This window comes from Candidatus Zixiibacteriota bacterium (genome assembly GCA_029860345.1).
Classification (GTDB): Bacteria; Zixibacteria; MSB-5A5; order GN15; family FEB-12; genus JAJRTA01.
Genome location: JAOUBJ010000009.1, coordinates 1 through 115343, shown reverse-complemented (window position 1 = coordinate 115343; position 115343 = coordinate 1). Strand labels below are relative to the sequence as shown.

Sequence of the window (115343 nt, the reverse complement as noted above, 5' to 3'; positions counted from 1 at the left end):
GTATATTCTTCAGCTTGAAGTCGTGACCGGCACCGGTGAAACAATGACTCTCGGCTCACGCGCCATCAAGAGATCAAGCGGCTACAACCTCGTCGACCTGATTGCAGGCTCCGAGGGGACCTTGGCCATTATTACCTCGATAACATTAAGACTGGCCGGCCTTCCCGAAGGTCGTCGTCAGATCGGCTTTGTCTTTGACGACGATGTTGCCGCTGCCGCCGCTGTGTCGGAGATGGCCCGATATGGCCTGGACCTGGCCGCGGTCGAGTTTTTGGACAGCGCCCTGGTGCGCGCTTTGAATCGACTGAAGGAGTACGGACTGGTGGAGGCCCCCTGTCTCTTTCTGGAATTCCACGGACCGGCCCAGGTCCTGGACTCAAGTGCCGAAATGGCCACAACTATTTGCCGGGAGCTTGGTGGAAAACCTCTGGTGCTGGCCGATAATCAGCGACCATGGGATATTCGGCATTACGCCACCGATGCCATAAAACACCTGAAACCGGGCTACGAAATTATCCGCAACGATGTCGCCTTCCCTATCTCGAAACTGCCGGAGATGGTTGAGTTTTGCCACACCGCCGGTCGCGAACTGGAATTGACCATCCACACCTTCGGACATGTCGGCATGGGGCTTTTGCACGCCCTGATTCTGGCCCGGCGCGACGTCAAAGACGAATGGCAACGCGGCCTTGATCTCAGCGACCGGATTATTCGACGGACAATTGAGCTGGGCGGGACAATCTCAGGCGAGCATGGAATCGGCTTGGGTCACAAGAACCTGTTTGAGTTGGAGCACGGAAAAGCCGTTGAGCTGATGCGGCAAATCAAGAGACAGTTTGACCCGGACAACATACTCAATCCGGGCAAGATATTCGATATGTAGCCAAGCCAATCCTCCGGGAGGCCGGGACGTTCAAGCAAGGGCAACCATCAGTTTTGTAGCGCGGGACCCTCTTAGTGGTCCCGCCAGCTAACCACGGGTGGCACCCTCAAACCAGGTTTGGGGGTGTCTTTTGTATTATCCGTCCCAAACAAGGTTTGAGACGGCCACCCGAAACTGTGTTGCGGCAGAACCAGAAGCGGTTCTTCCCTACAGCAATCGAGGTCGGGCTCACCCTTAGACTCAGGCCAGGGTGAGGTTACAAACTAAAAACCGATTTATCGCCGCGAAGCGCGAAAAACCAGCTTATGGGCCTCTCGACCACCCGTCTGAAGCCTTGACTAACTATCTGTGGCAGTGTATATTGACGGCTTGTTGGGAACAGTAACCCGATTCGCTGTTATAAGAATATGATGAAATGGCCTCTTTTGACATTGATGCTGTTGTTGGCTGCCCTGAGTGTTTCGGCCGACGCCAAACTGGAGATTCTTTCCAATAGGTTTGACTTTGGGATGATACCGAATCAGTCCACTGTTTCCCACCAATTCTGGTTTAGAGCCTCCGGCAGCGATACGGTCAAGATTCAGACCATAAAAACCGGCTGCCAATGCACCACCATGCCGCTGGAGCAAGATTGGCTGGCTCCGGGTGATTCAATGAAAGTTAAGGTGACCTGGGAACTGGGCCGCCGGATAGGCAACACTGGTCAGTATCCGCGAGTGTTCATTGTCGACAATCCGGAACCACACTACATTTCCCTGATCGGTAATGCCGCTCAGGCTCTGGATATCCTGAGGCCGGTGTCGATCAAACCATACAAAGCCACTTTCGCCAGAACCTCCTCTCATTCCATCGACAGCGTTGGCTTTACCCTGACCAACCATTCCGATGAGGATCTGGACCTGAATATCGTTTCCTATCCGTCCGAGTCCTACGAAGTGAGCTTCCCGGCGCAGGTGGCCGGTGGGTCGGCGGCTGAAGGCTATGTAAAGATTACCCCACAGACTTCCGATTCGGAGTTTAAGGGCTCGATTACAATCGAGTTCGAAGGCGCCAAAAAGAACCGTCTGACGATACCTGTTCAACGTAAGTTCTATTAGTGAGCAGAGGATTCACTATTGCCGGCATGAAACTGAGTTAGTAGCATATATTGAGAAAGGACCTGGCGAGAATCATGAGCAAAAGGACAATGGCCGTCGTTCTGACCCTATTGGTCATACTGGCAGTCGGAAGTGCCCAAGCTGCCCCTCGACTGCTGATCAAAGAAAGCTCCTTCGATTTCGGCTTCGCACCTCAGAACTCGAAGGTCTCGCACATTTTCTGGTTATACTCGACCGGAGATGACACCCTCAAGATTCTAAAGGTGAAACCCGGCTGAGGCTGCACCAAAGCGCCGTTGGAAAAAACGGCCATTGCTGTCGGTGACAGCACCAGATTGGAAATCATCTTTAGCACCAAAAAGTACCGGAACAAGGTCCCGAAGTCACCCAAGATTCAGACCAACGAGGGCGGCACGGACAAGATGGTACGAATCTCCACCACTGTGACCGAGCGGCCGGATTCCACCTACCCGGTGATCAACACGCCGTACAAACTGGATATGTCGCAGTTTACCGGAAAGCAAGTGATCGAGAAGAGACTGAAAATCGCCAACGTCTCCGATGAGGACCTCGATATCACGCTGGTGGCCTTCGCCCACGAGTACTTTGTGGTCAGTCTGCCGGAATCAGTCGGCGCCGGTGAGACGGTCGAAGGAGAAGTGGTACTGAGGGACGATGTTCTCGAAAAGTCCTTTGAAAAATCGTTCACCTTCGAGCTTTCCGATGAAAACCACAGCCGCTTTACCATACCGGTTAAGAGGACGGTGCGAAATGTCGGTGCAGGTACTCGGGCGGCCGGTGATAAGGGCAAATAACCGGAGTTCAGAAAGACCAGTATAGTCTTTGACCAAGCCGCTCGATATTCGGGCGGCTTTTTTTAGTCTTCTCCAAAGGGGCTGAAACCCACGTCGACCCATCCGGCGTCGATGATAGCCTGCCAGTTCTTGTCGTAGACCTCCCCTTCTACATTGGAATGAACCAGCTTGAAGTCGAAATCATGTCGGGTGTCGGCAAACAGAAAGAACTTGCCTTCCTCCAACTCCCAGTAATACCAAATCTGCATCGGAAGAGCGTTCACCCACTCGGCCGTCTTGTCCTCAATTTCCGAAGGACGACCATATTGCATGAGTACTCGTCCGAGATGGGTATTCCATCCGTCGGTCTTCTCCGGATTGACGGAGTACAGGCGATTGGCATCGTCGAATAGCTCGATCAGCTCAAGCCGGTTTTCGACTTCCGGCGTTTCGGGATAATCGTCGTGTTCCTTCCAATACTGTTCCAGATAATTGAGCTTGGCTTTGTCACCCAGGCTGGATAGTGTCTGCTTTTCGACAGGCGTCAGGCGATAGTATACCAATCGAACTCTGGACTGAAGCGAGAGCGTATCGTATGGATCGAACGCTTTGCGCGCGTTCTTATCTATGGCCAGTTGCTCGACCGAAACGATCTGAAATGCCGCATCGACGGTATCGGCCTGCGAACTACTCATATCATTCACAATCAGGCGACATATATATACACCGGGCGGCCAGTCCGAGATACCGAAGGCTTCCGTGATAACCGCCGACGTCCCTCTGTTATCCAAAGATTTCTTCTGGATATCCATATATAAACTGCTGTCGATGTTGAGAACAGAGAGCGCCACTTCCACCTGGGAAGTCTGATCGGGTAAGAAACTGAGGTTGTACGCTTCGGCGTAGAGATTCACCCTCCAGTCATCGGTGTTGAAGGTCGAGATCGGATTAGGAACTACCTTGAACCCATTGCGAACCATGCGCCGATCCGTGACCACACTGTCATCTATGGCCGTGATATCGTGCGCGAAGGTCACGCCGCTGAGCGACACGTAATCGGTAACCGGCGGAACAACCGTGAATGAGTTGTAGAACACTTCGGCCCGACGTTTGCTGGCAGCATCAATCACCGTCAGTCGTGCCGAATACACTCCTGGCGGTATGTACATGGACACTTTGTTGAACAGTCGAAAACCGGCCTGCGAAGCCTCCATGGGAGTCTTCACTCGTACCGAGAAGAAAGTGGCCGCCGAGTCGATTACCACTCCCCTGGTGTTGAAGAGATCGATCTGGGCAAACACGCGCGCATAGTACAGTGAATCGTCGATCAATGGCTGGTAGAATTCCAGTTCATGACGGTTGATTGAAAATGAATACTCAGCCAGCGACAATGAATCATACGACGGATTGCCGAACAGCGTCAATCCCCCATACAAAGTCAGCCGACCCGACTGAGACACACTCTGTTGGCTCACGACCAGGCACAGCAAGGCCGGCAGCACAACCCACAGGCAGACTTTTCTTATCACAAGAACCCTCATCAAAAATCCGGTCTTAGGTTAAGGCCGTCAAATGGATAGATTAGACGATAGTCACCGTCTTCGTTTTCGTCCAGAAAAGTGAACTTCCGGTAGCGTCCACCACGGAAGTAATGCCATTCCTGATAGGGATGGCTGTTGGGAGCGAATGGATAATCGTCTATCTCATCCGGCTCACCGTGCTTAATAAAAACTCTCCCCCGATCCGTGCGCCAACCGGGTTGCCGCATGAATAAAAACGAGCGATTGGCCAGCCGCACGCGCCTGAAGAACTCGCCCTTGATTTCATTTTCAGCACTACCCGGTGTTGGGTCACGCTGGAGCCAGAAGTTGTTGAGGCCGTCGAGTCGTTCCTGGTACGTCTTCAGCTTGCTCAAGTCACTCAACTCCTTCGGCTCGGCAATGAGACCGATAAGATCCAGGGTGCTGGCATAATCACTCCGCAGCAGAGCATCCTGGGTCCAGGCGATTGAAAAACTTGTCGTTTCTTGATCGAGCTTCTTGTTGCGACGGCCACGAAGAGTTAGCTCAAGCTCGTAGTCACCGGGAGCCAGCGTGTCCATGGACATTTCTCGCAACTGCCGCATAACCGACGATGTCAATTCGACCGTCATGCTGTCACGATACACCAGACTTCCCCATCGCCGCCGCACCGCAGTCTCCACAAAAACACTCTTCGCCGAATCGCTTCCACGATATATCTCCAAATAGTACAATAATCTGTTGTGGTCAGGTCGGAAACTGAAGTCCCGCGTTACAGACGGCACGACGATTAGATCCCCTTTGGCAAAAACCGAGGAATCACCGGTACCCTGCTCAGCAGCTCTGAGAAACTCAACATTGGACAGCCGCGGTTTCTTGGCCGCAAACGACTTCAACTTGAACTCCAACTCCCGAGAAAGCGCAACCGCCGTATTCCTGTCGCGAAGAATGAACTCCAGCTTGTACTTGCCCGGATCAAGAAGAAAACTGACCTGGTTGGTTCGAAAGTCCGAGCGGGATCGAGTGCGCGCTTCATCTGAGGCCACCACTTCCCGCATCCGCGTGAAAGAATCCACCTGACGCCCTTTGGTGTCCTTAACACGGATGACGATCTCATACTCGCCGACATAGACATCACCTTTCGGCAGCCATTGCAGTACGAAATTGAAGAACTGATAATACAATTCGAGTCGGACTCTGCCGGTTGGATCGTCACTGAAGAGTGCATGATCCAGAACCAGTCCCGATAACGCTTGGTTCTCCTCTGTAATCCTGTCGAATTGCGCACCCAGTTGACTCTTTGGCCAGAGTATCAAGGCAGCGATGGCTAGTATATAGAAGCGTCTCTTCATGTTCTCAGTTATTTAACGCGCAATCATCGGTTTACGTTCAAATAAACCGGCGAACAACTTCGATTGCAAGCAAAAAGGGAGTTGTGATAAAACGGTGAAGGCTATTCGTAGCGAAGAGCCTCAATCGGGTCCAGACGGGAAGCCTTGTAGGCCGGATATACACCCGAGACCAATCCAACCGACACCGACACGACAAAGCCAATAGCAATCCAAAACATCGACAGCGACAAAGGAAAGCCAAAAGCCGAGTTGGCCCCTAGCCCCAACATGATGCCGGCCAGGATTCCGACAGAGCCGCCGGCACCTGATAGCGTTGTAGCCTCGGTCAGAAACTGCATGATTATATTGGAACGTTTTGCCCCGATCGCCTTACGCACACCGATCTCGCGCGTCCGTTCGGTCACCGAGACCAACATGATGTTCATCACACCGATACCGCCAACCATGAGGCCGACCGAGGTGATCACGATCATACCAAGATAGATGTAATCGGTAATGTTGGCGAACTGCTCCTTGAAGGTGTCCTGCGTCATGAGAGCAAAATTGTTGTCCTGGTTGAACGGCACACGTCGGTAGATTCTCAATGCGTTGATGATCTCCTCCTTGGCCTGCTCCATCTCTTCCATTGAGCGGGCTCGTGCCACCAGGCTGAGAGCTTTATCCCACGGCTGGAGTTTCTCTTTGGTGGTCAAGGGAATGGTTACCAGATTGTTCTGATAGTCGTTGTCGAAGTTCGATTTTACGTCTTCGAACACGCCAACCACAACAAAACGTTCACCATTGAGTCGCACCTCCTTGCCAATGGCCGTCTCACCCAAAAACAGATTCTCGGCGACTTGAGCGCCCAGCACACAGACCATGGACCGAGCCTGCAAATCATACTCGGTGATAAAGCGACCTTCGGTGAGATTCTTATCCCTGACTTTCAGATAGTCCGGCCAGGTGCCGTGGTAGCGAATATTGGACACCTTTCTGTTGGAGTACTTGATAATATTGCCCCCCGGCGCCCAATAATGATTCTGCGGCGCCACACCCTCGACATGCGGACAATTGTCGCGGATTGCGTTCGCTTCGCCGGTAGTCATGTAGGGTCGATTGCGCTCGGCATCGGTCAACTCATCCCAGTCCGTATTGGGCGGAAAGCGATCAATGTCAATGATGTTATTTCCAAAGGTGTCGATCTCTTCGTTGACCGCGTTGTTGAGGCCGTCTATTATCGAAGCCAGGCCTATGACTGAAGTGACGGCGATCATCACACCCAGAATAGTCAGAGAAGATCTGAGTTTATTCGAACGCAGGGAACTGAGTCCCATGATGATGGCTTCTCTCATTTCTATCCAGGTAAGAAACATGTCATTTACTCGTAGCTAAGGGCTTTTATGGGATCCATCCGTGCGGCCTTCATGGCCGGATACAAACCAAAGATGATGCCTATACCGGTCGAGACGATAAGTCCCGAAAGAGTAGCAAACAGCGATACCGACATATCGACGTCCAACAATCCAACCAAAGCGCTGGCCGCAAAGTGTCCCAAAATAATACCGACCAGACCACCGCCCAAAGTCGTAACCAGAGCCTCGAATAGAAACTGCAACATGATGTGGTTTTGTTTGGCGCCGATCGCTTTACGGATACCTATCTCACGGGTGCGCTCGGTCACCGAGACCATCATGATATTCATCACTACGATGCCACCGACCACCAGTGATATCGATGAGATACCCACCAGCCCCATCCGGAAGATGCGGGTAAAACTGTTTAACATCTCAAGAATACTGTCGGCCGTCATCATGGTAAAGTCGTCCGGCTTGTTGTATGGCACATGCCGCTGTGCTCTGAGAATCATTCTCGCCTGATCCTGCGCGTTTTGAAGCTCATCCAGCGACTGCGCCTTTATGGCGAAACGCAGTCCCCGCCGGGGATAGCCAAACTGTTTGATATGGGCTGAGAACGGTATATAGATAAACTCATCCTGGCTTTCTCCGAACATACTGCCCCGCCGTTTGGCCACGCCGCATACAGTGTAACGGATGCCGCCGATTCGAATGGTCTTCTCCAGTGGGTCCGTCTGGCCGAAAAGTTCTTCTCGGACGTCATCACCGATGAAGGCCACCCGCCGTCTGTAGAGGTCATCCTCAACAGAATAGAACCGTCCCTGGGCAACCTCAAAATCGACAATGTCGATCATATTGGACGTACCGCCGCTGACCCACACACGTTTCATCGTGTTGTTGCCCCGCTTCACGTTGGCGGAACCGTCTGTCCGCGGACAGATCTTCTCACACAGTACACAGCCCTCTTCGAGAAGCTTCCACGATTGCATATCGAGCGGTTTGCGTTTCATCATCTCCATCCACTGTTCGTGAGAAGTGATGACGCCACCTGCCTTTGTAATTATAAATGTTGTCGGCCCAAGCACGGCCAGATCGTCCTCGATGGCGCCCATCATACCTTCCAGGGCTGAAATAATCGTCATAACCGAAGTGACACCGATTATCACACCCAGCAATGTCAACCCGGAGCGAAGACGGTTTGCCCAGAGTGCGGCGACAGCGATTTTTGCCAGAGAGGGAAGTACCATTTTTAGATTGCCGTTCGCCTATCTTCGGGGATGAGTTCGTCTGTCGCGATCTGTCCGTCAAGGATGGACAAAACACGGTGAGCATGATTGGCGATATCTCGTTCGTGGGTCACGATGATAATCGTATTGCCGGCCCGGTGCAGATCGTCTATAAGTCGCATAATCTCAAGCGATGTCTTACTGTCCAGATTACCGGTGGGTTCATCAGCCAGCAACAGCGACGGATCGTTAACCAGCGCCCGGGCAATGGCAACGCGCTGTCTTTGCCCGCCGGACAACTCTGTTGGTTTGTGGTGCATGCGGTCGGACAGCTCCACTTTATTCAGGGCAGCTTCGGCCAACTGCAGGCGATCGGTGGATGTCGAACTGTTATAAATCAACGGCAGCTCGACATTGTGCAGGGCCGAGGCGCGAGGGAGTAAGTTAAACGTCTGAAAAACGAAACCAATTTCCCGATTGCGGATGCTGGCCAGTTCGTCGTCGTTCATAGTGCTGACCTGTTTGGCATTGAGCAAGTACTCGCCCTCGCTGGGCGTATCCAGACAACCGATCAGGTTCATCAGGGTTGACTTCCCCGAACCCGAAGGACCCATGATGGCGACATACTCACCCTTTTGGATCGAGATGGTAACGCCGCGAAGGGCATGGACCTTTTCCGATCCCATCTCATACGTCTTCCAAAGGTTGTCGGTCTCAATCAGGGCCATGCTCACTCATCTCCTTGGTCATTGTCACTTTTACCCTGTTCCTCGACGGCATCGCCGTCCTTTATTGTACGCAGTACGCGGTACGGACCGGAGACAACCTGGTCACCCTCCTGCAAACCGGTAAGCACTTCAATCCTCTTTTGATCGGCGATACCGGTTGTGATTTCGATAAAACGAACCACCCCGTCCCTCACAGCGAAGACGCCCTTGAGCTCTTCGCGTTCGACTTCTTCATCGGATTCGGAGGTATCAGCATTGTCAATCTCATCCGGCTCTGCCGCATGGACCTCACTGACGCCGAGCGATTCGGAGTCTTCCAGCGTATCGTTGCGGGCGCGTTCCAGGGAATCCAGATCGAACGAACGCATCACTACCGCCGAATACGGAATGGTGAGTGTCCTCTCCCGGCTGGCCGAAGTGATATCCACCGTGGCCGACATGCCGGGCCGGAGTTTAACGCGCGGATCGGTGAAAGCTACTTTTACCCGGAAATTGGTCGACTGTTCCTGAGAGCCGGCTCCGGTGGTGATAGCGGTATTGCCGATCTCGACTACTTCACCGTCGAAACTGGTGTCGGGGAAGGCATCGACTTCGATGTCAACATGCTGCACCAACTCGACCTTGTTGATCTCGGTCTCGTCGACTTCCACTTCGACCTCGAACATGTCCAGATTGGCTATGGTCATCAGGGTTCTTCCCTGAGTGAAAGCCGTTTGTGCGGCTGCTATCTCACCCAACTCACAATTGAGAAAGGTCACGATACCGGACATGGGTGCCACGATTTTGGCTTTTTCCAGATAGTCCTTCTGCTTGTCAAAGCGTGTCTGCGCCTGACGCGACTGCGCCAGCGTGCCGTCATAGGTCGCTTGGGCCGCATTAAGGGCATATTTGGCGTCGGTGTACTGTTTTTCCATCGACGACTGAGTTTCAAAAAGTTTACTCTGTCTTTGGAACTCCTCGTCGGCCTGCGTCAACCGGGATTCGGCGCCGGCCAGGCGTGCCTTGACTTCGGCCATGGCAAAGCGCGCCTGATCGAGATCGGTACGCAACTGCACGGTGTCCAGCACAACCAGTAGTTCACCGGCCTCTACCTTTTCGCCCTCGCGGGCAAAGAGACCGACAATCTCACCGTTGATTTCGCTGGTGATGTCAACCTTGGTTTGGGGTTGGATTCGCCCGGAGGCTGAGACAAGTTCGGTGACATCCTTGAGGGTCACTTTGTCCACCTGCACTTGCTGCGCATCGCTTGTGTCCATGGACAGATTGACAGCCACCAGGACTCCCAAAGCTACCACAGCCAGAATGATCAATAGTGTTTTCTTCTTCATAACGAATACCTGCCTACTATCTAACTAAAAGCTCACGTCTCTTTCTACAGTTTTCGGCCCATCGCTCTATCCAGACGGGCTACGGCCAGGTTGAGATCAAACCCGGTCCGTATCAGGCTTACCTGCGCGTTTTTCAAGGCCACCTGAGACTCAAGCAAGTCCAGGATGGTGGCCGCGCCCAGGTTGTACTTTTCTTGTGTAATATTCAGGTCCTCAGTGGCCGCTTCGACGTTCTCTTGCGAAACCTGCGTCTGTGCCTGGGCGTTCTCTATGTCATAGAATGCCGTCTTGACCTGAAGAGCCAGCAGGTTGCGCATTTCTGCAGCCTGTGCCCTGGCGTTGTTTCGTTGAATCTTGGCCGAACTCAGCGAGCGTTCCCTATAGAAGCCATCGAATATGCTCCAACTGGCGCCGAGACCGATCGAGGACGAACGCGACGAGAAGTTGAAGATAGCGGTATCGCCGCGGGTACCATCGGACCAACCGAGACTGGCCGATGCACCCAGCGTTGGCAGATAGGCGGCCTTGGCCGCATTGACTGAATGATTCGAAGCGTCGACGCCTTTCTCAGCCGATAGATAGGCCGGCTGATGGCTCAACCCATACTGCAACGCATCGTCAATAGTGCCGTCGTATGTTTGGGGAGTCGACGTTTTGGAAAACTCGATGTCGCGTGTGGGGTCTATCCCTATTGTATAGGCCAGGTCCGCCTTGGCCGTAATGACCGAATTCTGCGCCTCCAGCAATTGAAGCCGGTCGTTGCCGACCTGAACTTTTTGTTTCAGCACATCGGACTTGGCCGCGGAACCCAGTTCGAACTTGGATTGGATTAGTTTCAACTGTTCATCTGAGCGCTTGACCGCCTCCTGTTGCACCGACACATTCTCGGCCACCGCCAGGTAGGCATAAAAGGAAAACTTTACGGAGTAGATTAAATCCTGCTCGGATGCGATGACATCCAGTTGAGCCATTTCCTTGGCCGCCCCGGAACGAGCCAGGTTGAACCAGTTGGAAAGATCAAATAAAGACATCTGGGCCTGTGCGCCCCATGTTTTACTGGTGCGATCCTGATCCTGTTGCTGAAACTCTACTGTCTCCCAGCCGGTCACCGAATCGCGCACTACTTCCCAATCGACTATCTGTCCTGTGCGGCTGTCTTGAAACTGAAGAGTGTCCACCCAGAGATCGGCGCCGGTGGGGATAGTGCCTTCCGATTTCAGATCGCGTGAGTAGCTCTTGCTATAGTTGTAATATGCATTTACGCGCGGCAGGAAAGCACCCAGGGCGGCGCGCCGGTCGGCCTTGGCCAAATCTTCGTTGCCACGAGCGCGAATGATCGATGCTCTGTTTTGCAGGGCCAAATTGACACAATCGTCAAGTGTCAGTGATTCCGCCTGGGCGGTTGAACCCAACGCGGGAATGAGTAGTCCGGTGATTACCAATGTGACCAAGAACGATTTCATCAATGAACTCCTATCTAAGCATGCTTCCTATCGCCGCAGCGGCAATTCCGATAATCGTCAGCAATCCCATCGATAAGACCGACAACAACAGTCCTTTGTTGCGCGGGATTCGATTAATTACCGACAAGCCTACACCGATTACGACAATTTCCCAGATTATAAACAGATCGATTTTCGACAACGTTATGTACAGGGCATCCTGCAGGCCGCGATCGACCACCAGAACACCGAGATTAAAACCGACGGTCAGACTATCTTTGGCCAGAATGAGCGGTAGTACAACCAGGCTCCCAAACGCAAAGATCAACTCGCCGTAAAGCATGACCGACAACAGCGACTTAAACGAGGCCTTGCCGGCGAAAACGATATTGCCCCAAAACATGGCCAGGGCGGCGCCGACCAAAGGCGCCATCATGAAGAGAAACAGCATGCTGGCGACGCCGCTTATCCAAAGATACTGCTCCGCTCCGGCCGGGATCTCACCACTTTGCAGTTGCTCCTGAACCTGAGGTGAGTTCATGATCGTCTCGGTCATAACATCTTTCATGACCCAGGCGCTGATCAGGTAGATCACAAACAGCGCCAAATATGGCACCAGCACCTTGGGATCGTTACGAAGCCTCTCAAACCAAGCGGCCGGTTGATGGAAGACTTCGATCAGACCCTTAAGGGAAGAAACCTGCGTTGCCGTCTCAGGCGACACGCCCGAGGGAATACTTTGATTCTCCAATCTCGACTCTCCTGCGCTCTCCATAGTCTCCCTTAACGAGAGCAACTGGTAAAAGTTTCACAAGGTCCGAACTCGTCCTGAGTACCTGTAATATGCCATCTTATTCACTCAAGACCAGAAAAAAGATGCTGCACACTATCAAGTGCGCAGCACCGTTTCATCTACAAAAGTGACCTGCGTTTACCTAAACAGCGCCGGTCCCACCACCAGCGAGACGATGGCCATCAGCTTGATCAGAATGTTCATCGATGGCCCCGAGGTATCCTTGAAAGGATCACCAACGGTGTCACCAACGACTGCTGCTTTGTGTGCATCGGAGCCCTTGCCGTTGGTTTCACGTGCCTCAATCAGTTTCTTGGCATTGTCCCAGGCGCCGCCGGCGTTGGCCATCATAAGGGCCAGCATCACACCGGACATCGTCGCCCCGGCCAGAAAACCGCCCAGTGCCTCTTTGCCCAAAACCAAGCCGACCACGATCGGCGCCAGGATAGCCGTGAGGCCGGGCGCAATCATTTGTACCAAGGCGCCGCGGGTGGCGATATCGACACAAGTAGCCGTATCCGGCTCAGCTTCTCTTTCCATCAAACCCTTGATCTCCCGGAACTGCCGACGAACCTCCTCCACCATTGCTGAGGCAGCCTTGCCGACGGCAGTCATGGTGAGCGCGGCCACAAAAAACGGCAACACGCCACCGAGGAAAAACCCGATGACCACCTTGGGCATGAGGATATTGATACTACCCAGTCCGACCGCCGCCGAGTAGGCCGAGAACAAGGCCAGCGCCGTCAGAGCGGCTGACCCGATGGCGAATCCTTTGCCGATTGCAGCGGTTGTGTTGCCGAGTGAATCCAGTCTGTCGGTGATCTTTCGCACTTCCTTACCAAGACCGGACATTTCGGATATACCGCCCGCGTTGTCGGCGATAGGACCGTAGGCATCGACCGACATGGTGACACCAATCGTCCCCAGCATACCCACACCGGCGATACCGATACCGTACAGGCCGGCAAAACTGTAACCGGTGTAGATGGCTATGCAAATAATGATAATCGGCGCCAAGACCGACTCCATGCCGACGGCCAGACCTTGGATGATGTTGGTAGCCGATCCGGTTTCCGAGGCGCGTGCGATCTTGCGAACCGGACCCGCCGCAGTATAGTATTCAGTCAACAATCCGAGTACAATGCCCGCAAAATTACCGCCCAGAATAGCCCAGAAGACACTCTGATTGATCCCGAGATAACCGATCAAGAACCAGGCGGCTATAAGCATGGCAACTGCGCCCACATAGGTCACCAGGCGAAGCGTCGCGGCCGGGTTCATTGTGGAAAAGACCCTTACCGACAAAACACCAAGTATCGAAGCCAGCGCGCCGAAAGCGACAACCATCAAAGGCAATTGCATGTAGGCGGCCCGATTGGCTATAATGTCCTGAACGATTTCGGAACCACCCGAAATCGTTGCCGCGATGGCTATAGTTGCAATTATCGATCCGACATAAGACTCAAACAGGTCGGCCCCCATCCCGGCCGTGTCACCAACGTTGTCGCCGACGTTATCGGCAATGACAGCCGGGTTGCGCGGGTCATCTTCTGGAATGTCTTTCTCGACCTTACCCACCAGGTCGGCGCCGACATCGGCCGCCTTGGTGAAGATGCCGCCACCCACACGGGCGAACAGGGCAATCGATGAGGCGCCCATGGCGAATCCATTTATTATCCAAGCCGTGCTGGGGCTTTTGCCGAAGTAAGTGTAGGCGATACCAACGCCAATAAGACCCAGCGAAGCCACTGTCATTCCCATCACCGCACCGCCGGTGAAGGCTATCGACAACGCCGATGCCTGTCCACTATCTTTGGCCGCGGCACATGTCCGCACATTGGCACGGGTAGCCGCCTTCATGCCAACGAACCCGGCCAGCATCGAGCAGGCTGCGCCGCCCAGGAAGGCCACGGCGGTCCGTGAATCGATCTTCCAATACAAGAGGCCGAATACAACTATAATGAACACCGCCAGTATGGAGTATTCACGCTTGAGGAATACCATGGCGCCCGAATGGATGCGCTCGGAGATTTGCTTCATCAAATCGGTCCCGGCGTCACGGCCGCGTATCCAGAAAAAGAGAACCAAAGCAAAGACAAACCCGATGATACCGATCAGGGCTGCCAAGCAACCCGGGGGTATACCTAAGATTTCAGGGGGCAAACCAAGTTCTTCCATTAACAGCTTCTCCCGTCGTGAGCTACTGAGTTATTTTCCAACTTTCTTCCTACGAATTTGCCGGGGAATATATCTTCAACCGGCCTGGTTGACAAGAGAAAACAAGTCGTGATTTCTGGTCAACAATAAAAAGAAAACCGGCGCCTAAAGACGCCGGTTTGAACTTGCAGATAGTAAACCAGATCAGAACCTACGAACTCTTGCCTGAACCTGTGGCAGACCTTCATTGACGCCCATGCCGAATGTGTTGTGGTTGATCATTCCCCGCATGATAAACTGCTGAGCCTCGGTATAAACATCGTACCGATTATTAGGAAGGTCGCGGATCTGAATTATCAATGGGAAATTGGTCGTGTCGGTGACCGCATTCATAGGATGCAAAGCTATAAAGGCACTACCCGTAGGTGGACCAGGTTGATTATTCGGATGGTCAGGCACAAGATTGACTTCTATGTCCTGTTGATTTGGCGGAAGCGCTTTGAAAAAGTCTTCGCCCGGATAAGGCGGCACCCGGTGGGGATCATCGACATGCAGATTACTCTGGTCCGGCAGGTACAGATCGTGGAAGAGTCCGGTGGCCAAGAGATGTCCGTCGGTGGCCCGAATGGTGGTGTCGTGCCTGTTAAACCCGACCCAGGCAGGCGGCGTGAATTCGCCCACTCCGACACCCAGGTCACTAATCACAGAGGACAATACCCAACCCTGATAGAGCCAGCCCATAGGTCTGAGGTCCGGCAGGTTGACCGCAACCTGTGTGAATGCATCGTATTGACCGCTGTCTCTGGGTAGCGTATTATAAAACAGACTGACACTGGTTTTGAGCAAGTGCCCCTGCCCGCTGTCACATGTCTCTACCGTTTCCTGGCTGTACGTCACAATCTGGATCGGCACGGTGTCAAATCCAAACACTCTTTGGGTGTCGTGGACAACAGGGTCTGAAATATTCACGATATTGGTAATGCAATCACCTTCATCGGGTGTGAAGGTATCAACGTATGCCGTGTCGATTACCCACGAGTCCAGGGCGATTGTATCCTGAACCAGCCATGTCCTTTCATCGTAGACCGAAAACCAAACGGCAGCACCGTCGCTTGCGGAGTCACGTCCGTTGGAGGGACTTTCCATATTGAACTCAACGGCCGAAAACCACAGAGAATCACTTAACGGGAATATCATGTCCAGTTTACTGACCCAGTCAGGCGTCACGGAATCAATTAGCATGACCGGACCCGGACTGGCGCCGCTGCCGTCGGTACGCTCCACCGTCATTAAAACCCACTGGTAATTCAGAATATCGCCGGAAAACCGAAACTCATTGGTGTCAGCCCTCCGTGTACCATCAAGTTCCAAAAACTTGTTTGTAGCAAAATCATACCTAAACGGCTCATCTATCGCCTGAGTCCCGACCACGGCATCAAGAATAACTGTGTCGGCAACCCATAACTGATAGGCCATCCCGTCAGGAGTCGTGGGCAGTCTCTCAGCAACCAGATTAATCAACGTGGTTGATTTCTCAGTCAGGATATCATCCGGCTGGCTACATCCCCACCAAAAGGTTGCGATCAGAACCAGTGCTGTTAATACCAGAAGCCGTTTGTGGCGCCTCAACATCTAAATCTTCCTCCTCCGATCAGTGATCGGGTACTGTAATGTTCCAAACTACAAGCGACAAATATAAAGTCTAGCGTAATCTGTTGTCAAGCCTTTCTTTCCAACGGATTAGGCTTCTTCCATAGACGCTTGACCACCTGCTTGCATCTAAAGAAAAATCACACCCCGACCGATAAAAAACCTAAAGAACCATAACAACTTGGCAGGATATTTACCTTGAACAATTGTCCGAAGTGTAACGCCCAGCTCATTAACCCGCAGGCGGAGTACTGTTCCGAATGTGGGAGTCGTGTGAATGCAGAGCCCAAAACCACACCGACCGAGCCAACAGAGGACCTGGATTTCGTGGTAACCGAAGCAAGCGGTCATGACCCGGAGTTTGTAGGTGGCACCTCTAAGTTTCCGACCGTCACCGATGATCTCGATCTTCAGACCACCAGCGACCTGGTGCAGGATGAAGCCAATAGGCCTTCTGAGGAGTCGACTTCAAACACAATGCATGAACCTCATCACGGCAACACCGGCCAGATCGGCGAGACCGATTCACCTCTTCCGCCTACGGTCGATGACCCACCGGCACCACCTTCGAACCTCGGTCGCGCGCCAAAGACTCCCATGGCTAATCCCGAACTCAGATCAGGTCCCGGTGTTAACCCAGACCCCAGACAAGCTGCCAAATCCGGCGACGACAGTCTGTACTTGAGTGATCGTGAGAAGGAAGAGATCATACGCAAGATTGGTAACGGTGAAGCGGTGAACCAACATGAGAGTGGACCACATACTCCCATGCCCGAGAAGCCATCAAAACCGACCGTTGTCCTGGAAAACCTGTCCGAAATGTCAAGCCCGGCCATCGCCAGGCGAGGTTGTGGGATCGCGTTCTTCTATCGCAATTATATTCAAATCACCGGCAGTCAACAGCTGCACCCCGACGACGAAGTGCTGGTAAACGGACGGGCCTATAAACTGAAGTCGAAGCAGATTCGGCCGGGCCTCATAATCGGAGCCGTGGCCGGCCTGTTTGTCATAGCCCTGATTCTAATTGGGTCCTCCATGTTGTCCACCGGCGATACCGGCAACGGCGAGGTGATTGGAATCGTGCTCGATAAGTCCGGTGAGCCGTTCGCCGACGGTGCGATCATACGCTTTCCCGAACTGGGTCACGCCGTGAAGTCAAACCCCGAAGGTTTTTTCCGGTCCGGTGACATTCCCAGCGGGTCGCATGAGATGGAATACAAAATCGACGGTAAGGTGGTAGCCCAGGAATACATCACCGTTGCCGCCGGCCAGACATCTACAATAAGCTTAGCGCCCTCCGTACAGAATGCCGGCAGTCCGGCAACGTCCGCCTCTTCGCCGGTCCAGAGGTCCGCCGTGGCACAGAGCCAGTCGACGCCGAAACCAAAGCCACGCCAACCCTCCCCCCCCGCCCAGCAGGGCGCTTCCAAACCCGCCAAATCCAAGTCCGGGTCCAGCTTGGCCAAACTGGCCTTAGAGGCAAATATCGAAGGGGCCCGACTGATCCTTGACGGTAGTGTTATGGGTGCAGGTAATATGACCTACTCGCGTATCAAAGCCGGCCAGCACAAGTACGTCGTCGAGGCCGACGGCTACACACCAGTGTCCGGAGTGGTCGAGCTCAAAGGCGGGCAAACAAAGACGCTCACAGCTCAATTGCAACCTATGCAAACGGCTCAGAAAGAACAGACATACACCGCCGAGGATTTCTACTATTCCGGTGTGGCCAGTGTCAAAGCCGGGGAGCACACAACCGCTATCGACGACTTCACCAAGGCAATCGATCAGGAACCTGGCTACGCCGAGGCTTACCTGGCTCGCGCCGACGTCCAGGCCAAGCTCAAGAAGGCCGAGACGGCATACGACGACTACATTCGAGCCGCAGAGATATTCCGGTTTGAAAAGAACTTCAACCGGGCCATCTCGGCATATAACTCCGCGGTGCAGGTGAATAAAGAATCCGTCACCGCTTACCTGGGACGTGGCGAACTCTACTTGGCCAAGGGTCAGGAGATTGCCGCCATCGCCGACTTCGACGCCGCCAAGGGGATAAACAAGAAAAACCCGGCCGTGCATTTTGGTTTGGGCAAAGCCCGGTTCCTTCTGGACAACCACAAGAAGGCTATCAAACACTTCAAAGAAGCCCGTTCGCTCGATGAGAACAACCCGGTGGTATACCAATACCTGATGCTGAGCTACATGGCTCTGGACAACATCAAGGAAGTGAAAAAGAACTTCCAGAGATTCGCTCAGGTAGCCAATCAGTCCGAGATGGAGCGGATGGTGACCGACCAGAAATACACTGCGGTTTTACACGTCGTGGACGAGGACAGATGAGCGACAGTACCACAGGTAAACTCAACTGCTGGCAATTCAAAAACTGCGGGCGCGAGCCGGGCGGCGTATTGACCGAGTTGGTTGGTGAGTGTCCGGTTGCGCGCACGATGAAATACGACGGACTCAACGACGGCATCGGCGCCGGACGAGCCTGCTGGATGGTGCGCAACGCAGCCTGTAAAGAAGCACAGAATATGTCGGCGCCGGTTGATCCCTGCCACACCTGCGATTTCTATAAACGAGTGGTCTTTGAGCAAGACGAAGAGACCTGCTTCCGATACACCTCGATCCCGGTCTGACAAAACTGTCATCCACCAATGCACCCTGGACCCCTCGACTCCGCTCGGGGTGACAATTGCGTGGCGCATGAAGACATACACCACGCACATGCCGTATTAGTTCGTCGGTTTGTTGACGTCGAGCAGTTTCAAATGGCGGTCCAAAAACTCCACCTGTTTGCGATACTCTTTAATAGTGTTGACCCGCTTGCCGGAACCGTGGCCTTCATCGGCAAAAATCAACGAATCGACAACACCGCCGTTTGCAACCACCGCTGCAAGAATCTGACGAGCCTCCCCCACCGGTACGCGTGGATCATTGGCCCCATGCACAACCAAAAGCGGTGTCTTGATAAGATGCGCCTTGTGGATCGGTGAGATATCTTTCAAATGTTCCGGATCGGACAGCGGGCCATACTCGGCTTCACGCAATGCCCGGCGGTACGGTTTGGTGTTTTCAAGAAAAGTCTGGAAATTCACAATGCCCACAATGTCAATTGCGGCGGCGAACAGATCGGGATATTCGGTAATCATGCCGGCTACAACATAGCCGCCGTAGGAACCACCACGGATTCCGATCATGCCGTTCTGAGTGTAGCCGTTTGCGATCAACCAGTCCACCGCCGCCTTGTAGTCTTTGAGTGACTTTTTGCGGTTCTTGTAGTTGTCCATGTTCAGGTAATCACGACCGTACCCGGAAGATCCACGCGGGTTGGGAGCAAGAATACCATAACCATTGAGCAGAAGATACTGGACGTTACGCAGGAAGTACGGCTGATACTGACTTTCGGGACCGCCATGAGCGTGAACGATGAACGGAATCGGCTTTCCTTTTTCATAGTCGGGCGGCAAGTACAAGAAGGCCGGAATCTCCAGATCATCAAAACTCTTGTAGCGGATCAGTTGAGGGTCACGAAACAGTGAACGATCGATTCCGGCGTAGATAGAGAAGGTCAGCTGTTCTAACTCGCCTTCCTTCGGGTTCCACTTCCAGACATCGGGGGCGCGGGTCGGTCCGGTGAACGACACGATGCAGTTACCGTGCTTATCGAACATACCGCCACCGAGGATTCCGTCCAGCGGCGGACCGGGCACTTCTGTACCGGTCGCCCACTCACGCATCCGCAGTCGCATATAGCCATCCTCGTTCACCTGCGCAATTTGATACTTGTAATCGCGCGAGAAGCCCATATTGTCAATCTCCCACTTGGGATCGATCCAGCCGTCATCGGCGAAGCTGATCTTGGGATCGCCGACCGTCATCTTGGCCAAACGCTGTATGCCGTCTTTGTTGTCGTTGCAAGTAAGGACGATTGTTCTGTTGTCCGGCATAATAGCCGTAGAACCGTGCATGACATCGTGATCGTCGTCGTTCAGTTTCTGATACTCAAGACTGTTGAGGTTCAAAAGGTAAAGTTCGTTGTTCACATTTGATGTGTAGTTAGCGATCAGCAACAGGCTGCCGTCTTCGGACAGATCGGCAATATAGTTGTAGCCGGTCACGCCCCCTTCTTCGCCGAAAACTTTCGTTGCCTCACCGGTAGCGACATCCATGCGATAGATGAAAAAGTCCCGGCCGTTCTCCTGGTTGGAACGGTAGAAAACCGACTTGTCATCCTTGGCCCAAATGACCGAACCCATCTGGACATCTTCAAAACGGGTCAACTGCAGAACGCGCCCGGTTTTGGTATCCATCAAGTATAGCTGTGACTGCTCGGAGCCACCGGTGGAGGCGCCCACGATTGCCATATTCCCGTCGTGCGAAAGTACGAAGAAATCGATTCCGTCTTCAAATGTTGTCAACTGGTACGGCCAACCATCTGCGGTAATTCGATAGACCTGAGAGGCACCCGACATACCGGAACGGAAATAGACATCCTTGCCGTCCCAACTGTACCCGGCCGGGCTGATCCCACCGATATTGAGAAAAGTGGCGATGTCCGGGATGTACTTCCCTTTAGACAGAAGCGAGGTGGCATCTTTGTCCTTGCTCTGGGCCGTCAATGTCAACGGCAATAATAGAGCGATAGCCAGTAATGATATGGCGATAACTTTATGATTCATCGGTTCCTCCGGAGGGTTTTGTTTTTGTGTCTCGATTAACTGGACGAACATAGGCCAAAAAAGTTCAGTCCGCAAGTGGGAAAAGAATGGGTGAGGGTCTCCCCACTACCTTTCGGTCGGCCGCAACGTAAAGTTATGCGGTCTATTTTTATCATTATTGTCATTGCCAAATCCGACCTTTCCGCTATATTGCTAGTGGTCGTAGCTGAACTTGGCAACGACCGTACCCTTACCGAATCTGGTGCTATGGGCCACCCAGGCCTTACACCTGCTCTTAAATGTGGAGAGTTTATTGATGTGCAAACGCTTAATACTTCTTCTGATGTTCGCCGCCCTCATACTGTCCCAGGTGACATTTTCAGGTTCGGTGGATATGCTGCCAAAAAGTGTGAGTGTTCCGCAGCAGTTGCTCATGCACGATTCTTTAGTCTGGGCTCCCGGATTGGCCGAATTCCTGGCTGCCTGCACCTCGTGGAGTTATTTTCATTGGGGTAATCCTGCTTACTTCGGATGGCACAATCCGAATCAGTATTTGGATGTTGACTTTTTCAATACTCGGTTCAACATTCCACCAACCAAGATTTGCACATTAAACAGCACCAGCCTGGCTTTTGCAGGGTCGCAGATGACCGGCAATCCCGATTTGATGATCTATCTGTGGGATGATAATGGCTCCGGTTTCCCCGGCGACGTTCTTGATTCCATTCTCGTTCCGAATTCCAATCTGCCTACGGGGCTGGGCTGGGTTAGTAATGAGCCGTTTAGCAATGGTCCATGGGTCTTTACTCCCGGAGAAGAGTTTTTCATCGGTTGGACTACGGTTGGTGGTCCGCTTGATACGCTGGTTTGTGTAACCGATACCGGTGGTGGTCCCTGGGTGGGTGAAAAGCGTTCTAGTTGGTACAACGACGGCGCCTGGCAACCACTGGAAGATGTCTATGGACGGAATTATGTTTTTGTGTCCTTTGCTAAAGTCTGTTGCTACGAAGTCACTCCTGGAGATGTTGACGGAGACGCCGTGGCCGACTCCGTGGACAATTGTCCCTTTGTCTACAATCCCGAACAGGAAGACAGCGACGGTGATGGCGTGGGCGATGCCTGCTGTTGTTTGGGAATTCGAGCTAATACAGATTTTGACCCCGATGACATCATCGATATCTCCGATCTTGTCTACCTGGTTGATTACATGTTCACCGGCGGTCCAGCCCCCCCTTGCCCCAATGAAGCTGATATTGACGGAAGTGGTGGTGACCCACCCATAGACATCTCCGACTTAGTCTATCTCGTGGATTACATGTTTACCGGTGGACCCGAGCCGCCAGCTTGTCCATAGGGCGAGCTGTACCCCAGAAACAGCATACTCACACGCCGCGCCCTGCATCTGAATGTATGCTCAGTTAGAGTTGCTAAGCGCGGAGCGCACGAAGGTGATTTATCACTCACCGATGATCTTGACTATGACACGCTTGTTGCGCCTGCCATCAAACTCGGCATAGTAGACCTGCTGCCAGGGACCAAAGTCGAGCCGACCGTTAGTGATCGGCAGAACCACCTGGCTGTGCATCAGCAGATTCTTCAGATGGGCATCCCCGTTGTCTTCGCCGGTGCGATGATGACGATAATCAGGGCCGAATGGGGCCAGTTTATCCAGCCACTCATCAATATCTTCAATCAGGCCGGATTCGGCATCGTTGACATAGATCGCCGCCGTAATGTGCATCGCGGAAACGAGTATAAGCCCTTCACTTACGCCACTCTTATCAAGCGCCGCTTTAATGTCGGCGGTGATATTGATATAATCCCGCCGCCGCTTCGTGTTAAATGTCAGGTAGTCGGTGTAGCTTTTCACAGACGTGGCTGCCCTTCAGAGGTTATCTGCATCTTCGACCGGTTTCAGTTCATGCTTCGACTTCGCTCAGCATGAGGTTACGCCTGCTCACGTAGAGCCCACAAGGCGCGAAGCGCCCGAAAGTGATTTATCACCTCACCCTGAGCGGCTACTCGGTCTTGTTGTCTATCCAGGTCTCGAGCGAGTACTTGTCCAACAGTTCCGCCCTCAGTTGCTCAGCCTCAGCAGCAGCAGGGTAGGCCCCGACACGCACACGATAGAAACTCTCGCCGTTCACTTCGGATTTGGTCATGTACGGCTCGTACCCCCGTTTGCGAAAGAGGTCGATCAAGTACTGCGCGTGTTCGTAATCTGTACAGGCTGCTATCTGTACGGTGAAACCCTCACCTGGGGGTGCATCGGGAATATGTTCGGTCTCCGCCGGTGTTGCGGCCGCGTCAGCCTCACTACTTTCCGCATCGTCGGCCGCACCGACCCCGGTGGTATCGACATCCGCGGCCGAGCTATCGACGCCTGCACTTTCCTGTTGGGTGACTTCCTGGCCGAGCTTTTCGGCTTCGTCTTGGCGATCGGCACATCCGATCATCAGCACTCCCACCATTAATCCTGCAATGAACAGTTTCATCATGAGCTTTCTATTCAGCGATGAGCACCCGACGTTTGTTTATTCACGATCGGCACACTGGGTATTCAGTCGCACGGTTTAGTCTCCAATTACTCCGATAAAAGCCCCGGCGCTTAGTGGTGTCAACATAAAACCCCTTGACTGATATCTGCCGAAAAAGCCCTCTCATGGATCATGGTAGGCGATCCGCCGACACCGGAGCAACGCGGCAATCTCACTCACTGTCACCCTGAGCGCAGTCGAAGGGCGAATCTTTCAGAGTTCTGTGCGCGGCAGATGTCCACATCCGCGGTCAGGTGATATCGCGCCGACGTCGCCCGACTCCTTCTTTGCCGCCCGGAAGCTGTCAAGCGAGTCGCCTTACCGCACTTGCTGATGACCGAAGAGTCCGAGATTCAGTCAGCTCTTGGCGAGATGCCCCAGTGGAGCTTCTCTTTGAGCACTTTATAAAAACTACTGGTGGGAAAAATAATGACTTTGAGACAAAAATCAGCTTGTGAGATTATCAGCCGGTCAGTGTCGGATAAGGGCGCGCTAATCTGACCGTCCAGAGTCAATCCGGCGACCTCATGTGACGAGCCTATACGTAACTCCAGAGTATCTGAGGCCGAGAAAACCATCGGTCGGGTCGACAGGGAAAAAGCAGCAATAGGCGACACCACGATCGCTCGCATAGCCGGATGCAGAATGGGTCCACCGGCGGCCAGAGAATAGGCGGTTGACCCGGTCGGGGTTGACAATATGAGTCCGTCGGCCCGATATGTGACCAGCTCTTCCCCGTTCACTTCGAGATTGATGTCGATCAGGCGCGCCACCGGACCGTTGTCGATTACCACGTCATTCAGCGCATAGGGCGATTCCAAACGCGGTCGGCCTTCAATCTCTGTCTTGAGTAGCATCCGTTCTTCGATAAGGTACTCGCCGCGCGCAATCGCCTCAAGCGCGTTTTCCAGTTGGTGCGGTCGAAGCTGTGTCAGGAAACCCAAAGAGCCGAGATTGATTCCCAGTACCGGCGTCCCGGCCGCCCCTACCGCCCGAGCGGAGGCCAGAAAGGTGCCGTCTCCACCCATCGAAATAAGAATGTCGGATTCTTCAGCCAACTCATCCAGTGGTACTGTGAGAGTCCCATCGCAGATCGACTCAAGCTGCTCACGACAACAGAACAACTCATGTCCAGAGGCCTTGACCCAGTTCTGCACGGTTGCGATGGCCGCTCTCGCGCCCTCGCGTTTGAGATTGGCAATTAAGCCGAACCGCATCTGCTCTTATCCTTTATCGTCGCTCTTCACCAGATGGGAGTGCTCAACCACTGACGTTCTGCGTGAGTTATCACCTCGACGGAGCCTCAGCTTGTGCAGGAAGCCGCCGTTGGGTTCATCGGGTAGCGCCAGCTTGACGATACTGTCCACCACACCTTCGACATCGAGATTTATTTCTTTGAGCAATAGGTCGCGGGCGCCGTGTGTCACAAATCGATCCGGAATGCCCAGGGCCTTAAACTCGCCCCGGTAACCATCGGTCATCAAGCAGGAACCGACTGTCTGGCCAAAACCTCCGCGCAGGACGTTCTCTTCTATAGTCACAATAAGCTTGGCTTTTTTTGCCAGGCTGTTCAAGCAGTCAAGATCAAGCGGCCTCACAAAGCGGGCGTTGACGACCATGATGTTGACTCCCCTTTGCGCCAACAGGTCCCTGGCCGCCAGGGCTGTCGAGACCATAGTACCCACGGCCAGGATGACTATATCGCTCATCGGTGAACAAACTTCCCAGCGGCCCCAATCCAGCTTTGCCGGGTCATCGGAAAGTTCATACGGGATCGAAGCCCTTGGAAAGCGTATAGCCACCGGGCCGTCGAGTTCATTGTCGACTGTGTAGTGCATCATCGAGCATAATTCATCACCATCTTTTGGCGCGGCCACGGTGAGATTGGGCACAGCCGCGAGATAGGATAGATCAAAGGCGCCATGGTGGGTCGGCCCGTCCTCACCCACCAGCCCGGCGCGATCAATACAAAAAACAACCGGCAGTTTCTGCAAAGCAATATCGTGGATTATCTGATCGTAAGCCCGCTGCAAGAACGTCGAGTACACCACCATGTAGGGCTTGGCTCCTTCGGCGGCCAAACCGGCCGCAAAACAGCCGGCATGCTCCTCGGCAATGCCAACGTCGAAGAAACGCTCCGGGTATTCTCCGGCAAAACTGTCGAGCCCGGTTCCGGAGGCCATCGCCGCCGTGATAGCAATCACCCGTTCATCCTTGGCCGCCAACTGAAGCATAGTGTCACCGAACACCTTGGTGTAGGCTGGACGACCGGCTTTTTTGTTGGGCTTGCCGGTTACTTTGTCGAACTTCCCGACCCCGTGGTAACTGGCCGGATCACCCTCGGCCGGGGCATAACCTTTACCCTTGACGGTGGCCAGATGAAGAAGCACAGGTCCACCGAGGTTCTTCAGACTCTGGAGAGTTTTTACTACCAGCGGAAGATCATGACCATCGATCGGCCCGAAGTACCTAAAGCCCAGGTTTTGAAAAAGTCCACCCGGAAACAAAAGGCCCTTGATGGATCCTTCAATACGCGATATTGCCTTGCGAATCTTATCACGTCTCTTGAAACGGCCCGTAAGCTCCCAGATTTCGTCACGCAGCCGGTTGAATTTCTCATCGGCCATTATGCTGGTCAGGTACTTTGACATGGCGCCTACGTTCTTGGAAATCGACCAGGTGTTATCATTGAGAATGACCAACATGTCCTTTTTGGAAGTACCGACATTGTTGAGTCCTTCAAAGGCCAATCCACCGGTCAGAGAACCATCTCCGACCACCGCCACAACTTTGAAATCACTCCCGGCATTATCGCGAGCCGCGGCAAAACCCAACGCCGCCGAGATGGCCGTCGAGGCATGACCGGCGCCGTAGGCATCATATTCAGACTCCGCTCTCTTGGTGAATCCGGCCAGACCGCGGTACTGTCGGATCGTATGAAACTCATCCCGCCGACCGGTCAGCAGCTTGTGGGCATAGACCTGGTGGCTGACATCCCAGACCAGTTTGTCGGTCGGCAGATCAAAGACATGGTGCAAAGCCAAAGTCAACTCCACCGCGCCCAGATTTGTTGCCAGGTGGCCGCCGGTTTGAGAAACAGCCGAGACTATCTCTTGACGGACCTCTTCGGCCAGTTCCACCAGCTGATCAGGTGACAGATTCTTGACATCCGCCGATCCGCTTATCTTGTCCAGATACTTCATTGTTCCAGCAAACTATGCTCAGCTTTGTCGCTGCCCGATATACTCGGCGATCTGCCGCAGCATGTTGTCATCCTCGTTTTCAAGGGCGGCTTTGGCGTCGTCAATAAGCCTCACAGCCACCTGACGCGCCCGAGCCTTTCCGACCACGCCGGGATAAGTGGCTTTCAGGTTCTTACTATCGGAGCCGACTTTCTTTCCCAACAATTTCTGATCCCCTTCGATATCCAAAAGATCATCAATCACCTGAAAAGCCAGACCGACTTTTTCGCCGAAACGAGTAATCCGGGCCAATAGCGCAGGCGGCGCATCGGCCAGGATCGCACCCACGCGCACGGCGCAGCGAATCAGCGCGCCGGTTTTGCGACGATGTATTTCGACTATTTCGGCCTCGTCCACATCACGCCCTTCAGCCTCGATATCCGCAATCTGTCCACCCAACATCCCCTGGGTGCCGATAGCCTGGGCCAGTTCGACCACCGGCTCCGTTCGACCGGTCGAGGCCATTAGTTCAAAAGCGATATCATGAAGAGCATCACCGGCCAAAACCGCAATAGCCTCGCCGAATTTCTTGTGACAGGTCGGTTGGCCCCGCCGGAGGTCATCATCATCCATGCATGGCAGATCATCATGGACCAACGAATACGTGTGGACCATCTCAAGAGCTATCATTGCCCTATGAATCGGCTTGTCGTCTCCGCCGGTGTCGCCACCGCAGTATTCACAGGCGGCCATCGCCAGCAGCGGACGCAACCGTTTGCCACCGGCCATTACAGAGTAACGGAGAGCCTCGTGCAGACTCTTCGGCTCGGTAGACTCAGCCGGCAAGTGTTTGTCAAGCAGCCGGTCGACCAGCTTGCGCCCGGTCTCCAGGAAAACACGGCCATCAATTGTCGGCGAAGGCATCAAACGTCGGCCTCCGCAGACTCAAAATCGGTCTCGACCGGGAGGTTGTTTTTTTCGGTAATGATCTTAATCTTTTTTTCCGCCGCGTTGAGTTTTTGATGGCAGTCTTTGGCCAGTTGCAATCCCTCGGTGTAGAGTTCTATCGATTGCTCCAGCGATGCCTCGCCCGACTCCAACTGCTCGGTTATTTCTTCGAGTCGTTCAAGGGCCGATTCGAAATCTCTTGTCTTTTTCTTAGCGGTCATCTGCACTATCCGATTTTGTTTCCTCTACAAACGACTTTATACGGCCGTCAGCGAGGACAGTTTCCATACGATCGCCGGGGAGAACATCTTTGACCGAACGAATCAAACTCCCTTTCGGAAGCCGTCGGCTGACCGCGTACCCGCGCGCCAGAATGTTCAGCGGCGACAACGTCTCCAACCGGGCAAGCGATAAAGATAAGCGGTTGCTACTCTTTTCAAAACTGTTTTTTCCAGCCGTCTGAAGCGCTCTGGAAAGACTGTCCAAATACTGTTGTCGCTGAGCGATCAAGTCCAGTGGCCGGGCAAACACAGGACGGGCCAGCAGCGAAGACAACTCGCGACGAGCCAGACTCACCATCTGCTCCAATTGCGATGCCTGACTCCGCGAATAGGCGTCAAGCCGCTCAGCCATCTCGCGCTTGGACCAGACGGCCAACTCTGCCGCGGCTGACGGCGTCGGCGCGCGCAGATCGGCCACCAGATCGGCCAGGGTGGTGTCGACCTCATGACCGACCGCTGAGATCACCGGTATCTTCGAAGCGGCGATTGCTCGCACGGTCAACTCGGTATTGAACGGCCAGAGGTCCTCAAGCGACCCGCCGCCGCGTCCGGTGATGACAATATCTATATCTTGGCGGCTGTTGAAATATTCAATCCCGGCGGCGATTGTTTTCTCGGCACCGTCTCCTTGCACCTGAGCCGGGTAGATTATCAATTCGACTGAGTTGTTGCGACGACGGGCGATCTGAATAATGTCACGGATGGCTGCCCCGGTCGGTGATGTGACCACGCCGATCTTCTGCGGAAATGGCGGCAGTTCCTGTTTACGTTCAGCGGTGAACAATCCTTCAGCTTCCAGCTTTTCATGAAGTTGCCTGAAAGCCAGTTCCAACTCCCCCACTCCGACCGGGACGAGTTTGCGACAGTTGAGTTGGTAGTTGCCACCTTTTTCATAGACTGTGACATCTCCGAACGCGAGCACCTTCTGTCCGTTCTCCGGTTCGAACTTGAGGTATCCTCCGACTGATCGCCAGATGGTGAGTTTGATTGTGGCGCGTTCATCTTTGAGATTGAGATACCTGTGCCCGGAGCTGTGATGAATATAGTTGGACACTTCGCCTTCGACCCACACTCCTTGCATGGTCGATTCCAGCGCCTCTTTGATCCTGCGCGTGATCGCCGATACCGTATATGCCTGCGTCGCTGTTGTTGTCATGAGTGGAGTATACTGGTTTGGGATGTGTTGGGGCAATAACTATTGCGGAGAGTGAGATTCACCAGAAAACCATCCCTTCTCACTGCCACAGTTCGGCAGTACCGTTGTTTGTGGTCACATAAATGCTGAACGTGATAACCATGCGGCCGTAACGCGGTATTGAAGGCCCACGTAAATTCGATGTCACAAAACTCCAGTTTCTTTCCCGAAGGGGTTGACTAGTCACATCCGTATGATTATATTCTCTTCAACGAAGGGTTGAAAAACCGACGACATATACTACTTAGGGAACAGACATCTGCGACGTCGTCTAATGTGACGGAGTGCTGTGGGAATGGGCACGGATCAGCTTGGTGAGTGCGGGGATGGTTATGAAGAACGGGAATAACGCGGTAATTGAGGCCCACGAAAACATGGTGTCAAGAAAGTCCAGTTTTCGTTCAAGCGGGGTTGGCAGGACGCCAAGCCGATACGTGGCAGCACAACGCTTATGGCATTAGACAGACAGAAGTTAGCGGCTCGCACTCTGATAATCCTGAAGGCGATATTCATACCGATTGTGGTTGGTGTTACAGGAGCTCTCATTGCTGAGTTGAGCAATACGTCTTGTCTTGAGGTCAAGTGCGAACAGTCGGTGTTGGCTGGTTCGGCAACTACGGATGTCACAATTGACGTTTTGGACTGCACCGTGTGTGGTCTGGAGGCATCCTTCGGCTTTGAGATTGAGCCCATTATTAAGGCTATCGAGCCAAACCACTTAAGGCAGTATCGAGAATGGGACCCTAATACTAGCCAGTTGCTGCTCAACTTACCAGATGACTTGGAGCTAACTGAAGGCGACAGAATATCACTCCGTATTAGCTCCAACGGCGCGAACCGAGTCTCAAACATGATGAACCTTCATAAGAGGGTTACAGCATTCAGGAAGATCCAAGCCGCTGGGAAACGTAGTTTCATCTGGAGACACGTCCTGACAAGCACTGGTTTGGTTACCCTGTTCTTTATTCTCCTAGTTTTTCTCATTATTACACCGACGGAGAGGTGGTATTTGAGTACTAAGGCGATTGCGCCCAATCAACATCAGCAGGAATCACTGAACATTCTGTGAGCACCCGAATGATATCGCTCGAAAGCCATAAGTGATAATATGACTTCTATCTTACAATTTGTGGGGCAGGCATGGGCATGGATACTTGTGTCGTTTGTGGTGTTTTTGCTATTCCACCTTCTGACCGTGGCAGAACGACGCTACGAACGGCTATCCGCTACGGTTTACTTCAGAATACTAAGAATCTCACGCCTCGCTGTGTTACCTGTGTTTTTCGGGCTGCTCATATTCCACCTTTCACAAATAGAACAACCAGTCTCGGCCCTTAGCCGCTCCAATGATGTTTACAAGTTTGATGAGTACCGGGATCAAATGAGTTGGGAAGTGCCAGTGGCTAACTCACCGGTGGACCAGCAACGTATGCTAGACCAAGCAGTAACATCTGTGATTGGACAGACTCACACTCTCTTTGACAGTGCCCTTGTGAGAATAGGAATGGGCGAATTCGACAGTGCAATAACGATGCTCGATACCCTCATTGCACGCGGCACTCCGGATTCAGTGCTGAAGAGCGACTGGCTTTATTTCCGTGGATTAGCCTGTCAATTCGGCGGGAATACGCCAGCTGCGCTTGAGGACTTCAATGCTGTACTGAAGTTGAAACCAGATTACGCGGAAGCTTGGTTGAATAGGTCTATTGCTTTACTGGATCTTGGGAGGAACGTTGAAGCCGAAGCTAGCATGCGAACCGCTGAGTCCATCGCCGCAAGACCAGGAATACGGGACTATTTTATTGGAATGTACTATTACAGACTGGAGGAGTACGCACGAGCACTGGCGTATTTCCAGGCTGCAATAGAGGACTCCAGCCAGTATGTCTTGGCCTGGTTCGGAAAGGGTATGGTACATTCAACCATTGGGCGGCACTATGATGCTATTGCCAGCCTCAACACCGCACTCGAGTTTCGCAAGGGATTCCCCGAGGCATGGTCCTTTCGTGGCTTGTCTCATGCTCGACGAGGCGAAACTGATTCTGCGCTTGCGAGCCTAGATAGCTCCTTCCTGTATGGCAAGGATATCGGCATGGCCTTGGTAACCAACGCTGGCGCGTTCATCGAACTTGGCCGTTACAGGGCGGCCATCGCATGTGTCGACAGGGCATTGACCTTGGGCAGAAACAACCCTCAAGGGTGGTACTACAAGGGCGTTGCCTTGGGCAAGGTTGATTCGACCCGCGCAGAAGCACTCTCCGCGCTCGAAACTGCACTGACGTATCGACCCTCTTTCCCGGAAGCAAGGATTGAGCGAGCGGTTCTCAACTACTTGGAAGGTGATTCGATACAGTTTCTGAGTGACCTTGAAATTGCCTATGATCTGGAAGCCAGTCGAAGCAGACTATCCGCAATGCTTCGACGTGGGGAAGCATTCTCCCGGATTGGGCAACATGACTCAGCTATTGTGGCATACAACGAAGCCTTGAAGCATGGTAGTGAACACCCTGAACTCACGTTGAATCTCGCGCTGAGGTTCCAAGAGGAAAATGCACCGGACAGAGCCCTAGAAGCGCTTCAATTTGCGCTGGAGTACGAGAAAGACTGGCCTGAGGCTCTGGAACTCTTGAGCATGATCGATTCCGTCGGACAAAAGATAATCCCCGAAGGGCAGTGAGGCCACACTATTTCCTTCATGCCCCCTAACCCCCCCGCACCCTTTCCGCCAGCTCTTTAGTGATCCCTTTCAACGCCATCAACTCCTCTACCGTAGCAGCCTTGATGGCTTTGATGGAGCCGAAGTGTTTTAATAGCATCGTGCGCTTTGCAGGGCCAATGCCGGGGATGTCGTCCAAGGCAGACTTGATCGTGCGCTTAGAACGCACTTTACGGTTGTAAGTGATCGCAAAACGATGAGCTTCATCGCGGACCTGTTTAAGCAGCATCAAAGCAGGTGAGGCACGGTTGATCACGATAGAATCGGATATGCCCGGCACAAAAACTTCTTCCAGACGCTTGGCCAGTCCGATCACCAATTGGTCGGCAAAACCCAGAGACTTCAACTCGGCCACAGCCGATGACAACTGCCCCTTGCCACCATCGACAACAACCAAATCGGGCGGCGTCTGATCCTCTTTGGCGATACGGTGAAAGTACCGTCCGATCACCTCGCGCATCATACTGAAATCATCTTGCCCCGACACACCTTTGATCTTGAAATGCCGATAGCCGGACTTTTTCGGTTTGGCGTTTTCGAAATAAACGCACGACCCAACAGCATCGGTCTCCCCCGTGTTCGAAATATCAAAACAGACCACCCGCCGTGGCGAACGCGGCAGTTTCAGTTCGTCTTTGAGGGCCGTGACCATTTTGCTGGTACGTTCGGATTGCTTTTTCTTCTGGATCAACAACTCGTCCAGCAACAATCGTGCATTGGCCGTGGCCAGATCAAGTAGCCTGAATTTCTCGCCCTTTTTCGGGGAGGCCACTTTGACCGCCGAACCTCTAAGTTTTTTCAACCAGGCCCGCAGCAGCCGAACTGCTGTCGGTTCAAAGGGCAGATGGATCTCTTCCGGCAGGTTGGGCTGCTTGTTGTAATACTGTTCGATGAAGTTTTCAAGCACGACCCGATCCGAGTCAGCTGAGTCGACCGACATCTGAAAGTCCTGCCGTCCGATCAACGCTCCCTGCCTGATCTGCATGACAACGGCCACGGCATCACGCTCCTCACGAGCCAGCGCCACGATGTCACGGTCGATTAGTTCACCGACATCGACTTTCTGCTTGAACATGAGTGCCTTGACGGCATCGATCTGATCACGACGGTGGGCAGCCTCTTCGAATTCCATTGCATCGGAGGCGGCCTGCATCTTCTCAGATAGCTGATCGATCAATGCCTGTGACTTTCCGGACAGCACCATGACGATGGCGTTTATCTGTTCGGCGTAATTGTCCTGGCTCTGCAAATCCTCACAGGGTCCAAAGCAGCGCTTGATATGGTAGTCCAGGCAGACTTTCTGCTTTTTGCCGGTGGGATGCGGAATGACGTAGTTGCAGGTGCGAATGGTGAACATGTGGGTCAGCATGGCCACCGTCTTGCGCATCTTCTTACTCGATGTGTAGGGGCCAAAGTAAGTGGCGCCGTCTTTTTCGAGCCGCCGCACGATCAGAACACGCGGGAAAGGCTCGGCGGTGATTTTTATATATGGGAAGTGTTTGTCGTCTTTGAGATCGATATTATAGCGCGGTTTGTGTTCACGAATCAGATTTGCTTCAAGAATCAGCGCCTCAATCTCGTTGTCGGTCAGCATCAGTTCCAGATCGACCGCCCGCGCCACCATCCGTCGCGTTTTGTCTTCTTGATGCCGTTTCGATTGAAAATAGGTGCGGACTCGGTTGCGAAGGTTCTTGGCCTTGCCGATGTAAATGATCTTGCCCTGGTCGTTGTAGAACATGTAGACGCCGGGCGAGGTCGGCAGATTCTTGAGCTTCAGGCTAAGCTCTGGTCTGACCGGTGTCATTTTCCGTCTCGAACCGCCGCCAGCAGGATACGCCGCGCTCCGACATAGCGCTGTGACCAGTAACTTTCTGAGAGCTTGCTGATAATCACGCCGCGTGAGCTTGATGCATGCAGGAACTCACCATAGCCCGTCCAGATGCCGACATGCCCAACCGGCCTGCCGTCAGTCTTGAAAAACACCAGGTCACCGTAGGCGAGATGTCTGCGATGAACCGGTTCCCCGATCAGCCACTGCCGAGCCGTCGTGCGCGGCAGGTCGCGATTGTCGAATTTCTTGAAAACTTTGGCCACAAGATGCGAGCAGTCGACACCTTTGTCGTATTTCGATTGTCCCACGTATGGCTTGCCCAGGTAGCTTTCCATAATCACGCCCAGGCGCAAAGAGTCATTGGTCGAAAGACGCTTCGGACGCGTCGGCTCAACCTGTGAAGGTCGCTGCTCTCCCCCGGTACGATAACGCGGGTGAGGTCGGCATCCGACAGAGATGACCAGAAGAATCAATATGCTAAGTTTGCTATACATCAGTCCAGCTTCGGATATACTATTCCAAACGTCTTGTGGAAATATATCCGACAACCGACAACGAGTGCAACAACAAACAAAAGGTATCCCGGATAGTAGTATCCGGCCAGCAGAGTCAACAAAAGCAGTGGGAGTTTGGCCGCGAGGAGCCCCAGGCGCTGAGAATTCAACCCCAGACTGACCAATATAGGCAAAGACGAGAAAACCGAGAGATACACCAAAACCGCCTGTTCGTTCCACCAGGCCAGGGCGGCCGAGGCCAACATCAAGATCAGAGCTATCGATTTGGCCGTGACCGGCGAAAGCACTACGGCCACAGTGCGTTTATCGGTCGCTGCATCACCGGCGCGATCCGGCAGAGTTGTCATGATGTGCACTGAGGCCACGGTCAGAAAGAAATAACAGGGCCAGACCCAATAATACCGAAAGTAATGGTACAGACCGATCGGTGGCAAAACTGCAAGTGGAATCAAGAACCCAAAACACCAGGCATTGGCCAGCAAGCCGGACATCGGTCGATCTTTCAGCCTGAACGGCGGCGCCGAGTACAACCAGGCGACCACGAATCCCTCCAGAAAAATCAGCAGCATCAGTCTTGACACGACAGCGGCAAAGGCTGCACCCAAGACGGCGCAGATCAGGTAGGCTGTGATGAATCCGCGCGGGCTGGTCAGATCGCGTTGCAGGAAACCGAGTTTGTCGTTTAGCAGGTCTGATTCATAGTCATAAATCTGATTGACATAGAACGCCCCGGCCGCCATCAGACTCAGACAGAACATTGTTCCGAGATGCCAGAGATTAAAGCTCTCGCCGAGGTTTTGGTGGTAATGATACAGGCTGACCAGGTAAACGGACCAGACCGGTAGATGCAAAAGTGGTCGGGCCGCGAAAAAGTAGTCGATTAGTTTCATCAGTGGATAGATTTCATGTAAACATACATGAAGGGGGCGGCAAACAGTAGCGAGTCGAAACGATCAAGAACCCCACCGTGACCCGGAATGATATTGGAGGAGTCCTTGATATCAAGAGATCGTTTCCACATTGACTCGACCAAATCACCGAGTTGTCCAAACAGCGAACAGCCGAGTGCACATATCAGAAGGTGGTACAAAGGAACATGCGACAATCTCCAGAAGTACATCAACACTCCAATAGTGAGCGCTCCGACTATCCCGCCGATGAAGCCTTCCACGGTTTTGTTGGGCGAAACGGTCGGCGCCAGTTTGAGGCGTCCCAACCATTTACCGATGCCCATGGCAGCCGTGTCGCCGACCCAGAGGAGTCCGAACAGGAACAGCAGATAGTCTCCGCCTTCGTAAAACCCAACACTGTTTCCGTCCCGAGACATGAAAAAGCCCTGGCCGATCAGACGGACGAACGGGTACAGCAGCCCGATGTAGGCTACGCCCCAAACCAATCTGGTGTGCTGTATGAAAAGTTCGCCCGGTGGTTTCTTTCGAACTGAAAACATCAAGGCCGTGACTATGAAAAAGATCAGGATGGCTGCCAGTCCATTCAGAGGCCTGGGGTAGCCGTGCCATGCGCCGTATGAGTCGGCTGAAAAGTAAGTTGCCGTTACGCACAAGGTACTCAGCCAGAAATAACCGGATAATACAGTGTAACCCTCTCGGTACAAGTACTCACCAATGGCAACCAGCGCGAAGGCTAGAAATAGCCCATGGAGGAAATCACCGCCCCGATAGCAAGCCCAGAGGATTCCGGGTATCGCAACAGCCGCTACCGAGATGCGAAGAATCAGATTGCGACTCATCGCGGTTTCCCCTTGCCGATCTTGCCGAACCTGCGTTCGCGCTGCTGGTAGTCGGCGATAGCCCCAAACAGTTCCCGGCGTCCAAAGTCCGGCCACAAAGCATCAATGATATACAGCTCCGTGTAACTGGTCTGCCACAGCAAAAAGTTCGATATCCTTTGTTCTCCGGAAGTGCGTATCAAAAGATCGGGGTCCGGCAAATTGGCCGTATACAGAAAGCCGCTGAACAGTTCTTCGTCGATCTGAGATGGTTGAATCATCCCTGCTTTTGCGGCGTTGGCTATCGACTTCACGGCATCAAGAATCTCGGTGCGACCGCCGTAGTTCAGAGCCAGGTTGAGCACCAGGCCGCGGTTGTTGCGCGTTTGTTCAACCGCGCGCGCCAACACCTTGCGACGGGCAATCGATAGACCGCCGATGCGGCCGGTTGTGATCAGTTTGACATCGTTCTTCATCAACTCATCGATCTCTTTGCGCGTCGTGCGACTCAGAAGTGACATCAAGGCGGCCACTTCCTCCCTGGGACGTTTCCAGTTCTCAACGGAAAAAGTGTACAAAGTGAGGTATTCGACGCCAATCTCGCCGGCCGCAAGAACAACCCGTTTGACAGCCTTTACACCGGCCTCATGACCGGCTGTTCGGGGTTTGCTTCGCTTGGCCGCCCAGCGTCCGTTTCCGTCCATGATTATCGCAACATGCCTGGGTATTGGCTCATCGTGACCGAGGATGGCTTCTTTGAGTTGTTCATCGCCCGATTTCATTCGGTCAAGCTACGAAGCACCGAGTAACATGGCAAGCGCAAATAACTCCCCGTGTGCGCAACTGGATCACTCGGAATAGCGGGAGACAGAGCCAACTGAGGTGCGGTCAGGCGACTCGCCCGACACCACACGTCGTTCGCGTCATGGATCGACTATAACGGAGTCTACCCCGGTTTCCAGACGGTATTGTTCGGTGGAAAACACCCCTTCTTTGGCGCCGATTTCCCAAATGGAATCCGGAAACAAGTACCCCCCGACATCTGTCAGTCTGAATCCTCGGGACAGATGTTTGAAACCCTTGATGTTGGGATAGTGCAAATAAAGTCGATGCAGGACGTATTCATCGCGGCTGATCACCGCCAACCCAACCGGCAGGGCCATGGTGTCCTCGGGCGTATCAAATCCGATGGATAGCATCTCACCGCCTGGGTCGTTGGGGAAAAACGTATACAGGTAGTCATCTGAAAACACCTGCGGCCGGACAAACGTTACCGGAGGTATCCCATCGGACGTGGAGCGTTGGACAACCTGCGAGTCAAGTATGCCCCCGGTAAACCAGTAACAGATAACGGCGGTATCAACCGAAGTTATGCGACCATCGGAACCTACTCGCTTAAACAGGCTGTGGGCAGTGACCTCTACATGCAGGCCGCCTGCAAAAGTGTTGTTTTTTTGAGATTCGGCTGCCGCCTGCTTGCAATAAAACTCCAAAACCTGATCCCCGCCGTAGTTGTCCGAAGCCGAAAGCGATAAGGCCAGAGTAATAACGGGTAGGAAGGTCCATACTAACCAATTATGGCACTTTTCTGTTGACATTACACGGCCAATATACGTAGAATATATAGAGTTGCCAACCGACACTCTTGCAATATTGACAATTGTGTCAAACTCTTCCGTCGGCGGGCTTTCAGAAACGTTACGTGGGGAGTACGGATTGAGAAGATAAAACAGGAGGTTTGATATGTTAGTAAGAGACATGCTGAGTTCCTCACCGCATGAGATCATTACTGTGGACCCAAAAACAGGTGTCCGCGCGGCTATGGAGACGCTCATCTCCAACAAGATCGGATGCCTGCCGGTATTGGACACTACGGGCAATCTGGTCGGGATACTGGATGATCAGGATATTTTCAAGGCTGTGTACGAGAACCAGGAGGAGTTCGAAAAGTTTACCGCCGAAGACCTGATGACCTCTGATTTGATAATTGGTATGCCGGACGACGACCTGAATTACATAGCCGGTCTGATGGCCAAAAACAATATTCGATATATCCCGATTATGGAGAGCAAAAAAATGATCGGGTTGGTCTCACCGGGTGATGTGGTCAAGGCGCAGATGACGCACATAGAGATCGAAAATCGGTATCTTAAGATGTACATGGAAGGGACGCACCTGGGCTGAGTCTGGGATTCACCGTATTGGTCACATGGAAACGGCCGGGCGGTGCGGAAGTTACGTGTTTGAGACCGACCTTCCGCCAACCTGCAACCGTGACCCGCAGACTGCTCACTGACCGTCCACCAGCTAACCGCAACAAGACTGATAGCTCTTTGGAGATAATTGAATATGTTGGTAAGAGACCTTCTGACATCAAAAAAACGTGACATCATCACTACTACTGCCGAAACCGGTATCGACGAGGCGATGGGTTTACTCATCGACAATGCCATTAGCTGCCTTCCGGTTCTGAGCTCAAAGGGCAGGCTCGATGGGATCGTGAGCGACAAGGACATCTTTCGACTGATATTCGAACACCGGACCGACTTCAAGAACTACAAGGTCAAAGACGTAATGACCTCTGATCTACTGGTCGGATTGCCGGGGGATGATGTGAACTATGTAGCCGGCATGATGATGAAAAACCGTATTCGCCACATTCCGATTGTTGAGCGTGACAAACTGTTGGGTCTGGTATCGCAAAGCGACATTGTCAAGACTCGCATTAAACGCATGGCTGTTGAGAACCGTTATCTGAAGCTTTACTTCGACGGCGACTATCCGGGGTAGCACAATACCCCGTCATGTCGGACTTGATCCGGCATCCAGTTCCGTATACTCACACTTCCAACAAAAACACAGTTTAGGTAGGTCGAAACCCCTGGTCCGAGGGACCGCCGAAGGCGGGTTTCGACACTTTTTTACTTGACACCGCTAACGCAATCTATTATACACCAATTGCAATGAATAGTGCAAGACTGACAATGAAGGAATTACGCGCCTTGGCCTTCGTAAGGAACACTCTAATGCACAGTGGTAAGCCCCCGTCAATTCGTGACTTACAACGACACCTAGGGTATCGTTCACCAAGAGCCGCTGCGTATGTTCTAGAACGACTTGAGACAAAAGGATATATCAATAGGCCGCGCCGTGGGGAACTTACGGTTCTTGAGGACATCGTTGATAATGAAGAGAACGCCCAAACGGTGTCCATTCCGCTCGTAGGCAGTGCACCATGCGGCACCCCGGTGCTTGCAGACGAGAATGTGGAAGCGATGATTCCGGTGTCGGCACGCTTGCTGAAGTCGGGACAGAGATACTTCATGCTAAGAGCGATAGGTGATTCGATGAACCAGGTTGGAATAGAGGACAGGGAACTCGTCTTGGTTGAACAGCAGCCGACTGCCCAAGACAGGAATATCGTTGTGGCAATCGTCGATGGAGAGGCAACAATCAAGGAGTTCCATCGCCAACTCACGAAGATAGTGCTGCACCCGAGGTCATCCAACCCGATACACCAACCAATAGTTTTAACACAGGATTTTCGGATCGCAGGTATCGTGAAACATGTCATTAAGAACAGATAGGAGGTTTGATTATGGCAAAAAAGAGTATTCACATCACACCGTTAGGTAAGAATTGGCAGGTCAAGCGGGCCGGGTCGAGTAGACCAATATCGACCCATCTTACCCAGGCCGCCGCAGAGAATGCGGGTCGCCCAATTGCGCAGAAGGACAAGACCGAGTTGTTTATTCACAATCGCAAAGGGCAAATACGCGATAGAGACAGCTACGGAAACGATCCGTTTCCTCCCAGGGACACTAAACACTAAGGAGACCGACACATGAGTTATCTAGCCATGTGCACCTTTGACTTGAAAGGTGCAGATAAGCAAGACTATCAGAAGGCATATTCTGAACTCGCGCTGATAGGCCTAGCAGGAACGCTAACATCCGACGGGGGCAGGTCGGTACAATTACCGACAACAATGGTCGCTGGGAAGTTCGACTCGCCCAATGTTGCACAACTCAGGGACTATCTGACCGACAAGATTAAGCGCGCGTTTACTAAACACGGTCTTACATCTGAGATTTTGGTACTTGCGGGTGGAGACTGGGGGTGGGGTCACGGAACAACGTAATCAGGTGTCTCAAGCAATTTAGAGTGCTCTCGCATGTAGGCATTTGTCTCATGTGGCCGGCGTACGTCCTCGTGCGCCGACTACACCACGCTTGCCATGTGCCACAGGATCGAAAACCTTGCGGCTCCGATCCCCCTACACTTCCAGAACGTCGGCTTCCTTCGCCTCAAGTAGGGCGTCCACCTGAGCGGAGTACTCACCGGTCATTTTCTGAACCTCATTGAGGCCGTCCCGTTCCTGATCTTCGGAAATCTCTTTGTCCTTCTGAGCCTTCTTGATATGATCGTTGGCATCGCGCCGGATATTGCGAATAGCAATCCGACCCTCTTCGGCCAGGTTGTGACAGTGCCTGACCAGTTCTTTGCGGCGCTCTTCATTGAGGGCCGGCACCGGGATGCGAATGATCTGACCATCCACTACCGGGTTGAACCCAAGGTCGGCTTTTTGAATTCCTTTGACGATCTCGCCAACCGTTCCTTTGTCGAACGCCTGCACCACCAATAACCGAGGTTCCGGCACGGTGACAGTGGCCACCTGGTTCAACGGCATGCTCGCTCCATACGCTTCGACCGTGACGGTATCCAAAAGATGCACTGTCGCCTTGCCGGTGCGAACGGCGCCGAACTCACGCTGCACCGACTCCACGCTTTTGGCCATCCGCTCTCGTGATTCTTTGTAAATTGCATCCAGCATAATCGAACTCCCACTTTAGATTGCTGCCTAACAGATCAGCGTACCCACCTCTTCCCCCACCACCGCTCTTTTTAGATTGCCCGGTTTGTTGAGGTCAATAACTCTGACCGGGATTTCATTCTCCATCAGAAGTGATACGGCTGTGGAATCAATAACCTTCAGTTCCTTTGTCAGGATATCCATGTATTTCAGCCTGGGATAAAACTCCGCATCGGGGTGCTTTTTCGGGTCGGCCGAATAGACGCCATCGACATTGGTGGCCTTGATCATAACTTCGGCGTTGATCTCCATGGCCCTAAGCGAGGCCGCCGTATCGGTGCTGAAAAACGGATTACCGGTGCCGGCCGCGAAAATCACCAATCGACCTTTTTCCAGATGACGCACCGCCCGCCTTCGAATGTACGGCTCGGTGAACGCCTCTATAGCCACCGCCGACATCACTCGTGTGTAGCAGCCCAGCTTTTCCAGAGTATCCATCATGGCCAGCGAGTTGATCACAGTGGCCAGCATGCCCATCGAATCGGCTGTGACCCGATCCATACCCAACTGCGAGGCCGACAGCCCCCGAAAAATATTGCCGCCACCGACGACAATGGCCGTCTCTATTCCAAGATTCTTTATTTCCGCTATCTGCGAACAGATCGACTGTACAGTCGCCGTATGAATTCCCACCTGATCAGGACCGGTGAGAGCCTCGCCTGAGATCTTTATCAGAACCCTTCGAGTCGGCGTTGAACTGTCGTCGGGGTCCATGCTACTCGCCCAGTCGGAACCGGCTGAATCGTTTGATCTGGATATTCTCGCCCAAAGTCCCGACTTTTTCCTTGAGAAGATCAGCGATTGTCTTGTCGTTGTCTTTCACGAAGGCTTGTTCCATCAAAACGATTTCAGATATGTATTTTTCGATCTTGCCGTCAACGATCTTATCAACGATTTTCTCGGGCTTCCCTTCGTTGAGAGCCTGCTGCCGATATATCTCGCGCTCTTTTTCGATCAACGATGAGTCGACATCGTCACGCTCAACACACAAAGGAGCAGCGGCAGCCACATGCATGGCGATGTCGCGAGCCAGACCCTTGAAATCATCCGTGCGCGCTACAAAGTCAGTTTCACACGCAACCTCCACCATCACACCAAGTTTGTCACCGGCGTGGATATAGGAGGCGATCAGCCCTTCGGAGGTACTACGTCCGGAGCGCTTGGCCGCCTTGGCGATTCCCTTTTCCCTGAGAACTTTGACTGCTTGCTCGAAGTCACCCTCGACTTCAGAGAGCGCTTTTTTGCAGTCCATCATGCCTGCTCCGGTTTGTTCCCGAAGCTCTTTTACCATTTTCGCATCTATTTGCATTTCTCGTAGCCTTTCGGTGTCTATTCGGTCGGGTCGGTGGGCGGAGCGTCGTCCGGTTCTTCGGAGGTGTAAACAGTGGGCGCAACTTCCCGAACCTCTTCGGCGGCCGCCTCAACGGCCTCGCGAGTCAAACCGGTCTGGGTCTCCACACTGGCATCGACCAATTGTCGGATCAGAACCCGGATCGATTTAATGGCGTCATCGTTGCCCGCGATCGGAAAATCGATCGGATCGGGATCTGCATTAGTATCAACGATACCTACAATCGGAATACCGAGTTTGACCGCCTCGGCCACCGCGATCTTTTCTTTGCGCGAGTCTACCACAATCATCAACCCAGGCAGCACGTTCATCTCTTTGATGCCGCCGAGAACCTTGTTAAGACGGGCGGCCTGGTTTTCGAACCTGGCCCGCTCTTTCTTGGTGAATTTCTCTGCCCGTCCGTCGGCTTGCATTTGCTCGATCTCTTTGAGCTTCTTGATAGAGTTTTTGATGGTATCGAAATTGGTCAACATACCGCCCAGCCAGCGTTCGGTGACATAGAAAGCACCGCAGCGCTTGGCTTCTTCCAGTATTACCTCTTTGGCCTGTTTCTTGGTCCCGACCATCAAGATACTCCGACCGCGCCCGATCACCTCGGCCACTTTTTTCTTGGCCACCTCCAGAGCATTGACGGTCTTCTGAAGATCAATGATGTAAATACCGTTGCGGGCGGCAAAGATGAACGGCTTCATTTTGGGGTTCCAGCGCCGGGTCTGATGACCAAAGTGCACCCCAGCTTCCAACAATTCCTTGACTTGAGCAGAAATCATAGCGAATCCTGATAAGATAGTTATTCTTTGCCCGGCGTCATCCCCAACCGAAACCCGCAGATTGCGGGACCATCGGTCAAGTCGGCCTGAGCTGTTTATTTCCCTGGACACCCAGGGATACAGAACTCCAGCTTAACGCTTGGAGAACTGGAATCGTTTACGCGCTTTTGGTTGACCGTACTTCTTTCGTTCCACTTCGCGCGGATCGCGAGTCAGCAAGCCATGCTTACGCAGAACGACACGGTTGCTTTCATCCATGACAAGCAGCGCCCTGGCCACGGCCAAACGGATAGCACCGGCCTGTCCACGAATGCCGCCGCCTCTGGCTGTGCATCGAATATCGAAGCTATTTTGGTGTTCTGTTACCAAAAGCGCTTCTTTGGCATGCGCCACAAGCGTCTCGCGACAAAGGTGATCAACTACGTCTTTGCCGTTAACCGTGAATATGCCTTTACCAGGCTTAAGTACGGCGCGCGCCACCGCTTCTTTACGACGTCCGGTGGCTGAAAAATTATCCTGTCCCATTTGCCTCTATCGGTTATAGCTCTATTTTTTCCGGTTTCTGTGCATGGTGACGGTGCTCCGGTCCGGCGTAGACGTGCAGCTTCTTGAGCATTTTACGTCCCAACCGGTTCTTCGGCAGCATTCTCCGCACGGCCAGCCTGAAAGTATCTTCCGGCTTCTTCTTCATCTTCTCGGCGAAGGTGGTCTTTTTCAAACCGCCGGGGTAACCCGAATAATGGTAATAAGCCAATTGCTCAGGTTTCCGGGCTCCGGTGACCTTGACGGATTTGGCGTTTATCACCACAACATGATCGCCGGTATCCAGATGCGGAGTGAAAGTAGGTCTGTGCTTACCTCTCAGAATTGTCGCAACCTTGGTGGCGCAACGACCCATGATGACGTCACTTAAGTCTACAAGCCACCATTTGCGGCCATTCGGATCTACAGTCGGTACAAAAGTCTTCATTAATAAACCTAGTTATTCTTTACCTTTTCAAAACCAGACAGACGAAGAAAATACACTTATTCCTGAGCTTGTCAACATAATCTGAAAAAAAAATGCCCGTCAGCCGGCCTGTCCTTAGAGTATCGACCTATGATTCAAAATGTTTACCTGTAGCCACTTAACCATGCGCCTGGCTCTGCGGGGGCGGGCGATGAGTCCCAGGCCAAGCCAACCCCGGCTCAGACTGGGCACCCACTAACCTCATCCTGAGCGAAGTCGAAGGATGAACCACCACCGGGTGGTCGCCTCAAGCCTTGCCCGTTGCGAGTGATGCAGTCTTGTAGGGTGGGTCCGTCTTCGCCTGCGCGCCGCGGCGTGGACCCGCCAAGCTTGAGGGTGCCACCCGACAAAGCCAAGCAATGTACCCGGCCTTCTACAACTTACCGACCAAATCAAGACCCGGCTTGAGTGTCTCAGCACCCGGTTTCCAATTCATCGGGCAGACCTCTCCCCCGTGCTCACGGACGAACTTGGCCGCCTGAAGCTTGCGGATAAGCTCATCGGAACTGCGGCCGATCGAGTTGTCGTTGACCTCATACGATTTCACGATACCGTCGGGATCGATTATAAACGTACCGCGAAGGGCCAGGCCGTCTTCTTCGATCATGACGCCATACTCGCGACTGAGGCGTCCGGTCGGATCGGCCAGCATCGGGAACTTGATCTTACCGATGGTTTCCGAACTATCATGCCAGGCCTTGTGCACAAACACAGTATCAGTCGAGGCTACCAGAATCTCGGCGCCGAGTTCCTGGAAGGTCTCGTACTTGTCGGCCAGGTCACCCAGTTCGGTCGGGCAGACAAATGTGAAATCGGCAGGGTAGAAAAACAGCACGACCCACTTGCCACGATGATCATTAAGATTAACACGGACGATATCGTTGGCCTGATACGCCTCCAAATCAAAATCAGGGGCGGGATGATTGATCTGTACCATTGTTGCTTCTCCTTTGTAAATACTCTTCTTCAAAATTCGTTTGTCTCCTCGTAGTCCCAAGACCCCTGGATTTGCTGTCAGTCGATTCGGCAATAAAAACGAGAGGTCTTCAGGTACGATCATCAGTGACCGATAACAGAAGAAACAGCTAAACGCACAAAGAGTTCACAAAAAACTGCTATGGAAAAGTTTTTAGCGCTATTCGAAAATGCAATCAAGAAACAGGCGGAACTGGTGGGTGAGGAGATTGCTTTTCAACAGGCCAAGAAAGCCGGGCTGGGCGTCTCGCCGGAAGGGCATATTGTCAGTTGCACCGGCCATCCTCAGTTGGTTCTGTTGAGGTTGATCAAGTACTTTACGGCCGGCGGCAACCTGTTGGCCCTGGTCGAATGTATGGCCCTGATAAACGAACTGGTGGGCAACGAAGTCAATGTAGTTGAAGACGGCCAGGCAGCCAAGGCCGAGCAACTGCAACCGACCGAGCATTAAGCCTGTGGCTTTTTGAGCTTCAGCTTATAACGCTTGTCAAACCTCCTGCCCTTGGAGCACACGCCACAGGAGGCCATTCTAAGTCTTTTCTGACGGGGGTACTCGCGGGAGCAGTGCGGGCAGACGTACAGATACCTGGGCGGCTTGCGCAGCGAGGGGTGAGATTTGGCCCGGACCGAGGCGCCTATCCGCTTCGCCTCCCTTTTGAATTCAGCGTCGTGCCGAAAGTGGCGGATGTGGATCATCTCATGTTTCAGCGTATCGGCGATTTCGTCCGGGAACAACTGGTGATACTTGCGTCCGATCCGAATCAGTCGCCGCCCAGGCGTATAAGAACCAGCCGAAGACATGCGGGTTGAGTATTCGATCTGCACTTTAGGTAGGCGACCTTCGAAGTAGATCCAATTGAACCGATCAAACATCCGATAAAGCTCTTCGAGTGTCGGCAAGTCGCCAGCGACTTCTGTGGTCGGCAAGTCTACCATCCGTTCGGCAACGGCCTCCTCACGAATCCGGGTATAAAGAGTTGCCGGAGCCGGCAGGGTTAGGGACTCCACTTGAAAGAGATCATAATTGAGCGCGGCCTGCGCTTTTTGTTGAGACTTGTTGCGGCGCATATCTGATCGTTCCTGTTGTATCTATTGATACATATCGGCAGGCCGGGAATCAACTTCAAAGGTGTAGAATCGGATGCCCTGGGGCCGGATTCCGGCGATGCTGCCTACACAAAAAACAATCGTGCTCCTCGGTTATCGGGAGCTTCTGACCGGTGCAACTGTTTCAGCCCGACCTCAGCAAAAAGCGACACCTGACGGTCATCTTTCTCGGCCGTACTAAATAGCAGTTTGTCAAAACTGAATTCCTCCTCGAACCAATAGAGCAGTTTTTCAAGCAGTACGCGGTCAAGATTCTCCGCCAGCCGCGATTGACGGACCCAAAAACTCGCCCAGGCGATATGCTCTACACTCTGTGCGTGGTGTACGTCCTCGTGCGCCACATGATTGTCAGGCCGTGCGGAGTCGAGGCCGGTACGCACAGGGGCATCTTCCGCCCACAAGGCCGTTGACAAAGCGGCACGAACTGTTTCGCCGAGCGGTTTGATATACAGACAACCAAGGCACTCGGTCGCGGCGGGATTCAAAACTGTATAAGTGAAAGCGACTCGGTCGAAATGTTCAGACTCATGCCGCGCCAGGTCGGCGGCGTTTTCTTCGATAGTAAAACTGTCGCTCGGCCAGTCGCTCAGACTCCACCTACGAAGCAGTTCTTTGCTCTCCATCACTGCACCATAATCCAACTCAAGATGTCTGGTACTCAATGGCTCAAGAACCATGTTCTGACTTATCAATCCAACCGGAACCGGCTCATCTTCGGGGTAGAACACTCTTCACTTTTCCTTCCTGCCACCGGGCTTGACACCATTGTCAGTGATGAAACTCGTAACCAGCGCCAACGGTGTCACATCGAAGGCCGGCGAGTAGACATGCGCATCGTCAGGTGCCGTGCGATCTCCGAACCCTTCGGTCACTTCGTGGGGTGATCGCTCCTCAATCACAATATCATCACCGGTTTCTGTTTCGTCATCGAAAGTCGAGGCCGGCGCTGCGACATAGAACGGCACATCATGATGTTCGGCCAGTACCGCCAGCGAGTATGTTCCGATCTTGTTGGCAAAGTCACCGTTTTTTGCTATCCGGTCGGCTCCCACAATAACATGATTGATCTCGCCCTGCTTCATGAGCATCCCGGCCGTGTTGTCGCAGATCAGGGTTACATCAATTCCCGCCCGCATCAACTCCCACACGGTCAACCGCGCACCTTGCAACAGCGGACGGGTCTCATCGGCGTACACTTGCATCTTCTTCCCTTGATCGTGCGCCGTGTAAATCACACCGAGAGCGGTGCCGATCCCGCCCGTAGCCAGCGCACCTGCATTGCAATGAGTGAGTATGGCGTCTCCATCGTTGATTAGTGTCGCTCCATGTTTGCCTATCTGCCGACACATGCTGCGGTCTTCCTCGTGGATTGCTTCGGCCTCCGCCCACAATGCACTGAGGGTATCGTGGATTTCTTCCGTCGGCAATTGACTCGCTTTGTTAAGCATACGATCAACCGCCCAAAACAGATTGACCGCGGTCGGGCGTGAGTCCTTGAAGCGCCGGGCAACCTCCTCCACAAACTCAGCATCGAAACGACCGGTCTGATGCACGGCCAGGGCCATACCGTAAGCCGCCGCGATTCCGATGGCCGGAGCGCCCCGCACATCAAGGCACTTGATCGCCTCAACCACGTCACGATAGTCCTCAAGTTCGAGGTATTTTTCCTCAGCCGGCAAGCGTGTTTGGGCCAGGATCACTACCTTGTTGTCTTGTCGTCTGATGGTCGAGAAGTTCATAGATGCCTGTTTGTTCACTCTCCGATTATCTGTACGATCAACTGCCGGTTGCGACCACGGTTATCGAATTCAAGAAACACTACTTGCTGCCACGTACCCAGGGTGAGAGTTCCATCGACAAAGGGCACCGTTATATCCGGTCCGATCAAGGCGGCACGCAAATGGGAGAAGCCGTTGCCGTCGTGCCATGTCTCATCGTGATGGTAACTCCGATCGGACGGGATCAGCTTTTCCCAAAACTCCGGGAGGTCTTGCAGCAAACCGGGTTCGTATTCTATCGTCGTCAAACCGGCCGTTGAGCCCGGCACGAAGACGGTCACGGTGCCATTGGAAACGTCCGATGCAACTACCGCTTCGCGCAACTGCGGCGTGACGTCGATTATATCGCCGGCACCCCGGCTGGTAAGAGTGATTTCTTTGCTTACTACCATTAGCTTGAACTTTACGGTGCAGCCCTGCAATTGTCAAAGTTAATTTGCGCCGCCATCTGTCTTGCCGGACTTGATCCGGCATCCATCTTCATTGACTGCGACGGGTGGCCGTCTCAAACCTTGTTTGGGAAGGGACAACGAGAAGAGCCACCCCCAAACCGAGTTTGAGGGTGCCACCCGAAAACGGGCACAATACCGTACCGTGCGTGGCAGATGTCCACATCTGCCAACTCTGTCACCCCGGCGAAGGCCGGGGTCCAGCCCATTCATGCCGAGCGCAGTCGAGGCATGAGCGCAGCATATTCGGGCACCTTTTCTTGAATAGGATTGTTTAACCACAAAAGGATTTCTTCGGGACTCAGTCGCGATAGCATTGGAAGCTGATAGCGATTTGTCACGAGAGCCACGGAAGGTCTTATAACCGCGTGTTTTTGAGAATGTAGTAACCTCTCTGCGCGGGTGTTCACCGGGGTAGAAGTTGAGAGCTATCCCGGTGTTTTTTTGTGTGGGCTCTTCTTGTAGGTCGAAACCCCTGATCCGAAGGATTCGCGGAGCGAGGTTTCGACAACCTTGTATTGAGTGGAGTTGAAGGGTGATGAAGATTATCGACACTTCCCACAGCAAGCTGTGGGCCACCTGCGGTTTCGACACTCGCGTAGCGAGAAGAACAGGGCGTGACCCTGTGTCACCCGGAACTCAACCGTAGAGTGCTTCATTATTGTTGACAGCATGGAGCGCGAGGTGTCGGGCAAGATTTCGCGCTTGACACCTGAATCTGAGCCGTTATAATTGAGACTGAATTAGCCGGAGGGTTGTGTGCTCGCTATTGCATCGTTCGCGGATATTGAACCACGATTCTCTCTGTTATGCAAGCATTCGATGACAAATGGATGAGGTGCGCCAGTGACCTTGTTGGACAAGTTCGTACAGTTTATTCGCATTGGGGCTGTTCTCGTCACACTCGTCCTGTGGACACCCCTCGGTCTCATCTGTTGGGTCCCACTCATGATCAGAACGATTGCACTTTTCACCAGTATGGTCATGGTATCATCCTTCAGCCGAAATGTTGACATGGAGGCAGCACAACAGAAGCTTAGCTTCGCAATCGAGTTCTACATATGGGGTTTCCAGAAAATCCTGGAAGTTGCGAGACAGCAGAAGGCTGGAAACATCCAACTTCGAAACGCCATCCAAACCAGTTTTGTGCAAGAACTGAAGGTGCTAATCGCAAACCTCATATACACAATTCTATTTTGGTCGGGCATAATTGTGTTGCTGTTTTGAACCCAGTCTTAGCGGTTCGGTCTCACCTTGCCCGAACCTGAAGAAGATCTATTGAGATTCAGAACCGTACGCCAGACGGTTCCATTGTCCAGACCGGCATGTCTCAGCGTCCACAAAAGAAAGTCAGAAGCACAAAGTTCCTGACCTACAAGACTGGACCCCGGATCAAGTCCGGGGTGCCACAAAAACGGCGGGTCCGAAAACGGACCCACCCTACAAGAAAAGATGGACCCCGGCCTTCGCCGGGGTGACACTAAATCAAAACCACTTCGGGACGGCTTTGTGGCCGTAACTCAAAACACCGGCGCTGCCCTCGGCTTGGATGCGACGGAACTCCATCCGCACCTCCATGCCGATCTTGACTTCGTCGACATTGCAGTCAGTCATCTGTGCCATCAAGCGCGTACCATCGGTCAGTTCGACAATGGCCAGCGCGTAGGGCCCTTCATCGCCCCACTGCCCCGGCGCAATGCGAATGACCGTGTAGGTAACAACCTTGCCGATGTCGGGCAGCCGAACGATTTCCTGTTCGGTGTCACCCGTTACCGGCTCGACATCGCGCGGCGGATAATACGTCTTGCCGCTCTTTTTGAATTTCGACGCTTCCAGACGGTAGCGCTGCGGGAACTCCCGCCAACTGCGCGAGCTAAACATAGTCATTACGCCACCTCCATGATGTGAACAACGGAAGACGCGCCGGAGCCGCCCATGTTGTGAGTCATTCCGACCTTGGGCGAGCCGGGGATCTGTCGCCCACCTTCGGCTTGTCCGGTCAACTGTTTGAAAACCTCGATAGCCTGAGCCACACCGGTAGCACCTACCGGATGCCCCTTGCACTTGAGTCCACCGGATGAGTTAACCGGGAACTTGCCGTCCAGCGCCGTCTCGCCGGCCAGAGTCGCCGGACCCGCTTTGCCCGGTTCATACAAACCGAGTGATTCGAGAATGACCAACTCGGAAATCGTGAAACAGTCGTGCACTTCGGTAAACTGTACGTCGGAGAGTTTCTTACCGGCCATCTTGAACGCCCGGTCGGCTGCGATCGTGGCGGCCTTGATCGTGGTCATGTCATCACGCTGGGCCAACGCAATTGTGTCGGTAGCGACACCGGACCCGATGATCTTGACGTATGGCTTGCCGAGCTTCTTGGCGATCTCTTCGGTGGTCACTATAGCGGCCGCGGCACCGTCGGTGATCGGTGAACAATCCAGAATGTGCAGCGGATCGGCCACCATAACGGAGTTCAACACGCCTTCGACAGTAATCTCAAACGGATACTGCGCGACCGGATTCATTGCACCGTTGTGATGGTTCTTCACCGCAACGGCGGCCATCATTTCACTGGTCGTGCCGTACTTGGCCATGTGGGCGTGCGCCATCATAGCATACAGACCGGGGAATGTCGCGCCGTGGAACACTTCGTACTCCTGATCGGCGGCGCCGGCCAGGGCAGCCGTGGCGCCGTCGCCGTCAACGTCGGTCATTTTCTCAAGACCGGAAGCCATGACGATATCGGACACACCGGAACCGACTTCGATAAAGGCCGCACGCAATGCCATACCACCCGATGCACAAGCCGACTCGACCCGCATCGCGGGAAGTCCGGCCATGCCGAGATAGTCGGCGCAGATAGCGCCAACATGCTCCTGCTGCGCGAACAAGCCGCCGGACATACATCCGACATAAAGCGAATCAAGGTGATCCACGCCGGAGTCCTTGATCGCAGCGGTGGCAGCGTCAACAAACAACTGCCTAAACGAACGACGCCATACTTCTCCCCACTTACTCATGCCGGCGCCGACGATACAAACATCTCTCATCGTAGAATCACCTCCTTAATAGTTCTTTTTGATTTTGTGACGGAACTTGGCGTAGGTGCCGTAGTCGATATAAGTCACGTTTTCATCCAACAGTTTGTGCGTGCGCACGGTCAGATCGCGCACTTCGTTGATGCGGTCGGTCACTTTCCAAATGAAAGAATCCGCACCGGCGCCGGAACCGTAAGAACACATGAAAATCATGTCGCCCGGATCGGATACGTCAAGCGTGGCCGACAGCCCTATCGGCGATGCACCCGAGTAGGTGTTGCCCAACCGAGGCGCAAGCCAACCCGGATCGATCTGTTCCTGCGTAAACCCGAGTTCGCGGGAGACGCGCTGTGGGAACTTACCGTTCGGCTGATGGAAGATCGCGTACTTGAAATCGGCCGGTTTCATGCCCGACTTTTTCAACAACGCATTCGATGCACCCTTGGTAGTTGCAAAGTATGCTTCCTCACCGGTGAACCGTCCGGCGTGCTGCGGGTAGAACTCATGTTCACGCCGCCAAAAATCCGGCATGTCGGTCATGTATGAATGCGTGTCGACACATTCAGCGATCAAGTTTTCTTTACCCATAATGAAGGCGGCCGCACCTGCGGCAGCTGAAAACTCAAGCGCGTCCGACGGCGCACCCTGCGACGTATCTGCCGCGATACCAAGAGCGTAATCCATGTGCCCGGCATCGACGTGACTCATGGCCACGAACATGGCTTCCGAGCCCGCTTTGCAGGCAAACTCAAAATCGGCGCAATGAATGTCCGGTGTTGCGCCAATCGCCTCGGCCACCGTGGTGCCTGACGGCTTGACCGCATACGGATGCGATTCCGAGCCGATATAGATGGCACCGATATCTTTCGGGTCGACATTCTGCGCGCGAATCAGAGCGCGGCGCGTTGCCTCAACCGAAAGTGTGATTGTGTCCATGTCCGGCGGCGGGACCGATTTCTCCCGCAGCATCAGACCTTTCTTGTAGCTGGGGGCGTCCGCTCCCCACACCTTGGCGATCTCTTCGACCTTGATCCGGTGTCGGGGTACATGGGCGCCGTAGCCGACAATTCCTGCCATACGAAACCTCGTTTCTCTATTGTTAACTCATCTTGTTTTTCATCCAGCCTCATCGAGGCTCCCGTCAAGGGCCGGTATGATAATTACAAATACCGGCGGCATCAAGTATTCGATCCAACTTTTTGGCCTGTCGTCTACAACGAATACGCACCGAACCAGACTTGATCGACCTCCCTTTCCAGGCACGGCTGGCACCCTCAAATCCGGTTTGGGGGTGGTTTTCGATATCCGCCCCAAACAAGGTTTGAGACGGCCACCCCACGCAGAAGTCGCATAGCGCTAAGGGCAAAAAGTGATTTATCACCGGTACCCCACGCAGAGGCTTTGCGTCGGGTGGGATCATCGGCGTCCACAGCGGAACCCACCTGTCGCAAGGCTTTAGAGGGCGTACCGTGGCCAGTAGACGTCCCTGTCTGCCCCTACTCGCTGTCTGGTGCACCTGTGGGCGGCGGAGACAAGCTCCGCCGCAGCCCAATTGAAAACGCAGAGTTGACACGTGTCATGCTGAGCGCAGTCGAAGCATGAGTCCTTATCTCGTAGGGCAGAACCGCTTCTGGTTCTGCCGCAACCCGATGGCGGAACCGCTAATCCGCCACGGCGGACGCCCTACGGGATCAGCGACTGTGAACCACCTGCTCGGAGATGCCGATACTATGAGAATGAGACTGATCTGGGCAATTCTGGTTTTCTTGTTCGTTGCGTCAGGACCGGCATACGCCGATCAACACTTCACGCTCGACAGCAACACGGCGTTCTTCGAAGGTGTCAACCTGGCCTATGTCTTTAACCCGCCGCCGAATATGAAATTGATCACAGAAGAGGCCAACGATGATGGCTACTCCTTTGCATTTATTGCAGAGACGGATGAGTACAAAGACGCTGGTGCTCTGGTCGGCGTAACGATCTTCACTTTGGGTACGAACGCTTTTGATTCTGTGGTCACTGCCGACACCGCTGCCATTCGCGAACACTATGGCGGCATGTTAACAATCACACCCGTTGATTCTGTGACTGCGTTCGATGGGTCTCTACTGCCGACGTTTTACATTGATGATGATACCCGTTTCATACCGACCGTGATGGTTTCATATTTCGATGGCGGTTCCGAGATTGTCCTTTTCGAGTTATCGATCAGCGCGAACGGTCTTCCCCGTTTTCTCGCCGAAGGCTTATTTTCCAGCTGCATCCAACACTTCAAAGCGCTTGTCAAAGGGGAGTTAGAGACGAGTGAGGCGGGGCCGTAGGCTAAGGTCCGCGTGCTAAAACGCTGGTGCATATTAGTTATTCTCGAGAAAAGCTCAGGCTAGGGAGCGTAGATGAACAAGTGGTAGCGACATCTTCCGAGCTGGCAGACTGTCAATACTAGTAGCCTCGGGTAGGTGAGCAAAAGATGATCCGGCGCCGGCATAAACAGTATTTCCAAAGATGTTTGCCTCAGCAGAATGGGTCGGTGTTGGAAACACAAAATCATTCGTGCCTCTTGTCGCCACGAATATCAGCCTTCGTCGCATTTGAGGCGTGCCATAGTCTGCCGCTAGTAACTCCAGATGCTTCACTTGGTACCCGATTCCAGCGAAAGCCGAGTTTATCTCCAGAAGAACGTTGGAGCTTTTCACCTGTCTCAACCCATACACATTTTCCAAGATTACTACTTCCGGATTCAGAATGGAGACGTGCTCGATATAATCTCGATAAAGCTGTCCCAACGGATCGGTTGTTGCCTTCTGTTTCCCAGCCACACTGAAAGGCTGACAAGGTGGTCCACCAATAACCACGACTGGGTTGCCTCCCATGTGATCTAGGACCGCTTCTCCTGAGAATTTAGTAATATCACCGAGAAAGAAATTCCAACTAGGGCGGTTGACTTCGATTGTATTCCCGCAGGCCTTGTCAATATCCGTGGCAAACTCTGTCCTGAATCTTACTAAGCCAGAAGATACGCGTTCGAAACCAAGGTCAAGTCCCCCAGCTCCACAAAAGTAGGAAGCGATCGCAACATCACCGACAATTCCTCTCCCTTCCAAGAACTGTGCAACCGAACGAGCCAATGCCTCTGCAAGATTGACAGGAACCGCGTTTCCTATCTGATGGTGAACTTCACCTAGACTGCCAACGAAGACCCAATCATCTGGAAAGTCTTGAAGACACGCAGCCTCCCTGGGCGTTATGTATCGATCCTCGACTGGATGAACAAACTTGTTAAAGACATATGCCGTGACTGTGAGACTTGGCTTGTCCATTTCGAGGCGCAGTAATCGCATGTTAGGACCACCGGTCTTCTTGGAACCTGTCCGTATGAAGCTCTCGTGTTGAAGATGTTCTGGTAAGTCCCCCATCTTCCCACCCGGAGCCAGATGCTTGATACGCTCAAGCACAACTCCACTATATTGCCGTGTGATGTGATTATGGATCATACAAGGTCGTTTCTGAGGAAAGCATCCTCTAGGGCAATAATATAATCAAAGGGGCGCTTCAAATCATCTTCCTGACACTTATAATGTCCAGATTTCTCTTTTACAAACGAAGCTTCATATCCCCAATATATGTCGTAGAATGGTTCGACATAGTCCTCGCCGTGCCGGTACGCCGGAAGATTGGAGATCAATGCCGTTTTAATACCATATTTGGCAAACCGGCGATTAGCATCTACGCTCAGCTTGAAAGTTTGGTATATTCCTTTCTTGATGTCGTCCGTCCGATCCATGCCAGCACTTGTCTTGGAATCACTTACAGACTCTCGAGCTGGCCAGTCAAAATCCTCCTTTGCATTCTTTGGTGGATGTCCGGATGCGTTGGCAACATAATAATACTTGGAGCCTCGATCTCTTTTGATATAGGCTTCTCGTATCTGTTGCCAGGTCTCAACAAAGAGATCGACTTTACTTCTGTTGCATTCCTCCACGATGAAGTTGACAGCAGAACAAAATGGCCAAAGATCATCCTTCGGTCTTCCCAACGGGATGAGTTCTTGACAATGCATATAGAGAGCACTATCGAGGTCTTGAATCTGTGTTCGTGTGAGCTTGTTGGGAGTCGCATCAGATTGCCTTGTGGGGCTGGAGAGTAGAAATGGAAATGTTGTAAGAGGGGAAGCTTTTACTTCACATAGAATCGTCCGGCCATCGGCATGCCTCAGTACAGCATCTGCGCTTCCAACGCCCCCAACTGCCCTAACTCTAGTGAGATTAGGAAAGACCAATTCAATGAATCGCAGGACAATTTCGCTTGTCAATTTACCAATTGCGCCCGACTGTGGTTTTGCTGCTTTCTGATAGAACCATGCACCTTTCTCTATGAACAGGGGTGCACACAGGTTTATGAACCCAAAGTGCATCGAATAGGGTGCAGGCAAACCTTCATAAACCTTGAAATGCCTCTGAATATCAGAAATGGTGTCGACATAGGCCAGGCTCATGAGAAAGTCAAACGCGAATGCACAATGTGTTTCACTCTTCCCCTTCGCCCATAATATCAGCCTATCTGCATGTGGTTTCCAAGGATAGGCCATAAGTGGTTCATTACCTACCTGCCCTTGAATCAAGTCTTCTGTTAAGTCACTCATTACAGTCCTTTCTCACTTCCCAATATAACACTATTCAAGTCCTTTTCATAGCGTCATTCGAGCACCAGTATCACATACTTACCCCTCCCACTCTTCAAGAACCTTCCTCTGCTCGTCCGTGATTGTCTCAGGTATCTCGACGTCGATGCGAACATAGCAGTCGCCGGTCTTGTTGCCGACTGCGAGGCCGAGACCTTTCAATCGCATCAGTGTCCCCGGCTGGGTACCCGGTCTGAGTGTCAAGGATACTCTCTTTGTCAATGTCTTAACGCCAACTGTGGTGCCAAGGATAGCATCTTTGAACGACACTTTCACTTTAGTGTATACATCGTTTCCCTTGCGTTCGAAATCTTTATCCGGCATGACATTCACCGTTATTATGAGGTCGCTGTTTTGTCCTGTGTATGGATCGGGCTGCCCCTGACCACGCAGACGAATCTTACCGCCGTTATTGATCCCGGCCGGTATCTTGACTTTGAGCTTGCGGCCGATTGGCTGAAGCGTTAATTCACGCGTGGTGCCCTGCACCGCTTCCATGAATCCAATCGCCACCGATGCTTCAAGGTTCGGTACGCCTTGCTGGTTTTGTTGTCTTTGTTGGCGGCCACGCCCTCTCTTCGGTCGTCCGCCGGTGGAAAAACTGAACTCGGCACTTCCACCTCCCCCACCACCGAACAGCGAGTTCAGAATATCCTCAAATCCGTCCAGGCCATCAAGACCACCGGAACGAAAGGTCTGAAAACCGCCGCCCCGCGGACCACCCTGCCGAAAGAACTGTGAAAAGTCCGCCTGTCCCCCACCGCCGGCACCAGCGCCGGTGAAAGCACCATACTTGCGCATGGTGTCGTACTCTTGTTTCTTCTTCGGATCGGAGAGCGTCTCGTATGCTTCGGAGATCGTCTTGAACTTGTCTTCGGCCGCTTTGTCGCCATGGTTACGATCGGGGTGGTATTTCATGGCCAGTTTGCGGAACTGCTTTTTGATCTCATCGGCCGAGGCCGAGTCGTTCACGCCGAGTATGTCGTAGAAATCCTTGCTCACAGATTCATCACAATCCTTTTGTCACTCCTCGTAGGGCAGGTCTGTCTTCAGACCTGCCACCCGGTCAAGCCGGGTCTTTCTATCGGCGGGTTCACGCCGCGGCGCGCAGGCGAAGACGGACCCGCCCTACAAGTTCGTTAGCAGTGTACCGGTTCAACGTCCTTCGGTCAAGCGACGGTTCATGGTTCGACTCCGCTCACCATGAGGCAGGGTGGCCCACCAATCTGTGAGCAGCATGGGTCTTCATCCGCTCCTTGCCGCCAGTCGTGAGCCACCCGTCTGTTAACGGGCGCGCGAAGCGCCAAAGACACATTTATGTGTGCTTCACCTCCTCGAACTCAGCATCGACAATGTTCTCATCGGAGCCAGAGGTACCGGATGCGCCGTTGTCACCTGCCTGCGATGTTTCTGCCGACGGTCCCGGCTGCGCCTGTTGATACATCTCAGCCGACGCCTGCTGCCACAACTGGTTCAATGCTTCGGACGAGGATGCTATCTCGGCGTTATTGTTCGACTCTAACGCCTGTTTAACCCGGTCGGTAGCCGCTTGAAGTTTTCCCTTGTTGTCATCGGAAAGTTTGTCACCATACTCCTTGAGCTGTTTCTCGCTCTGGAAGACAGCCTGGTCGGCCTGGTTGCGGGTTTCTACATGGCGTTTCTTTTCCTTGTCATCGGCCTCATGCGCCTTGGCGTCATCAATCATCTTGTCAATGTCCGCCTCGGACAGGCCGGAGGATGCCTCGATACGGACGTTCTGTTCCTGACCGGTGGCGAGGTCCCTGGCCGAAACATTGAGAATTCCGTTGGCATCGATATCGAACGTCACCTCAATCTGCGGCATGCCGCGCGGCGCCGGTGGTATTCCGGCCAGCGCAAACCGCCCGATAGATTTGTTATCTACCGACATTTCACGCTCACCCTGAAGGACATGGATATCAACCTGCGGCTGGTTGTCCGCCGCGGTCGAAAAAACCTGCGCCTTTTTGGTCGGGATAGTAGAGTTGCGTTCGATCAGTCGAGTCATCACGCCGCCAAGAGTCTCGATACCCAGCGACAACGGGGTAATATCGAGCAGCAGGACGCTCTTGACATCGCCTGAGAGCACGCCGCCCTGAATAGCGGCGCCCAGGGCCACCACTTCGTCCGGGTTAACGGAACGGTTCGGTTCGACACCGAAGAACTCTTTGACCAACTCGCGTACCTTTGGCATCCGCGTCATACCGCCGACCAGAATTACGTCATCGATTTGGTTGATCTTGAGATTGGCGTCGGTCAACGCCTGTGCGACCGGTTTCATCGACCGCTGCAAGAGATCATCCACCAACTGTTCGTATTTGGCCCGGGACAGCATGATGTTCAAGTGCTTCGGACCGGAAGCGTCGGCGGTCACGAACGGCAGATTGATAGTCGTCTGCACTGTTGAGCTCAGTTCGATCTTGGCTTTTTCGGCCGTTTCTTTCAGACGCTGGAGCGCCGTCGGGTCCTTGGACAGGTCGATACCGTCGGACTTCTTGAACTCGTCAACCAGCCAGTCGATGATATGCTTATCGAAATCATCGCCGCCGAGATGGGTGTCACCGTTTGTAGATAGAACCTCGAAAACTCCCTCTTGAAGTTCAAGGATGGAGATATCAAAAGTCCCGCCACCGAGATCGTAGACAGCCACTTTGCCTTTCTTCTTCTTGTCCATACCGTAAGCCAGGGCGGCCGCGGTTGGTTCGTTGATGATTCGTTTGACATCCAGTCCGGCGATCCGCCCGGCGTCTTTGGTCGCTTGACGCTGGCTGTCATTGAAGTAGGCCGGAACCGTAATCACAGCTTCTTTGACGGCGTGGCCAAGATACTCCTCGGCCGTTTTTTTCATCTTGGACAGAACCATGGCCGAAATCTCGCTTGGGGCATGGTCGCTGCCGCCCATTTCCACGACCGGTTCGCCTTTGCCGTTGGCTTTCACTTTGTATGGGTAGTTCTTGATCTCTTCGCGCACTTCGTCGAATCGTCGCCCGAGAAAGCGCTTGATAGAAAACACTGTGTTCAGCGGATTGGTCACTGCCTGACGCTTGGCCACCGTGCCGACCAGTCGTTCGCCGTTACTATTTATCGCAACCACCGACGGGGTCGTGCGACCACCCTCTGAGTTGGCGATTACAGTCGGTTCGTTTGCTTCGATAACGGATACCACACTGTTGGTGGTCCCAAGATCGATTCCGATTATTCTCGACATAACATTACCTTTATTCCTTTCGCACAGAAGGCCGACTCGAACGAGCCGGCCTTCTGATTCTTGTCACTTCGTTCAGTCATACCGGCTGTGCGGTTCAACCTACCTTGACTTCGATCTCTTTCGGCTTGGTCTCCTCCTTGCGCGGAAGCGTTACTTCCAGCAAGCCGTTCTTGTAGTCGGCTGCGACTTTTCCGGCATCGTAGTTGTCCGGCAGGGTGAACGAGCGGCTGAACTTGCCGAAGCTGAATTCGTTGCGGACAATGCTCTGGCCGTCCTCGGTGGATTCGGACTTGCGTTCACCTGTGACGGTGAGGACACCATCAGTAACGGTGACTTTGATGTCACCCTTTTCGAGACCGGGAACTTCAAAGGTTAGCGAGACATCGTTCTCAGTCTCGACGATATTGACCCTCGGCGTGAACTCGTCGGCTTCAGTTGAGGTGTGAGCCTGGCTGCCAAACAGTGAGCCAAATACCCGATCCATCTCTCTGGCCATCCGGTTGTGAGCTACTAAGTACGTCATTTTGAATCTCCTTTCAGTTTGCTTTTTTCTTTTGTCGCTGCCCATTGTATATGCAAGCCGCGTGCCAACAGGCATAAATGCCCATCTGTTAACACGTTAATGTTTTAGCTCAAACCCGACGCCACAAAAACCTGCCATAATGACGCGCGCCGAATGCCGTTCTGGCGGGAGTTGTCTGCCAGTTCTGAGGCCGCACTGCCTAATCGACAGATGGTTTGTGATAAGAGCCTGAGCCATAAAAACTGAGTGCTTGCGTGAATTGTCCGTCAGCTACATTATGAGAACATGCCCGGCTACTACGATGAAAAACTGTCCGCCGACCGGCTCAGGCGATGTTACGACATGGCGCCACCAAGAGTCGTGCAATATCTAAAGGCCGAAGTCGAGCATGTGCTGGGCTCTATCGGTTCTCAATCCACGGTCCTGGAACTCGGGTGCGGCTATGGACGAGTGCTCAATCGCCTGGCCGAGAAAGCAACCCACTGCCTGGGCATCGACACATCGCGGGGCAGTTTGTCAACGGCGCGTGAATTGCTGGAACAACAATCCAATTTGCAACTGGCTCAGATGGACGCGGTCGACACGGCCCTGGCCACCGCCAGTTTCGATGTCGTCGTTTGCATCCAAAACGGTATCTCGGCCTTCCACGTTGACCAAAGAGCACTCATGCAAGAGGCTGTTCGAATCACCAGGCCGGGTGGAGTGGCGTTGTTCTCTACCTATGCCGAGCGCTTTTGGGAACATCGGCTGGAATGGTTCGAGGTGCAGGCAAAGGCCGGGCTGCTTGGAGAGATCGACCACGATGCCACCGGCGACGGGGTGATCGTGTGTAAGGATGGATTCCGGGCGACGACAGTCTCCCCCGATCAATTCCGAGTCCTGACCTCAGGGCTCGATGCGGGAGTGAAGCTCTACGAAGTGGACGAGTCGAGTTTGTTTTGTGAGATTAGGGTGTGAGTGAACACAGAGTCTAACCTCTCACCCTTCGACTGCGATCAAGGTCATCAAGATGACGTAAGCTTGTGGTGGACGAATCTTCGGACTCGGCCACGAAGACCCACACGATCATAAAAGTACGAGAAGATGGATTCCTGCCTACGCAGGAATGACAGATTCGAGAAGCCCGCCCTTCGACTACGCTCAGGACGGTCCTTCGGACCAGGGGTTCCGACCTACTTGAGATGGTTTTTCAACGTGGCACACGAGGACGTACAGCACCCACGAAGAACTTGAGAGACACTCCAGGAGTATCAAGAGTGACTCATCACCTCATGCTGAGCGGAGTTGAAGCACGGGCAAGCCTGTCTCTCGCGCTTCGCGCGCCGTTGTTGAGTGCCACTCACAACAGCCTCATGCTGAGCGGAGTCGAAGCACAGGCAAGCCTGTCTCTCGCGCTTCGCGCGCCGTTGTTGAGTGCCACTCACAACAGCCTCATGCTGAGCGGAGTCGAAGCACAGGCAAGCCTGTCTCTCGCGCTTCGCGCGCCGTTGTTGAGTGCCGCTCACAACAACCTCATGCTGAGCGGAGTCGAAGCACAGGCAAGCCTGTCTCTCGCGCTTCGCGCGCCGTTGTTGAGTGCCGCTCACAACAACCTCATGCTGAGCGGAGTCGAAGCATGAAACCACAACTTGTCATTCTGGCGAAGGCCAGAATCCAGTCTTCGAATTCGGAACTAGATCCCGGATCAAGTCCGGGATGACAGAGAAGACGCGCGAAGCGCAAAAGCCATTTATGGCCGCGAAGCGCAAAAGCCATTTATGGCCGCGTAGCGCAAAAAGCCATTTATGGCCGCGAAGCGCGTGGAAACGACTTGTCGCCTTGCCGCTATGGCTCCAGCAACTCCTGGATCGCTTTGTTGATCGGAGAGTTTTTGGAAAACAGTTTATGTGTGCGCGACATGCCGTCCCGGTATTCCTGAATCGAATTGATGGCGTCCTCACCTCCGATACTCCCCAGCGCCTTGATCACGGCCAGCCTGATGTCGTCTTTGGAAACACCCTGGCCGACAATTCGCGACAACTCATCGTCGCAGCCTAACAGCTTGATCAGATAGGCCGTGGCATCGGAGCCACCCATCTTTCCAAGAGCAAAGACACAGCGTGCCGATAACAGCGGATGCCGCCGCGCGACATCGATAAACAACGGCGCCGAATCGGGCCGTCCAATAATGCCGGCCGCTATAACCGAGCTTTCACTGATTTCCTGATCGCGGTCATCGGCCATGACGATTAAAAGATCGCAGGCATCATCGCCGCCTATCTTTTCGAGTGAACGGACGATTTCCCGGCGCACCCGGATATCATTATCGTTGATGCGTAGGCGTAGTGCTGCCACACCCTCCGGGTCTTTCAGCGACCCGAGGACAAAAACGGTGTTGCGAATCACGTACCATCGAGCATCCGGTAACTCATGGCGATCCGATTGACGTTCGAACATAAGATCATCGGCCATGATACGCGCAAAGACTTTCAGGGACGACTTTCCCAATTCGGCCAGTATCTTCAATGTTTGTTGACGTATCTGGCGCACCGGGTGCGAAATTATATTGGCCAGAGCCAGAGCCACTTCTTCGGTTGCCACCGCCACCAGTACTTCCTGAATCGAGACGGCTGTTTCATGATCGCCCGTTATCAGGTCATCGACCAGGGCGCTGATGACTTCGGGACGATTTATATTTGAGAAAGCCTGTTTGACAGCCATGGAGTCGTAGATTGTAACCGTGTCCGCGAATCGACGTCGGGTTGCCATCGATTCCGTCAATCGTGCGACCATATCGTATCTGCGCGAAGTCATCCCTTTCTCAATCAGTCGCCAGATAACCTCTGAGAATTCATACGTCTCACACTTCTTTTCCAATCGCTCGATCACCCGACCGACAACAGCATCACAGACCGACGTGTCGGAAACAATGTCAAGGGCTTCCAGTGCACCTTCCATCATGGCCAAAGCGTTCTGTCGGTGTTTCGGTTGCGGCGCCTCCAGCATATCCATCAACTGGCCGACAACCTGAATCGCCTTGCCTCGCTGGCCGGTTTTTAGCAAACGCGAGAAACTGTTTGAGAACTCCTTGGAATCCGGCGATTCACCGTCCTCATACAGAAGTCGCACAACCAACTGATCTATGGCCTCCCCGACCTCCAATCGTATCGCCTTGAACGGCGCCATGTCTTGAGCCGACGATCCATCCTCCTCCGATTGTGAAGCGCTGAAGTCATCCAGACCCTCCAGAATCTTGGTCCGATCCGGATGGTAGCCGGTGAGTCGCATGGCCGCCTGGTAATCTTTTTCCAGGTGGCATTTTTGGGCAGTATCCTGCTCGGTAAGCATCTCGGCAGACAATTGAGACAGATGCGCTCGAATGTCGCTAAAGTCCAGTGAAGCCACTTTCTCCGGCAAGAGATAACGAACGAGGTCGATGTCAAAATCTATTCCGTGGTCGTCCAGCGCAGACTGTCCGGTCGTCTCCAACTGAGCCAACAGAGACGTACTGCTCCCCAGTCGTTGCATAATCAGGCTCTGGACCGTGTAATCCGCCTGCACGTCGCCTCGATATTGTTTGTTATTTTCGAAAATCGTGAAGCCGCGCTCGGAGTTTACTTCGATAGTGTCGATTTGATGTTCACGCAGGAGGTTGTTCAACTGGTTTCCGGGGTCAGATTGATCCCGACGATTGACGAACCGATCCATAAAACGACTGAAGTCTTCCATGCTCATTCTTCGTTCAAAGAGCAAGGCCTCAACTTCCAGACTCTGCATAAGGCGGGTTATTTCCTGCACGAACACGCTGTCTTTCAGACGGATGTTGAGGATGTGCAGATCACCCCTTGAGAGATTGAAATTGACGTAGCGCTTAGAGCGACAGATTCGTTCGCAATCGAGAAACGGTTTTTCCAGCGCTTTGCGGGCCATCGGGTGATGGGTACCGTAGATAGAAACCTTGCGTGCGGCCATGGCCAACTCCCGTACCAGGGAATGGGCCGCTTCGTTCATATCGTGATCCAGTATCGATTTGTTGATCGAGCCGGCTGACTTCTTCATGTGCTTCCCCAAAACAAGCTATCTCTCCTTGCTCTGTCGCGACCAGTATTCGCGACCCGTCGCTGATCGGCGGCACGGCCACGGCGCCTTTAAGCTGTCGCTGAGCCGTGATGGTGCCGTCAGCGACATTCAGACAAAACAAGTTGCCGCCCATTGTGCCGACCACCACGAACTTTCCAACCACCGTGGCCGAAGCTTTCACCACCTCGACCGTGACATGGCGCCAGAGCTCCTGCCCGGTTTGTGCATCCAGAGCCACCAGAGCGCCACTGCTGAGGCCGACAAAAAGGCGACCTTCGGCTACCGCCGGAGCGGTCCAGGCCTCCCCGCCGAGGGATACCTGCCACACCACGTGGCCGTCGTCCGGACTCACGGCAAACAGATCACCGTGGACGGAGGTGACATAGACCAGATCAGCAATGGCAACGGACGCAGCCAATGGTTGCGCCAAATCGACGCGAAACAACTCGCGACCGTCCTTGGCCGCCACGGCCAGCAGGATTCCGTTGGCCACCGGCTGATATATTCGATCACCGTCGCTGGTCGGACCGGCGACCAGGCGACCTTCAACTTTGAGGCTCCACAGCAAGTCGCCGTTATATGCATTGTATGCCCTTAACAGGCCGTCGCTGGAGGCCGCAATCAGGCGGTCATTTAATATTATCGTCCCCGCCGCGGCATCCTTAAGGCGTCTCCGCCAAATCCGGTCACGGCGAGTCAGGTCGATGCAATCCAGCCGCTCCACCGGCGGCGCGGTGCCGAAATAGGCCAGCGAATCGACCAGCGCCAACCCCGTCTGAGCCGCCCGTTTGGCCTGCCAATGGCCCAGGTAATCGCCGCCCATGGCGTCGTAAAAGCGGATTTTTCGCTTCGACCCGGGTACAATCAAAACGCCGTGACTGAGCGTGAGCGGACCGGCCGGCTTTTCGCTGCTGCCCCGTTCCCAAATGACGTTCAACTCTCCGTTGAATCCGGCCCCCTCGGAAAAACCCTGTCCCCGAAGGGCGCCTCTATGAAACGGCCAGACAGATTCAACCGCCATCTGTTCTTCGGTCAAATGAAAACGTCGGGAACAACCGGTAACAGACAGGAGCAAAACCGCCAGAAGAATTATGCAAAAACGTGAGTTCATCAGAAATTCCATCCGAAGAAGAAGTCAAAGTCGGTGTTGGCGCTAATGGTCTCAAAATCGGTTCGGCGCGTGAAGTCAAAACGCAGCAGGACAACATAACCGAGGGCCACACGGAAACCAGCGCCAAATGATCCCACAAACTGATCAAAATCATCATCCCAGGCCGACCCGACATCAAACAACAAAGCCCCTCGTATGCCTCGAAAACCGAGTCCGCCGATCGGGAAACCGACATGCAATACGTCGATCAGCGGAAAGCGCAATTCTGTCGATGCGAACAGGACGTTACGGTTGTAAAAGGCGTTGCGATCATACCCTCGGAATGACCAGCTACCGCCCAAATATATCCGTTGCGGTTCCTTACCGGCCGAGGTGTAAGCGAACATCCGGTTGGCCAGAGCTGAGTACCTGCCCAGTCTGAAGTAGTGGCGAATGTCGGCCAGGGCAGTGCGACTAAAATTGGTCATCCGGTCCAGCGACGATGTCACTCCCAGCGTAAAATTATAACGTCGGCCTTCGATGGGGCCGGATATATCCCACAGCGAGTTGTCGAAAACCCAACTGAGGTAGTGTGTGGCCAGAAACACTTCGCGTTCGTTGAACCTGAACCGGCTCTCACGTTTTGAGTAGCGCGCCAGCGTCGTCAGATCGACGCGATGGAACATTGAGATCGGGTAGCTCAACAACGCAATAGCGCCCGCCTGTCGTTCGAAGTAAAACTGATCGAAATCATTGAAATACTCATCGTAGAGATGGTATGCTCCGAGACCCCAGTTGAGTCGTCGCTCTTTGTTGATGTAGGTAACGCCGACATTAAACGATTGAAGTAGTTCATGCCGAGTGGTTGCCGTGTTGGTCAGCAGAAAATAATAGGCATGGTTCCCCAGAACATCGGACATAGCCGCCTGGAAGCCGCCCAGGGACCCATAGACCGGATCATAGCCGACATTCGATTGGGCGATGTCGAATGAGTAATCGGTGTTGTACTTTACCGTCGCGCGGCTGTACTTACTGTCGATCTGCGGCGGTTTCCAGGTGGAATGCTCAAGAGCCAAAGGCTGAGGCACATCCTGAGGTTTCTCGGGAATGTCCATTTCGTAGATACGATAACCCATGTCCTGGTAGCCGGTGTAAGTGAGTTTGCGACCATCCCGCGTCAGCCTGGGATCAAAAGCGCCGGTGACATAAGTCGATTGCTGCGTCAACCCGCCGATGCTGTCCAGCAAGAACAGGTTGTAGGTTCCGGTGCGATTCGACGAGAAGTACACGCCCCAGTCGGCGCACTCCGGAGCTTGATCATCGTAGTCGCCAAATGTCAACTGCCGTACCTCGGATGTCGACGGATCCAATTCAAAGAGATTCTGGGCACCTTCAATACCGTAGGAACCGCGATCGGACACGAACACAATCCGTTGCCCGTCGCTGGTGAAAACCGGATCGGCATCATGGTAGTCGTCATCGGTCAACGCCCGGTATTCGCCGCTGCTCAATTGCAGCAAGTATAAATTGGTAAAACCGGCCTTGCGCACACCCGAAAACACGAGGCGCCGACCATCAGGCGACAACCGAGGCGACCGGGCCTCAATCAGTTCATCAAACTCGTAGCGTTGCGTGACACGCCCCTCATTCAAGTCATAGATATACACGACATCGGCGTCCTTGGACTTGGATGAGAAAACGACTATGCCTGAATCGTTGGCGTCGATTCCCGAACGGAGAAGATGCAGCGATTCATAGTCGGCTGACCGTTCACCCTTGAGCAAGGTTGTGGCCTTGGCCTTCTTGTCTCCGGCCGGACGCATGTAGATACCTGAGTAGCCCATGCGATAAGCCTTGTAGACAATCCAGTCGCGCTCGCCGTTGCCGTCATCCCATCGGATTGGTACGCCCTTCTCAGAGAAAGCATCAAAAGTGAGCCGCTGCGATTCCATCTTCGGCAGGCCCAACCGACCGAACTCGGGAAAATACTTCTTCTTCAAAGAGTATTCCCATTTTTCAGAGAGCTTGTTGAGATCATCGCCAAGTGTAATTGCCACCACATCGTTGAAGTCTTCACCCTTGTGCCAATTGTCGAACAGGCGGCCGATCTTATCCGAGCCGTAGGCGGAGTCGATAAAGTGAAGAATCGATTCACCCAACTTGTACATATAGAAAGTACCGCGTATTTGGTACAGTTCATCGATTGAGAACAGCTTCTCCGTCAGCACCATGTCCTTGACCACCATGTCGGCCCGGGTCTGCCAATTGGTCGACCAGTATTCGGCCAGTCCTTCGGTAAACCATAAGGGCGGATAATAATGCCGTGTCCGTGGCCTGCGATCCAGAGCAACGCGAAGCCGGTCGATCATGAAAACGTGAACCATCTCGTGACGAATAACATGGGCGAAGTCACCGTAGGAACCATTGAAAGGCACCACCACGCGCCCTTTCATGAACTCCGTGAATCCGGCCACCGACTCAGGTAACAACCCCGGAAGAACATTGGTCTGCGAGAAATAAGTGGGCGAAGAATAAACAATAAGCGGTATCGGCTTGGCTATTTCGTGATTGAATTTTGTGGCCAGCCTGCGGTAGGATGATTCGGCCAGCAAACCGGCCGTCTTGGCCAGCGGTTCTTCCTCGGCATAAAAATAAATCCGAAAGTGTTCGGTGGTCATCACCTGCCAATCGAAAGTGGCGTACTGGACTTTATTCTTCCCGAAGTAAAACTGACCCCGAACCTCCCCGGCCACGAAAATCAACGACAGCGCCATCAAAATCAGCGCGCCCTGACACAACCTCCCCCAATGGAGTGATCTCATGGTGGCACAGTTATGTGAAAATCGGTATGTCATTTTATCTACCTGAGCAAACACCTGTAAAGACGCAGTCATGGTTCATAATGTTCACCGCTGGTTTGGGCTTGTTGTTAACGCCAAAGAACATCATATCACCTTACGATTGTAGTTGCCCTGCCGCATTCGGCACAGACGGCACCGTTTATACCGACCACCTCAGTTCGGTATCCAAGGCGTCGGATCAAGGTGTGACCACAGCCGGCACAGGTGCTGTCGGAGCCTTCGTCCGAGGCTATGTTGCCCAGGAACACGTGGTTGAGTTTCTCTTGCGCCAGTGCCCGCGCCCTTAACATGGTATCGGCAGGGGTGGCGTTCACATTCAGTTTGTACTGCGGATGATAGGCCGACAGGTGTAGTGGGATGTCCACTGAGAGCGATGCCACGAAGTCGACCAGTCCGGCAATATCCTCATCCGAATCGTTCTTGCCGGGAATGAGCAGGTTGGTCACTTCAAGATGAACGTCGGAGGCCGCCAATGTTTCAATTGTTTGCAGCACCGGCTCAAGCTTACCCTTGCAAATCTTCGCATAGAATTCCGGTCGCATCCCTTTGAGGTCGACATTGGCGGCATCGATATACTCGACCAATGTGGCCAGCGGTTGGGGCATGATGTACCCGTTGGTGACCAGGACCACCTTCAAGTCAGCCTGGTGCAAGAGGGGCGCTGCGTCCATAATGTACTCATACCAAATCATCGGTTCGGTGTAGGTGAAAGCCACACCGGTTGAATCATGCCGCTGGGCCACCTCAACCAGCGTTTCCGGGGCGACGTATTCGGTCTGGGTTTTTGTTTGGGAGATACTCCAATTCTGACAATGCAGGCATCCCAGGTTACAGCCGTTGGCCCCGGTCGACAAGATATCCGTGCCCGGATAAAAATGGTAGAGCGGTTTTTTCTCGATGGGGTCTACCCCCAGTGTGACCGCCTGACCGTAGTTGTCGGTAAACAGTTTGCCCTGTTTGTTAAAACGGCAGCCGCAGATTCCTACCTTTCCCTCATCCAACTTGCATTCGGCCGGACACAACTCGCACTGTACTTGGTTGTTCGGCAACGGCTGGTAAAAGGCCGCTTCTTTATGCATGGCGACTGTCTTCCTCAATGGATTTCACGGCGGCAAGCAGGTTGTCGACCACTTTGATATCATCTCCAAAACAGAAATCGCTCAACCGTTGTTCCTCTTTTGCCCCTTTACCGGTACGGACCAGCAGTGGGGTCACAGCAGTCGTAAAGCCAAGGAAGAGATCGTCCAGTTTGTCGCCAACGGCATACGAGCGCCTCAGATCGATTCCCAATTGCGAAGCAGCCTCTTCGAGCATTCCGGGCGCCGGTTTGCGACAGTTGCATGATATGGCGTATTCGTCCACCTTGCCATCGGCCAGATGAGGACAATAGTAAACAGCGTCCACCTTGACGCCCTGTTCAGCGAGCATCTGCACCAGACGTGCGTTCATCCGCTCAACGTCCACAACATCGAACAACCCGCGCGCGACGCCCGATTGGTTGGAGATGATCACGACTTTGAAACCAAGACCTTGAACCTCTTTCAACGCCTGGACAGAACTATCGATAAACTCAATCTGATCGGGATCACTGAGAAAGTGCTTGTCTGTTATAACCGTCCCGTCGCGATCGACAAAGCAGGCTCTACCAATACCGGCAGAGTCATCGAGAATGTTCGCGGTTTGTTTGCTTACCATGGCCGGTGTGATGCGTTCGAGACAGAAACGTCTTTCACGATAGCAAGGTGTGCGACCGTGGCGGGAGCAGGGTCGGCAGTGTTCGTCTACCTCGACCACACAGTCGCGCAAACCTCGCCCGGCGAAACCCAGCGCCTGGTGGGTGGGTCCAAAGACCGCCACCACCGGCGTTCCCACCGCCGATGAAAGATGCGCCAGGCCGGAATCGTTGGAGACTGTAATGTTAGCTTGTGCGATTACATCGGCCAGTTGTGCGATGGGCTGGTTGATGCACTCAACAAAGCGCTCCGGTTCGAAAAGAGATTTCAATTCAGGCCAGGCTCGTTCGTGCTCCGTTCCAATCCAGATGATTGATGCAGCCCGTGTTCGATACAGCGTGGTTGCCACCTCGGCGAAGCGCTCGATCGGCCATTGCTTAGTCGGGTGAGCGGCGCCGGGAGCGACAGCGATGATCGGTCCCTGGTGACTTATGCCGCTCAGCAGGGCTGAGATCTGTTCATGCGACGACATTTTGAGCTGCGGCCGACGACAAAAGAGGGACCCGCCTGAGCTACTCACGGCGCTGTTGTAAAGATCGATGGTGTGAGGATAATGTCTGGGTATCTTCTTGGTGCGACGTGTCATCAGCCACCGTTCGCCCCGACGTTTGGGATAGCTGACTTTAAGCCCGGCCTTGAGCATCATTCGCGTGGCTATCGAGCGAAGATTGCCGTGCAGGTCAATTACCTTTTCATAGCGTACCTTTGAAAACTCGCGGAGACACCGGTAGAACTCGGTCGTGCTCACAGGGTCTGAAATAGACAGGACCTTATCGACGGTACCGAACCGTTGGACAACCGGCGCAAACCGCTCTTTGGTCAGGTATGTGATTTCATGGTCCGGGAAACTGATACGCAGATTGGCCACCGCGGCCGAAGTAAGCAGCACGTCCCCCAGCGAACCGAATCGAATGACTAAGATCCTCTTCTTCATCTAGAGGAAAAGATACAACCCGACCCCCCCGGCCACAAAACAATAATAGGCGAAATACTCAAACTTGCCGCGCCGAAGTACGGCCAACACAAGGTATACGGCAACAAGTGAAGTAACAAACGATATACTTGCCCCAAGCATATACTGCCCAAGCAGTTCAACGCGCACGCTAAAAAGCTGACCAAGCTTTAGCAGGGTCGCGCCACCAATGGCCGGAATGGCCAGCAGGAAAGAAAACTCGGCTGCCTCGGCCGGCTTTATCCCGGCATGGAGCCCGGCGGAAATTGTGCTTCCCGATCTCGATATACCGGGCAAGATGGCCAGGGCCTGGGCCACACCCATTATAAGAGCCGGATGCCAGGTAAGGTCCCTCGCCCGCCGTGTTGCCCAGCGCGTTGACATGAGTATGATAGCGGTGACGATCAACATCCAGCCGGCGAAGACAGGTTGGGAGAATGCCTCGGCAAAAAAATCCTCGAACAGAACACCAAGGACACCGGCTGGAATGGTGGCCACTATCAAATACCAAACTACCCTGCGATCAGCCACCAGACTGGGATTGAACAATGAGACTACAAGTTTGAAGAGGCGGACCCGAAAGTAGATCAGTACGGCCACCAGGGAACCTACATGAACGAGTATCTCGAACGACATGCCCGGTTGCTTAACCCCCAACAAGGCCTGCGCCAACACGAGGTGCCCCGACGACGACACCGGCAGGAATTCGGTCAGCCCCTGCAACAGTCCGAGGATGGCAGCGTCAAGCCAGGTCATGCCGGATGATCGAATCTATCCACACGCCGCCTGGGCACCCTACAAGACACGGTACCGTAATCCAACAAACAAGCCATCGTTACCGTCAAACTGGAATTCACCGAACAATCCGAAATTCGGTGTCATGTCCCATCCGGTACCGAGGCTCAACCCGAACTTGAGTTCGGACTCAGATGAGGACACCTTTTGACCGAGGACGTTGACTTCAACCTTGTAGCGCTCCAGTCGAACATTGAAGCGACCATACGGCGTCAAGGTGGTGTTGTTGCTTAGATCGAACGGATGTGATCCAATCAAGTCGGCGCCGATCTGAAAAACACTCAGACCGTCGAAATCGACATACTCCATAAACCCACCCACCGCCAGATCGAGCGGGTCTTGCCTGGTGACGTCGGCGTCCATCATCTGGTAATGGAAATCCAGTCCAAAAGTCACTTTCGCGTCGACATTACTTTCATCGGCAACACCCAGTTTCAGTCGTCCTTCTGTCGAGGGCGACATTCCGTAAGCAAAGAAACCGAAAAATGAATTCATGTCGGCCGCGCCAACACCCATCCCCAATGAACCTTTCCCCTGTCCAACAACCTGCGCCGTGCTCAGTGTGCCGAAGGCTGAACCGATAGCATCAAAAGAATCGCCCTTAACCATCCCTGCCGACAACACTAAGACTGTTACCAAGACTACTGCTTTTTTCATTTTCTCCTCATGGATATCGTATTTTTGCGAAACTGCCAAAGTTTTTATCCTTGCCATCGTAGATCAATACCCCTTAAGCGTCAACAAAAAAGCCCAACCGGTTCTGAAAATTGTTGACAGGTTTGCGCGCCTTCTCTTCCTTGCCATCTAGCTAAACGGGAAGAGAGATTCCGGTTGCCTCCTTTCGTGATGCAATCAGATTATTCCAGCCTGCCTGAGTTTGTTGATTCAGGTTTACGAGGCACATAACAGACTGGAGAGTGCAAGCTATGTCCGACACGCTCAAGTTCCAACCGACCACCAGCAGCAAACGCGGCAATTGGACCGGCCACCTCGGGTTCATCCTGGCCGCCACCGGGTCAGCTATCGGCCTCGGGAATATCTGGAAGTTCCCCTATATCACCGGCGACTACGGCGGTGGCGCTTTTGTGCTGGTCTACTTGATTTGTGTAGTAATCGTCGGCCTGCCGTTGATGGTGGCCGAATTGATCGTCGGTCGGCGCACTCAGGAGAATCCGGTAGGAGCTTTCCAAAGGTTGCACAAGACAGGTAGTGTCTGGCAAGCCACCGGCTGGCTCGGCGTCGCCTCCGGGTTTTTGATATTGTCGTTCTACTCAATCGTGGCCGGTTGGGCATTGGCTTATATTTTCAAGGCCATTGGCGGCTTCGCGGGAACGTCGGAACAGATTCAAGCCGAGTTCGGAACCCTCGTTACCAGTCCGGGACAATCTATCTTCTGGCATTCACTCTTCATGCTGATGTGCGTCGGCATCGTAATCGGTGGCGTCAAGCGGGGTATCGAACGCTGGTCCAAAATACTGATGCCCACCCTCTTTGCCATTTTGCTGGGACTGATGTTCTATGGCCTATTCTTCACCAACGGTGGCATGCAGGCGCTAAACTTCCTGTTCAAACCGGACTTTTCAAAACTGACCGCCGAGGGTGTGCTCTCTGCCCTGGGGCATGCTTTCTTCACGCTGTCGCTGGGCATGGGTTGTATGATCACCTATGGCAGCTACATGAAGCGGGGTACAAGTCTCACTCGTGACGCCATCGCGGTGTCGCTCCTTGACACCCTGGTGGCGCTGGTGGCCGGCGTGGCCATTTTCTCCATGGTCTTTCATTACGGCATGGAACCCGGTCAGAGTGTCGGGTTGATCTTCAAAACCCTGCCGGTCCTATTTGCAGATATCGGCCCATGGATTTCGGTACCGTTCTTCGTACTGTTAACTTTTGCCGCCGTCACATCGGGTATCAGTTTGCTGGAGGTAGTGGTGTCCTACTTTGTCGATGAGCGCAAGTGGAGCCGTATCTCGGCCACCCTGGTGATGGGTGCATCGATCTGGCTGGTCGGCGTCTGCTCGGCCATGTCGTCCTGGACCGTACCCTTCACCGACGGCCGTGGGTGGTTTGACTTCTTCGACGTGTTAACGACCAATTACATGCTGCCGATCGGCGGCTTCTTGACTTGTCTGTTTGTCGCCTACGTGATGAAAGATGCCGACCGCGCCGACGAATTCGGTTCGCGTGGAACTCTGTACATGGGTCTTAGATTTTTCTTGAAATACATTACCCCCATAGCGGTATTCGTCGTCATCCTGCATGGATTGGAGTTGCTGCCGTTTATGGACTACGGTAACTGAGACACAACGATTTCAGCAGGGTCATTAACGTCATGCTGCAAGTGATAGACCTATCCAAAAGCTACGACCGCACATCGTATGCTGTGAAGGAGCTCTCTTTTGAAGTTGTGCGTGGAAGTATCCTGGCGCTGTTGGGCCACAACGGCGCGGGCAAGTCCACAACTCTCCGAATGATCTCGACCATGCTCGCACCCACCAGCGGTCGCGTACTCATTGACGACGTTGATCTGTCCCAGGCCGAAACCGACCGGCTGCGATTAATCAAGCGCAATATAGGATTCGTGCCGGAGACAGCCAACCTGCTCAGCTATCTGACCCCATGGGAGTATCTGTTCTATGTCGGCCAAATGTATGGCATGGAGGATGAAAGCCCTCTCAACACTCGGGTCGATACCCTGGTCAATCAATTCTCCATCACGGAAGCCAAAGTGAAACAGATCGAGCACTTTTCAGCCGGACTCAAGCGGAGGATCTCCATAGCAGCCATGTTAGTCAATTCGCCGCAGTTGCTCCTATTGGATGAACCCACCGCGCACCTGGACCCGATCGGAATCAAAATGCTCAAGGAGTATCTTAAACACCTCAGGTCGGAGGGTGTTACTGTCCTTTTGGCCACACACCAACTTGACATCGCCGAACAACTGGCCGATCAGATCCTGATTATCAATGAGGGACAAAACCTCTTTCACGGTACGCTGGATGACCTGCGTGAGCGCTACCCGGATTCCGACGGTCGGGATAATCTGGAGAATTTCTATTCGCAGTTAATCGGTAATTAGGTATCTGTCATGCCTGACGCACTTAGCAAATTCCGCATCCCCCTGCTGCTCCAAAAACTCGAATTGCTCAGACAGGTTCGCAACGGAATATTCGCTCGCCTGTTCGGTTACCGACTGGTTTCGATGAAAGCAGCACTCACCGTCAAGGCGGCCATTGTGCCTGCCTATGTCGGCCTTACCTGCCTGGTGCTCATGCTTACCAATAACGACTTCGGAACGGCCACCCGAGTCGGCCAGAGCCTTGCAACCTATCACCACAGTATCATCAACGGCGGCGCCCTGCTTCTGTTCTATCTCGGAATGTTCGTCGGCGCCGTCCAGATTTCAGAGTTGATCACAGCGGAAAACGAGCGACTCCTGAGTTATCCCATGGTGGTGTCGGACCTTGTGTATTACCGCGTCATGGATATGTGGCTCGTCGTCATCAGAACCTGCCTGTACTTTGTCCTCCCCGGTACGGGCCTGACCTTGGTGGCAATGGGTTGGTCCCTGCCATGGACCATCGTGATGACCGCCATGACCATGATCTTTGTAGCGGCCGCTTATCTGGTGGGCGTCAATGTTGTGCTGACAATCGCCAGAGGATTCCCTCGACTCAAGTCAGACAGAATATTCATCGGTATTTTTGTGATTTCGGGCGTGCTCCTGGTTGTGGGCATTCGGTTATTCAAGGCCGGGTACGTTGGTTCGCCTGATGTATCGTTATGGGCGTGGCTCAACCAACAGCTGGCCCTGGGTTCTTATTCCTCTATGATGGACGCCATGATTCTACGACCCTGGGGTACTGGGCAGGCGGTCTTATCTTTGGTGGCCGGCGGTGGAGTGCTATATTGTTTATCGAGATTGTCTGTGCGGTCATTCCGTATGGCTTTCCACCGAATACACACTCAGGCCGGTGACATGGCCGCTCAGGCTCAGGGCGACACTCTCAAGATCGGGTTCGCCACACTGAACCGCGGCATGAAACTGTTACCCCTCGATGCACGGACCCTCCTGGTAAAGGATATCTTGAACCTGATCCGAAAACCACACCTGGTGGTGAAGAGCATTGTGTTCGTTGGTGCCCTGGCTCTTCTTGCAAACTGGAAGGTCTCACTCCTGGACGATCTCTTTCTGTTTGTATTGTATTTATCGTCCAACCTGGTGGTATCCCGATTGTTTCTTAACATCATCGGGCAGGAACGGGGCAACATACTTCTCATCAAACAACTCTATCCGACGGTGTGGAGATACCTATCGGCACGAGTTACAATTGCTTTCGTGGTTTCAGCCTTTGTTCTTATCCTCTTCTGGTGCCTGCTCATTGGTTTGTCGGAGTACTTCACGTTGCTTGACATTCTCCACCGTTCACCACTGCTCCTCTTGAATATTCTTCTGACATCCCTCCTGGTGACATTCTGCTCGGCCGCCTTTGCCGAGTTTAACCCCGAGCGTTTCGGCAAGCAAGACGTAGGCATTCATCCCTTGGCTATGATGGGCGTATATGGAATCGGGATGATCTTGACTTTGTTCTCCTATAAGCTGGACCTGGTTCTGATGGCCGCTGGGATCGACAACGTAACCCTGATATTTCTCACAGTGACAGGTCTCTTCTTGATACTCTGCATGTTCATCTTGAGCCGGGTCGGAATCAGAAGGATCACGCACTATTCTTAGACCAACCGGAGGCGTTGTCCACTTGAAGAGCGCCGACGAATCGACTGCGCCACTTCGTTGCGAGAAATCACTTGAAGCTCAGGCCTCTCTCTGGTCCGACGAGAGCGTCATGCCGCCCGCAGTAGAAACATGCAGACAGGCGGTGACTTGAAAACTGATCGCCGCGCTGCCTACAACCCGAGTGTCTGTGAATCGCTCGCTATGATCCAGACTCGGACGTTTACCAATTGCCGCCCCCGTTTACTCTTCAACGGCCAGGTACTTCAATGCCTCTTGCTTGAGACGGTCGCGGTCGAAACCATCCAGGTTTACTATTTCGAGAAACTCCAAAAAGCCCTGATCGATCCGACCGATAGCAGAACGGCCGAACGTTCCCGAACTCTCATCGCTCGTCTCTTTCTCAAAGCGAACATCCAGCGCAAACGACTTCTGTTTCAAAGCGGCAATCTGGGCCGAGGGAATCGTCTTGAGCGTTTCCTCACTGACCCCGGTGACATTCACCCGGACGATCTTGTCGGAGGCGCCGATCTTCTCGATAGTCTCGGTCAGTATCTGCGCCAGTTGATCGCCCCGTTTCCCGGCGGCATTTATGACCGGAACGTCGACCATAGCACGACAAGCGACCGGCTCAAACTGCACGCGCAACGGATCGAATTCGACGACACAAAACCCCTTATCCGCATCCCTCTCTGATTGCGACAAACGTTCGGTCGAGCCTGAATAGTAACCATGCCCCGATACTTTGCAGAAGTTGTGAAAATGTCCCAGGGCGGCATAATCGAATCGATCAAGTACATCCAAGGGCAATTCCTGTTCGCCCAGGTCGGCCATCGAAAACTCCGGCATCCCGGCGGCAACACCGTGAGCCACGAAAATGTTGTAGCGAGCTTTCTCATCGGGAGTGCACAATTGCAACTGTTCTTTCTGCGAGGCAACAGTCAGACAGTGCGGCAGGGCGCAAATTGCCGCCTCGCCAAGCCTGATCTTCTCCATACGGCCGGCAGCCACCACGTACAGATTCTCAAACTGACGAAACACTTCCAGTGCAGCGCCGATATGTGGTTGTTTGGGCGCGTCGTGGTTGCCACAAATCAGGATGGTGGGAATACCATGCTGCTCGGCCAGTTTGTGTAGTTGCTCGGCGGCCATGGCCATGATCCGGTTGATCGGGCGTACTGCATGAAACAGGTCACCTGAGTGAATGCACAAATCTGGCTTGATGGCGATAATCCGATCAACAGCCTCGGTGAAGGCATTGACAATATCCTCCTGCCTGAGCGTCAGGCCGCTGGCGCCGCGCCGCGGATGGTTCTCCCCCGCGCCCAGATGGCTGTCGGCAAAGTGGCAGAGTTTCATGTCGGACAAGATAAGGCAGCTTCGGTCGTTGCTCAATCACAAATTGCACCGGATTTCGTGCGTGGTGTACGTCCTCGTGCACTACGTGGACACTGGGCCAGACGAGGGCGTCTGCCGCCCACAACATGCTTCTCTCTTCAGTAGGGTGGGTCCGTCTCCGGACCCGCCAACAGGCCGGTGGCCCACAGCTTGGGGCATGTTGACAAACCCCTTTAGCCGTCAGGTGACCTGCGTTGCAGTGTTGGTGCTTTCAGGCGACTCGCCTGACGGCCATTGGATTGTGCGGCAGGTGTCGGGCGGGGTCGCCCAACACCACCTGCGAGCCAGACCCTTTTTAACAAGCTCCTTGCTGTGGGAGTCGTTCACACTTCGACTGCGCTCAGAACGACACTGTCAAGCCGTGTTTTGGGCCCTTCGGGTCAGGGATTTTGACCAACCAAAGATGATCGGCTCAATATATATCGTAACGGGAGATACGGTCGCGCAGGGTGTTGCGAGAGATGCCAAGCGTTTCGGATGTCTTCACCTGGTTGCCGTCGAAGTGCTTCAGGCAACTGGCGATTACCGCCCGCTCAAATGCAGCCTCCAGGAAATGGAAAATCTGCCCCGGCGAATTAACAATCAGCTTGGGCATGATCGGGTCGATCAGTTTGGTGAATGTCTCGGTGTAGTCGTCTTTGAGCGAGGACAGATCAACTTGCAGTTTCGAACTGTCCTCTGAGAAAACCGGGAAGTCTTCAGCTTGCAGGACTTCGCTCTTTGACATCACCAGCGCGTTTTGGATGTTGTTCTCAAGTTCGCGCACGTTGCCCGGCCATTGGTATTTGGTCAACATCTGGAGCGCCTTCTTGGAGACGCGTCGCACCGGCTGATTGAGTTGGCCGGCAAACTTCTTACAGAAAAAACTGACCAATAGCGGTATGTCGACCCGTCGTTCCCTGAGCGGTGGGATGTAGATCGACACAACTTTCAACCGGTAGAACAGATCGACGCGGAACGATCCTTCTTTCATACACTGCACCAGTGACTTGTTGGTCGCCGCCACGATCCGGACATCGGCATTGAGACTTTCGGTTCCGCCGACCCGCTGGAAGTTCTTGTCCTGTAGGACCCGCAGTAGCTTGGACTGAGTGAGCATAGTCATGTCGGCGATTTCATCGAGGAACAAAGTGCCGCCATCGGTCTGTTCGAACTTGCCGATCCGCTTGAAATAGGCTCCGGTGAAGGCTCCTTTTTCATGACCGAACAGTTCGGACTCAAGCAGCGTCTCGGGCAAGGCGGCGCAGTTTACCGAGAGAAAGGCGTTGGAGTGCCTTTTGGAGTTGCGGTGAACGGCGTGGGCCACCAGTTCCTTACCGGTACCGGATTCGCCTATGATCAACACGGCGGCGTCCGACTTGGCCACCTGTCCGATCAACTTGGCGATCTCGACGATCTCCGGCGACTGGCCGACGATCTCATCGACGCCGGGAACTATCGGTTCTTCACGGGCCGGTCCGGTAGCAAACGGGTTTTTCTGCGCGGTCGAAAAACCGCAGGCTTTGTTTACGGTGTCGATCAGTTTTTCAATCTGGAACGGTTTGGTCAGATACTCAAAGGCTCCCTCGCGCATCGCTTCCATCGCATCATCGGTAGAAACAAAACCGGATATCACGATTATCGGAAGATTCTCTTTGCTCTCTTTGATCTGTTTGAGTACCTCCAAACCAGACAAGGACGGCAGGTTGACATCGAGCATGACCAGATCAATGTCCTCGTGCTCATCGACAAATCGACAGACCTCGGTCCCGTCTTCGAGGAAGCTGAAATTGAATTTCTCTGGATCAAAGAGGTTGGCCAACGACTGGGATAGATCCTTGTCGTCATCAACCAGTAGTATATTTTTCATTCTGTATCTTACCTAATACCTTCCGTTATACCGCTTTTATCGGCGGCTTTCAGGATTTTTGAAGAGACAAAAAAGGGATATGCAAAAGAGATTACCGAAATATCCGGATGAATTGCGGCGCGGGTTCTCTACAGAGGAGTGAGTTGCTCAATCGAACAAAACTGTGCTGATCTTCGAGTCGACAGGTTGGAGTCCTGCAGTTCGATCCGGAATCCTATAGGCAGGGATATCCAATGTCTCCCATGCACCTAAGTGTGCGACTTAATTGTCTGGCGACCGGATCGGGCCTGCTTGCGAGCAGATTTGGAATCCCAGGCGGGCCGACCGGTAATCTGAAGTAGAGCAGAACCGCTTCTGGTTCTGCCATTCTACGTAGGCGGAACCGCTAACTCGCCGCGGCGGACGCCCTACATAATACAGCTATAGTCCGGTAACCCGCCCAACTGTCCCTGGAATGGAAAAGGGATTCTCAATTTGCGCTGGATTCAGGTGATTCCAGAAAGACCCACCGTAAGCTCTCTCCCCGGGCAGCCTACTCCTCTTCCTCGATAAGAAAGCGAACAGCTGTACCCATCCAGAAAAAAGACGCTATGAGGTTGAACCCAAGGCCGGCCAGAAGGACCCAGTAGACCAACTCAGGTCTGAATTTCTCTATGATAGTAACCGGTCTCCCGGCCGCGGCTGACACGATTGTCTGGCTGGCTACAACCACCAAAGCCAGGAAGACACAGGTTAGAGGATTCCTCCAGAAGATCGTTAGGGATCGTTTGAGCCCCTCCAGAACATTGTCGCCATAGAGGGCTATCACCGGGATGACAAAATAGAACATAGATAAGAGTAAGGTGAAAATGGCCGGTACAATAGCAAACTCAAAAACGGCTATTCGACGAGGTGATCCCCACAACCAGTCGACCAGATACTGAGGCAAGACCAGGATTACAGCCAGCATCAACCCGTTAAGCAACAGCCACCCCAGCATCAACTGAAACCATGATGACAACACCAGCTTGAAAGGTGATGATTCCGGTTTCTTGACCTGAAGGTAACTGTCGAAGAAAACCAAGGCCACCAGTCCAAGTACCGCTCCCTCAAAGAGAAGTCCCAGAACCAGCTTGGCGTAGTCAAACAACTCCGGCAGCACCAGGAAATGCCCGGGATAATGAAAGAACCCTGTCGCCACTTTATCTCCAAAAAGACCGGCCCAAAGCTTGATGGGTCCATAGAAGACCGGTAACAGCGCATTGTAATGAGCATACAACACTAACCAGTTGAGCAGAAAGAAAACCCCCAACACCAACCAGATTCGTCCCCGACCAAACTGACGAAAGGTATCATGAAACAGGGTGATAAACCTGTTGATGGATCGGACAAGGTTCATGTTGGCTCCCGGCCCAAGCGAGTAACTACGGTGCCGTCACCGTGTTAGATGCCGCTGAATCTCCATGATAGTCGAAGACCACGATAATGTAATCACTACCGATCGGCGGGCGGCTCATTTCGAAACGATTGGTCGACGATGAGGTGGTGATCATCAACGGTTCGGCAATACCGGGCACCGTATTGATCAACCGATAACTCTCAAAGTCGGACTCTGAGCTTGTCGTCCACGTGAAAACGACCGTCGAAGTATCGACACCAAAGCTCACGCCAAGTTCTACCGACGCAGGTGCCGTGTTGATGTTCATCAGTGTCTCAGAAATGAAATCCTCGGCTCGGTTGCCGGCCTCATCGGTGAACGATCCGGTAACGACTTCATCGAACGCATAGGCACCAAAAGGCACGGTGTACATCCTGGTGTAAGTAGCGTCATCGGCCACAGCATCTCCATTGGTGCCGTCATCAAACAGTTCCAGGTCGGGCTCCAAACCGAAAGAGACCGACGCCTCTCCCCCAATCTCACCGCTTTGCATCCGAAAAGTGGTAACTTCCCCTTCAGTCATTGGATCGTTAGGGGGAAAGAACGTGAAGGTTTCAATCTCGGCAAAGGTATCCAGCGTTATGTCATCCGACAACGGCTGACCGGTCTCGGAGCCATCGGCGAATTGCATACGGACATAGACCGTCTTGACACCATCATCTTCCGACAACTCAAACGACCTGGTCACACCGTAACTCTCCCACTCGGCATCACCGAAATCCTGCTGCTCTGATATCTGTACGAATTGAGCATTGACCCCGGTGTTGATCCGCACCTGAACGTCGCGGCGACTGGCGTACTCACTGTCGTTGTTAATACTGATTGAGAAATGTGTGGGCGTTGCAGCCACATGGGCCGATGCCTGTGACTCGACACCTGAATCGGTCACACTGGTCACCCGCATAAAGACCGGCCGGTTCAAAAGCAAACCGGAGAGAGTGACAGTGTAGGCCGTTGTCGAGTCGCTCAGAAGGTACTCGCCAGCCTCGCTTTCAGCAGTATAGACCCGGAACATGTTTGTTTTGCTGCTGTCGGAAAGTTCCCAGCTTATTGTAACGGTAGCGTCATCGACGACCGCCTCCAGGTTGATCGGAATCGGAAGCGGCGTCGGCAGCGAGCGCACCGGGTCCTGCGACTCAATGTGCCGTTCGCAAGCCGGCGACAGCGTCAGGACCAACAGCGTCGTTATAATTGCATGTTTTTTCATGGCTATCCACCGTCTCAAAACTTTGTCACCAATGAAAGGCCGACCTGATTGAGATCCGCGGTCGGCGTCAATGTCAGTCCTTTAACTCGAATGCCGGCGTGATGATCCGGGAACAAAACAAACGCATCCAACAGATTCAAACCCCACACGCCGATGGCCACACCCATCGTGATCCGCCGAAGGTTCTCAGCATCGTAGGCATCGTTCTGCGCCGAGATCAAGCCCGGATGCAACCGCGCCTGCTCCATATCGGTCGTGGCGGCATCGTACTCCCGCAGTCGGGTTTGGTAAATCTCATACTCATCGTCGAAACTACGATCAGCCAGCCACACGGCAACAGCCGAACCTGCCGACATCAGCGCGAAGGCGAAGGCTTTGGTTGGCCGTCCACTGTAGCGCTGACCCCATCCGGGAATGACCATGGAGCGAAGAGCGGCTTTGGTTCGACTTTTTGGTGTAAGCGACACACCGATCTCAAGCGGTCGCGCCGGGTCCAGCGCTACGCGGGTCGAATGAGTTTCATAGCCAAACATCCGTACATCCAATCGGTATTCGCCGACCAGCAAGTGTCGAAACCTGGCCGGGGTCACACCGCTGACAACAGCCTCCCCCGAGAGCGTGGCTATCGCCCCCGTCGGGGTCGAGGTCACCGACACATCCCCCATAGGGACGGTCTGGGACCTGGCGGCACCTGCGACTATAATGATAATGAGGATAGTCGCCAAAATCCTTTTCAACGCCATGAAGCTATCCTGTTTTGAACTGTTTTCAAATCCGTTAGCGGAATTATATGGTAATGATCGATTAAGGACAAGGTTGAAACAAAAAGAAAGGTCGCAACCGGTGCAACCTGATTATCGTGAACAAATGGGGGTAGTCGGCTTTCAGCAGGCGCCGCGACCGGTCAGGACGACAACCACGGTGCGGCAAAGAATCTTAAAGTCCAGCCAGAGCGACCAGGTATTGATATACTTCAGGTCGTAGCGCAGTTTCTCGTGCACGTCCTCATCCGAAAAGTCGTAGCCGGTCGTCACCTGAGCCAATCCGGTCAGTCCCGGCTTGACATTCAGTCGGTCACAATAGTTGTCGTACTTCTCGTTGTACCGGGAGACGAAATTGGGCCGTTCGGGACGCGGTCCCACCAGTGACATCTGACCGAAAAGCACGTTCAAAAACTGAGGTATCTCGTCGATCCGTGACTTGCGAAGTATTTTGCCCAAAGCTGTTTTGCGCGGATCGTTTTTAGTGGCCAGCACCGGACCGGTTTTGCTTTCGGCCTCTGAAGACATGGTGCGGAACTTGTACATCTTGAAGAGACGACCGTTGTGGTCGGTCCGGCGGCGAGAGCGGTTACGCCGGTCGGATACATCGGTTCGCTGGCAATAGCGCCGATCCCGCTGCCGCTCGTTCTTACCAACTCTCTGCTGACAATAGAACACCGAGCCGGGCGAATCCAACTTGATTAGAATGGGAATAATGATCCACAAGGGCAGAGTAAGAATCAGCCCCAACATGGCGCCGAAAATATCGATCGTTCTCTTTGCAGCTTTACTCAACATAGCTTTCAGCCGGGCCGGTCGGGCCAGGAACGCCGGTACGACCAATATAAACATGGTCGTGGCCAAAACAAACATTATGCCCTTAAAATACTCGCCGTAATAGAAACTGAGTTGCTGAGTATAACTATACGTCGGGCTCACAGAATGATCGATTCGGACAGCATCGACCCCGCTGGCGGCTCCAAACCCAGCCGATGAAACCGGCAGAGCTACCGCAGACTCAGACTGGATGCTTGATTTTGAAGTGAGGTTATTGTCCATCCCGATATAATTCCGGAGACCGTTAAACTATTTACAACTTGTGTGTTTCGATCAGAAATCCAAATCCTAAGCCCACTCCATAGTGAGTATTTATGTTCCGGAGACTAAACTCAGCAAAAGCATTGCCAAGAATGGCAAATCGAGATATCAAATGTGACAACAGGCGACTGCCGAGGGGTCCTATAACATCCCGAATTCCAGCAACTTACACGGAGAGAAAATGAACCAGAACCAAGACTAAACCGATCCCTATAGAAATCATCGAAACAGGCTGTTCAAACTGCTGGACTCGACACATAATCTGCAATCGTTTGCGTCAATTGAGGTCGCAAATCGCAAAAGAAAACCGGCTCAAAGCCGGTTTTCAAGTAGAGTATGGAGGAGTTCCAGCGGGGCCTATTTGCCCCATTGCAGTTTGAAAGACAGTCGGTGTAAATCCTCAGCGGCGTATTTTTCGCCCGGCGAGAAAGCATAGTCGACTTCGGCCCGTCCGAAGCGAGCGCCCACTCCGAAGCTCATCCCCTGGCCAAAGCTGCGATGATCGGCCTGGGGCAAATAATTGTAACCGGTACGCAGAAAGTACTGGCCGTCGTAGCAATACTCGACACCATGCTTGATAGCCGCACCGCCCTGGAATCGATTGTCAAGTTCCAGCGATGTCCCAAGCGACGGACCCCACGGATGGGCCGAAACAGCCAGTCGGGCCGAAGTCGGCAACTGTTCGGACACACCGTCGAAATCCATCTTGGTGCCGAAATTGGCCACGACTCCGGCCACCGTGAACCACTCAAACTCGTATCTCGCCCCCAGATCAAGAGCGAAAGCCGAGCCAGAAACATCGTCCAACCGCTGGTTGACGAATTTTCCAGTTGCTCCCAACGACAGGTTCTGGTTCAGGCGATAGGCGAACGATAACCCACCGGCCCAATCGTAAGCTGCGATCTGCTCACCGGTGGAAACACCGGCAACATCGTAGCCATCTATCTGACCATAGCCAAGATAAGTTATCGAGACGGCCAGACTGGTCCGGTCGCTTGTCTTGAAAGCCAGCGCGCCGTATTCCATCTTGATGTCCTGATACAACGAAAAGTGGCCCAGCACCACCTCACCGCCGCTGACCGAAGTCAGTCCGGCCGGATTCCAGTAGGCTGCACCGGCATCGTTAGATGCTGCTGAATGGGCGCCACCCATACCCGCGGCGCGCGCTCCGATCCCAATTTGGAGAAAATCTGCTGCTGTCCGGCCACCATCGTTAGCAGCCACCGCAACTTTGCCGAAGATGGCCATAATGGCCACCATGATGATCCAAACGAATACGATTCTGTTCACTACCCTGTTCTTCATACTCTACCTTCCGATACACTGAGGTTGCTTCATGCAATTGCAACCTCAGTGCCCGGAGAGGGCACCATTTCACGTTCACCGCAGCTATTTTGGGGTGTTTCGCGAAGGCGGTTAAGTCTTTGTCTCACAACCCATTTCCGGGCCATCCATGGCTCCAGGCGTCGGTGGTATTAAAACTGTCTGAGGTCTTGCCCTGTGGAAGTATCGGCCTGTATGTTCTGTCCTTGAGCAATACCTGGGCCAGATCAGCTTCAACTCCTGTCAAGGCGTTCAACCACATCCGGTTAAGCGCCGCTGTCCAATAAAGTGGCATCCCGACCACTTTGCTGGAGAATTGACCACTTCCTGCCCGGGAAATTGCGGCCATTCCCTGTCTATACCGAGGGCCAAGAAACGGCAGTTAAATGCTAAAAACAACTAAAACTTTCCATAAAAGGAAAGGATTTCCGCGGCAAACTTATTGACGGACAACGATGTCCGCAATGTCAACTTTTCAACAGCGACCCATGTTATGGTTTTGGAGGGGTTTGTGGTCGGGGGTGGTGTTGGGCGACCTCGCCCGACACAATCGTCAGTTCTTCAGTTGGGTGGGTCCGTCTGCGCCTGCGCGCCGCGGCGTGAACCCGCCTTTGTGACAGAGTTGCGTCAGACAACCGTAGGTCAGTAGGGGACAATGTCGATTCCCTGTAGGCGAGCTTCAGTAGGGCGGAACCCTCTTAGCGGTTCCGCCAATGTTCGTGGCTGGCAGATGTCCACATCTACTGCCCCGGACGATCATCAGACCGCGTGGGTCAATTGCGAGGCTGAACAGCGTTGCGTCAGGTCTTGCGGCCGGTAAACCTGGTACTCCACCTAAAGCGAAGCGACAGGTGGGTCCACCCTGGTACACATGAATCCCACCCGACGCGAAGCGCTCTGGGTGGGGTACCGTGTTCCTCGTGCCCGGCAGATGTCCACATCTGCCGCACAACCGCAAGACTTGACGGATCATCGCCACATCGACGGCTCTTCACCACCTCACCCTGAGCGGAGTCGAAGGGTGAAACTGGTACCCCACCTAAAGCGAAGCGACAGGTGGGTCCACCCTGGTACACATGAATCCCACCCGACGCGAAGCGCCAAAGAGCGATTTATCGCCTGGATGCCGGTTCAAGGTCCGGCATGACAGAAAAGTCAGACTTAGCATGAAGTCGTGATGCATCGCCGCGAAGCGAAAGAGCAATTCATTGCTTCGGGGGGAAGCGCTTGAGCATCTGGTGGTAGCGGGACTTGTTCATGGTCAATCCGGCAGGCAAAGGTTGCATGGCAACGATCTGAGCATTAGCGTTGGCGATTCGTTCCTGTGTCTCCGGATGCGATCGAGCCAGACCCTCGAATACATTAGATGAACCGCCGCCACCCAACCGCGCCAGCGTCTCGAACATCCCCAAAGCACCCTGGGGATTATACCCGGCCTTAACCATGTACTGAATGCCGAAATTGTCCGCCTCTCGCTCGGCGCCGCGTGAGTAATCGGCAAAGAGCAAACCCATGCCGATACCGATAGCGGCATCCATCGCCTCGCCAGCCCCCTCTCCCCCAAAGGCCAGTTCGTAGGCAATAGCGACGCCTAACGCAGACTGCAATCGTTTGACACCATGCCGGGCCACTACGTGCGAGATTTCATGGGCCATGACAGCAGCCATCTCCGCCTCTGAATCCATCTCACGCAAAAGGCCGGTATAAAAATAGATGTATCCCCCCGGCGCAGCGAAGGCGTTAACCTGATCGGACTGGATGACTTTGAAGTGATACTCGATATCCTGTCGGTCGCACACCGCAACAACCTTATTGCCCACTTCGGTTATATAATCCTGCCAAACTTGATCGTCGAGAATAGTGTCGCTGGCTTCGACCTGCTCAGCCATCCCGGCGCCGATGCCGACTTCCTGACTGGTCGGAATGACTATGAAGGATGTTTTGCCCCCGGGACCGGTAGTAGCGCATGACAAAAGAACCGCAAGCATTAGGGCGAATAGAATCGCACTTACTCTGAACCTTAGAGGATTCATCGTCACTCCTTCACAATTTGTACGTGCTGTACGTCCTCGTGCGCCACCTGATTGTCAGCCTGCGTCCCATGAGTGTCACCCTGAGCGCAGTCGAAGGGTGAGTGCAACGCAGTCGAAGCAGAAAAGACCATCTACCGCCCACCGGCTACAGTTTCGCTTTGTCGGCCAGGTCACCGATGATCGGCAGGCGATAGTTCCGACCCTGAACTGCAAACACAATGCCCGCCACCGAAAGGGCGGCGGCGCCGATCAGTATCCCTTTGAAAACCAAATCGGAAATGGCATCGACCAAAAACAGTACGGCCACCAACTCGATCAAAAAGAGTAACACCCCCTGCCGGGCATGGAAGCGCGCTTCTTTGTTCTCTTTCATGCTCAACAGCGGCACAAAGCACAGTAGAGGAATGTAGGCCATGATCGCGGCCATGCGTCCTTCGTCGGAGGTAAAACGTCCGGTGGATTCGGTCTCTGCTCCGGCCTTGGCGGATCCATCGAGACCCGGCACCTCGCCGGTCGGTTTCTCTTTGGGGTCATCACGGAAGAATGAGTCAGTCATTGTACCTCCCTGGTACCGTCGTACAACCGGCTAGGCAGGCCAGAACATCTCCTTGTCCTTCTCTGCGACAAGAATCTGAATTGGTTCATTTTCAGGCCAGCTTTCCAAACTCTCAGTTGAATCAAGCAGCGCCGCGGTGAAGCCCAGTTCACCAAAACCGTGCTCGAATAACCATGTTCTCGACACGGCCAACTCCAAGCTTTCGTCCAGGCCGTATCGATACCAGCCGTCCTTGCCGTCTGTCTCTTTGTGACCCGAGGGAGTTATCGCCAGGTCCCGCGCTTCGGGCGTGAAGAAACTGAACTTGAAGACCGGCTTGTCAACCAATTCTAAGGCTTTCTTGTCCGCAAAGTCAAGCCGAATAAACAACCAATCGTGATCGTATGCAAAATGAATCCGTGAGAGGTACCGCTCAACGCGATGCATGGCGCCGCCCGCTTTGAGACAATCAAAGCAACCGGCTCCGGTCCATTCATAGAAATCGGTGAGACGGCCATCAATTTCCGGTGTCAACAGAGTGTCCGGCGGCACCGCTTTGAGACCCGCACCGGCCCGATAGATGGGATCAAATAGTTTTCTGGGCACTTCCAATCCGAGCGTCTCATACACGGCCATCAGGTGGCGTCTGAAAATAGAGTCGAATTGCTCGTTGCCGGCGCCGCGATGTTCATCGCCGTACCACCAGCACCAGTCAGAACCCTCGGCTATGTAGATTTGCTTCCAGGCGCTTCTCAAACGGTCTGGATCGTAGTCTGGATGCTCTTTCTCAAATTGCTCCAAGGCGTCGCGGGCATCATGCAGCAAATCCCAGGCGGCGTTGTCCTCCTGATGGCCGATCCAGATTCGGAAATCATGATTGATCCAACTGCCGGCTAACAGCGACGGCAGCGATTGGGCCTCAATGGTCTCAGCGGCCTCGGTCATGGTGGTTGTTTCAATCAGCGGTTCCTCGTTCAAACGACGGTACAACTCACCGAGGAAATCACGACCATCGTTGGGGAAATATTCCCAGGCGTTCTCGCCATCCAGAATCACCGGCACCACCACTTGGTCGAGCCGATCAGCCAGCAACGCGCGTATGCGCATCAGATGGTCGATGAAATCGGTCGCCGCCCGGTCGGCATCCCAGCCGGAATAAACAAAACCGATACGGTCGGAGAGGGCATGGTCCCTGAAGAACAGCTTCAACGAACCACCATACTCGTAGACAGTGTGGATCGGATGCTCTCGTGGGTCCATGTTGGCTTTTCTCAGTGAACTCCGGAGAATCTCCTCATCGGTGGCAATCCATTTCACGCCCGATTTGATTAGCAAGTCGGCCACCTGCTCGGACACCGACCCCTCCGAAGGCCACATGCCCGCCATCGGCTCACCGAAAGTCTCCTCGAACATCGCCATCGACGAGCGGACATGCCACTCTGCATCCTCGGGATGTTGAAACCGGCGTTTGGGCAGGGTCAGGGTGGGCGTGGCTTCCAGAGCGGAATCGGTATCGCACAGCAATGGCAGGATCGGATGGTAGTAGGGCGTGAACGAAAGGTCGATCCTGCGCTTGTGGAAGTGCTCCCGGTAAGCCGGCAGAATCCTGGATATTAGTGTCATCTGCCATGCCAGGAGGGCGTGCTTCTGTTCCTCGGTGTAATTACGACCCTGATCCAGCAGTTCCTTTATCGGGGACTCGACATGGAACAGCGGGTCCACCCATACCAGATTCGACCACACCTGCAAGTCCCGTATCTCCTGTGACGAGAAAATGGCGGGGAGTATTCCGCTCCCGCCGTTTCTGGCCTTGCTATACAGTTCATGGTAGCGTCGGTGCGGCTCCACCATCTGAGTAAGATTGGCTGAAAAGAAATGATCCAGGATTTCACTTTTTTGCCGGTCGTTGAGTTCTTCCGCTCTCAACCGTGACAGCTCCAGGTGCGGATCGGTTCCGCCGCCCGTGTACAGATTCAGCTGATCCAACAGAGCGGGCACCAGATTGAAAGTGACACGCACCCTTTCATACTCACTGGCGTGGAGTAACATGTCCAGATAATCTTTGGTGGCGTGCAGCCTTACCCACGGCAGCACCATGCGATCAGAGCCGGGCTCCTGATAGTTTGGCTGATGCATGTGCCATAGAATGGCCAGTTTCAGTGGTTTGGTGTCAGACAAAGCGCCCCCGCCTTTTAGATTCGTGTCTACTTACCTGGGCTGTTTTCTGCAAAACTCCGGATGGCCCGGTTGACCAATTCGCTGCCTTTATACCGTACTTTGATAGTGTCGAGATTGGCAGCTGCCTTTTCGAGATCACCGGTTTTGAAATGGTTGCGCATGGCGCCGGCCAGATAGTCGCCGCCTAACGGACCGTCGGGGTACTCGTCGAACGCCTTCTGGAACCTGTCGGCAGCCTCGGCATAAGCTGCCTGCTCTTCGTGACAGGAGGCAATACCGGCTTGTGCTGCCCCGCGCGACAAACGGTTTTCGCGGTACTGAGTCAGGTACATCTCAAAATACCGAGTTGCTTCTTCGTAGTTGCGGATTTTGTAATTGACTTTACCGAGAAGAAAAGTCGCTTGTTCGGCAGCTTCGTCCGAGGAGTATTCGTCGACAACCTGGGAAAAGCCCATTATGGCAACTTGGTTGGACCCGTTACGATAATCCAGCAGAGCCCGTGCAAAGCGAGTAGCCGCCTCCTCAGATTGGGCCGCCTGAGACCTACTGTAGTACACACCGGCTACGGCTATCAGAACCACCGCCGCGACCCCGATCACGGCCAATTGCCAGTTATCGATGAACCAGGTGCGTGCCTTCAACATGAAAGCGGTGAACTTGTCTTCCTTGATCTGTCTTTTGGTCAGCTTAACCTTGTCGTACATCAACCACTCCTCAGAACCGTTTTGTCTTATCTATCGCTTATCGGCAGAGCGCCCCGGCGGGTTGAGTCACCGGAATCATCACTGTCTCCAAAAAAGGGTCGCCGCTTACGACAAGCGGCGACATTATTTACATCGTTCCTTTGCCTGCCGGTCGTCAAAACCGGCCTCTGTAGGTGCCTAAAACACTCCTGTGAATGTGAAACCAAAGTGGTGATCCTGCACCTGCGCTTCAACTACTGATTCTCCCCAGTTGCGCTCAACGGTACTAAAGGTGTAGGCCCAATCCAACATGATCTGGCTCCAGTGGATGCCGGTACCGGCCGAAAAAGTGTAGCGGATGGGCGTATCATCCTTGTTCAACGCTTTCACGAACGGCAGGAAAACCATGTGCGGGAAATTGAAACTACTCTGCGGAGATTTCGACTCGGACCGGTTCGGCCACGGAATCGGTATAAGACCTAAGCCGGCCCTGAAGGGAATAGTGCCGACAGAGGAAGCATACCGGTATTCACCACCGAACCGCATGGAAAAGGTGCTGTTCCACTCCGGATCGATATCGGTAAAGAACTCTTCGTTGTTGCCGGCCGGGTCGATAAAGAGAGAGTCACGTCGCTTGTATTTCAAGCTGCTGAAATTACGGTACTCCGCATCCATCGTGAGTACAGAATTGTCGTTCACTTTAAGGGCTAATCCGGCCGAGACGGTCAGTGGCAGTGTGTACTTGGTCAACTGATTGTCGAAAAAGGTGGTGTCGGTTCCCTCTTCAATCGGCTTGTCGTTAATCGTGGTCACGTTGTATATGGATCTGTTGTTCTTGAGATTCAAACTAAAGGGTGTGCGCAGTACGACGCCGACATTGAGTCGGTCACCAGTTGCCTTGTAGGCCAGCGTAAAATTAACACCCGAGAACTGCACCGTATCGACCAGGTAAGTATTGGAGGCAGCATCTACCTCCTGACCACCGGGATCGATCGGCAGGTCGTAGGTGATAGCGTGCTGATTGACTTCGAATCTGTTCTCCCCAGTGTAAATATTCACACCCAGGCCGACCGAACTGTTCTCATAAACGCGTGTACCCATGGAAAAGGCTACCGAGCTGACGCCGCCTTCATAAAGCTCCTGAACACCGACATCAACCGAGAATGTGTCAAGCTCTCGGATATTGTGACGAGGCACTTCGCGAATCTGGTCGATTGCGAACTTATAACCAGTGCCCAACATATCTTCGAAATTCCGGGTATAGTTCACCGAACCGACAAAAGCGTGCCCTTTGATTCGAAACGGCCCGATAAAATTGAGTCCGGAAACATTGCTCAGGGAGCCGGTATGATTGAACCGCCACAGGTTTGATTGGATATTGAAATTCGTGTAGCCACGCGGCGCAGTGGCACCCCAACTCAAGCCGAGCATAGGACCTTCAAAAACCACCAACGCGGCTGGATTCCAGGCACCGGCGGTAATATCATCGGCCAGCCCAAGATACGCATTGCCCATCCCTTCGGCCCGGGCGCCACCCCAACCGAAATCAAAACTCGAATGAGGCAACTCTGTGGTGATGACTTCGGGCTGCAAAAACTGGCCCAGGGCTGCCGAAGCGAAAAGTGCCGTCATTAAAGCGGCGTACAGTAGAGATTTGACCATTGAAGGGACTCCTTTATCGCGTAAAAACACTCTTTGTCTTAATCATAGACGCACTACCGGCGCAAAATAATCAACGAATATATCATTCTTGGTGTGCAATGTCAAATGTTCTTGAGGGAAAAAAACAGGCCCCAAACAGCAGTTTCTGAGAGGTTGGGGGGTCACAGAAGGGCGGACCAGAGTTGACACCTTCGCCCGGTGCCCCACAGCTTGCTGTGGGATGTTTTCGCTCCTTATGCGCTCTTTCTGAAGCCGATTCCGCAAGCCAACAAAAAAATACCCCCGGCAGGAATCGAACCTGCGGCACTCGGTTTAGGAAACCGATGCTCTATCCAACTGAGCTACGGGGGCAGATCGGTCAAGCCACACTCTTTGATCAAGGGAGCTCAACTGCAAAACCTCAGCCACCAATCTACAAGCTCTCCCCCCCTTTGGCAAACGCTAAGTGACCGGTGGTAAACCACTTTTTCGCACTACACGCACTACCAATGTCATGCCGAGCGGAGTCGAGGCATGAGCGCAGTCGAAGTATGAGCGCAGGCGCAGCATTAGCACAATCGAAGGGTGGCCGTCTCAAACCTTGAGGCTGTGTCATAATGTGGTTTCGCAGGGTCCTGGTCTCGACGAAGTCGGGATTGTGACCCTGCGACTCACACCAAGGCGTTCTGTAAGAGCAGCCTTTGAGACCTCTGGTTCACACGCTCGCCATCGGCGAACGCAGGAACCAGAGGAACGTGCCATTGCGACACAGCCTGCTTGTTTTGGGCGGTAGGCATATTGGGACAGTGGTAAACCACTTTTTCGCACTTCGCGCACTACCAATGTCATGCCGAGCGGAGTCGAGGCATGAGCGCTGTCGAAGGGTGGCACCCACAAACCCTGTTTGGGGGTGAACCTGCTTTGACAGTCACTCCGAGTCGTAAGCGATCAGGCAGTCGACATCGTAGGCGGACAGTTTCTCCCGCCAGGGCAGAAACGACAGGTCTATCACAGCCGAAATGCCGACCACTTGGGCATCCAGTTGTTCGACCAATCCGCACACCGCCTGAAGAGTACCACCGGTCGCTATCAGATCGTCGACAATCAACACCCTCTCCCCCGCCCGGACGGCGTCCTGATGCAACTCCAGACTGTCGGTACCGTATTCGAGTGCGTACTCGGCACTGATCGTCTTATGGGGTAGTTTCCCCGGCTTGCGCGCGAGTACCAGTCCGACATTCAAGCGATCAGCCAACGCCGCGCCGAACAGAAAGCCCCGCGATTCGACGACCAGGATTTTTTCGGTCTGCTTGTCGCGGGCGAACTGTTCCATAGCATCCAAGGCCATGCCGAACCCGTCAGGGTCCTGAAGGAGTGTTGTGATGTCGTAGAAATTAATGCCCGGCTTGGGAAAGTCCGGCACACTTCTGATATACTTTTTCAGGCCATCGTTGGATGAAGTCATCAGTCACCCATTTCAATGTTGAATGAGGAATAGTGGCCGCTAACGTCGCGCCATGCGATAGAGATATCACGAACGTCAGAGGCCGGCGGTCCCGATTTCAACTGGGCTATCAAGGCTTCTATGACCGAACGTTCGCCCTCGGCCCACACCAAGACAGAACCGTCCGACCGGTTTGTCACCTGTCCGGTGATCCCCATCTCTTTGGCTTTCCTATAGCAGTAGTATCTGTACCCGACGCCCTGCACTACGCCAGAGATTTTGAGTTCAGCGGCAACCGAACTCAACCCGATCCTTCGGCGGGCACGGCCAGCTTCATGGCCAGCTCGGCGGCTTCCTGTGGAGTTTCGGTTTGGTGGATCTCTTCTGAGAGCCTCCAGGCATTAACCGAAACCACCGGCTTCTTGGCGTGCAGTGCGAAGGCCATCTCGGTAAGCGTTCCGAATTTGCCCGGAAACGCTATCACGGCGTCGGCCGATCGAACGACCATAATGTTGCGAGCTTCACCAAAACCTGTCGGTATCACGATGTCGATAAACTCGTTGGCGTCTTCCTTCAAATCTGTTGGAAGAATGCCAAGCGTCAGTCCGCCGGCTTCTTTAGCTCCGCGAGCCGCGCCCTCCATTATGCCGCCCAGTCCTCCACAAACAAGAACACCACCGTTTTCAGCCACGTACTTGCCTACTTCAAAAGCCATATCACGCAGTTTCTTCGAGCACTTTCCCGCCCCGATCACAGCTATCACTGGCTTTCTCGGAGTTGACATTAATACATCCTTTCACCCTTGTACCACTAGTGAGGTTTCATAGCGTAGAGGTGATCCTCCGCCTCTACCGCGTTGTGCTTACAAAATCGGGGCGACTGGATTTGAACCAGCGACCTCTTAGTCCCGAACCAAGCGCGCTACCAACCTGCGCCACGCCCCGATCAATAGATCCAGGGAATTCAAAATAGGCCATTTCCGATTCTTGTCAACGATTTTATCCAACAGATTTGGACCACTTCAACCACGACTCGATTCGCAACGACTGCGCCGGTCTATGTTCGCCACGATAGCCTCATCGCCGCGCCTGACTTAGAGCTTAAAGCTGCCCTCTTTCAGCCTCTCCAGCACCTCGGCGTGAGTGAAATTCAGCCGGGTCGGCGTGATCGAAACAACGCCGCGACTGACGGCCTCAAAGTCTGAACCCTTGGTCATCTTCCACTGCGGTCGGCCGCCGATCCAGTAGTACGGTTTACCGCGCGGATCGGTTTTGCGAATGACGATGTCTTTGTACCGACGCGAACCGAGCGAGGTGAACTCAAAAGTCTTGTAAGCTCGTGAATTGTCGCAGGGGAAATTGACATTGAGAAAAGTCGACGGCTCCAGTCCCATTTTGTGGTAAGACGCAACCAGCTTGGCAACGAAACGAGCCGCGCGCGTCATCGGCGTTCCCGGTTCATAACTGGACATCGAAACAGCCATTGAGGGCACACCCATAATAGACCCTTCGATTGCCGCGGCGACGGTTCCACTGTAAGTGACATCGTCGCCCATGTTGGCGCCGTGGTTGATGCCTGAAATAATCATGTCCGGAAGTTTGTGTTTGAACAGCATGTGCACGGCCAGCATGACACAGTCGGTGGGTGTTCCGTCGGTGGCGTAGCGATGTTTGTCCAACTGATGGATACGCAGCGGACGGTTCAACGTCAGTGAATGACTGCTGGCTGATTGTTCACGATCCGGCGCAACGATGAACACTTCGGCTTTCTTTTTCAGTTCGTTGTAGAGGGCACAGATGCCGTCGGAGAAATAGCCATCGTCGTTGGTCAGGAGTATGCGTTGCTTCATCCCGCCCAGGGTACACAAAAGATGGTTGTCACGCAAGCACAACCTCATGCTGAGCGGAGTCGAAGCATGAAGTCCAGTAGGGTGGGTCCGTCTTCGCCTGCGCGCCGTGGCGAGAGACCCATTTATGGGTCAGGCCCAGATTCGGCGCCAGATTTGGCGGATGAATCGACCGGTATCGGCAAATGGATTAATAAAAGAAACGGAATCCTCGTAGATAGTAGGCACAGATACTTCACCGACCTCGTAGCCGGCCGCGCCGGCTTTGAAAAGCATCTCCGACTCGAAATCATACCCAACGGTGCGAAGTCGCATCGCACGCAACAACGATGTCGGAATCAAACGATACCCGGACTGACTGTCGCGGATACGTTGCGTCGAGAAAACAGAGATGATCAACGAACAGAGATTGTTGGAGAGCCAGCGAGCAAACGGCATGACCCTAAGATCAATGTCGCGCGTGCCCATGACAAGACGGTGGCCGTTGTCGAGAGCATAGAAACCGGGAAGCTCCTCAGGTGCGTGCTGCAAGTCGGCGTCTATAGTCAGAACCGAACGATAATCTCTTTCAATAGCGTAATCGAACCCGGCCATCAAGGCGGCCCCTTTGCCACGGTTCTCGGGAAACGAAATGTAGTTGACCCCATGCTCTTTCAGTTTCGGCAAGGTGCCGTCGGTGGAGCCGTCGTTGACAAACAACAGATTGTCCGGACAGACCCAAACACCGAGACGTTGAATCAACTCATCAAGATGCTGTTCGGCATTGTAAGCCGGTACCAGAATCAGTGCGGAGTGTTGGGCAAGTTGTGACATCTGTCGCTTTATACATCCGGGGGTCGATACCGGGCAAGAAAAAACCACGCCCTGCGTGGCTTCAAAAAATGGTCGGAGCGAGCCGATTTGAACGGCCGACCTCTCGCACCCCAAGCGAGTGCGCTAACCAGGCTGCGCTACGCTCCGACTTAAACCTTCTACGCACAAAGGTCGACAGAATGTAGCCAATACTGCCAAAAACTCAAGAGAAATCTGTGATCAGATCCTCGACATCCTTGCGAATCTGGCTTATCAAGGTGCGCGCCTTGGCCGTGGACTTTACGCTTTTCTGTTCCTCACCGGCCTTTCTCATGGTCAGTTTGGAGCGGGTCCCGGCGATGGTGAGTTTTTCGCTCTTGCGCAAATGGTTGATCCGGTTGACCAGCTCAATGTCCTTGCTGGTGTACATCCGATTACCGCCGCGGTTTTTGCGCGGTTTGAGCGAGGGAAACTCCTTCTCCCAGTATCTGAGCACATACGGTTCGAGGCCGGTCAATCGGGCAACTTCGCTGATCGAGTAGTATCTTTTTTCCTCGGTCTTTGTTGGAACCATAAACCTACCTCCTGAGAATTTGTCAACGCCAGATTTCTGCTTTCAACTCACGCCCCATCAGTTCGGCCACCGCGTCGGCCGCCGGTTTGTCTTCGAACAAGACCTGGTGCACCTGAGTGGTGATCGGCATTTCAACTTTATACTTATCGCGCAATTGATACCCGGAGCGAGTTGTCTGCACTCCCTCGGCTACCATAGCCATACTCTTCAGGACCTCGTCGAGCCTCACCCCCTGTCCGATCTTCTCACCGACATAGCGGTTGCGAGAATGTTTGGATATACAGGTTGTGACAAGGTCGCCGATTCCAGACAACCCGGCAAAGGTTTCGGCCCGTGCGCCCATAGCCACACCAAGCCGACTCATCTCGGCCAGGCCGCGTGTGATCAGGGCACCGCGCGTGTTGTCACCCAGGCCCAAACCGTCGGTGATACCGACCCCTATGGCGATGATATTCTTCAGAGCACCACCAAGCTCGACTCCAACGGTATCGTCGGAAGTGTACACACGGAACGTCCGGCTGCTAAACAGAGTCTGGAGGCGATCTACCAGCTCGTGGCTCTCGCTGGCCGCCACAACGGTCGTTGGCATGTCGCGCACAACCTCTTCGGCGTGGGATGGACCGGACAAAGTTGCTACAGATTCAGCCGGTATCGCCAGCCCTTCTTGTATTACTTCAGACATTCGCCGTAAACTGCTGACTTCCACCCCTTTCGCGAGGCTGACCAACGCCGTGCCCTTGGGTAGTATACCACCCAACGGCTGGATAGCCGCCCGCATCATCTGTGACGGTACGGCCAGTACCACCAGATCGCAGTCGGACACCGCGTAGCCAAGATCGTTAGTGATGTCTATCGACATGGCCAGACAGGCATCTTTGAGTTTTTCGGGGATGGTACGATGTTCAATCAGTTTCCGGTGTTCGGCCTTATCAAACTCCCACAGTCGAACGTCGGCGCCGTTACTATCGAGAAGCCGTGCTATGGCCATCCCCCACGATCCGGCACCAAGTATCGCCACCCGCTCAGACATGACTACCTACCTTGGGAGATCGGGACGAGAAACTGAAACGATTCTCGGTGCCCCGGATGAGTCGCACGACGTTTTGTCGGTGCGTTATGATTATCAGCAAAGCCAGCAATGCCGTCAGGTAAAAGTCGAAGTCGGGTACGGCAAGTTTTAGCACGTGTTCCTGAACCACGACCGCCACAAACAAAGCCAGCGCTCCGCAAATCGAGGCCAACGAGACATACCGCCAGACAAGTGCAACCAGCAGAAAAACCACCAGGGCAGCCAGGGTGGCCAGCGGCTGAAGCATGAACATCACACCTAAACCGGTCGCCGCTCCTTTGCCCCCTCGAAAGCCAAGATAGATCGGGAACACATGTCCGAGCACGGCGGCCAAACCAGCCAGGGCCAGAAGCATCGGCGTGTGTGACGGTAGAATGATCAGAGCTGCAAAAACCGCCGCCGCTCCTTTGCCTATATCGGCCAGGAATACACTCATCCCCGCCACAGGTCCAGCTGCCCGCCAAACATTGGTGGCTCCAAGATTGCCCGATCCTATCTGTCGCAGATCTCTGACGCCAGCCAGCCGGGCTATCAGAAGCGAAAAGGGCACGGCACCTAACAAGTAGGCGATTGTGAGGGCAAAGGCGATGTACATGCAACCTTACTATTGGGGGATCAGCCTTGGGGCAATGCCGACCACCTGTTTCCTACCGGCGCAAAACGCCAGGTATGTCTATTCGAGACTGTCAATAACGACAGTGGTATCCTCTATGGCTTCCTGAGTAGCATCCTCGGCCGGGACTAAGTCGGCCAGTTCCGGATAGTAGTCGATCATGGCCTGCACGAAGACAGCGGCCTCATCTGCATCCACAGCCTTATCGTCCATAATATGCTGTAGCGATTGCACGAACGGGCCCATCTGTTCGAAGGTAACTTCATCGGTCTCCAGTTTGGCCAGGAATCCATCGGCTAATGTGTTGACGCGGACACTATCGATACCTTCAACCGGATTGTTGTTAATTTGGGTGCGGATGCCCTCGACAAACGTTTCCACACCGGCTTTCTTGATGTCGTCAAACTTCCACCAGCATACCAACCCGCCGCCTACCACGATCACGATGAGCACGATGCCCACGATTAGTCCCACCAGACAACCTTTGGACATTCCCTTTTTTTCAAGTTGTCCAGCCGGGTTCATTTCTTGATGCATATCCCCTCGCAGCGTTAAGTGTTTCGAGCGCCATCTGAGCTGTGAGCATAATATCAACAGTCCCTGATGATTCACGCTTTCAGATGAAGCTCTGCTTCATTTTGAGTTATATAGCAAATGTGGGTGGGCCGGGCAAGTGTTTGATCGGCTTGACAAAAAAAAAGTGGGGCGCCAACCAAAAAAAAACCCGCGGCATGAAACCGCGGGTTTGGATTTTCAGAGGCGTCGGCTACTTGCCGGCCTTGGCGGCGGCCTTCTTTTTCTTCTTGTCCTTCTTGTCGTCGGCCTCTTTTGGTTTCTCTATCAAAAGCTCGACCACCGACAGCGGTGCCCCATCGCCACGACGAACGCCCAGTTTGATCACGCGCGAAAAGCCCGAATCGCGGTCGGCAAACTGCGGTACGATCTCTGAGAACAACTTCTTGAAGACATCTTTGTTCTTGACCGTTCGCGCCACCTGCCGTTTGGCCGCCAGGGTGTCTTTCTTGGCCGTAGAAATTAGTCGATCGACCAGCGGTCTTAGCGCCTTGGCTTTGGCGTCGGTCGTTTTGATCATCCTATGTTGAAACAACGACATGGCCATATTGCCCAACATCGCTTCACGGTGCGGTCTGGTACGGCCAAGTTTTTTGACTCTATCGAAGTGTCCCATTTATTCCTACCTATTGTCGCCTAACTCTCGGTTTCAACATACGCAGAGATATCCATCGCGAACGACAGACCCATCTCTTCGAGAATGGTGCCGATTTCATTGAGTGATTTACGTCCAAAGTTGCGGTATTTCAGCATATCGGACTCGGACTTGGTAACCAGGTCCTGAATGGTCTGGATATTGGCGGCGCGCAAGCAGTTCGACGACCGCACGGAAAGCTCCAACTCATCAACTCTGGTCTTGAGAATGTTGCGCACCCGGACGGTATCCTCGTCAACCTCCGGCTCTTCCTCAACCATCACTTCCTCATCCAGGTGGATGAACAGCTGCAAGTGATCCTTCACCAGCTTGGCCGCGTAACTGAGCGCGTCCTCCGGCGTGATAGAACCATCGGTAGTGATTTCCATAATGAGACGGTCGTAGTCTGTGCGCTGGCCGACACGAGTGTTCTCCACGGTGAAAGCAGACTTGGTAACCGGTGAGAACAGGCTGTCGACATAAATCGTACCGACCGGTGCATCCGGTCGTTTGTTTTGATCGGCTACCACGTAGCTACGACCGGAGCCGATGTCCAGTTCCATCTCGAAGTCGACATCGTCGGTCAACTCGCATATAGCCTGATCGCCATTGAGAATCTCAACTTCCGAATCGGTCTGAAACATCGATGCGACCACTTTGCCCTTGGAGTTGGTCTTGAACCTGAGAGTCCGCATCTCATCGGCGTGCATTCTGAGCCTCATCGACTTGACATTGAGCACGATATCGGTCACGTCCTCATAGACACCGGGGATTGAGGAGAATTCGTGCAGCACACCATTGATGCGCATAGCCACAACGGCCCCACCCTGAATTGAGGAGAGTAGCACCCGACGTAAACAGTTGCCCAATGTATGCCCGTAACCACGCTCCAGGGGCTCGATGATAAAGCGTGAGTAATTGTCGTTGGCCGACGATTGGTCGTTGACGACCTCCTTGGGCATAGTGAGTGGTTTCCACTTCATATCTTTCAGAACCTCCGCAAAGGAATCAAACTCTATTTCGAGTACAACTCGACAATGAGTTGCTCGTTGAACGTCAAGGGGATACTTGCGCGCTGCGGCACCTCAAGCATTTCACCCTCCAGCGCTGCCTTGTTTAACCGAAGCCACGGGATATCGTCTCCCCGCCCAGTCTCCTTGAGCGAAGCGTGAATCAGTTCGAGGTTTTTGGACTTCTCCTTGATCTTTATGACTTCACCCGGCTTAATCGAATAGGACGGAATGTCCACAATGCGGCCGCCGACCGTTACATGGCGATGACGCACCAATTGTCGGGCCGCTTTGCGTGAAGAGGCGAAGCCCAGCCGGAATACCAGGTTGTCCAGTCGGCACTCCAAGAGCTGCAACAAAATCTCGCCGGTTATTCCGGTTTTCAGGTCTGCTTTCTTGAAGTAGTTTCTAAACTGCTTCTCGAAAACTCCGTAGGTACGACGAACCTTCTGCTTTTCACGAAGCTGCAAGCCGTAAGACGACACCTTGCGACGCATCATCCGTCCGTGTTGACCTGGCGCAACTTGCCTGCGTTCGACAGCGCATTTTTCGCTGAAGCAACGGCTGCCTTTCAAGAACAGCTTCTCGCCCTCGCGGCGACAAAGTTTGCAGTTGGCATCTGTGTAACGAGCCATCAATTCTCCTGACTAACGATTATCAAAATCAAACTCGACGCCGTTTGGGTGGACGGCATCCGTTATGCGGAATCGGGGTCACATCCTTGATCAGAGTGACCTCAAGTCCGGCCGCCGAGAGCGAACGAATCGCCGCTTCACGACCCGAGCCGGGACCTTTGACCCAGACTTCGACTCTCCGCAATCCCATATCCATAGCCTCTTTCGCACAATTGGTACCGGCCAACTGGGCGGCAAAGGGGGTCGATTTCTTGGAACCCTTGAAACCGACTTTGCCGGCCGAGGCCCACGACACCGTTTTGCCGGTAGCGTCAGTGATGGTCACAATCGTGTTATTGAAGGTGGCCTTGACGTGCGCTACACCGTTGGCTTCGACTTTGCGCGATTTCTTTTTACCGCGCGACTTTTTTTTCGGATCTGCCACTTAGTACCTCAGTATTCAATCAACTTACTTTTTGCCGGGCGGCTTTCTCTTCAGTCCGCCGATAGCCCGTTTCGGGCCCTTGCGGGAACGTGCATTGGTCTTGGTCCGTTGACCCCTCACCGGCAGGCCGCGGCGGTGCCGGAGGCCACGGTAGGACCCAATATCGACCAGTCGCTTGATGTTCATATTGATCTCACCGCGAAGGTTACCTTCCACGGTGTAACCGTCTTCGATACATGCGCGGATCTTGGCGACATCGTCATCGGTGAGTTTATGGACTCGGGTGTCTGGGTTGACACCGGTCTTCTCAATAATCTGGCGAGCCCGGTACGGTCCGATACCGTATATGTAGCGCAAGCCTATTTCGACGCGCTTTTCTTTGGGCAAATCAACACCGGCTATTCGAGCCAATTGCTACTCCTTGACATAACACGTTAACCAATCCATCAACCCTGGCGCTGCTTGTGGCTTGGGTTCTTCTTGCAAATCACGCGCAGGACACCGTGACGCTTCACGATGATGCAGTGATCACAACGCTTTTTTACTGCCGAACGAATCTTCATAATGGCTACCTGCCTATATTGTCCAAACGATCTACTTGTAGCGGTAGGTAATGCGTCCGCGTGAAAGATCGTAAGGTGACAATTCCAAAGTGACTTTATCACCTGGAAGAATCTTTATAAAGTGCATCCTCATTTTGCCGGAGATATGTGCGAGAACTACGTGGCCGTTGTCCAGTTCAACTTTGAACATGGCGTTGGGTAAAGGTTCGATAACTTTACCTTCGACCTGAATAGTCTGTTCTTTCGCCATACACTCCTTTACGACAAACTCAATACATCGGGGCCTTCATCGGTGATGGCCACGGTATGCTCAAAATGCGCCGACGGGGCGCCATCGGCGGTGACAAATGTCCATCCGTCCGGCTTGGTGTAAACCTTGTGTGTGCCGAGATTAATCATCGGCTCAATGGCAAGCACCATTCCGCTTTCCAAGACCGGACCGGCTTCAGCCGAACCGAAATTGGGTACCTGCGGGTCTTCGTGCATATTACGTCCGATGCCGTGCCCCACGAGCGCCCGGACCACACCGTAACCTTCGGATTCAGCCGTCTGTTGGATGGCCGCCGAAATCTGTCCCAATTTATTCCCTTTTTGCGCGATGTCAATAGCTGCTTGCAGACATCTTCCGGTATTGTCCATCAGGTCACTCTTCTCATCTGAGACCTCGCCGACGGCAAAAGTACGGGCCGAGTCGCCATAAAAGCCATCGACGATAGAGCCAACATCCACCGAAACGATTTCACCGTCTTGGATAACCCGATTGCCGGGGATACCATGAACCACTTCGTCATCTATTGAAATACAGGCCGAGGCCGGGAAACCACGATAATTCTTGAAACCGGGAATAGCATCCTGGTCTCGGATAAACTCTTCGACCAGTTGATCCAGTTGTCCGGTGGTCATTCCGGGCTTGATACACTCTCCGACCATATCCAGAGTTTTTGATACAACTTGGCCGGCGCGACGCATGATCTCAATTTCTTCTTTGGTCTTTAACACAATCACAACACCCACTTCGACCTTTAGCCTACCACCTCAAGGATGGACGTAAACACTTCATCCGGCGGGCGTTCGCCGGACACTTCGGCCAGGATCGACTCATTACGATAGAAATCTTCGATAGGTTGCGTCTGATTCCTGTAAACTTCCAGCCGGTTGCGCACCACCGCTTCTTCGTCATCGGGCCGCCTGAGCAGTTCGACGCCGTCATTGTCGCAGCGGCCGTCGTTTTTAGGCATCCTGGCCGGATGATTATATGTTGTCTGGCAGGTTGGACAAAACCAGCGTCCGGACAACCGCCGTACTATTTCTTCATCATCGACTGCGATCAGGACTGCCTTTTCAAGCGCGATATGGTTCTTCACCAGCATATCTCTGAGACACTCAGCCTGCGGAATGGTGCGCGGGAAACCATCAAGTATAAACCCGTTTTCGAGCGTACCAGATGCGATCTTATCCTCTATCAAGCCGACAATCAAATCATCCGGCACAAGTTCGCCGGCTTTCATGAATCCTTCGGCCTTCTTGCCCAGTTCAGTGCCGGCCTTAGCGGCGTCACGGAGTAAATCACCGGTGGAGAGATGAACCAGCCCCTTGGACTCAGCCAATCTCACTGCCTGGGTCCCTTTGCCGGAACCGGGAGGTCCTAAGAACACGAGGTTCATGCTACATCGATCTCCCGCGAATCTTGCCTTTTTTCATGAAGCCGTCGTAGTGACGCATGAGAAGGTGCGATTCGATCTGCTGCAGCGTGTCCAAAGCCACACCGACGATAATCAGCAAGCCGGTACCGCCGAAGAAAAAGTCAACATTGGCCTGGGCAATCAACACCCAGGGCAGAACTGCGATAGCGGCGAAAAACAGCGCACCCGGCAGAGTAATGCGAGTGAGAATCCGCTCAACATATTGTGAAGTATTCTTGCCCGGCCTTATGCCCGGGATGTATCCGCCGTTCTTGCGCATGTTGTTGGCTATCTCCATGGGGTTGAAGACAATAGCCGTATAGAAATATCCAAAGAACACGATTATCAGACCATAAATAATGGAATACCAGGCTCCACCCGGAGCCAGCCAGACAGCCACCAGGTTTTGTATCCACTCGGTGGTAGGAAACAGCTGGGCCACCGTTGAGGGCAGAAACATAATCGACTGAGCGAAAATAATCGGGATCACACCGGCCGAGTTAACCGACAGCGGCAAGTGTGTCATGGTTCCGCCGAACACTTTTCGTCCGACCACTTTACGAGGGTACTGGACCGGCACTTTGCGTTGAGCCCGAGTCACCAGGATTACCGCGGCGATCACGCCGATCATCATGGATACCATGGCCACCTCGATCAGGAATCCGCGGCTGCCGTACCAAACCATCTGCACTTCGTTGATCACAGCATCGGGGAATCTGGCGATGATCCCTATGAAAATGATAAGCGAGATACCGTTGCCGATACCACGTTCGGTAATCTGTTCGCCCAGATACATAATGAAGATACAGCCAGAGGTGAATGTTATGATAGTCAGCGGGATGAACCACATCGTATCCATGTGAACTGCCGAGACACCATTGAGATTGATGGTGGTTAAGAACCCGGCCGTACCCCATGCCTGAAGGCTGGCGATAAGCACGGTCAGGTAGCGAGTGTACTGCGTAATCTTTCGGCGGCCTTCCTCTCCCTCACGCTGCAAACGCTGGAGGAAGGGCACCACCGCCCCGAGCAACTGCAACATAATGGATGCAGAGATGTAGGGCATAATTCCAAGGGCGAAAATCGTCGCCTTGGCGAAAGCGCCACCGGCAAACATGTCCAGGAGTCCAAAAATCGAATTGGACGAAAGAGCTTGCGACAGGATGGTGCCGTCGATTCCCGGTGTGGGTATATGACCACCGATACGATAAACAACCAGGATACCGAGTGTAAACAAAATCCTTTTGCGTAACTCTTCAACCTTGAAAATCGACTTGAAAGTCTCTAACACTATACCACCTCGACCTTACCACCGGCCGCTTCGATTTTTGTCACAGCAGACTTGGAGAAAGCGTTGGCCTTTACCGTGACGGCACTCTCGATGGTGCCGTTTCCAAGCACTTTCACCGGTACATCCATTTTCTTAATAAGACCGGCTGCGCGCATGGACTCAGTGGACACTTCACTCGCTTTTATCCGCGCCAAATCACTGACGTTAATGATCTGGAACTGCTTTTTGAAGATATTGGTGAACCCGAATTTGGGCAACCGGCGATGCAGCGGCATCTGTCCGCCTTCACGCATCGCTTTCCGGCCACGCGAGAAGCCGCTTCGAGAGCCCTGGCCCTTGTGACCGCGTCCCGACGTCTTACCTAAGCCACTACCGGGACCGCGACCGACACGTCGGCGTTTTTTGGTCGAACCGGCTGGGGGTTTCAGTGTATGGAGTTCCATTGATCAACTACCTCAATCTAGTCTATCTCTTCAACCGACACCAGGTGGATCACAGACTTTACCATGCCGCGAATCTGCGGTGTGGCTTCGTGGATGACGGTTCGATTTATCTTACCCAGACCGAGAGCCTTGATGGTTCTTTTCTGTGGCTCTTTGCGGTCGATGGTGCTTCTTATTTGTGTAACTTTGAGTTTGGCCATGGTAATCATCCTGCCTTGTCGCCAGAGGCTACGCTTTCTCTCGGAAACTGTCTTCCTGCTCTCGGGTTCTCAGGCTTTGCAGACCGTTTACGGTAGCCTTGACCACGTTATTAGGATTGCGGCTGCCGAGCACCTTGGTGAGCACGTCCTGGACACCCAAAGATTCGAGAATAGCCCGCACGGCACCACCGGCAATTACACCGGTACCGGGCGAGGCCGGACGCAACATAACAGTAGTAGCGCCAAAACGGCCGTCGATTCGGTGGGGGATGGTTCCATCCACGATGTTGACCGGATTCATGGCTTTTCTCGCCGCTTCGGTCGCCTTTCGGATAGCCTCCGACACTTCCGGAGCCTTGCCGTAGCCGACACCGACTTTGCCGTTCTTATCACCGACCGTTACCAGCGCGGTGAAGCTAAAACGCCGTCCGCCCTTGACCACTTTGGCCACGCGGTTGACGTTGATTACTTTTTCCTCGAATTCGAGGGCGTTCATTTCAAACTTGGGCAATCTATACCTCGCAGTAGTCCAGGCCTACAATATCTTCTAAAATTTCAGACCGCCTTCACGCGCACCTTCGGCCACCGCCTTGATACGCCCGTGGAAACGATTCTGGTTTCTATCGAACACTACCTGTTCGATACCTTTTTCTTTGGCCAGTCGAGCCACAACCTCGCCGACCTTCCGAGCTTTCTCAATCTTGCTCTTGGTGTCATCGAGCTCCGCCTTGAGCACGGACGATGTTGAGTCCACACCCAACAGCGTTACATGATTCTCATCATCGATCAGTTGCGCAAAGACTCTGTTAAGCGACTTGGCAACAGAGAAGCGCGGACGTTCCGCACTGCCATGCACCTTGCCTCGGACGCGGCGGCGGCGGCGGGCGGCTTTTCTGTCCTTGATTACGTTTTTATCAGCCATCAGTAATGTACCTCAACTCGATCAAGCAGACACAGCGCTCTTGCCGGCTTTGCTGCGAACATACTCACCGGTGTAACGAACACCCTTGCCTTTGTATGGTTCCGGCTTGCGGAAACCACGAATCTTGGCCGCCGTTTCGCCTACCAGTTCTTTGTCGATTCCTGCGACCAGGATTTTGTTTGATTTGGGGACAGCCGTGGCTGTAACACCGTCCGGCGGCACCACCATTATGGGATGCGAGAAGCCCAGACTGAGGACCAGCATTTTACCCTGGTTCTCGGCCCGATATCCGACGCCGATTATCTCAAGCTCCTTGGTATAGCCGACCGATGTGCCGACCACCATATTGTTAAGCAGCGCTCTGGTCAATCCGTGCAGGGAGCGGTGCGTCTTGGAGTCGGAGGGCCGGGTGACAAGTATATTGTTGTCCTCTAAGGCCACTGTCATGTCTGCATGTACGGTGCGGGACAAACTGCCTTTGGCGCCGGTTATGGTGACATTCTGGCCCTTGATTTCGACTTTGGACTTATCCGGAATCGGGATTGGTTTTTTTCCTACGCGTGACATCTATGCATCCTTCCCTTACCAACACCTCAGAAGTACTTCACCGCCGACACCTCTTTGGGCGGCGTCAAAATTCGACATCACACCGGACGAGGTCGAAACAACCGTCATACCGCGTTGGTTGAATGTCGACTGACGGACTGCTTCGGCATCTAAATAGCGGCGCAACCCGGGGCGGGACACGCGCTGGATACCTTTCAGAACCGGCACATCACCGGCGGAATACAAAAGGTATACACGCAGGAGACCCTGCTTGTGATCCGGCAATTCGGTGTGGTCCTTGACATATTTCTTCTCTTGCAGGATACGGACGATTTCCCGTTTAATCCCCGAGGCCGGTACGTCGACAGCGACCTTGTGGGCCTTGTAGGCGTTCCTGAGCCTGGTCAAGAGGTCAGCTATTGGATCGGTCATACTCATCGTTCATTTACTCCCGGCAACCTTTGAGGCTACCAACTGGCCTTGACGACACCCGGCAATTCACCAGCCAGGGCCATCTCCCGGAAACAGATTCTACACAAACCGAATCGACGCATGAATGCTCGCGGTCGACCGCATCGTCGGCAGCGACTGTAGGCGCGCACCTTGAATTTTGGTTCACGCTGCTGCTTCTCTACCAGACACTTCTTAGCCATTGATCTCCTATTTGCGGAACGGCATCCCCATCTCACTCAACAACTGCCGGGCCTCTTCGTCGGTCCTGGCGGTTGTGGAGATGGCAATGTTCATTCCACGTATTTTATCTATCTTATCATAGTCAATTTCCGGGAAGACCAACTGTTCACGCACGCCGAAGTTGAAATTCCCGCGGCCATCGAACGATTTCGGACTGATGCCCCGGAAGTCACGAATTCGCGGCATTGCAATATTAACCAGTCGATCAAAAAACTCGTACATCGCCTCTCGTCTCAGGGTTACGCAGCAACCGATGGGTGCACCCTCACGGAGCTTGAAGTTCGAGATGCTCTTACGCGCTCGTGTCACCTGAGGCTTGCGACCGGTAATCTTGCTCAGATCGCCCACCGCGGCTTCCAGCGCTTTGGCGTTCTCGATCGCCTCGCCGACACCAATGTTGACACTGATCTTGGTGATTTTCGGTACCTGCATGACGGAGCTGTAATTGTTCTGCTTCATCAGCTTGGGAGCGATCTCGCTTGAGTATTTTTCCTTAAGCCTGGCCATTCTCATACATCCTTAAATCTGTTCACCAGTGGCGCGACAGATCCGCACTTTTTTCTTGCGGCCGCCTTCATCAATCACCTTGGTGCCTATCTTGGTAGGTCCGCCCAGGGACGAACTGTAGATGGCAACGTTTGACAGATCGACCGGCGCCTCGATAGAGATAATACCACCCTTGGGACTCTTCTGGGTGGGGCGCTGGTGTTTCTTTCTCATGTTGACACCTTCGACTAAGATCTTACCCTTCTTGGTATCCACGTTGAGCACCCGGCCGGTCTTGCCTTTACTTTCGCCGGAGCGAATATAGACGGTGTCGCCTTTCTTAATCATCATAGGTCGTATCCCGTTACAGTACCTCTGGAGCGAGGGAAATAATCTTCATAAACTGTTTGTCACGCAACTCGCGAGCGACCGGGCCGAAGATGCGCGTGCCGCGCGGCTCCATCTGGTCGTTTATAATCACGGCGGCATTATCTGAAAAACGAATGATCGATCCGTCGCTTCGCCTGAGGGAGGCTTTGGTTCGCACCACCACCGCCTTGCAGACTTCCGATTTCTTGACGGTACCGCCCGGTATTGCTTCTTTAACCGCGACCACCACTATGTCACCAACCGATGCATACTTCTTGCGTCCTCCGAGTATCCTGAAGCACATGGCTCGTTTGGCGCCGGAGTTATCGGCTACAGTAAGCACTGTGAATTCTTGAATCATATCTCAACAACCTTTGCCGTTCGATCGATGACTACTTAAGCCACCGAGCCTACTTGGCCCTTTCAAGAACTTCGACCAAACGCCAGCGCTTCTTGGCGGACAACGGTCGTGTTTCTGATACTTTCACGGTATCGCCAATCCTGGCTTCATTCTTCTCATCATGCGCATAGAGCTTTGAAAAACTGCGGAAAATCTTCTCGTACAAAGGATGTCGATAGGTTCGATTGACACGCACGACAATACTCTTGTCCATCTTGTCGGAAACCACGGTACCGACACGTCCCTTGCGGAGTCCTCTTTTAGTCTGCTCAGCCATCAATTATTCCTCTTCAGCCTTTTCTTTCTTATCCGTATCCGCCTGAGGCAAAATAGAGGTCGTGGCCTCGGCCAGTTTTCTGATACCCTTTTGATCTTCGTGAAGAATCGTATCGATCCGTGCCATTTCACGACGGGCCGTTCGCAGACGCAGAGGATTATCAAGCGCCTTGACCGACTTTCTCATGTTGAGATTGAACACTTCCTCGGCGATATCGGCTTTCTTCTGGCGTAACTCTTCGGCCGTCATTTCTCGCAGGTCTGAAACCTTCAACATGGTCATACTCCTTGCGTGTCGGCTCGGGTTACGAATTTGGTTTTCATGGGCAGCTTGTCACCGGCCAGTCTCAATGCCTCGCGAGCCATTTCATGAGTGACGCCCTCGATCTCAAAAAGGATGCGTCCCGGCTTGACCACGGCCACCCAGCTTTCGGGCGAACCTTTACCTTTGCCCATACGGGTTTCGGCCGGCTTTTTCGTAATCGGCTTGTCCGGAAAGACACGAATCCAGATCTTTCCGCCACGCTTGATATATCTGGTCATGGCAATACGAGCCGCTTCAATCTGACGGCTGGTCAGCCAGACCGCCTCAATCGACTTCAGGGCAAATTCACCGAAACTAACCGAACTACCGGCGATTGCTTTGCCGGTTCTGCGACCTCGGTGCATTTTGCGATACTTCGTCTTCTTTGGCATCAACATGGGTTGTTATCTCCGCAACTCACTTGGCATCACTCTTGTCGGGTGGTTTGCCCTTCGAGGTGTCTTTCGGTTTGGAGTCGGCCGGTTTGGCCGACGGCTTCGGTGGCGCTTTGGGCGCTGGTTTGGGAGCCGGTTTGGACGCAGGCTTCTGTGCCGGTTTAGCGGCATCCCTATTGTCTCGCTTGGCGCCCGGAGCCTGTTCGGGCCGTCTGCCTCTGGGCGGCTGGCCTGAAGGTGTACCTCCGGCTCGACGCACACGACCACGAGGACGACGGCGGGCTCTATCTCGGTCACGATCACGGTCCCCACGCTCCGGTTTGCCACGACGGGCGGCGGGAGCCTCGGGTCCGGCCGGGACTTCACCGGCCACGGCATCGCGGATGAACTGGCCGGTGTCTATAACCTCACCGCGGCAGATCCACACTTTGACGCCTATGCTTCCATAGGTGGTCCGAGCCGTTGTGGTGGCATAGTCAATGTTCGCTCTCAGCGTGTGCAAGGGTACGCGACCGGCGCGATACTTCTCGATACGAGCTATCTCGGCGCCGCCGAGCCGTCCACCACACTGAATCTTGATACCGACAGCACCCATCTTCATGGTGGCCGCAAGCGACTTTTTCATGGCCCGACGGAAGGCGATCCGTCCTTCCAACTGACGGGCAACAGCGTCGGCAACAAGCTGGGCATTCAACTCCGGCTTGCGCACTTCGACGATGTTCAGCATGATATCTTTCTTGGTCAACAACTGAAGCTCTTCACGGAGCTTGTCGACCTCGGCGCCCTTACGTCCGATCACAATGCCCGGCCGCGAGGTATGGATATCAACACTGACCCGTTTAGGTGCGCGAGAGATACTGACCTTGGCAATACCGGCATTGTCGAGTCGCCGGTTGATGTATCGCTTGACCATCATATCTTCATAAACCAGATCAGCAAAATTGCGGTTGGAAGCAAACCACTTGCTGTTCCAGGTCTTTATGATCCCGAGGCGAAATCCTATCGGATGTGTCTTTTGTCCCAAATCCTGTTCTCCAGACTCAGCGTATCATTAGCGGTGAATTACTCACCATCTTTCTTCGTTTTTTTCGTCTTGGCAGCCGGTTTTGAGCTGCTTTTCGTAGCGGGCTTCGCTTCGGCGGCCTCTTTGGATTTGGCCGCGGATTTCTTTGGAGTTTCCGCTTTGGCTTTGCTCTTGGCTTTCTTCTTAGTCGGCTTGGTCTCAGCCTGCTCATCGCTCTTGGCAACAGACTTGGTCTTCTTCTTAGGCTTGGAAGGTGCCTGAGTGGTTTCCGACTCGCCCTGTAAAAGTACCGTCAGATGACAGAAACGCTTTTTGTAGCGATAAACACGCCCCATCGATTGAAAGCGTATCCGCTTGGCGGTGGGAGCTGCGTCGACTGTAATATTCTTAATGCACAAATCCTCGGCCTTCACCACGTCGGTCCCTTCAGCAGAGAGGGCGTTGGCCGCAGCCGACTTTACCGTCTTGGCAATGTGCCGAGCCGCGATTTTCGGCGTGAAGTTAAGTACATCGAGAGCTTTCTGCACCTGCATACCCTTGACCATATCGGCCACCAAACGCATCTTGCGCGGCGGGATGCTTACGTAGCGAAGTCGTGCCGTAGAGGTAACAATCATTGTGACACCTTACTTCCTTATCGCCGAGCTGCGTTCGGCCATCCGCCCACCATGACCGCGAAAGAGCCGGGTCGGGGAAAACTCACCCAGTTTATGTCCGACCATGTTCTCCGAAATGTAGATGGGCACGAACTTGTGCCCGTTGTGGACGGCGATCGTGTGGCCCACAAACTCCGGAATAATAGTCGAACGGCGTGACCAGGTCTTGATGACTTTTTTGTCACCGGTTTCATTCATGACTTCGACCTTGGCCTGCAGCTTGGCATCTAAGAACGGTCCTTTTTTCAGCGAACGAGGCATCCAGTATTCTCCGCTTTATTTCTTGGCCCGTCGATCCTCAATAATATGAGATCTCGACTTCCGTTTGCTTCTGGTTTTGTATCCCTTGGTGGGCTTACCCCACGGCGTACAGGGGTGACGTCCGCCGGAGGAGCGACCTTCACCGCCACCCATAGGATGGTCAACCGGGTTCATGGCAACACCACGAACAGTCGGTCGCCAGCCACGCCAACGAGAGGCGCCGGCCTTACCCCACACAACGTTTTTGTGATCGATATTGCTCACCTGCCCTATGGTGGCGTAACAGTTCTGAGGGGCGGTTCGAACTTCACCCGACGGCATCCGGAGAGTAACTTTTTTACCCTCTTTAGCCACCAGTTGGGCCATGGTGCCGGCCGAGCGGCACAGTTGAGCGCCCTTACCGGGCCGCAGTTCGATATTGTGCACATAAGTGCCGAGGACCATCTGACCCATCGGCATGGCATTTCCACTGCGGTGTTCAGCTTTTTCGCCGGACATGAGTTGATCGTCGACTTTAAGTCCATCGGGGGCGATAATGTATCTTTTTTCACCGTCGACGTAGTGCAACAGGGCAATCCGCGCCGAACGGTTGGGATCGTACTCAATCGAGGCCACTCGTGCCGGGATGCCGTGCTTGTTGCGACGGAAATCGATGATTCGATAGTGCCGTTTGTGACCGCCACCGCGATGCCAGACCGTTATGCGGCCCTTATTATTGCGTCCACCACTCTTTTTCAAAGGTCGCAGAAGCGATTTCTCAGGAGTGGTCGAGGTAATCTCATCGAACGCCGGAACGGTGCGAAACCGCGACGACGGTGTATACGGGCGAAATTTCTTAATAGCCATCTATTGGTACCAATCCATCCTAAATGTTCTCAAAAATGCCGATCGATTGACCCGCCTTGAGACGCACAACCGCTTTCTTCCAGGTTGCTGTTTTGCCTTCGTTACGCCCCATACGCCGAGGCTTGCCGGCCACAACCATGGTTCGCACACCTACGACGCTGACGTCGAAAGCCGATTCGACAGCATCCTTAATCTGATATTTATTGGCTTCGCGTTCCACCTCGAACACATATTCGTTGTTCTTCTCGCGAAGAATGCCCGAGCGTTCGGTCGCTACATGGCTCTTTATAACGTGGCGATGGTCTGCTTTCATCCGAACACCTCATGAACCTTGTCCAAGCCTGCCTGAGTAATCAGCACCACGTCGGCGTTAAGCAAATCGTATCCATTGGCCAAAGCGGCGCGACAGTATTGCACTTTTTGCAGGTTGCGACACGACAGGGCCAGCTTATCGTTGCGTCCTTCATCCAGCACCAGGCATTTCTTGCCGTCCAGATCCAACTTGGTCATCATACTCGCTACGGCCTTGGTCTTGATCTGTTCAAGCTCGACTTTGTCCAGCACTTTGATGCGTTCAGCCTGAGCCCGGTCTGCAAACACCGAGCGAATGGCCAGTCGCTTCATTTTGCGCGGCATGTTGGAGCCGTAGCTGCGTGGATGCGGGCCGAACACGATACCACCACCCCGCCACAGGGGTGAACGAATCGTACCGGCTCGGGCGCGTCCGGTACCCTTCTGACGCCAGGGTTTACGACCACCGCCGCGTACTTCGCTGCGGACTCGCGTACTGGCATTACCCTGACGACGGCGGGCCAGCAGATTAACGATATACTGATGCACCACCGCCTCGTTGGGCTCAATTTCAAACAGGCCCGGTTGCAACTCGGTCGTGCCGATTTCTTCGCCGTTCTGATTGTATACTTTTACGTTCATCTCTATCTATCCACCATCAGCCACGGTTGGTGCTGCGGATTCTGACCAGATTGCCTCGAAATCCGGGGACCGGGCCTTTGACCAAAATCAGGTTTTCTTTTTCGATGACCTCAACCACTTCCAGATTGAGCGTAGTAACTTTGTCGTTCCCCATGCGGCCGGACATTTTCATGCCCTTGAAGACCCGTGAGGGGTACGACGACTGCCCGATCGAGCCGGGCGCCCGCCAACGATCAGACTGACCGTGCGTCTTGTTGGCCCCCGAAAAGTGGTGTCGTTTCATGGTACCGGCAAAGCCGAGACCTCTGGAAACAGCGGTGACGTCGACTCGTTCGCCGGCCTTGAAAATGTCCGCCTTCAAAACCGCCCCTACTTCGAGTTCACCTTCGGTGTAGCGTACTTCACGCAAATAGCGTGTCGGCTCCACTCCGGCGGCCGTGAACTGGCCACTCTGGGGTTTATTCACCAGTTTCTTGCGACGACTGCCGAAACCCACCTGGTAGGCATCGTAGCCGTGCTTATCGACTGTCTTCTTGGCAATGACCGGACACGGCCCGGCCTCGATAACAGTCACCGGGAGAGCTTCGCCGTCCTCTGAAAAGATGCGAGTCATCCCGAGTTTTTTGCCGAGTATTTCTTTCATAGCCGTTGCCTTATCAGGTCTTGATCTCCACATCGACACCGGCCGGCAGGTCCAGCTTCATCAAAGCATCAACCGTCTGCGGTGTTGAGTCATAGATGTCCATTAGGCGTTTGTGGACACGTGTCTCGAATTGCTCACGCGACTTTTTATCGACGTGAGGCGAGCGAAGCACGGTGTATACCGTTCGTTTGGTCGGCAACGGAACGGGTCCCACAATTCTTGCACCAGTCCGCAGTACCGTGGAGGTGATCTCCTTGGTGGAGCGGTCCAGCGCATAATGATCATACGCCTTGAGACGGATTCGGATTTTCTGTACAGTCGTCACAGTAATATTCCCGACTACTCGATTACTTCGGCGATAACGCCGGCGCCTACCGTGCGGCCGCCCTCGCGAATCGCGAACCTGAGCTCCTGCTCCATCGCGATCGGCATGATTAACTCTATGGTCATGGTAACATTGTCACCAGGCATCACCATCTCAACACCTTCCGGCAAATGAGCAACACCGGTCACATCGGTCGTCCGGAAATAAAACTGCGGACGGTAACCAGTGAAAAACGGCGTGTGACGGCCACCCTCTTCCTTGGCCAGAATATAAACCTCGGCCTTGAATTTCGTGTGAGGATTCACACTGCCCGGCTTCGCGATTACCATGCCGCGCTCAAGATCGGTCTTGTCGACACCACGCAAAAGCAAACCAACGTTGTCGCCGGCTTCGGCGTAGTCCAAAAGCTTGCGGAACATCTCAACACCCGTTACAACCGTCTTGCGAGTCTCACGG

122 protein-coding genes and 3 tRNA genes (1 of these 125 running past the window's edge) are annotated in these 115343 nt (G+C 53.6%); 19 read left to right on the top strand and 106 right to left on the bottom strand.

From position 1 onward, the window contains the following. The 4 genes from OEV49_10745 to OEV49_10730 form a co-directional block, all read left to right on the top strand. Positions 1-883, top strand: the 3' portion of a protein-coding gene (locus OEV49_10745) for an FAD-binding oxidoreductase (protein ID MDH3891550.1). It extends 479 nt beyond the left edge of the window; only the last 883 of its 1362 coding nucleotides appear in the window; the start codon falls outside the window, past its left edge; the stop codon is at positions 881-883. A 410-nt stretch (positions 884-1293) separates the two neighbouring features. Beyond that, positions 1294-1980 (top strand): DUF1573 domain-containing protein, encoded by a 687-nt coding sequence (locus OEV49_10740; protein ID MDH3891549.1) that lies wholly within the window; start codon positions 1294-1296, stop codon positions 1978-1980. A 74-nt stretch (positions 1981-2054) separates the two neighbouring features. Further along, a complete protein-coding gene (locus OEV49_10735) occupies positions 2055-2258 on the top strand; it encodes a DUF1573 domain-containing protein (protein MDH3891548.1) in 204 nt (67 codons plus the stop codon). Positions 2259-2315: 57 nt separating this feature from the next. After that, on the top strand, positions 2316-2795 hold the full coding sequence (locus tag OEV49_10730; GenBank protein MDH3891547.1) for a hypothetical protein: 480 nt from the start codon (positions 2316-2318) through the stop codon (positions 2793-2795). Between the two features lie 62 nt (positions 2796-2857). On the opposite strand, the gene OEV49_10725 is transcribed toward OEV49_10730, so the two are convergent. The 10 genes from OEV49_10725 to OEV49_10680 all read right to left on the bottom strand — a co-directional run bounded on the left by OEV49_10725 (position 2858) and on the right by OEV49_10680 (position 16286). Beyond that, positions 2858-4303: a GWxTD domain-containing protein gene (locus tag OEV49_10725; protein ID MDH3891546.1), complete on the bottom strand. Its 1446-nt coding sequence runs from the start codon at positions 4301-4303 to the stop codon at positions 2858-2860. An 11-nt stretch (positions 4304-4314) separates the two neighbouring features. Next, a complete protein-coding gene (locus OEV49_10720) occupies positions 4315-5646 on the bottom strand; it encodes a GWxTD domain-containing protein (protein ID MDH3891545.1) in 1332 nt (443 codons plus the stop codon). Between the two features lie 101 nt (positions 5647-5747). Further along, complete coding sequence (locus OEV49_10715; GenBank protein ID MDH3891544.1) at positions 5748-6977, bottom strand: ABC transporter permease; 1230 nt, start codon at positions 6975-6977, stop codon at positions 5748-5750. A gap of 26 nt (positions 6978-7003) precedes the next feature. Then, complete coding sequence (locus OEV49_10710; protein ID MDH3891543.1) at positions 7004-8227, bottom strand: ABC transporter permease; 1224 nt, start codon at positions 8225-8227, stop codon at positions 7004-7006. Between the two features lie 2 nt (positions 8228-8229). Continuing rightward, positions 8230-8928 (bottom strand): ABC transporter ATP-binding protein, encoded by a 699-nt coding sequence (locus OEV49_10705; protein MDH3891542.1) that lies wholly within the window; start codon positions 8926-8928, stop codon positions 8230-8232. A gap of 8 nt (positions 8929-8936) precedes the next feature. Beyond that, entirely contained in the window at positions 8937-10262 is a 1326-nt protein-coding gene (locus tag OEV49_10700) for an efflux RND transporter periplasmic adaptor subunit (protein MDH3891541.1), read from the bottom strand. Positions 10263-10306: 44 nt separating this feature from the next. Continuing rightward, entirely contained in the window at positions 10307-11725 is a 1419-nt protein-coding gene (locus tag OEV49_10695; protein MDH3891540.1) for a TolC family protein, read from the bottom strand. Between the two features lie 10 nt (positions 11726-11735). After that, positions 11736-12455, bottom strand: a complete 720-nt coding sequence (locus OEV49_10690) for a YIP1 family protein (protein ID MDH3891539.1) — start codon at positions 12453-12455, stop codon at positions 11736-11738. A gap of 180 nt (positions 12456-12635) precedes the next feature. Beyond that, entirely contained in the window at positions 12636-14675 is a 2040-nt protein-coding gene (locus OEV49_10685; protein ID MDH3891538.1) for a sodium-translocating pyrophosphatase, read from the bottom strand. 183 nt (positions 14676-14858) lie between these two features. Next, positions 14859-16286 (bottom strand): hypothetical protein, encoded by a 1428-nt coding sequence (locus OEV49_10680; GenBank protein ID MDH3891537.1) that lies wholly within the window; start codon positions 16284-16286, stop codon positions 14859-14861. Between the two features lie 291 nt (positions 16287-16577). Between OEV49_10680 and OEV49_10675 the strand changes: the two genes are divergently transcribed. Then, a complete protein-coding gene (locus tag OEV49_10675) occupies positions 16578-18641 on the top strand; it encodes a tetratricopeptide repeat protein (GenBank protein ID MDH3891536.1) in 2064 nt (687 codons plus the stop codon). Beyond that, complete coding sequence (locus tag OEV49_10670; protein ID MDH3891535.1) at positions 18638-18940, top strand: hypothetical protein; 303 nt, start codon at positions 18638-18640, stop codon at positions 18938-18940. The genes OEV49_10675 and OEV49_10670 overlap by 4 nt, the downstream gene beginning before the upstream one ends. Before the next feature lie 96 nt (positions 18941-19036). Here the strand turns inward: OEV49_10670 and OEV49_10665 are convergent, their stop codons facing one another. Further along, on the bottom strand, positions 19037-20983 hold the full coding sequence (locus OEV49_10665; GenBank protein ID MDH3891534.1) for a S9 family peptidase: 1947 nt from the start codon (positions 20981-20983) through the stop codon (positions 19037-19039). A 295-nt stretch (positions 20984-21278) separates the two neighbouring features. On the opposite strand from OEV49_10665, the gene OEV49_10660 reads away from it, so the two are divergent. Further along, a complete protein-coding gene (locus OEV49_10660; protein ID MDH3891533.1) occupies positions 21279-22316 on the top strand; it encodes a thrombospondin type 3 repeat-containing protein in 1038 nt (345 codons plus the stop codon). A 102-nt stretch (positions 22317-22418) separates the two neighbouring features. Here the strand turns inward: OEV49_10660 and OEV49_10655 are convergent, their stop codons facing one another. The 7 genes from OEV49_10655 to xseA all read right to left on the bottom strand — a co-directional run bounded on the left by OEV49_10655 (position 22419) and on the right by xseA (position 29066). Then, a complete protein-coding gene (locus OEV49_10655) occupies positions 22419-22832 on the bottom strand; it encodes a secondary thiamine-phosphate synthase enzyme YjbQ (protein ID MDH3891532.1) in 414 nt (137 codons plus the stop codon). Positions 22833-22980: 148 nt separating this feature from the next. Further along, positions 22981-23460, bottom strand: a complete 480-nt coding sequence (locus OEV49_10650) for an SPOR domain-containing protein (protein ID MDH3891531.1) — start codon at positions 23458-23460, stop codon at positions 22981-22983. Positions 23461-23852: 392 nt separating this feature from the next. Continuing rightward, on the bottom strand, positions 23853-24716 hold the full coding sequence (locus OEV49_10645; GenBank protein MDH3891530.1) for an NAD(+)/NADH kinase: 864 nt from the start codon (positions 24714-24716) through the stop codon (positions 23853-23855). 6 nt (positions 24717-24722) lie between these two features. After that, entirely contained in the window at positions 24723-26702 is a 1980-nt protein-coding gene (gene dxs, locus OEV49_10640; protein ID MDH3891529.1) for a 1-deoxy-D-xylulose-5-phosphate synthase, read from the bottom strand. An 18-nt stretch (positions 26703-26720) separates the two neighbouring features. Continuing rightward, the gene (locus tag OEV49_10635; GenBank protein ID MDH3891528.1) at positions 26721-27605 is read right to left on the bottom strand and encodes a polyprenyl synthetase family protein; all 885 of its coding nucleotides are present in this window, start codon (positions 27603-27605) and stop codon (positions 26721-26723) included. Then, positions 27605-27850 (bottom strand): exodeoxyribonuclease VII small subunit, encoded by a 246-nt coding sequence (locus OEV49_10630; protein MDH3891527.1) that lies wholly within the window; start codon positions 27848-27850, stop codon positions 27605-27607. The genes OEV49_10635 and OEV49_10630 overlap by 1 nt, the downstream gene beginning before the upstream one ends. Next, positions 27840-29066: an exodeoxyribonuclease VII large subunit gene (xseA, locus tag OEV49_10625; protein ID MDH3891526.1), complete on the bottom strand. Its 1227-nt coding sequence runs from the start codon at positions 29064-29066 to the stop codon at positions 27840-27842. Before xseA ends, OEV49_10630 begins: the two co-directional genes overlap by 11 nt. Positions 29067-30213: 1147 nt before the next feature. On the opposite strand from xseA, the gene OEV49_10620 reads away from it, so the two are divergent. Continuing rightward, positions 30214-31782 carry a tetratricopeptide repeat protein gene (locus OEV49_10620; GenBank protein MDH3891525.1) on the top strand — a complete coding sequence of 523 codons (1569 nt, stop codon included), beginning with the start codon at positions 30214-30216 and terminating at the stop codon, positions 31780-31782. A gap of 25 nt (positions 31783-31807) precedes the next feature. Here OEV49_10620 and uvrC read toward each other — a convergent pair whose 3' ends face one another. From uvrC to OEV49_10590, 6 genes are all read right to left on the bottom strand, one after another. After that, the gene (gene uvrC / locus OEV49_10615) at positions 31808-33625 is read right to left on the bottom strand and encodes an excinuclease ABC subunit UvrC (protein ID MDH3891524.1); all 1818 of its coding nucleotides are present in this window, start codon (positions 33623-33625) and stop codon (positions 31808-31810) included. Then, positions 33622-33987 carry an NlpC/P60 family protein gene (locus OEV49_10610; GenBank protein MDH3891523.1) on the bottom strand — a complete coding sequence of 122 codons (366 nt, stop codon included), beginning with the start codon at positions 33985-33987 and terminating at the stop codon, positions 33622-33624. Before OEV49_10610 ends, uvrC begins: the two co-directional genes overlap by 4 nt. Before the next feature lie 158 nt (positions 33988-34145). After that, positions 34146-35057: a UbiA family prenyltransferase gene (locus tag OEV49_10605; protein MDH3891522.1), complete on the bottom strand. Its 912-nt coding sequence runs from the start codon at positions 35055-35057 to the stop codon at positions 34146-34148. Further along, positions 35057-35917 (bottom strand): phosphatidate cytidylyltransferase, encoded by an 861-nt coding sequence (locus OEV49_10600; protein ID MDH3891521.1) that lies wholly within the window; start codon positions 35915-35917, stop codon positions 35057-35059. The genes OEV49_10605 and OEV49_10600 overlap by 1 nt, the downstream gene beginning before the upstream one ends. After that, positions 35914-36678, bottom strand: a complete 765-nt coding sequence (locus OEV49_10595; protein ID MDH3891520.1) for an isoprenyl transferase — start codon at positions 36676-36678, stop codon at positions 35914-35916. The genes OEV49_10600 and OEV49_10595 overlap by 4 nt, the downstream gene beginning before the upstream one ends. A gap of 141 nt (positions 36679-36819) precedes the next feature. Then, positions 36820-37656 (bottom strand): hypothetical protein, encoded by an 837-nt coding sequence (locus OEV49_10590; GenBank protein MDH3891519.1) that lies wholly within the window; start codon positions 37654-37656, stop codon positions 36820-36822. On the opposite strand from OEV49_10590, the gene OEV49_10585 reads away from it, so the two are divergent. The 4 genes from OEV49_10585 (at position 37640) to OEV49_10570 (ending at position 39728) form a co-directional block, all read left to right on the top strand. Beyond that, entirely contained in the window at positions 37640-38080 is a 441-nt protein-coding gene (locus OEV49_10585; GenBank protein MDH3891518.1) for a CBS domain-containing protein, read from the top strand. The two genes, OEV49_10590 and OEV49_10585, sit on opposite strands and share 17 nt — an antisense overlap. A gap of 165 nt (positions 38081-38245) precedes the next feature. Then, entirely contained in the window at positions 38246-38686 is a 441-nt protein-coding gene (locus tag OEV49_10580; GenBank protein MDH3891517.1) for a CBS domain-containing protein, read from the top strand. 194 nt (positions 38687-38880) lie between these two features. Further along, complete coding sequence (gene lexA / locus OEV49_10575; protein ID MDH3891516.1) at positions 38881-39483, top strand: transcriptional repressor LexA; 603 nt, start codon at positions 38881-38883, stop codon at positions 39481-39483. Between the two features lie 11 nt (positions 39484-39494). After that, complete coding sequence (locus OEV49_10570; GenBank protein MDH3891515.1) at positions 39495-39728, top strand: DUF2188 domain-containing protein; 234 nt, start codon at positions 39495-39497, stop codon at positions 39726-39728. Between the two features lie 444 nt (positions 39729-40172). Here the strand turns inward: OEV49_10570 and frr are convergent, their stop codons facing one another. The 7 genes from frr to ahpC all read right to left on the bottom strand — a co-directional run bounded on the left by frr (position 40173) and on the right by ahpC (position 44836). Next, entirely contained in the window at positions 40173-40730 is a 558-nt protein-coding gene (gene frr / locus OEV49_10565; GenBank protein MDH3891514.1) for a ribosome recycling factor, read from the bottom strand. A 27-nt stretch (positions 40731-40757) separates the two neighbouring features. Next, positions 40758-41483 (bottom strand): UMP kinase, encoded by a 726-nt coding sequence (pyrH, locus tag OEV49_10560; protein ID MDH3891513.1) that lies wholly within the window; start codon positions 41481-41483, stop codon positions 40758-40760. A gap of 1 nt (position 41484) precedes the next feature. Then, the gene (tsf, locus tag OEV49_10555) at positions 41485-42078 is read right to left on the bottom strand and encodes a translation elongation factor Ts (GenBank protein MDH3891512.1); all 594 of its coding nucleotides are present in this window, start codon (positions 42076-42078) and stop codon (positions 41485-41487) included. A 20-nt stretch (positions 42079-42098) separates the two neighbouring features. Further along, complete coding sequence (rpsB, locus tag OEV49_10550; protein ID MDH3891511.1) at positions 42099-42890, bottom strand: 30S ribosomal protein S2; 792 nt, start codon at positions 42888-42890, stop codon at positions 42099-42101. Positions 42891-43022: 132 nt separating this feature from the next. After that, positions 43023-43415 carry a 30S ribosomal protein S9 gene (gene rpsI, locus OEV49_10545; GenBank protein ID MDH3891510.1) on the bottom strand — a complete coding sequence of 131 codons (393 nt, stop codon included), beginning with the start codon at positions 43413-43415 and terminating at the stop codon, positions 43023-43025. 13 nt (positions 43416-43428) lie between these two features. Then, positions 43429-43860 carry a 50S ribosomal protein L13 gene (gene rplM, locus OEV49_10540; GenBank protein MDH3891509.1) on the bottom strand — a complete coding sequence of 144 codons (432 nt, stop codon included), beginning with the start codon at positions 43858-43860 and terminating at the stop codon, positions 43429-43431. A gap of 412 nt (positions 43861-44272) precedes the next feature. Next, a complete protein-coding gene (gene ahpC / locus OEV49_10535; protein MDH3891508.1) occupies positions 44273-44836 on the bottom strand; it encodes an alkyl hydroperoxide reductase subunit C in 564 nt (187 codons plus the stop codon). A gap of 180 nt (positions 44837-45016) precedes the next feature. Here ahpC and OEV49_10530 point away from each other — a divergent pair, with 180 nt between their 5' ends. Beyond that, positions 45017-45325, top strand: a complete 309-nt coding sequence (locus OEV49_10530; GenBank protein MDH3891507.1) for a hypothetical protein — start codon at positions 45017-45019, stop codon at positions 45323-45325. Here OEV49_10530 and OEV49_10525 read toward each other — a convergent pair. From OEV49_10525 to OEV49_10495, 7 genes are all read right to left on the bottom strand, one after another. Beyond that, on the bottom strand, positions 45322-45942 hold the full coding sequence (locus tag OEV49_10525; GenBank protein MDH3891506.1) for a SprT-like domain-containing protein: 621 nt from the start codon (positions 45940-45942) through the stop codon (positions 45322-45324). The two genes, OEV49_10530 and OEV49_10525, sit on opposite strands and share 4 nt — an antisense overlap. A 104-nt stretch (positions 45943-46046) precedes the next feature. Next, positions 46047-46709, bottom strand: coding sequence for a hypothetical protein (locus OEV49_10520; GenBank protein MDH3891505.1), 663 nt, complete (start codon positions 46707-46709; stop codon positions 46047-46049). A gap of 3 nt (positions 46710-46712) precedes the next feature. Continuing rightward, a complete protein-coding gene (gene mtnA, locus OEV49_10515; protein ID MDH3891504.1) occupies positions 46713-47720 on the bottom strand; it encodes an S-methyl-5-thioribose-1-phosphate isomerase in 1008 nt (335 codons plus the stop codon). 14 nt (positions 47721-47734) lie between these two features. Then, positions 47735-48151 carry a secondary thiamine-phosphate synthase enzyme YjbQ gene (locus OEV49_10510; protein ID MDH3891503.1) on the bottom strand — a complete coding sequence of 139 codons (417 nt, stop codon included), beginning with the start codon at positions 48149-48151 and terminating at the stop codon, positions 47735-47737. Between the two features lie 1542 nt (positions 48152-49693). After that, on the bottom strand, positions 49694-50095 hold the full coding sequence (locus tag OEV49_10505) for a Zn-ribbon domain-containing OB-fold protein (GenBank protein ID MDH3891502.1): 402 nt from the start codon (positions 50093-50095) through the stop codon (positions 49694-49696). After that, positions 50095-51255 (bottom strand): thiolase domain-containing protein, encoded by a 1161-nt coding sequence (locus OEV49_10500; GenBank protein MDH3891501.1) that lies wholly within the window; start codon positions 51253-51255, stop codon positions 50095-50097. Before OEV49_10500 ends, OEV49_10505 begins: the two co-directional genes overlap by 1 nt. Before the next feature lie 15 nt (positions 51256-51270). Further along, entirely contained in the window at positions 51271-52320 is a 1050-nt protein-coding gene (locus tag OEV49_10495) for a hydroxymethylglutaryl-CoA synthase (protein ID MDH3891500.1), read from the bottom strand. Between the two features lie 653 nt (positions 52321-52973). Here OEV49_10495 and OEV49_10490 point away from each other — a divergent pair. Then, positions 52974-53564 (top strand): hypothetical protein, encoded by a 591-nt coding sequence (locus OEV49_10490; GenBank protein MDH3891499.1) that lies wholly within the window; start codon positions 52974-52976, stop codon positions 53562-53564. Between the two features lie 54 nt (positions 53565-53618). Here OEV49_10490 and dcm read toward each other — a convergent pair whose 3' ends face one another. From dcm to OEV49_10465, 5 genes are all read right to left on the bottom strand, one after another. Beyond that, a complete protein-coding gene (gene dcm / locus OEV49_10485) occupies positions 53619-54695 on the bottom strand; it encodes a DNA (cytosine-5-)-methyltransferase (protein MDH3891498.1) in 1077 nt (358 codons plus the stop codon). 35 nt (positions 54696-54730) lie between these two features. Continuing rightward, positions 54731-55882, bottom strand: coding sequence for a hypothetical protein (locus tag OEV49_10480; protein ID MDH3891497.1), 1152 nt, complete (start codon positions 55880-55882; stop codon positions 54731-54733). A 78-nt stretch (positions 55883-55960) separates the two neighbouring features. Continuing rightward, positions 55961-56923, bottom strand: coding sequence for a J domain-containing protein (locus OEV49_10475; protein MDH3891496.1), 963 nt, complete (start codon positions 56921-56923; stop codon positions 55961-55963). Positions 56924-57236: 313 nt separating this feature from the next. Beyond that, positions 57237-59147, bottom strand: a complete 1911-nt coding sequence (gene dnaK, locus OEV49_10470; GenBank protein MDH3891495.1) for a molecular chaperone DnaK — start codon at positions 59145-59147, stop codon at positions 57237-57239. Positions 59148-59241: 94 nt separating this feature from the next. Beyond that, positions 59242-59670, bottom strand: coding sequence for an Hsp20/alpha crystallin family protein (locus OEV49_10465; protein ID MDH3891494.1), 429 nt, complete (start codon positions 59668-59670; stop codon positions 59242-59244). A gap of 285 nt (positions 59671-59955) precedes the next feature. Between OEV49_10465 and OEV49_10460 the strand changes: the two genes are divergently transcribed. Then, positions 59956-60627 (top strand): class I SAM-dependent methyltransferase, encoded by a 672-nt coding sequence (locus OEV49_10460; protein MDH3891493.1) that lies wholly within the window; start codon positions 59956-59958, stop codon positions 60625-60627. Between the two features lie 299 nt (positions 60628-60926). Further along, a complete protein-coding gene (locus OEV49_10455; GenBank protein MDH3891492.1) occupies positions 60927-61289 on the top strand; it encodes a hypothetical protein in 363 nt (120 codons plus the stop codon). A 205-nt stretch (positions 61290-61494) separates the two neighbouring features. Here the strand turns inward: OEV49_10455 and OEV49_10450 are convergent, their stop codons facing one another. The 7 genes from OEV49_10450 to OEV49_10420 all read right to left on the bottom strand — a co-directional run bounded on the left by OEV49_10450 (position 61495) and on the right by OEV49_10420 (position 71817). Continuing rightward, positions 61495-62106, bottom strand: a complete 612-nt coding sequence (locus tag OEV49_10450; GenBank protein MDH3891491.1) for a HEAT repeat domain-containing protein — start codon at positions 62104-62106, stop codon at positions 61495-61497. A gap of 1414 nt (positions 62107-63520) precedes the next feature. Next, positions 63521-64840 (bottom strand): PQQ-binding-like beta-propeller repeat protein, encoded by a 1320-nt coding sequence (locus tag OEV49_10445; protein MDH3891490.1) that lies wholly within the window; start codon positions 64838-64840, stop codon positions 63521-63523. Next, positions 64840-67641, bottom strand: coding sequence for a hypothetical protein (locus OEV49_10440; GenBank protein MDH3891489.1), 2802 nt, complete (start codon positions 67639-67641; stop codon positions 64840-64842). Before OEV49_10440 ends, OEV49_10445 begins: the two co-directional genes overlap by 1 nt. 128 nt (positions 67642-67769) lie before the next feature. Continuing rightward, positions 67770-68759: an AmmeMemoRadiSam system radical SAM enzyme gene (gene amrS / locus OEV49_10435; GenBank protein MDH3891488.1), complete on the bottom strand. Its 990-nt coding sequence runs from the start codon at positions 68757-68759 to the stop codon at positions 67770-67772. Continuing rightward, entirely contained in the window at positions 68752-70347 is a 1596-nt protein-coding gene (gene gmhB / locus OEV49_10430; protein ID MDH3891487.1) for a D-glycero-beta-D-manno-heptose 1,7-bisphosphate 7-phosphatase, read from the bottom strand. Before gmhB ends, amrS begins: the two co-directional genes overlap by 8 nt. Further along, complete coding sequence (locus OEV49_10425) at positions 70348-71121, bottom strand: undecaprenyl-diphosphate phosphatase (GenBank protein MDH3891486.1); 774 nt, start codon at positions 71119-71121, stop codon at positions 70348-70350. It abuts the gene before it with no gap. A gap of 39 nt (positions 71122-71160) precedes the next feature. Next, positions 71161-71817, bottom strand: a complete 657-nt coding sequence (locus tag OEV49_10420) for an autotransporter outer membrane beta-barrel domain-containing protein (protein ID MDH3891485.1) — start codon at positions 71815-71817, stop codon at positions 71161-71163. 269 nt (positions 71818-72086) lie between these two features. Here OEV49_10420 and OEV49_10415 point away from each other — a divergent pair, with 269 nt between their 5' ends. Genes OEV49_10415 through OEV49_10405 form a run of 3 tightly spaced genes read left to right on the top strand, consistent with a single transcriptional unit; the run spans position 72087 to position 75895 of the window. Then, a complete protein-coding gene (locus OEV49_10415; GenBank protein ID MDH3891484.1) occupies positions 72087-73460 on the top strand; it encodes a sodium-dependent transporter in 1374 nt (457 codons plus the stop codon). Between the two features lie 32 nt (positions 73461-73492). Continuing rightward, positions 73493-74239, top strand: a complete 747-nt coding sequence (locus tag OEV49_10410) for an ABC transporter ATP-binding protein (protein MDH3891483.1) — start codon at positions 73493-73495, stop codon at positions 74237-74239. A 9-nt stretch (positions 74240-74248) separates the two neighbouring features. Continuing rightward, positions 74249-75895 (top strand): hypothetical protein, encoded by a 1647-nt coding sequence (locus tag OEV49_10405; GenBank protein MDH3891482.1) that lies wholly within the window; start codon positions 74249-74251, stop codon positions 75893-75895. A gap of 240 nt (positions 75896-76135) precedes the next feature. On the opposite strand, the gene OEV49_10400 is transcribed toward OEV49_10405, so the two are convergent. From OEV49_10400 to OEV49_10125, 56 genes are all read right to left on the bottom strand, one after another. Beyond that, positions 76136-77287 (bottom strand): exonuclease SbcCD subunit D, encoded by a 1152-nt coding sequence (locus OEV49_10400; protein ID MDH3891481.1) that lies wholly within the window; start codon positions 77285-77287, stop codon positions 76136-76138. Positions 77288-77702: 415 nt separating this feature from the next. After that, a complete protein-coding gene (locus tag OEV49_10395; protein MDH3891480.1) occupies positions 77703-79139 on the bottom strand; it encodes a sigma-54 dependent transcriptional regulator in 1437 nt (478 codons plus the stop codon). 532 nt (positions 79140-79671) lie between these two features. Further along, entirely contained in the window at positions 79672-80517 is an 846-nt protein-coding gene (locus OEV49_10390; GenBank protein MDH3891479.1) for a hypothetical protein, read from the bottom strand. Between the two features lie 25 nt (positions 80518-80542). After that, positions 80543-81763 carry a hypothetical protein gene (locus OEV49_10385; protein MDH3891478.1) on the bottom strand — a complete coding sequence of 407 codons (1221 nt, stop codon included), beginning with the start codon at positions 81761-81763 and terminating at the stop codon, positions 80543-80545. Between the two features lie 14 nt (positions 81764-81777). Next, positions 81778-82506, bottom strand: a complete 729-nt coding sequence (locus OEV49_10380) for a DUF5683 domain-containing protein (GenBank protein ID MDH3891477.1) — start codon at positions 82504-82506, stop codon at positions 81778-81780. A 141-nt stretch (positions 82507-82647) separates the two neighbouring features. Next, entirely contained in the window at positions 82648-83583 is a 936-nt protein-coding gene (locus OEV49_10375; protein ID MDH3891476.1) for a sugar transferase, read from the bottom strand. Positions 83584-83979: 396 nt separating this feature from the next. Further along, a complete protein-coding gene (locus tag OEV49_10370; GenBank protein MDH3891475.1) occupies positions 83980-84927 on the bottom strand; it encodes a PorV/PorQ family protein in 948 nt (315 codons plus the stop codon). Positions 84928-86150: 1223 nt separating this feature from the next. After that, entirely contained in the window at positions 86151-86978 is an 828-nt protein-coding gene (locus tag OEV49_10365; protein MDH3891474.1) for a M48 family metallopeptidase, read from the bottom strand. A 145-nt stretch (positions 86979-87123) separates the two neighbouring features. After that, a complete protein-coding gene (locus OEV49_10360) occupies positions 87124-87534 on the bottom strand; it encodes a hypothetical protein (GenBank protein MDH3891473.1) in 411 nt (136 codons plus the stop codon). A 30-nt stretch (positions 87535-87564) separates the two neighbouring features. Continuing rightward, positions 87565-89691, bottom strand: a complete 2127-nt coding sequence (locus tag OEV49_10355; protein ID MDH3891472.1) for a glycoside hydrolase family 57 protein — start codon at positions 89689-89691, stop codon at positions 87565-87567. A gap of 26 nt (positions 89692-89717) precedes the next feature. Next, positions 89718-90395, bottom strand: a complete 678-nt coding sequence (locus OEV49_10350; GenBank protein ID MDH3891471.1) for a tetratricopeptide repeat protein — start codon at positions 90393-90395, stop codon at positions 89718-89720. A gap of 177 nt (positions 90396-90572) precedes the next feature. Continuing rightward, a complete protein-coding gene (locus OEV49_10345) occupies positions 90573-92036 on the bottom strand; it encodes a hypothetical protein (protein ID MDH3891470.1) in 1464 nt (487 codons plus the stop codon). A 277-nt stretch (positions 92037-92313) separates the two neighbouring features. Beyond that, positions 92314-92387 (bottom strand) — tRNA-Arg (locus tag OEV49_10340). Positions 92388-92943: 556 nt separating this feature from the next. Beyond that, a complete protein-coding gene (locus OEV49_10335; GenBank protein ID MDH3891469.1) occupies positions 92944-93480 on the bottom strand; it encodes an adenine phosphoribosyltransferase in 537 nt (178 codons plus the stop codon). Further along, positions 93480-93764 (bottom strand): acylphosphatase, encoded by a 285-nt coding sequence (locus OEV49_10330; GenBank protein ID MDH3891468.1) that lies wholly within the window; start codon positions 93762-93764, stop codon positions 93480-93482. Before OEV49_10330 ends, OEV49_10335 begins: the two co-directional genes overlap by 1 nt. Next, positions 93761-94243, bottom strand: coding sequence for a TIGR00725 family protein (locus OEV49_10325; protein ID MDH3891467.1), 483 nt, complete (start codon positions 94241-94243; stop codon positions 93761-93763). The genes OEV49_10330 and OEV49_10325 overlap by 4 nt, the downstream gene beginning before the upstream one ends. Positions 94244-94329: 86 nt before the next feature. Beyond that, positions 94330-94403: transfer RNA gene (locus tag OEV49_10320), tRNA-Pro, on the bottom strand. Between the two features lie 149 nt (positions 94404-94552). Continuing rightward, a complete protein-coding gene (gene surE, locus OEV49_10315; protein ID MDH3891466.1) occupies positions 94553-95344 on the bottom strand; it encodes a 5'/3'-nucleotidase SurE in 792 nt (263 codons plus the stop codon). A gap of 93 nt (positions 95345-95437) precedes the next feature. Beyond that, a complete protein-coding gene (locus OEV49_10310) occupies positions 95438-96118 on the bottom strand; it encodes a glycosyltransferase family 2 protein (GenBank protein ID MDH3891465.1) in 681 nt (226 codons plus the stop codon). Between the two features lie 69 nt (positions 96119-96187). After that, positions 96188-96265, bottom strand: a tRNA-Pro gene (locus OEV49_10305). Between the two features lie 55 nt (positions 96266-96320). Next, entirely contained in the window at positions 96321-96671 is a 351-nt protein-coding gene (locus OEV49_10300; protein MDH3891464.1) for a MerR family transcriptional regulator, read from the bottom strand. Between the two features lie 22 nt (positions 96672-96693). Further along, positions 96694-97701 carry an NAD(P)-dependent glycerol-3-phosphate dehydrogenase gene (locus OEV49_10295; protein ID MDH3891463.1) on the bottom strand — a complete coding sequence of 336 codons (1008 nt, stop codon included), beginning with the start codon at positions 97699-97701 and terminating at the stop codon, positions 96694-96696. Beyond that, positions 97694-98335 carry a glycerol-3-phosphate 1-O-acyltransferase PlsY gene (gene plsY / locus OEV49_10290; GenBank protein MDH3891462.1) on the bottom strand — a complete coding sequence of 214 codons (642 nt, stop codon included), beginning with the start codon at positions 98333-98335 and terminating at the stop codon, positions 97694-97696. The genes OEV49_10295 and plsY overlap by 8 nt, the downstream gene beginning before the upstream one ends. Before the next feature lie 78 nt (positions 98336-98413). After that, entirely contained in the window at positions 98414-98890 is a 477-nt protein-coding gene (locus OEV49_10285; GenBank protein ID MDH3891461.1) for a hypothetical protein, read from the bottom strand. A 229-nt stretch (positions 98891-99119) separates the two neighbouring features. After that, the gene (gene rplQ, locus OEV49_10280; GenBank protein MDH3891460.1) at positions 99120-99542 is read right to left on the bottom strand and encodes a 50S ribosomal protein L17; all 423 of its coding nucleotides are present in this window, start codon (positions 99540-99542) and stop codon (positions 99120-99122) included. A 20-nt stretch (positions 99543-99562) separates the two neighbouring features. Beyond that, positions 99563-100543, bottom strand: coding sequence for a DNA-directed RNA polymerase subunit alpha (locus OEV49_10275; protein MDH3891459.1), 981 nt, complete (start codon positions 100541-100543; stop codon positions 99563-99565). Positions 100544-100575: 32 nt separating this feature from the next. Beyond that, a complete protein-coding gene (gene rpsD, locus OEV49_10270) occupies positions 100576-101205 on the bottom strand; it encodes a 30S ribosomal protein S4 (protein MDH3891458.1) in 630 nt (209 codons plus the stop codon). A gap of 28 nt (positions 101206-101233) precedes the next feature. Then, complete coding sequence (gene rpsK, locus OEV49_10265; GenBank protein MDH3891457.1) at positions 101234-101629, bottom strand: 30S ribosomal protein S11; 396 nt, start codon at positions 101627-101629, stop codon at positions 101234-101236. 24 nt (positions 101630-101653) lie between these two features. Then, positions 101654-102040 carry a 30S ribosomal protein S13 gene (rpsM, locus tag OEV49_10260; GenBank protein ID MDH3891456.1) on the bottom strand — a complete coding sequence of 129 codons (387 nt, stop codon included), beginning with the start codon at positions 102038-102040 and terminating at the stop codon, positions 101654-101656. Between the two features lie 35 nt (positions 102041-102075). Next, complete coding sequence (gene rpmJ / locus OEV49_10255) at positions 102076-102192, bottom strand: 50S ribosomal protein L36 (protein ID MDH3891455.1); 117 nt, start codon at positions 102190-102192, stop codon at positions 102076-102078. 31 nt (positions 102193-102223) lie between these two features. After that, positions 102224-102442 (bottom strand): translation initiation factor IF-1, encoded by a 219-nt coding sequence (gene infA, locus OEV49_10250; GenBank protein MDH3891454.1) that lies wholly within the window; start codon positions 102440-102442, stop codon positions 102224-102226. 8 nt (positions 102443-102450) lie between these two features. Then, positions 102451-103197, bottom strand: coding sequence for a type I methionyl aminopeptidase (gene map, locus OEV49_10245; GenBank protein MDH3891453.1), 747 nt, complete (start codon positions 103195-103197; stop codon positions 102451-102453). Positions 103198-103214: 17 nt separating this feature from the next. Beyond that, positions 103215-103856 carry an adenylate kinase gene (locus OEV49_10240; protein MDH3891452.1) on the bottom strand — a complete coding sequence of 214 codons (642 nt, stop codon included), beginning with the start codon at positions 103854-103856 and terminating at the stop codon, positions 103215-103217. A gap of 1 nt (position 103857) precedes the next feature. After that, positions 103858-105165, bottom strand: coding sequence for a preprotein translocase subunit SecY (gene secY, locus OEV49_10235; protein ID MDH3891451.1), 1308 nt, complete (start codon positions 105163-105165; stop codon positions 103858-103860). Next, positions 105165-105608, bottom strand: a complete 444-nt coding sequence (rplO, locus tag OEV49_10230; GenBank protein MDH3891450.1) for a 50S ribosomal protein L15 — start codon at positions 105606-105608, stop codon at positions 105165-105167. Before rplO ends, secY begins: the two co-directional genes overlap by 1 nt. 17 nt (positions 105609-105625) lie before the next feature. Next, positions 105626-105808, bottom strand: coding sequence for a 50S ribosomal protein L30 (rpmD, locus tag OEV49_10225; protein ID MDH3891449.1), 183 nt, complete (start codon positions 105806-105808; stop codon positions 105626-105628). A 28-nt stretch (positions 105809-105836) separates the two neighbouring features. Next, positions 105837-106304 carry a 30S ribosomal protein S5 gene (gene rpsE, locus OEV49_10220; protein MDH3891448.1) on the bottom strand — a complete coding sequence of 156 codons (468 nt, stop codon included), beginning with the start codon at positions 106302-106304 and terminating at the stop codon, positions 105837-105839. Between the two features lie 51 nt (positions 106305-106355). Further along, complete coding sequence (gene rplR / locus OEV49_10215; protein ID MDH3891447.1) at positions 106356-106730, bottom strand: 50S ribosomal protein L18; 375 nt, start codon at positions 106728-106730, stop codon at positions 106356-106358. Between the two features lie 21 nt (positions 106731-106751). Continuing rightward, on the bottom strand, positions 106752-107297 hold the full coding sequence (gene rplF, locus OEV49_10210; protein ID MDH3891446.1) for a 50S ribosomal protein L6: 546 nt from the start codon (positions 107295-107297) through the stop codon (positions 106752-106754). A 15-nt stretch (positions 107298-107312) separates the two neighbouring features. Then, positions 107313-107708 (bottom strand): 30S ribosomal protein S8, encoded by a 396-nt coding sequence (gene rpsH, locus OEV49_10205; protein ID MDH3891445.1) that lies wholly within the window; start codon positions 107706-107708, stop codon positions 107313-107315. Between the two features lie 35 nt (positions 107709-107743). Continuing rightward, complete coding sequence (locus OEV49_10200; protein MDH3891444.1) at positions 107744-107929, bottom strand: type Z 30S ribosomal protein S14; 186 nt, start codon at positions 107927-107929, stop codon at positions 107744-107746. Between the two features lie 7 nt (positions 107930-107936). Next, positions 107937-108476, bottom strand: coding sequence for a 50S ribosomal protein L5 (gene rplE, locus OEV49_10195; GenBank protein ID MDH3891443.1), 540 nt, complete (start codon positions 108474-108476; stop codon positions 107937-107939). 12 nt (positions 108477-108488) lie between these two features. Further along, a complete protein-coding gene (gene rplX, locus OEV49_10190) occupies positions 108489-108806 on the bottom strand; it encodes a 50S ribosomal protein L24 (GenBank protein MDH3891442.1) in 318 nt (105 codons plus the stop codon). A gap of 13 nt (positions 108807-108819) precedes the next feature. Continuing rightward, entirely contained in the window at positions 108820-109185 is a 366-nt protein-coding gene (gene rplN / locus OEV49_10185) for a 50S ribosomal protein L14 (protein MDH3891441.1), read from the bottom strand. Between the two features lie 49 nt (positions 109186-109234). Continuing rightward, positions 109235-109501, bottom strand: coding sequence for a 30S ribosomal protein S17 (gene rpsQ, locus OEV49_10180; GenBank protein MDH3891440.1), 267 nt, complete (start codon positions 109499-109501; stop codon positions 109235-109237). Between the two features lie 3 nt (positions 109502-109504). Then, a complete protein-coding gene (rpmC, locus tag OEV49_10175; GenBank protein MDH3891439.1) occupies positions 109505-109777 on the bottom strand; it encodes a 50S ribosomal protein L29 in 273 nt (90 codons plus the stop codon). 2 nt (positions 109778-109779) lie between these two features. After that, positions 109780-110202, bottom strand: coding sequence for a 50S ribosomal protein L16 (gene rplP / locus OEV49_10170; protein MDH3891438.1), 423 nt, complete (start codon positions 110200-110202; stop codon positions 109780-109782). A 19-nt stretch (positions 110203-110221) separates the two neighbouring features. Further along, the gene (gene rpsC, locus OEV49_10165) at positions 110222-111223 is read right to left on the bottom strand and encodes a 30S ribosomal protein S3 (GenBank protein MDH3891437.1); all 1002 of its coding nucleotides are present in this window, start codon (positions 111221-111223) and stop codon (positions 110222-110224) included. Positions 111224-111261: 38 nt separating this feature from the next. Next, positions 111262-111840 carry a 50S ribosomal protein L22 gene (gene rplV, locus OEV49_10160; protein ID MDH3891436.1) on the bottom strand — a complete coding sequence of 193 codons (579 nt, stop codon included), beginning with the start codon at positions 111838-111840 and terminating at the stop codon, positions 111262-111264. 9 nt (positions 111841-111849) lie between these two features. Next, positions 111850-112140, bottom strand: a complete 291-nt coding sequence (gene rpsS, locus OEV49_10155; GenBank protein ID MDH3891435.1) for a 30S ribosomal protein S19 — start codon at positions 112138-112140, stop codon at positions 111850-111852. A 15-nt stretch (positions 112141-112155) separates the two neighbouring features. Beyond that, positions 112156-112986 carry a 50S ribosomal protein L2 gene (gene rplB / locus OEV49_10150; protein MDH3891434.1) on the bottom strand — a complete coding sequence of 277 codons (831 nt, stop codon included), beginning with the start codon at positions 112984-112986 and terminating at the stop codon, positions 112156-112158. A 19-nt stretch (positions 112987-113005) separates the two neighbouring features. After that, entirely contained in the window at positions 113006-113299 is a 294-nt protein-coding gene (locus OEV49_10145) for a 50S ribosomal protein L23 (GenBank protein MDH3891433.1), read from the bottom strand. Then, entirely contained in the window at positions 113296-113919 is a 624-nt protein-coding gene (rplD, locus tag OEV49_10140; GenBank protein ID MDH3891432.1) for a 50S ribosomal protein L4, read from the bottom strand. Before rplD ends, OEV49_10145 begins: the two co-directional genes overlap by 4 nt. Before the next feature lie 16 nt (positions 113920-113935). Then, positions 113936-114562 (bottom strand): 50S ribosomal protein L3, encoded by a 627-nt coding sequence (gene rplC / locus OEV49_10135; protein MDH3891431.1) that lies wholly within the window; start codon positions 114560-114562, stop codon positions 113936-113938. Between the two features lie 13 nt (positions 114563-114575). After that, positions 114576-114887, bottom strand: a complete 312-nt coding sequence (gene rpsJ / locus OEV49_10130) for a 30S ribosomal protein S10 (protein ID MDH3891430.1) — start codon at positions 114885-114887, stop codon at positions 114576-114578. A 14-nt stretch (positions 114888-114901) separates the two neighbouring features. Further along, a partial coding sequence (locus OEV49_10125) for an EF-Tu/IF-2/RF-3 family GTPase (GenBank protein ID MDH3891429.1) occupies positions 114902-115343 on the bottom strand: 442 nt, incomplete at its 5' end.

Bases quoted from the DNA above. Each gene is read 5' to 3' on its own strand.
- OEV49_10385 (MDH3891478.1), bottom strand. From the start codon at position 81,763: ATGAAAAAACATGCAATTATAACGACGCTGTTGGTCCTGACGCTGTCG.
- OEV49_10420 (MDH3891485.1), bottom strand. From the start codon at position 71,817: ATGAAAAAAGCAGTAGTCTTGGTAACAGTCTTAGTGTTGTCGGCAGGG.
- rplD (MDH3891432.1), bottom strand. From the start codon at position 113,919: ATGAACGTAAAAGTATACAATCAGAACGGCGAAGAAATCGGCACGACC.
- OEV49_10390 (MDH3891479.1), bottom strand. From the start codon at position 80,517: ATGAACCTTGTCCGATCCATCAACAGGTTTATCACCCTGTTTCATGAT.
- uvrC (MDH3891524.1), bottom strand. From the start codon at position 33,625: ATGACACCGGTCAGACCAGAGCTTAGCCTGAAGCTCAAGAATCTGCCG.
- ahpC (MDH3891508.1), bottom strand. From the start codon at position 44,836: ATGGTACAGATCAATCATCCCGCCCCTGATTTTGATTTGGAGGCGTAT.
- rpsE (MDH3891448.1), bottom strand. From the start codon at position 106,304: ATGAACGCCCTCGAATTCGAGGAAAAAGTAATCAACGTCAACCGCGTG.
- OEV49_10405 (MDH3891482.1), top strand. From the start codon at position 74,249: ATGCCTGACGCACTTAGCAAATTCCGCATCCCCCTGCTGCTCCAAAAA.
- rplX (MDH3891442.1), bottom strand. From the start codon at position 108,806: ATGATGATTAAGAAAGGCGACACCGTCTATATTCGCTCCGGCGAAAGT.
- OEV49_10365 (MDH3891474.1), bottom strand. From the start codon at position 86,978: ATGAATCCTCTAAGGTTCAGAGTAAGTGCGATTCTATTCGCCCTAATG.
- rpsB (MDH3891511.1), bottom strand. From the start codon at position 42,890: ATGATTTCTGCTCAAGTCAAGGAATTGTTGGAAGCTGGGGTGCACTTT.
- OEV49_10710 (MDH3891543.1), bottom strand. From the start codon at position 8,227: ATGGTACTTCCCTCTCTGGCAAAAATCGCTGTCGCCGCACTCTGGGCA.
- rplP (MDH3891438.1), bottom strand. From the start codon at position 110,202: ATGTTGATGCCAAAGAAGACGAAGTATCGCAAAATGCACCGAGGTCGC.
- rplE (MDH3891443.1), bottom strand. From the start codon at position 108,476: ATGGCCAGGCTTAAGGAAAAATACTCAAGCGAGATCGCTCCCAAGCTG.
- OEV49_10345 (MDH3891470.1), bottom strand. From the start codon at position 92,036: ATGGTCAAATCTCTACTGTACGCCGCTTTAATGACGGCACTTTTCGCT.
- OEV49_10590 (MDH3891519.1), bottom strand. From the start codon at position 37,656: ATGTCTCTTACTAACATATCAAACCTCCTGTTTTATCTTCTCAATCCG.
- rplF (MDH3891446.1), bottom strand. From the start codon at position 107,297: ATGTCACGCGTAGGAAAAAAACCAATCCCGATTCCGGATAAGTCCAAA.
- OEV49_10200 (MDH3891444.1), bottom strand. From the start codon at position 107,929: ATGGCTAAGAAGTGTCTGGTAGAGAAGCAGCAGCGTGAACCAAAATTC.
- OEV49_10440 (MDH3891489.1), bottom strand. From the start codon at position 67,641: ATGAGATCACTCCATTGGGGGAGGTTGTGTCAGGGCGCGCTGATTTTG.
- OEV49_10715 (MDH3891544.1), bottom strand. From the start codon at position 6,977: ATGAGAGAAGCCATCATCATGGGACTCAGTTCCCTGCGTTCGAATAAA.
- OEV49_10460 (MDH3891493.1), top strand. From the start codon at position 59,956: ATGCCCGGCTACTACGATGAAAAACTGTCCGCCGACCGGCTCAGGCGA.
- OEV49_10370 (MDH3891475.1), bottom strand. From the start codon at position 84,927: ATGAAGAACAGGGTAGTGAACAGAATCGTATTCGTTTGGATCATCATG.
- OEV49_10495 (MDH3891500.1), bottom strand. From the start codon at position 52,320: ATGGCAGGAATTGTCGGCTACGGCGCCCATGTACCCCGACACCGGATC.
- OEV49_10465 (MDH3891494.1), bottom strand. From the start codon at position 59,670: ATGACGTACTTAGTAGCTCACAACCGGATGGCCAGAGAGATGGATCGG.
- OEV49_10500 (MDH3891501.1), bottom strand. From the start codon at position 51,255: ATGAGAGATGTTTGTATCGTCGGCGCCGGCATGAGTAAGTGGGGAGAA.
- lexA (MDH3891516.1), top strand. From the start codon at position 38,881: ATGAAGGAATTACGCGCCTTGGCCTTCGTAAGGAACACTCTAATGCAC.
- rplM (MDH3891509.1), bottom strand. From the start codon at position 43,860: ATGAAGACTTTTGTACCGACTGTAGATCCGAATGGCCGCAAATGGTGG.
- OEV49_10375 (MDH3891476.1), bottom strand. From the start codon at position 83,583: ATGGACAATAACCTCACTTCAAAATCAAGCATCCAGTCTGAGTCTGCG.
- rplR (MDH3891447.1), bottom strand. From the start codon at position 106,730: ATGGCTGATAAAAACGTAATCAAGGACAGAAAAGCCGCCCGCCGCCGC.
- rplQ (MDH3891460.1), bottom strand. From the start codon at position 99,542: ATGGGACACTTCGATAGAGTCAAAAAACTTGGCCGTACCAGACCGCAC.
- OEV49_10525 (MDH3891506.1), bottom strand. From the start codon at position 45,942: ATGCGCCGCAACAAGTCTCAACAAAAAGCGCAGGCCGCGCTCAATTAT.
- OEV49_10480 (MDH3891497.1), bottom strand. From the start codon at position 55,882: ATGAGTGACTTAACAGAAGACTTGATTCAAGGGCAGGTAGGTAATGAA.
- rpmJ (MDH3891455.1), bottom strand. From the start codon at position 102,192: ATGAAGATTCGTTCGGCAGTAAAAAAGCGTTGTGATCACTGCATCATC.
- rplB (MDH3891434.1), bottom strand. From the start codon at position 112,986: ATGGCTATTAAGAAATTTCGCCCGTATACACCGTCGTCGCGGTTTCGC.
- OEV49_10300 (MDH3891464.1), bottom strand. From the start codon at position 96,671: ATGGTTCCAACAAAGACCGAGGAAAAAAGATACTACTCGATCAGCGAA.
- OEV49_10380 (MDH3891477.1), bottom strand. From the start codon at position 82,506: ATGGCGTTGAAAAGGATTTTGGCGACTATCCTCATTATCATTATAGTC.
- plsY (MDH3891462.1), bottom strand. From the start codon at position 98,335: ATGTACATCGCCTTTGCCCTCACAATCGCCTACTTGTTAGGTGCCGTG.
- OEV49_10700 (MDH3891541.1), bottom strand. From the start codon at position 10,262: ATGAAGAAGAAAACACTATTGATCATTCTGGCTGTGGTAGCTTTGGGA.
- gmhB (MDH3891487.1), bottom strand. From the start codon at position 70,347: ATGAAGAAGAGGATCTTAGTCATTCGATTCGGTTCGCTGGGGGACGTG.
- OEV49_10735 (MDH3891548.1), top strand. From the start codon at position 2,055: ATGAGCAAAAGGACAATGGCCGTCGTTCTGACCCTATTGGTCATACTG.
- pyrH (MDH3891513.1), bottom strand. From the start codon at position 41,483: ATGGACCCCGACGACAGTTCAACGCCGACTCGAAGGGTTCTGATAAAG.
- rplV (MDH3891436.1), bottom strand. From the start codon at position 111,840: ATGATTGTTACCTCTACGGCACGACTTCGCTACGTAAGCATCCCGCCG.
- OEV49_10510 (MDH3891503.1), bottom strand. From the start codon at position 48,151: ATGGTAGTAAGCAAAGAAATCACTCTTACCAGCCGGGGTGCCGGCGAT.
- OEV49_10600 (MDH3891521.1), bottom strand. From the start codon at position 35,917: ATGAGTCGCAATCTGATTCTTCGCATCTCGGTAGCGGCTGTTGCGATA.
- rpsD (MDH3891458.1), bottom strand. From the start codon at position 101,205: ATGGCTCGTTACACAGATGCCAACTGCAAACTTTGTCGCCGCGAGGGC.
- OEV49_10665 (MDH3891534.1), bottom strand. From the start codon at position 20,983: ATGAATCATAAAGTTATCGCCATATCATTACTGGCTATCGCTCTATTA.
- infA (MDH3891454.1), bottom strand. From the start codon at position 102,442: ATGGCGAAAGAACAGACTATTCAGGTCGAAGGTAAAGTTATCGAACCT.
- dxs (MDH3891529.1), bottom strand. From the start codon at position 26,702: ATGAAGTATCTGGACAAGATAAGCGGATCGGCGGATGTCAAGAATCTG.
- OEV49_10310 (MDH3891465.1), bottom strand. From the start codon at position 96,118: ATGTCACAACTTGCCCAACACTCCGCACTGATTCTGGTACCGGCTTAC.
- OEV49_10395 (MDH3891480.1), bottom strand. From the start codon at position 79,139: ATGAAAAATATACTACTGGTTGATGACGACAAGGATCTATCCCAGTCG.
- rplO (MDH3891450.1), bottom strand. From the start codon at position 105,608: ATGGAACTCCATACACTGAAACCCCCAGCCGGTTCGACCAAAAAACGC.
- OEV49_10595 (MDH3891520.1), bottom strand. From the start codon at position 36,678: ATGAAATCGGGCGATGAACAACTCAAAGAAGCCATCCTCGGTCACGAT.
- OEV49_10450 (MDH3891491.1), bottom strand. From the start codon at position 62,106: ATGTTCGAACGTCAATCGGATCGCCATGAGTTACCGGATGCTCGATGG.
- OEV49_10605 (MDH3891522.1), bottom strand. From the start codon at position 35,057: ATGAAACTAATCGACTACTTTTTCGCGGCCCGACCACTTTTGCATCTA.
- OEV49_10145 (MDH3891433.1), bottom strand. From the start codon at position 113,299: ATGAAAGCAGACCATCGCCACGTTATAAAGAGCCATGTAGCGACCGAA.
- OEV49_10585 (MDH3891518.1), top strand. From the start codon at position 37,640: ATGTTAGTAAGAGACATGCTGAGTTCCTCACCGCATGAGATCATTACT.
- OEV49_10240 (MDH3891452.1), bottom strand. From the start codon at position 103,856: ATGAACCTCGTGTTCTTAGGACCTCCCGGTTCCGGCAAAGGGACCCAG.
- OEV49_10680 (MDH3891537.1), bottom strand. From the start codon at position 16,286: ATGTTGAGGCGCCACAAACGGCTTCTGGTATTAACAGCACTGGTTCTG.
- frr (MDH3891514.1), bottom strand. From the start codon at position 40,730: ATGCTGGATGCAATTTACAAAGAATCACGAGAGCGGATGGCCAAAAGC.
- OEV49_10490 (MDH3891499.1), top strand. From the start codon at position 52,974: ATGAGAATGAGACTGATCTGGGCAATTCTGGTTTTCTTGTTCGTTGCG.
- OEV49_10610 (MDH3891523.1), bottom strand. From the start codon at position 33,987: ATGGAAAGCTACCTGGGCAAGCCATACGTGGGACAATCGAAATACGAC.
- OEV49_10530 (MDH3891507.1), top strand. From the start codon at position 45,017: ATGGAAAAGTTTTTAGCGCTATTCGAAAATGCAATCAAGAAACAGGCG.
- OEV49_10505 (MDH3891502.1), bottom strand. From the start codon at position 50,095: ATGACTATGTTTAGCTCGCGCAGTTGGCGGGAGTTCCCGCAGCGCTAC.
- OEV49_10325 (MDH3891467.1), bottom strand. From the start codon at position 94,243: ATGTCAACTCCGAGAAAGCCAGTGATAGCTGTGATCGGGGCGGGAAAG.
- OEV49_10570 (MDH3891515.1), top strand. From the start codon at position 39,495: ATGGCAAAAAAGAGTATTCACATCACACCGTTAGGTAAGAATTGGCAG.
- OEV49_10580 (MDH3891517.1), top strand. From the start codon at position 38,246: ATGTTGGTAAGAGACCTTCTGACATCAAAAAAACGTGACATCATCACT.
- OEV49_10285 (MDH3891461.1), bottom strand. From the start codon at position 98,890: ATGCATCAAGAAATGAACCCGGCTGGACAACTTGAAAAAAAGGGAATG.
- rpsI (MDH3891510.1), bottom strand. From the start codon at position 43,415: ATGGGACAGGATAATTTTTCAGCCACCGGACGTCGTAAAGAAGCGGTG.
- dnaK (MDH3891495.1), bottom strand. From the start codon at position 59,147: ATGTCGAGAATAATCGGAATCGATCTTGGGACCACCAACAGTGTGGTA.
- OEV49_10335 (MDH3891469.1), bottom strand. From the start codon at position 93,480: ATGACTTCATCCAACGATGGCCTGAAAAAGTATATCAGAAGTGTGCCG.
- OEV49_10660 (MDH3891533.1), top strand. From the start codon at position 21,279: ATGTGCAAACGCTTAATACTTCTTCTGATGTTCGCCGCCCTCATACTG.
- OEV49_10360 (MDH3891473.1), bottom strand. From the start codon at position 87,534: ATGACTGACTCATTCTTCCGTGATGACCCCAAAGAGAAACCGACCGGC.
- OEV49_10295 (MDH3891463.1), bottom strand. From the start codon at position 97,701: ATGTCTGAGCGGGTGGCGATACTTGGTGCCGGATCGTGGGGGATGGCC.
- rpsH (MDH3891445.1), bottom strand. From the start codon at position 107,708: ATGACCGATCCAATAGCTGACCTCTTGACCAGGCTCAGGAACGCCTAC.
- OEV49_10740 (MDH3891549.1), top strand. From the start codon at position 1,294: ATGAAATGGCCTCTTTTGACATTGATGCTGTTGTTGGCTGCCCTGAGT.
- OEV49_10685 (MDH3891538.1), bottom strand. From the start codon at position 14,675: ATGGAAGAACTTGGTTTGCCCCCTGAAATCTTAGGTATACCCCCGGGT.
- OEV49_10695 (MDH3891540.1), bottom strand. From the start codon at position 11,725: ATGAAATCGTTCTTGGTCACATTGGTAATCACCGGACTACTCATTCCC.
- rpsS (MDH3891435.1), bottom strand. From the start codon at position 112,140: ATGCCTCGTTCGCTGAAAAAAGGACCGTTCTTAGATGCCAAGCTGCAG.
- OEV49_10670 (MDH3891535.1), top strand. From the start codon at position 18,638: ATGAGCGACAGTACCACAGGTAAACTCAACTGCTGGCAATTCAAAAAC.
- rpmC (MDH3891439.1), bottom strand. From the start codon at position 109,777: ATGTTGAAGGTTTCAGACCTGCGAGAAATGACGGCCGAAGAGTTACGC.
- rpmD (MDH3891449.1), bottom strand. From the start codon at position 105,808: ATGGCCAAACTCAAAGTTACACAAATAAGAAGCACCATCGACCGCAAA.
- OEV49_10410 (MDH3891483.1), top strand. From the start codon at position 73,493: ATGCTGCAAGTGATAGACCTATCCAAAAGCTACGACCGCACATCGTAT.
- OEV49_10350 (MDH3891471.1), bottom strand. From the start codon at position 90,395: ATGTACGACAAGGTTAAGCTGACCAAAAGACAGATCAAGGAAGACAAG.
- OEV49_10630 (MDH3891527.1), bottom strand. From the start codon at position 27,850: ATGACCGCTAAGAAAAAGACAAGAGATTTCGAATCGGCCCTTGAACGA.
- OEV49_10720 (MDH3891545.1), bottom strand. From the start codon at position 5,646: ATGAAGAGACGCTTCTATATACTAGCCATCGCTGCCTTGATACTCTGG.
- OEV49_10445 (MDH3891490.1), bottom strand. From the start codon at position 64,840: ATGAACTCACGTTTTTGCATAATTCTTCTGGCGGTTTTGCTCCTGTCT.
- mtnA (MDH3891504.1), bottom strand. From the start codon at position 47,720: ATGAACTTCTCGACCATCAGACGACAAGACAACAAGGTAGTGATCCTG.
- OEV49_10645 (MDH3891530.1), bottom strand. From the start codon at position 24,716: ATGCGGTTCGGCTTAATTGCCAATCTCAAACGCGAGGGCGCGAGAGCG.
- OEV49_10620 (MDH3891525.1), top strand. From the start codon at position 30,214: ATGACTTCTATCTTACAATTTGTGGGGCAGGCATGGGCATGGATACTT.
- amrS (MDH3891488.1), bottom strand. From the start codon at position 68,759: ATGCATAAAGAAGCGGCCTTTTACCAGCCGTTGCCGAACAACCAAGTA.
- rpsQ (MDH3891440.1), bottom strand. From the start codon at position 109,501: ATGGCTGAGCAGACTAAAAGAGGACTCCGCAAGGGACGTGTCGGTACC.
- OEV49_10650 (MDH3891531.1), bottom strand. From the start codon at position 23,460: ATGATGAAACTGTTCATTGCAGGATTAATGGTGGGAGTGCTGATGATC.
- rplN (MDH3891441.1), bottom strand. From the start codon at position 109,185: ATGATTCAAGAATTCACAGTGCTTACTGTAGCCGATAACTCCGGCGCC.
- OEV49_10635 (MDH3891528.1), bottom strand. From the start codon at position 27,605: ATGCCTTCGCCGACAATTGATGGCCGTGTTTTCCTGGAGACCGGGCGC.
- xseA (MDH3891526.1), bottom strand. From the start codon at position 29,066: ATGACAACAACAGCGACGCAGGCATATACGGTATCGGCGATCACGCGC.
- OEV49_10415 (MDH3891484.1), top strand. From the start codon at position 72,087: ATGTCCGACACGCTCAAGTTCCAACCGACCACCAGCAGCAAACGCGGC.
- OEV49_10425 (MDH3891486.1), bottom strand. From the start codon at position 71,121: ATGACCTGGCTTGACGCTGCCATCCTCGGACTGTTGCAGGGGCTGACC.
- OEV49_10275 (MDH3891459.1), bottom strand. From the start codon at position 100,543: ATGAAGTGGAAACCACTCACTATGCCCAAGGAGGTCGTCAACGACCAA.
- tsf (MDH3891512.1), bottom strand. From the start codon at position 42,078: ATGCAAATAGATGCGAAAATGGTAAAAGAGCTTCGGGAACAAACCGGA.
- rplC (MDH3891431.1), bottom strand. From the start codon at position 114,562: ATGAAAGAAATACTCGGCAAAAAACTCGGGATGACTCGCATCTTTTCA.